We start from the raw sequence: 111,888 nt of genomic DNA on the forward strand, positions 1-111,888 counted from the left end.
CACGACCGCGTGGTAGACCTTCTCGACCTGACGATCGTGGAACGCCTTCTTGAGCTGCGCGTACGCGAGCTCGCTCTTCGCCACGACCATCAGGCCACTCGTGCCCGCATCCAGACGGTGCACGATTCCCTGGCGCTCCGACTGCCCGGAGGTCGAGATGGTGAACCCCGCGGCGGCGAGCGCGCCGAGCACCGTGGGGCCGTCCCAGCCGATCGAAGGATGGGCGGCAACGCCGACTGGCTTGTCGATGACGACGAAGTCGTCCTCGTCGTGCACGATCTTGAGGTCGGGCACGGCGATCGGGACGACCTCGACCGGTCCGGCCTGCTCCCACTCGACGCAGATGACGGCGCCGGCTGTCATCCGGTCGGATTTGCCGACGAGCTTTCCGTCGATCGTGATCCCGCCCGCCGCCGCGATATCGGCGACCTGTGTCCTGCTCAGACCGAGCAGCTTCGAGACGCCTGCGTCGACACGGGTGCCCTCGAGGCCGTCAGGGATCGGGATCGTCCTGGATTGCATTACGCGTCCTTCTTCGCCTTGGGTCGGCGCTTGCCGTCGAAACCGATGTCGAACAGGGTGAGCAGCACGAACGCCGACATCCCAACGACGATGCACATATCGGCGACGTTGTAGATCGCCGGGAGCATCCACGGCGTGTAGATGAAGTCGATGACGTGGCCGACGCCGAAACCGGGCTCGCGGAAGAGCCGATCGAAGAGGTTCCCGAGAGCGCCTCCGAGCACGAGCCCGAACACTGCCGCCCAGCGCTTCGACGCGAGCCTGCGAGCGACGACCAAGATGACGATGACCATGATCGTCGACACGCCCGTGAAGATCCACGTGGAGCCTGCGGCGAACGAGAACGCGGCGCCCGGGTTCCTCACGAAGTGCCACTGCAGGAAGCCGCCGAGCGCCTCGACGGTCTGGCCCTCGGTCATCGAGGAGACGACGAACGCCTTGGATATCTGGTCGAGCGCAAACGCGCCGACGGCGACCGCGGCGAGCATCGCAAGAATGCGGATGCTCGGACGCGATCGCCGTTCGGTGGTCTGCAGAGGTGTGTCCTCCACGTTCCGAGTGCTACTGGCCCGCTGGTGCGGAGCCTTCGAGGACGTCGCTGGCCTGACGGTTCAGGTCGTTGAGCTGGCCTTCGATGTAGGAGCGGAGGTTGTTGCGGTACTCGCGCTCGAAGATGCGGAGCTCCTCGATACGGGCCTCGAGCTTGGTCTTGGCCTCCTCGAGTCGACCGATGGTCTCGCGTTCCTTGGCCTCGGCCTCGGTGACGATCGTGCGGGCACGACCCTCGGACTCGACCGTGATCTCGCGGGCACGCTTCTCGCTGTCGCCTTCGATCTGGCGGGCGCGGGTCTCGGACTCGGCGATGATCTCGCGAGCACGGGTCTCACCCGTGGCGATGATCTCGTCGCGCTTGCGCGTTCCCTCTTCGACGTGCTCGTCGTGGAGGCGGCGGGCGAGGGCGATGAGCGAGCTGCTCGTCTCGGCCTCGTCTGCACCCTCTACGGCGACCGGAGCGGGTGCTGCAGGCTGCGCGAGCGGCGCGATGGGCTCAGGCTCGGGCTCAGGAGCTGCCTCAACCTCGACGCTGGGCTCTTCGACCGGGGCGGGAGCTGCGGCCGCAGGCGCGCTGCTGGCGCGTGCCTCTGCCTCCTCGAGCTGCTGACGAAGCTGCTCGTTCTCCCCCACGAGGCGGCGCATCTCTGCAACGACCTCGTCGAGGAAGTCGTCGACCTCGTCCTGGTCGTACCCCTCGCGGAACTTGGTCTGCTGGAAGCGTTTGTTGATGACGTCCTCAGGAGTGAGTGCCATGTCGGCCACCTTTCGACTCTCTCTGCGATTGGTCTGTATCTGGAAAAGACTCTGGGTCTGACGAGCAGACTCCGGGTCCGGCGTGACAACACTAGCGTTGCCCAGATGTGCACGCAGAACGTTGCTGTGCTGCGCAGCACATAGGTCACATTACGGCACTTGGGTCCCGCGCGTCACATTCTGTCGGGAAAGTCGCCATTCACCTAATGGAGAACGCTCGGCGCTTAAAGCAGGCGCACGAGATTCGATGTGATCACCAGCGCGAACATGACGATGATCCACGCGAGATCGAGGGCGATGTTGCCGATGCGGAGCGGGGGCACGACTTTCCGGACCGCACGAAGGGGCGGGTCGGTCAGCGAGTAGACGCCCTCGCAGAGGACGAGCACGAACCCCTTCGGCTTCCACCGAGGCGCGAACATGCGAGCGTAATCGAGGATCAGCCGACCCCACATCACCATGATGTAGAGGCCGATGACGAAGCCGAGGATCGCGCCGAGGATATTCATTCGTTTCCTGAGATGTTGTCGCGCAGACACGGCGACGGTGCACCCTCAGGATGCACCGTCTCACCGTTCGCGCGAAAGCGGGCCGCTCTGCTGCTCAGCAGAGTCAGGCTGGTTGGGGGTCTACTGGAAGAACGAGGCTTCCTTCTCCGCCTCAAGCTTGCTCGACTCGCCGTGGACGGCGATGTGCTGAGGCGAAAGCAGGAACACCCGGCTCGTCACGCGCTCGATCTTGCCATAGAGGCCCTGGGAGAGCCCGCTCGCGAAGTCGATGAGGCGACGCGCCTCGGCTTCGTCCATCTCGGAGAGGTTCATGATGACGGGGACGCCATCGCGGAAGTTCTCGGCGATGACCTGCGCGTCTTTGTTGTAGGCCTTCGGGTGGACCGTGAGGATCTCGTTCATTTCCGCCATCGCCGGGGTCGAAGTGTGCTTGGGTGCTTTGGTGATCGGGGTCACGGGTGCCGGCTTCGGGCGCTCGGTGACCACCGGAGAGAGCTGCGGCGAAGGTGCCGCGGCTGGCGACTGCCTCTGCTGCTGCTGCGCCTGTGGCGTCTCGTCGTGCAGATTCTGCTCGTCTTCGTCAGCAAGGCCCAGGTAGACCATGGCATTGCGCAGCGGGTTGGCCATTGTGCTCCTCCGTGTGTTCGGCGTGCACCCACGCTACGTCCGGTCGGGTCGCTTTCCCGTGATTGCCGCGCCGATTCTGAGGTGTGTCGCACCGTTTTCGATGGCGTCGGCGAAGTCGTTGGACATACCCATCGACAGCGAGGTCGCGGAAGGCGCCAGCGATTGGATGCGCTGCCCGAGGGCCTGGAGTTCGGCGAAGGCCGCGCGCGGATCCCCCCCGAGTGGCGCCACGCACATGAGGCCCTGGAGTTCGAGGGATTCGGTGCGCAGCACCTGCTCGACGAGCGCCTCGAGCTCCGTCGGCTGAACGCCGCCTCTGGCAGGGTCCGGCGTCATGTTGACCTGCACGAACGCCCGCAGCGGGTGCGCCCGCTCGACGCCCGACAGCGCGTCGACGAGGCCTCCTCTGTCGATCGAATGGACGGCATCCACGTACTGGGCGATCTGGCGCGCCTTCTTGGTCTGGATCTGACCGACGAAGTGCCATTCGAGGTCGGCGCGCTCTGCGAACGCCGCCGCCTTGTCTCTGGCCTCCGGATGCCTGCTCTCGGCGAAGCGACGAACGCCGAGGTCGACCAGATCGGCGACGAGCTCGGGGCCGTGGAACTTCGTGACGGGGATGAGAGTGACGTCCGAGGGATCGCGTCCCGCGCTGAGACAGCTCTGGTGGATGGCGGCCTGAACCGCCGAGAGGCGCTCGGCCAGCGTCTGATGACCCTGGCCGAGCGCCTCTCCAGCTTGCTCTGGCATGCGCGCTCTACTTGAGGAAGTCCGGGACGTCGAGGATGTCCTCGGCGTCGTCGTAGGCGGCTTCCGGCTCGCGGCGAGGTGCGATGGTGGGCGCCTCGGCCGTCGACCAGGCCGGAGCCTGCGCGACCGGTGCTGGCGCCTGGACGGGCTCGCGCTCCACGGGCACGGAGGGTGCGGAGGCGACAGCGGCTGCGGCTGCGCCGAGCCCGATGGCACCGGTGTTCGCCTGCTGGACAGGCGCGGCCGCTGGCGTCGGCACAGACTGCTGCTCCTGCAGCGTCTTGGGCTCTCCCCCGGCGAAGCCCGCCGCGATGACCGTGACGCGCACCTCGTCGCCGAGGGTGTCGTCGATGACCGCGCCGAAGATGATGTTGGCCTCCTGGTGGACGGCCTCCTGCACGAGCTTCGCAGCGTCGTTGATCTCGAAGATGCCGAGGTTCGAACCGCCCTGGATGGAGAGCAGGACGCCGTGGGCGCCCTCGATGCTCGCCTCGAGGAGCGGCGAGGCGACGGCGAGTTCTGCCGCCTTGATCGCTCGGTCGGCGCCCCTGGAGGAGCCGATGCCCATGAGCGCGGAGCCCGCACCCTGCATGACCGACTTCACGTCGGCGAAGTCGAGGTTGATGAGGCCCGGGGTCGTGATCAGGTCGGTGATGCCCTGCACACCGGCGAGCAGCACCTGGTCGGCCGTCGAGAACGCCTCGATCATGGAAATGCCGCGGTCGCTGATCTCGAGGAGGCGGTCGTTCGGGACGACGATGAGGGTGTCGACCTCTTCCTTCAGAGTGGCGACGCCCTGCTCGGCCTGCTGCATGCGGCGGCGGCCCTCGAAGCTGAACGGCTTCGTGACGACACCGATGGTGAGCGCACCGATCGACTTCGCGATGCGCGCGACGACGGGAGCGCCCCCTGTTCCGGTTCCGCCACCCTCGCCAGCCGTGACGAAGACCATGTCGGCGCCGGCGAGCGCCTGCTCGATCTCCTCGGCGTGGTCCTCGGCTGCCCGGCGGCCGACCTCGGGGTCGGCGCCTGCACCGAGACCGCGGGTCAGTTCGCGTCCGACGTCGAGCTTGACGTCGGCGTCGCTCATGAGCAGCGCCTGGGCGTCGGTGTTGATCGCGATGAACTCGACACCGCGGAGGCCGAGCTCGATCATTCGGTTGACTGCATTGACGCCGCCGCCGCCGATGCCGACGACCTTGATGACGGCGAGGTAGTTGTTGGTGTTCGACACGTGTCCGGCCCCTCGTTGGCGTGTGGTGTGGTGGAAGAACGGATGCACACCTCGACACGTCGCCGCTGGCGAATGTCTACGAGCTTCAACCTCTACTTGAAGCTCAGAGATATGCTGTTTCCTGGTTGCTTGCTTCGACGCTAGGTCGCGAACGTCGCACGATCCGTGCAGTCAGCAGGTGTGTTGCGTTTTGCGCGCCGAATGTCGGCGAGTCGCTTCAACCGGAGCTTGAAGGTTGCCGCACTCGCCGGCCGAGGAACTCCTCAGCGGGTCACGGGGGTCTCGGGACTCGAGACGTCGTAGCTGGAGATGGACTGGTCGGCGGTGGCCGTGACGAGCGCGGCGAGCACCTCCGCCTTGCGGTCGGACTCCTCCGCGCTCCCCCATACGACCTCGGCACCGCTGCGCATCGTCAGACGCACATCGTCGATGCTCTTGGCCGTCACTGCAGCGACGCCAGCCCTGAAGTCGACGGGCAGGGCGAGCGACACGGCCGCCGCAGAGGCGAACGCTTCGGAGTCGACCCCCTCGCCGCCCAGTTCGAGAGTCGGGATGTCCCCTGCGGGCTCCGATTGCGTCCAGAGCACCACGCCGGCCGCATCCATGACGTCGTACCCGGATGGCACCGCGACCGCGCCGATCGGCGACCGCTCGACGATCGTGACGACAAGACGGCTCGGCGGCTCGACGCGGATCGAGTAGCTCTGCACCATCACGTAGGACTGGAGTCGACTCTCGACGTCGTCGTTCGTGACGAGCGCAAGCGGCTGTCCGTGCAGGTCGGCGAGCGATTCGTCGACCTGTGTCGCATCGACGCGCTGCGTGCCGGCGACGACGATCTCACGCACGGACATGATCGGACTGTAGACGGCGACCGCGACGAACGCGACAAGTGCGGCCACCGCCGCCGCGACCCCGATCAGGATGCGGCGGCGTCGTCTGGCGCGCCAGGTGAATCGGCGCGCATCGTCGCCGAGCACGCTCACGGCTTGCCTGTCTCCTTCGCGCCGAGCGCCTCGAGGAGCTGGGGCACGATGAGGTTGACGTCGCCGCAGCCGAAGGTGATGACGAAATCGCCGTCCTGTGAGATCTCGGCGACCGTGTCGGCCGCATCCTGCCAGTCGGGGCGGTAGGCGACCTTGCTGCGGTCGGCGAACGCCTCCTCGACCAGCGCTCCCGTGACACCGGGGATCGGGTCCTCACGTGCGCCGCACACGTCGAGCACGACGGTCTCGTCGGCGAGACGCTCGTACACCGCCGCGAAGACGTCGCTCATGTCGCGCGTCCGCGAGTAGAGGTGCGGCTGGTGGACGGCGATGAGGCGGCCGGAGCCGACGACGGTGCGCGCAGCCGTGAGCGCCGCTTCGACCTCGGCAGGGTGATGGGCGTAGTCGTCATAGACGCTGACGCCGCTCACCGTGCCGTGGAGCTCGAAGCGTCGCTTCGTGCCCCCGAACGTCGAGAGCGCGTCAAGAACGGCGGCGGGCTCGAAGCCGAGCTGGACGAGGACGACGAACGCGCCGGTCGCGTTGAGCGCGTTGTGGACGCCGGGCACGTGCAGGAGCGCCGGGTAGTCGACACCCTGCCAGGTGACGGTAAAGCGGGTCTCCCCTCCCTCCGACGCGATGTCGGAGACGCGCGCGTCGGCCGTCGGAGCCTGGCCGAAGGTCAGCACCCGCTTGTGGGTGAGCTTCCCGGTCAGCTCGACGGCAAGCGGGTCGTCGCTGGAGATGACCACGGCCTCGCTGGCCGCATCCGCGAACTGGACGAACGCGGCTTCGAAGGCCTCGACGCTGCCGTAGTGGTCGAGGTGGTCGTTGTCGACGTTCGTGATGAGGGCGATCGCCGTGTCGTAGAACAGGAAGGACCCGTCGGACTCGTCGGCCTCGACGACGAAGGCCTCGCCGCTTCCGACGGCGGAGCTCGTCCCCAGGGCCGAGATGATGCCGCCGTTGACGAAGCTCGGCGACGCGTCGAGGGCGTCGAGGGCCGTCACGACCATGCCGGTCGAGGTCGTCTTGCCGTGCGCTCCGGCGACGGAGACGAGGCGGCTCCCGCGCGTGAGCCAGACGAGCGCCTGCGAGCGGTGCAGGATGTTCAGCCCACGCTCCTTCGCCAGGACGAGTTCGGGGTTGTCGGGCCAGAGCGCGCTGGTGACGACGATGGTGTCCGCGTCGCCGAGGTGCTCTGCCGCGTGGCCGATCTCGACGCGGGCGCCGCGATCGCGCAGCTCTCGTGTCGCGTAGTTCTCTGTCCGGTCGCTTCCGGAGATCGTGAGGCCGCGGTCGAGCATCATGCGCGCGATGCCGCTCATGCCTGAGCCGCCGATGCCGATGAAGTGCACGTTCCCGATCTCGTCGGGAATCTGCGCGGTGGCGTCTGGATTGATCATTGCTGCTCCTGAGTTCGCTCGATCTGCGAGCTGCGCGGTCTCTTCCGCGTCGATGGTCGAGGGTACTCCGCCTTCACGTCCGACGGTGCCTAGCCGGTCCGAGCGTCCTCGACCGCCTGGTCCAGGAGGGCAACGACCCGAGAGGCCCCGTCGCGCTGGGCTGACGCGCGAGTCGCCTGCTCCATGCGGGCTCGGCGGTCATCGTCGCGGGCGAGGGCGAGGAGCTCCTTCGACGCCCACTCGGGCGAGAAGTCCGCGTCGGCCACCCGTATGGCACCACCTGCGGACAGGACGGAGCGGATGTTGGTGGTCTGGTGGTCGCCGGTGGCGGCAGGGTACGGGATGTAGACGGCCGGGAGGGCGACGACACCGAGCTCGCTGACGGTGGATGCGCCCGCACGCGCGACGACCAGGTCGGCGGCGGCGAACGCGAGGTCCATGCGGTCGCAGTACTCGAGCACGTGGTAGCCCTCGACGTGGTCGTGCTCGAACTTCGAGAGCCCCCCGACGAGGTGAAGAACCTGCCAGCCCTCGGAGATGAGTTCGGGGACGACGGCTCGGACGGTCTCGTTGACGCGCCTCGCGCCGAGCGAGCCGCCGGTGACCAGCAGCGTGCGACGGTCGGGGGCCAGCCCGAAGAACTCGACAGCCTCGTCGCGCTTCGCGGCGCGGTCGAGGTGCTCGATCTCAGCCCGGAGCGGCATCCCGACGGTCACGGCGCCGCGGAGGGGCGTGCCGTCGAAGGCGACGCCCACGCGCTTCGCCCAGCGCGCCCCGAGCTTGTTGGCCATGCCGGGATGGGCGTTGGCCTCGTGGACGACGGTCGGCACGCGCCCCCTCGCGGCCAGGTAGGCGGGGGCTGCGGCATAGCCGCCGAAGCCGGCGACCGCGTCGATGCTGTGCTCGTCGAGCATGCGGCGCACGGAGGCAACCGTCTCACGGAGTCGAGGCAGGAAGGTCAGCACCTGCATGCCCGGGCGGCGCGGGAAGGGCAGCTTCGGAATCGTGAGGAGCTCGTAGCCGCGCGCGGGAACGAGCCGGGCCTCAAGGCCCTCCTTCGTGCCGAGCACGAGGATCTTCGAGTCGGGGTCGCGCTCACGCAACGCATCCGCGACCGCGAGCAGCGGGTTGACGTGGCCGGCCGTGCCGCCTCCGGCGAGCAGGTAGTTGGTCACGTGCGGGACTCCGATCGCTTCGGGTTGCGGGCGATCGACAAGACTATGCCGATTGCGAAGAGGGTCGTGATGAGCGCCGATCCGCCGGAGGAGACGAGCGGCAATGGCACGCCGAGGACCGGCAGGAAGCCGATGACGACGGCGATGTTCACGAACGCCTGGAAGATCAGCCAGGTGGTCACTGCACCGACGATGGTCTTCGCCGTCCAGTCTTCCGCCTCGTGGTAGATGCGGACGAGGACGACCGCGAGCAGGACGAAGACGCCGATGACGATGATCGCCCCGACGAGCCCGAGCTCCTCGCCGATGATCGCGAAGATGAAGTCGTTGTCGGCCTCCGGCAGCCAGGACCACTTGGCCTTCGAGTTGCCGAGCCCCGAGCCGAACAGGCCGCCAGCGGCGAGGGCGTAGAGCCCGTGCGCGCTCTGCCAGCCCCAGGTCTCGTAGTCGACGTCTCCGCCGAAGAAGTTCGTGATGCGGGCCATGCGGTTGTCGCTGAAGATCGACAGCAGGAGCGCGGCAGCCACCGCGATGAACCCGGCGAGCCACAGGAACTTGGATGCGACGCCGCCGAAGTAGAGCGCTCCGAGAACGAGCGCGCCGACGACGATCATCGTTCCCAGGTCCTTGCTGAGCGCCATGACGCCGAAGCTCAGGGCGAGGACGGGCAGGATCGGAACCGCGACCTCCTTGGCGACGTGCAGCTTGCCCTGCTTGCGCCCGAGGATGAGGCCGAGCCACAGCACGAGCGCAACCTTGAGCGCCTCCGCGGGCTGCATCGTCGTGAAGCCGAGGTCGATCCAGGCCCGGTTGCCGTTGACGTCGACACCGATGGGGGTGAAGACCAGCGCTTGGAGGATGACGGCGACGAAGAGGGCTGGCCAGGCGATCCGCTTCCAGAACCGCAGCGGCATCCGGGAAGCGAACAGCATGAGCGGGATGCCCAGCGCCGCGAACGTGGCTTGGCTGACGAACCGCGCCGAGACGGCGTTGCCACCCGCGAACTCCTCGACCGAGGAGCTCGAGAGCACCATCACGATGCCGAAGGCGACCAGGAAGAGCGTGATCGAGAGCAGGAGCACGAAGTTGCGGTTGACGCCACGGATGCGCTTCCCGAGCGAGACGACGACGGCGCTCGAGGAGCTCTTGCGTGCGGAACCGCCAGCCGTCGGCCCCGTGCTTGGCCTATTCGGCGCTGGCGTCCGGCTCGGAGGTGCGGTCCTGGGAGCCTTCTGTCTCGGCATGCCGGCCCCCTTCAAGGTGCGACGCGACGGCGAGCGCGAAACGCTGGCCGCGGTCGCTGTAACTCACGAACTGATCCATGGAGGCGGCCGCCGGAGCGAGCAGCACGGTGTCACCGTCCTGCGCGAGCCGCGCGGCTTCCGCCACGGCGCGTCCCATGATGGAGTCAGTGTCGCTCACGTCGATCTCGATGAACGCGACCTCCGGGGCGTGTTGCGCGAACGCGTCGGCCACTTCGGATCGGGATGTTCCAAGGGCCACCGCACCGCGGAGGCGCCCGGCGTGCTTGGCGACGAGCGGCGCGATGTCGACTCCCTTGAGGAGCCCTCCCACCAGCCAGACGACGCTGCGGTGCGCGGCCAGCGAGGCGTCGGCGGCGTGGACGTTCGTCGCCTTCGAGTCGTCGACCCAGAGGACCCCGGCGGCCTCAGCGACGATCTCGTGGCGGTGCCGATCGACCGAGAAGGTAGAGAGCGCCTCGGAGATCGCGGCGACGGGGACACCGACGGCCCGCACGAGGGCGGCCGCGGCGAGCACGTCCTCCACGAGGTGCTTCGAGGAGAGACCGCGCGGGCGCAGCTCCTCGAGCGTCGTCAGCTCGAGGGCGGTGCGGGCTCGGTCGTCGAGGAACGCACGATCGACCAGGATTCCGTCGACCACGCCGAAGTCGCTCGGCCCCGGCACATCGGTCCCGAACCCGATAGCGCGGCATCCTTCGACGACGTCGGCCGCCTCGACGAGGTCGAGTGTCGCCTCGTCGCCCTTGTTGTAGACGCACGCGATCTGGGCTCGCTCGTAGACGCGGCCCTTCGCTGCGCGGTAGGCCTCAGCGCCGCCGTGCCAGTCGAGGTGGTCGTCGGCGATGTTGAGGACGACCGCGGCGTGCGCCGACATGGAGTGCAGGGAGTGGAGCTGGAAGCTCGAGAGCTCGACCACGAGCAGTTGGAACTCGGCGGGGTCGCGGAGCACATCGAGGACGGGGACGCCGATGTTGCCGCAGGGGGCCGTGCTGATACCCGCGGCCAGTCCCATGTGCGCTGCGAGCTGGGTTGTCGTCGTCTTGCCGTTCGTCCCCGTGACGGCCAGCCAGGGGGCGGGGTCGCCGAACTTGTCGCGGAGCCGCCAGGCCAGCTCGACGTCACCCCACACCGGCGCGTCGAGGGCGTCGGCGGCGATGATGAGCGGGTGGCTCGGGGCGAAACCAGGAGACGCGACGATGAGGTCGGCCTCCAGGGCCCTGAGCGCGTCGACGGCGGACTCGTCGCTGTCGGCGATCGTCACGGGAACGTCGAGCACCTCGAGGATGCGCTCACGCTCGTCATCGTGCGACTGCGCGATGACGTGCGGCTTGGCGCCGAGCTCAGCGAGGGTGTCCGCGACGGAGAACCCCGTCTTGCCCAGGCCGAGCACCGCGACCGACAGGCCGGTCCAGTCGTCGTGCCAGCTCCGGAGACCGTCGACCTCGCGGCCTGCTCCCTCGCGGGTCACGTCGTGACTCCCCACTCGGCGTAGAAGAGTCCGATGCCGAGCGCGGCGCAGAGTCCGGCGATGATCCAGAACCGGACGACGACCGTGGTCTCGGCCCAGCCCTTGAGCTCGAAGTGGTGGTGGATGGGGCTCATGAGGAAGATGCGCTTGCCCTTGGTGAGCTTGAAGTAGATGCGCTGCACGATCACGGAGCCGGTCGTCATGACGAAGAGGCCGCCGATGAGGACGAGCAGCAGCTCGGTGCGGGTGATGATGGCGAAGGCGGCGATCGCGCCGCCGAGACCGAGCGAACCCGTGTCTCCCATGAAGATCTGCGCAGGCGAGGTGTTCCACCAGAGGAACCCGATGAGCGCACCGGCGATGCCTGCCGCCACGATGGCGACGTCGAGGGGCGCGTATGCCGTGTAGCAGGCCGACTCGAGCGATTCGGCCAGGCGCTCCGTGCCGCAGGCCTGGTTGAACTGCCAGTAGGCGATGATGCCGTAGGAGCCGATCGAGATGATCGACGCACCGGTCGCGAGGCCGTCGAGGCCGTCCGTCACGTTCACCGCGTTCGACGTCGCCGTCGTTATGACGACGATCCAGACGATGAGGGCGATCGTTCCCGCGATGGCGCCGAGCGCCATGAAGTCGATCGGCAGGTCTCGGATGAACGAGATGTGCGTCGAGAGGACCGGGACGCCGTCGGGGTTGCGGTACTGCAGGCCGATGACGGCGAACAGCCCGGCGACGATCACCTGCCCGACGATCTTCGACCAGCCACCGAGGCCGAGGGACTGCTGCTTGCGGACCTTCAGGAAGTCGTCGATGAAGCCGATGACACCGAGGCCGACCATCATGCCGAGGATGAGGAGTCCGGCGGCCGTGACCTGGTCGCCCGTGGCCAGCGTCGCGATGAAGTACGCCAGCACGGAGCCGACGATGAAGACGATGCCGCCCATGGTCGCGGTTCCGCGCTTCGAGTGGTGGGCTTCCGGCCCATCTTCGCGGATGAACTGGCCCCACTCGAGCTTGTGGAACAGGCGGATGAAGAGTGGCGTCATGAACAGCGTGAACGCCAGCCCGACACCTCCGGCAATAAGGATCGCAATCACGCGAAGTGCCCCCTGAGGTGCTCGGCGAAACGGTCTCCGAGGTGTCGGAGGCCCGCTGAGTTCGAAGACTTGACGAGGACCAGGTCACCCTGGCGCGTCTCACGGACCAGCAGCTCGTACGCCTCATCCATGGACTCGACGAAGATCGACTCCCCATCCCAGGAGCCCTGGGCGATCGCTCCGAGGTGCAGCGCGCGGGCGTCGCGGCCGACGACGATGAGCTGGTCGATGCCGAGGCGGACGGCCAGGAGTCCGAGGCGGTCGTGCTCCTCGATGGAGGCATCCCCGAGCTCGCTCATGGCGCCGAGCACCGCGACCGTGCGGGCGCCGCTCGGCGCGATCTGAGCGATCGTCTTGAGGGCGGCGGCCATGGAGTCTGGGCTCGCGTTGTAGGCATCGTTGATGAGGTGCACGGAGCCGGCGTGCTGGAGCTCCATACGCCACTGCTCGGCGCGTGTCACGCGCTGGAGGGCGTCACGGATCTCCGTGGCCGGCACCGCCTGCGTGTGGGCGGCCGCCGCCGCGGCGAGCGCGTTGGTGACGTGGTGCTCCCCGATCACGTTGAAGCGGACAACGACGGGTTCCTGCTCGGGAAGGTGCAGCGTGAACTCCGTCCCGTCGAGGCTCGTCGAGACCTCGCTCGCGCGAACGTCCGCTCGCTCGCCTCGACCGAACCACAGCACGTTCGCGTCGGTCTTGTCTGCCATCGAGGCGACGCGCGCATCGTCGGCGTTGAGCACGGCGGTGTCCCCCGCCACGAGCCCTTGCACCATCTCGGTCTTCGAGGTGAGCGTGACCTCGATGCCGCCGAACTCGCCCGCGTGCGCGAGGCCGACCGTCAGCACGATGCCGACGTCCGGCTTGGCCATCGAGATGAGCCTGCGGATCTCGCCTGGAGCGCTCGCGCCCATCTCGGCGATGAGGGTCTGCGTCTCCTCTGTGAGCTTCAGGAACGTCAGCGGGGCGCCCACCTCGTTGTTGAAGCTGGCGATGGGCGCGACCGTCTCGCCTCGCGCCGAGAAGATCTCGTTGAGGAGGTTCTTCGTCGTCGTCTTCCCGTTCGACCCGGTGACCGCGATCGTGACGAGCTGTCCGCGGGACTTCACGCGCGTCACGACCTCGGTTGCGAGGCGTCCGAGGGCGAGGACGGCGTCGTCGACGACGACCTGCGTGACGGGAAGGTCGAGGGCGCGCTCGACGATGAGGAGCGAGGCGCCGTTCTCGACGGCCTTCGGGGCGAAGCGGTGCCCGTCGGTGACCTCGCCCGGCTTGGCGACGAAGATGTCGCCCGGACGGATGAGTCGGGAATCGGTGTCGACGGTGCCGCTGAACACGCTCTCGAGCGTGTCGTCGCCCACGGGACGTGCCTCTCCCCCGGTGATGTCAGCGATCTCGCGAAGTCGGAGTTCGATCATCCGCTCACCACCCTGCTTCCCTGAGCGCCGCTCTGGCCTCGTCTCGTGCCGAATACTGGATCTTGGTGCCCGCGACCTCGGTGTAGCTCTCGTGGCCTGGGCCGGCAACGAGGATAGTGTCCTCCGGCCCTGCGAGCGAAACCGCCTTGCGCAGCCCGAGGCTCGCGTCGGCGATCTCGTGCAGCTCCCGGTCAGGGTGGCTCGCCTTCACGCTCTCGACGAGCACCTTCCTGATCTCGTCAGGGTCCTCGGTGCGCGGGTTGTAGTCGGTGATGATGACGACGTCGCTGCCAGCTGCCGCGACCCGTGCCATCTCCGGGCGCTTGGTGCGGTCACGGTCGCCATCGGCGCCGAAGACCATGAACAGGCGGCCGGTGGTCATCTCCCGGAGGGCGCCGAGCGTCTGCTCGAAGGCGTCGGGGGTGTGCCCGTAGTCCACGTAGAGGCGCGGCCCCTTGTCTCCGGAGACCAGCTCGAGTCGTCCGGGCACGAAGGCGTCGATGCCGCCGTCACGTTCGAGCACTTCCGCGATCTCGCCGAGGTCGTAGCCGGACTCGACGAGCATCGCGATCGCCAGCCCGGCGTTCGCCGCTGAGAACCAGCCGGGCATCGGGATGCTCGAGTGCAGCACTCGGTCGTCCGGGCTCGTGAGCGTGAAGCTCGTGCTGCCGCCTTCTGCGCCCGTGACGACGAGGTTCCAGTCGGCCTCGGTTCCGGGCTTGGAGGAGATCGTCGTGACGGGGATGCGGGAGTCCTCGACGACCCGCGCGCCCCACTCGGAGTCGAGCGAGACCACGCCGCGCCGCGCGCGTTCCGGGGTGAAGAGCTTGAGCTTCTCGCCGAAGTACTCCTCGAAGTCGACGTAGTCGTCGAGGTGGTCGTGCGAGAGGTTGATGAAGCCGACGACGTCGAACTCGATGCCGTCGACACGGTGACGCGTCACGGCCTGGGCGGACACCTCGATGCTCGCCGCGTGGACCCCGACTTCGCGCATGCGGGCGAGCAGAGCGTGGAGCTCGCTCGCTTCCGGGGTGGTCAGGTTCGCCTCGATGCGCTCCTCGCCGATGCGGCGTTCGACCGTGGTCGTGAGGCCCGTGACGACGCCGAGCTGCAGCAGGAGCCCGTCGAGGATGTAGACGACAGAGGTCTTGCCGTTGGTTCCTGTGACGCCGAAGAGCTTCGGCTGGTCGGGGTCGGTTCGGTAGATCCAGGCGGAGACGTCGCCGAGCGCCAGGCGGGGCTCCTCCGTGACGAGCACGGGAACGCCGACCTCGCCGGCGAGTGCGGCACCGGCCGCGTCGGTGAGGATGGCGACGGCGCCAGCTTCCTCGGCTTTCGCGGCGTAGCTGGCGCCGTGCACTCGCGCGCCGGGCAGCCCCACGTAGAGGTCGCCGGACTCGACATCCATCGAGGAGATGGAGACGCCGGTCACCTCGACCTGGTCGACGCCTTCTGGGGCGTCGAGTCCGAAGTGCGCGCACAGCTCAGAGAGCGAGCGCGGCACTGGATGGGATGGACGGATGCTTGCTGCGGGCATGACTTCCTGTGCAGTAGTGCGGATCAGAACGTGGTCGGTATGGTCGGCCACGGACTCGGCGATGGTGCCACCCGGTTGGATTGGAGTACGTACGCCATGACATCGTGCCATGCTGGCGCGGTGGCGGCGCTTCCAGTCATCGTAGTTGGGTTCATGATCGAGACCGTCACGACGTACTTCGGGTCGTCGATTGGGGCGACTCCGGCCATGGAGGCCATGTACTGCCCCTGCAGGTAGGTGCCGTCGCCCGCCGAGACCTCGGCCGTGCCCGTCTTGATTCCGACTCGGTACCCGGGGATCGCGACCTGCTTGGCGAGGCTTCCGCTCTGTGCCGTGGCCTCGAGGAGGGTGAGCGTGTCGGCTGCCGCCTGTGCGGAGACGACCTGACGCGGCTCGCCCGGTTCCGTCTCCTGGAAGCCGTCTTCGGTCTCGCAGCCCTCGACGAGCTGGACGGGGAGCCGTTGTCCGCCGTTCGCGATGGTCGCGTAGGCGCTCGCCATCTGGGGGGCGGTGACCTGCAGGCCCTGACCGAACATCGTGGCGTAGTTCGTCTGCGGGTCCCAGTCCTCCCACGGGTGGACGGTGCCGGACTCCTCGCCGAGGAAGTCGGCCTCGGTGTCGGCGTTGAGCCCGAAGTCGAGCATGTAGTCGTAGCGTTCGCTGGCACTCAGGCGCTCGCCCATCATGGCGATGCCGATGTTGGAGGAGCGCGTCATGATGCCGGCCGCGGTCCAGCGCTCGTCGCCGTGCGCCCAGTCGTCGCCGAAGCTCACGTCGGTCTGCTCGAAGCGGCCGGGAACGGTGATCTGCTCGCCCGGCGTTGAGAGCCCCTTGTCGAAGACCATGGCTGCGGTGAGGGCCTTCATCGTCGAGCCTGGCTCGTACGGTGCGGTGAACGCGCGCGAGCCGCGAGCCTCGGTTGCCGTGGCGCCCGGGTCGTTGGGGTCGACGGAGGGGTAGTCGGCGACCGCGAGGACCTTCCCCGTCTCGATTTCCATGACGGTCGCGTGCCCCCACTTTCCGCCCATCGCGGTGACCTGCTCGGCGAGCACCTGCAGGGCGTACCACTGCAGGTCGGCGTCGACCGTGAGCTTGAGCGTGCCGCCCTGCTTGGCCTCGGTGAGGGTGACCTCGGTACCGGGGATGCGCACGTTGTCCGCACTGCGCTCGTAGGTCTCCTCGCCGTCGATGCCGGCGAGGCACTGGTTCTCCGAGAGCTCGAGGCCGGCGAGGGGCTCGCCGTCTGCACCCAGGAAGCCGGTGAGGTTGCCCGCCACCTGCCCGTTCGGGTACACGCGGGCGGCTTCACGTTTCGGGTAGATCCATGGGATCTCGAGCGCACGGATCTTCTCGTAGGCCGCGAGCTCGAGGCCTCGGCTGAGGTACGCGAAGTTGCTGTTGGGGTCGATCGCGAGGGCCGCATCCACGACGCCGACGAGCTCTGCCTGCTGCTGGCCGGTGATCGCGGCGATCTCACCGAGCGCCTGCTCGCGCGAGACCTCGCTGGTCTTGCCATCGTCACCGGTGCGGTCGAACTCCTTGACGTTCACGGGAGCGACCGTGAGGTCGAAGCGGTCGGCGGAGTCGGCGAGGATCTCACCGTTCTTGTCGACGATCGACCCGCGCTCGCTGAAGATCGTGCTGGAGACGCCGCGCTTCGATTCGGCGTCGGCGTTGATGGTCGAGGCCGAGACGAGCTGCACGTCGATCAGGCGGACCCCGAAGGCGATGAGCACTGCGGTCACCAGGATGATGACGAGGCCAGCCCTGCGCCTGGACACTTTCGGTGACACGGTGGTCCTCCCCCTTGTTCGGCTCTGCTCCCAGCTGAGTGGCCTCTCGGCGCCTCAGCCTCCTCGTGGTTCTACCTCGTCGAGGGAGAGCGCAGCTCGGTGACAGACGCTACTTCAGGCGCGGCTGCCTGCTGCGGTGAAACTCCGTCGGCGGCGGGAGCCGGTGCCGGCTGCGTCACCTCGTTGGTGACGAGACCCGTGTTGATGGGCGCGGATGTGCCGGTGGAGCTCGCGTCCGTCGCGAGTGAGGCACTCCCGACCTGCAGGAACGCCTGCGAGTCGGTGGGGACCATGCCCAGCTTCGTGGCCTCGACGGCGAGGTTCTGCGCCGAGGACATGGCGCTCAGCTCCTCGAGCGCGGCCGACTCCTCGCGCTGCAGCTCCGTCTGGGTCTGCTCGAGGCCGCTCACCTCGTAGGCCCCCTGCGAGATCGCGATGCTCAGGGCGAGCTGGGTGACGAACACGCCCGCGAGGATGCCGAGCGAGATCATGATCGAGCGCAGGCTCGGCAGGCGCCGAGCGCTCGGCGCCTCGACGAGGCGCAGCCGAGGAGACTGCGCCTGCTTCTTGGGGGCCGCCTTGGACCGACGGGGTGCCGTGGATCCTCGAAGGATGCTCGTTGCTGCCGTCATGCCCGTGGACTCCTTACTCGTTCAACCGCGCGCAGGCGCACGGGCAGTGCTCGTGGATTGATCTCGCCTTCTGCGGCACCGGCGCGCTCGGCTCCGCGCACGAGGCGCGAGAACTCGGGCTTGTGCTCGGGAAGCTCGACCGGCAGTCCGCTTGGCGCGGTCGACGTGGTCTTCGCCTCGAAGAGTCGCTTCACGAAGCGGTCCTCGAGCGACTGGTAGGCCTCGACGACGACGCGGCCGCCGACGACGACACGGTCGAGCGCCTGTGGCAGCGCGCGCTCGAGGGCGCCCAGTTCGGCGTTCACCTCGATGCGAAGCGCCTGGAAGACGCGCTTCGCCGGGTGACCCGCGTCGCGCTTGGCCGCCGGGGTCGCGCGCTGGAGCACATCGACGAGCTGCCCGGTGGTCTCGATCGGCGCCTGGGCGCGCTCTCGCACGATCCAGCTCGCGTACCGGGGCGCCAGCTTCTCGTCGCCGTAGCGGTAGAAGAGCTCCCTGAGCTCGTCCTCACCGTAGGACGCGACGATCTCGGCTGCCGTGACGCCCTTCGTGGCGTCCATGCGCATGTCGAGCGGCGCATCCTGGATGTACGAGAAGCCGCGACTGGCCTCGTCAAGCTGCAGCGAGGACACCCCGAGGTCGAACAAGACGGCGTCGACCGTGCCGATGCCGAGGTTGTCGAGTGACGACGCGAACTCGTCGTAGACGGCGTGCACCAGCGTGACGCGGTCGCCGAAGCGAGCGAGCCGACGGCCGGCGAGCCCAAGGGCCTCCGAGTCGCGGTCGAAGCCGACCAGCCGGGCATTCGGGCAGCGATCGAGGACGGCCTCGCTGTGCCCGCCCATGCCGAGTGTCGCGTCGACGTAGATGCTGCCGGGGCTCTGCAGGGCCGGCGCAAGGAGCTCAACGCATCGCTCGAGGAGCACCGGCGTGTGCAGCATCGCGGGGTCGCGCTCGCTGCCCCCACTGTCCTGGACGTTCTGGTTGTTCTCTGTCATGACGTTTCGGGTTCCTCCCTGATCACTGATTCCCATCCGTTCTCTCTCCCCGCCGGGGAGGGCGAGGGGAGCGAAGTGGAGATTCCATCTGCCGCCGGGGAAGTGGCTTCAGATGGGGCTCCTGCGGTACTGCTGTGCTCTGCCGCGAGGGAAGGCGCTTCAGAGCGGAACGGCTGAGAATCGGCGGTCAGGGTCAGAAGAGTCCCGGGATCACCTCCTCAGCGGTCTCGGAGAAGGCGGCCTCGTTGGCCTCGACGTAGGTGTTCCAGGCCTCGGCGTCCCAGATCTCGGCGCGCGTTCCGGCCCCGATGACGGCCAGTTCGCGGTCGAGTCCGGCGTACTGCCTGAGCTGCTGCGGGATCGTGACGCGGTTCTGGCGGTCTGGCGTCTCCGCGTGCGCACCGGACAGCAGGAGGCGCAGGTAGTCGCGCGCCTGCTTGCTCGTGACGGGCGCCTGACGGATGCGGTTGTGGAGCTCCTCGAACTCGCTCGTCGAGAAGACGTAGACGCAGCGGTCCTGCCCACGGGTCAGCACGACGCCCTCCGCGAGCTCATCCCGGAACTTGGCCGGAAGGATGAGCCGCCCCTTCTCATCGAGCTTGGGCGAGTACGTGCCAAGGAACATGCACGCCTCCCTCCCCGTCGCTGAATCCCCACAAGCTCCACTTTACTCCACAACCAACCACCTAGCTACGCAAACACCCGATTTGCTCCCTGCGAATGCGAAAAGAGGCCAGTAAATTACTGGCCTCTGCATGGTGGAGGGAAGTGGAGCTAGTTGGCGCAATCCATGGCGCAAAAAACGGGACCGGCCAGGTGGCCGGTCCCGATGGTGGTGCGAAGTGGTGGGTGGTGGTGGGTGACGGTGGTGGTGCGAGGTGGGGCCGCTGGGCGCCCGCTCCCGCTACTCCCCCTGCTGCCGCTTGTCCCAGCGATTGCCGAGCTTGTCCATGAAGGACCCATCCGAAGACTCGCCGCGCTTCGGCGACGGACGACCGGTCGGCAGCGGATCAGATTCTGAGGCGCCCTTCGGGGCCGCGAACGCGTAGACCACGCCCGCGAGCATCAGGACGAACCCGACGACCCCCAGGACAGGGATGTTGGTGGCGACGCCGGCGACGACGACGCCGATGCCGACCGCGACGGAAAGAAACGCGACGACGACGGCTCGCGTGGTGACCGCAGCACCGCTTCTCGGCGATGTGGAGACAACGTCCGCATCGTTCTGATAGAAGCTGCGCTCCATCTCATCAAGCAACCGCTGCTCTTGCTCAGATAGTGCCATGTTGACCTCGTGCTCAAGGGGGCGATCGGAGCCCCGCTCCGAAGTATTGCGCCCATTGTAGGCGCGCACACCTGGGTAGAGTGGTGTCGTGTCTGAGAGTTCCTCGCTGTCCTCCAAAGTCCAGCGTCGTCTGGACGCAACAATCGACGAGAACCTGCGAGTTCTCGGCCCGATCGGCGTCGACGTGCCCGCCTTCCTCGAGCAGGCCGCGAGCTTCACGACGGGCGGCAAGCGACTTCGCGCGTCCTTCTGCGCCGCAGGCTTCGGCAGCGCGACCGGCACGAGCGAGCACACTGAGGCCGTCGTCCGCGCCGCTGCCTCGATCGAGTTCTTCCACGCCGCCGCTCTCGTCCACGACGACATCATCGATCGCTCTGACACGCGGCGAGGCGCCCCCTCCACGCATCGCGCCTTCGCACGCCATCACCGCGCGTCGGCCTGGGCAGGCGATGAGACGCACTTCGGCCTGAGCGCCGCGATCCTGCTCGGTGATCTCCTGCTCGTCTGGAGCGACCAGCTCTTCGTCGAGGCCTGCGCCCTCGTCTCCCCTGAGAACGCGGTTCGTGCACGGGCGGAGTTCAGCAAGATGCGCAGCGAGGTGACCGTGGGGCAGTACCTCGACCTCGTTGAAGAGGTCGCGTGGCCGGTTGTGCCCATCGATGCACGAGCCTCCCGAGCGAAGACCATCGCCATCTCGAAATCGGCGCGATACAGCGTCGAGGAGCCGCTCGTGCTCGGCGCGCTGCTCGGCGGGGCATCCGACTCGCACGTCGAGCAGATCCGGTCGTTCGGACTGCCGCTCGGACTCGCCTTCCAGCTCAGGGACGACGTCCTCGGCGTCTTCGGCGACGAGGCAGTGACCGGCAAGCCGAGCGGTGACGACCTGCGGGAGGGAAAGCGCACGCTCATGATCGCTGCAGCGCAGGAGCTGGCGGCACCGGATGACTCGGCGCGTCTCGACGAGCTCCTGGGCGACCCGGATCTGAGCGACGCCGACATCACGTGGATGCAGTCCCTCATCGCCGAGTCAGGTGGACTTCAGCGCACCGAGGATCTCATCAGCACGTCGTTGCGCGAGGCGCTCACCGGCCTGGCGGCGATAGAACTCGACAGCGAGTCGCGGCAGCTACTCGAGGACCTCGCGGAGCGCACCGCGCACCGCGCACACTGACAGGGCCGCAGACCCGCAGCGCAGCAGCCACGAGCGCCCTAGGACGTTCGGTCCCCGTCCATGCAGGTGCGCGGGCGCCTCAGATGGCGAGGAGCTGCACCGCGTGACGAACCTGCGTCTTGCGGCCCTCGACGAGCGCGTCCACGGGGGCGACGCCGAGCGTCTCGTCGACGCTCAGGAGCCAGACCATCTGCTCGTGTGCACTCAGACCCGCGTCCGCGAGCAGGAAGAGCGTGCCACGGAGGCCGACGAGCGGCTCCCCGTCCTTGATGAACTCTCGCGGGATGCGCGGCTCGCGTTCGATGCGGAACGAGAGCAGCTGCTTGTCCTCGATCAGGGTCGACACGCGCCCCGTCGAGACGCCGAGCTCGGCAGCGGCCTGGGGAATCGTGTACCACTCGCGGGTACTGAAGACGTCACTCACGTCTCACATCGTCGCAGACGCCGCCCGCGGATGCGAGCCGATGCGATTGATCGGCGGCGTCCGGTGTTTCATCCGGGGGCTGACCGCCTGCTCGGGCTATCCTGCACGACGTGAGTCCCGTTGGTCCCGACGACATGATCGGCCGTCTGATCGACGGCCGATATCAAGTGCGCTCTCTGATCGCCAAGGGCGGCATGGCTACGGTCTATGTCGCCACTGACCTGCGCCTGGAACGCCGCGTCGCCATCAAGGTGATGCACGATCACCTCGCTGCCGACGAGCGCTTCCGCGAGCGATTCATCCGCGAGGCTCGCTCCGCTGCGAAGATCACGCACCCGAACGTCGTGAACGTCTACGACCAGGGCGACGACGAGATCTTCGCGTACATGGTGATGGAGTACATCCCGGGCATCACGCTGCGGGACCTCCTGCACGACCACCACAAGCTCACCCCCGAGCAGTCCATCGATGTCATGGATGCCGTCCTGGCGGGCCTGCAGGCCGCGCACAAGCTCGGCATCGTCCACCGCGACCTCAAGCCGGAGAACGTGCTGCTGGCCGACGACGGCCGCATCAAGCTCAGCGACTTCGGGCTGGCCAGGGCGGCGAGCGCGAACACGGCGACGGGCCAGGTGCTCCTCGGAACGATCGCGTACCTGAGCCCGGAGCTCGTGACCAAGGGCACGGCGGATGTGCGCAGCGACATCTACTCGCTCGGCATCATGCTCTTCGAGATGCTCACCGGTGAGCAGCCGTACCGCGGCGATCAGCCCGTGAACATCGCGTACCGACATGCGAACGAGACGGTGCCTGCGCCCAGCGAGGTGAACCCCAACGTCCCCCACGAGCTCGACGAGCTCGTCGCGTGGTCGACGGAACGCGACCCGGAGCTGCGCCCCGCCGACGCTGGCGTCATGCTCGAGGCCCTCCGTCGTGCCGAGGCCGAGCTCGGGCAGTCCGCGCGTCCGCTCCCGCCGACGGCTGTGATCGCCCAGGCGGGCGACGAGGACATCGAGGACACCGACCCGACCGAGCTGGCGGCCATCACCAGCCAGCTCTCCTCGGCGTCCTCGCCCCCCGACGCGTTCGATGGGCACGTCGAGCCCTTCACGCCGGGCTCGCCGCCTGTGATGGCCAGCCCTGCCCTCTTCCCCGAGGAGACAGCGACCGACCTCTCCCCCAAGCTCCCTCCGGCGACCACGACGGCAGAGTCGGGCGCGCGCAAGCGGCGCCGCTTCGGCGCCGTGATCGCCGTGATCGTCATCGCGCTGATCGCCGCCGCCGGCGGTGTCGGGTGGTGGTTCGGTCTCGGGCCGGGGTCGTACGACACGGTTCCCCAGGCGGTCTCCTTGACGCAGGCGGATGCCGAGGCGGCCATCACGGCCGCTGGTTTCACCGTCGGCGACGTGACGCAGGAGTTCTCGCTCGACGTCGCGGCGGGCACGGTCATGGATATGGACCCGCAGGCGGGCACTTCCCTCGCGCCGGAGACCCCGATCTCGCTGGTCGTGTCTGCTGGACCTGAGATGCTCGACGTGCCTGATCTCGAAGGGCTCACCCTCGACGAGGCCGAGGGTGCGATCACCGAGGCTGGGTTCACCTACGATCCCGCGACGACGCTGCGGCAGTTCTCCGATCAGGAGGCGGACATCGTCCTCTCCGCGACCGACAACAACGGGGCTCCGCTGCCCGCGACCCTCGCTGAAGGCCAGCCGATTCGACTGATCGCCTCAGCCGGCGTCGTTCCCGACGTCGCAGGCGAGACGGAAGCCAACGCGACCCAGCTGATCGAAGAGGCTGGCCTCGTGGTGAACGTCTCCAGCCGCGAGTACTCGGCGTCGGTTGCGAGCGGCGTCGTCATCGCGTTCTCCACGACGACGGACCCGGTTGTCCCGGGAGACACGATCAACATCTCCGTCTCGCGAGGTCCGGCACCGGTCACGCTCCCCGACGTCGTCGGGAAGCCGATCGCTGAGGCGATCTCGCAATTGGAGGGGCTCGGGCTCACCGTGGGCCACAACGTGCCCCCTGGCATCGTCAACGACCCGAACCCGGTCATCAAGTTCGTGGTGTCGACGCAGTCTCCAGCGGCCGGGGTCGAGGTTCCTGCGGGCTCGAACGTCACGCTGACCGCGACGGCGACGCTCTAGCTCCTGGCGCGTCCGGGAACCCACCGACTGCGCACGCTTGGTGGCGCACGAGGGCCGAAACTCGCCTCGAACGAGCGTCATCGAGGTCCGGGACTCTGTCCGTCCGCTAGGCTCTCGCCCCGTGGACGAAGACCTGAGCGAGCAGACGCGTGCCGCCTACGACGCGGTAGCCCGCGATTACGCCAACCTGATTCCAGACACAGAGTTCGAAGCGTCACTCGATCTCGCGATGGTCGAGGCGTTCACGCAGGAGATGTCGGAACGTTCGGATGCTCATATCCTCGACGCGGGTTGCGGTGCCGGCCGGATGATTGCCTATCTCCAAACGCTCTCACCGTCGCTCCGGATCACCGGGATAGATGTCTCGGCTGAAATGCTCCACCTGGCACGAAAAGCCCACCCCAGATCGAGATTCACCTCCGCCGAACTCAGCAGCACCGGATATCCGGATCGTGAGTTCGAGGGCATCCTCGCGTGGTACTCCATCATCCACACGAATCCGACACGTCTTTCCGCGGTCGTCGCCGAATTCGCTCGCGTCCTCCGACCCGGCGGCCTCGTCCTTCTCGGCTACCAGTCCGGCGAGGGTCACCGGGACCTGGACCAGCCTTACGGCCACGAAGTGGAGCTTCGAGCCTTCCTCTACCGGACAGGTGACGTCGTCGCGGCTCTCAGCACAGGCGGTTTCGACCTTGTCGCGAGGCTCGATCGAGCGGCCCGGCGTTCGGAGCGTTGCGCGCAAGGCTTCGTCCTTGCTCGACGCCGGTAGCACGGCCGTACGTGCTTGCTCGACGCCCAAGAAGAGGCGCACCCTGTTTGCCAGGGTGCGCCTCTTCTCGAATCTCTGCGACTCGGCTCAGCGCTTCGCGGCGCGGAGCTCCTCAGCGACCAGAAACGCGAGCTCGAGGGACTGCATGTGGTTGAGGCGCGGGTCGCAGAGCGACTCGTAGCGCGTCTCGAGCGTCTTCTCGTCGATCTGCTCTGAGCCGCCCAGGCACTCCGTCACGTCATCGCCCGTGAGCTCCACGTGGATGCCGCCCGGGTGCGTCCCCGCGGCGCGGTGCGCCTCGAAGAAGCCCTTGACCTCGTCAACCACGTCGTCGAAGCGACGCGTCTTGTAGCCGTTCGGGGTCGTGATGCCGTTACCGTGCATCGGGTCGGTGATCCACAGCGGCTGCGCGTCTGCGCCCTTGATGGCCTCGAGCAGGGGCGGAAGGGCGTCGCGGATCTTGCCGGCGCCCATGCGCGTGATGAAGGTCAGGCGCCCCGGCTCACGGTTCGGGTCGATCTTGTCGATGAGCCGCAGCATGGTGTCCGGAGTTGTCGAGGGCCCGAGCTTCACACCGATCGGGTTCTTGACGCGGCTGAAGAAGTCGACGTGCGCCTCGTCGAGGTCACGCGTCCGCTCGCCGATCCAGATGAAGTGACCGGAGGTGTCGTACGGCTGGCCGGTCCGCGAGTCGATGCGGGTCATGGGGCGCTCGTAGTCCATGAGGAGTCCCTCGTGGCCCACGAAGAACTCGACATCACGCAGCGCGTAGAAGTCGGCCCCGGCGGCCGCCATGAAGCGAACGGCGCGATCGATCTCGGCGGCGAGCTGCTCGTAGCGCGCGTTGGCGGGGTTCGCGGCGAAGCCCTGGTTCCAGGAGTGCACCTCGCGGAGATCGGCGAACCCGCCGGTCGTGAAGGCGCGGACGAGGTTCAGCGTGGATGCCGCCGTGTGGTACCCGCGGAGCATGCGCTCGGGGTCCGGCGTCCGCCCCTCCGTCGTGAAGTCGAAGTCGTTGACGATGTCGCCGCGGTAGGCGGGCAGCGTCACGTCGCCGCGCGTCTCGTTGTCGCTCGAGCGGGGCTTCGCGAACTGCCCGGCCATCCGGCCCATCTTGACGACGGGCATCGAGGCACCGTAGGTCAGGACGACGGCCATCTGCAGGATCGTGCGCACGCGCGCTCGGATCTTGTCGGCGGTCGCCCCCGCGAAGGTCTCGGCGCAGTCACCACCCTGGAGGACGAATGCCTGACCGGCCGCGGCCGTGGCGATACGATCGCGCAGCCTGTCGACCTCGCCCGCGAAGACGAGCGGCGGCAGGGACGCGAGCTCACCGGAGACGCTCGCGACCTTCGTCGCGTCGCCCCACTGCGGCTGCTGCCTGATCGGCAGCTCGCGCCACGCGTCGAGGCCCTCGAGCACGCCGGGAGGCGTCGGGATCGACTCTGTGCGGGTGGAGGTGAATTGGCTCATGCTCGCTTCTCTGATCTCATGTCTCGGATCTCACGCTGACAGCTCACGCGCTGCAGCACTGGTTGTTCTGAATCTCACGCCGGACGGCCCGACACTACCCGGGGCAGCGCGCGCTGTGCTCGTCTGATCGCTGACAGCAATCACCGGCTCTCGCGCGTTCAGGGCTTCTGCGCGGCGGCGAGCGCCTTGGCCTCTGCGTCCATCTTGGTTCGGATGGACGAGGCGTAGATGTCGCGATAGTCCTGGTTGCTGAGGGCGTGCAGCTCGCTCATGATCTCGTCCGTGATGGAGCGGAGCACGAACCGGTCGGCCGCCATGCCCTCGTAGCGCGTGAAGGTGAGCGGCTCGCCGAAGACCATGCCGACCTTGCGCAGCCGCGGCACCTTCGCGCCGATCGGCAGGACACGCTCGGTGTCGACCATGACGACCGGTACGACGGTGACCGGCTTGTCCGCCTGCATGATCATGCGGGCGATGCCTGTCCGGCCGCGGAACATGCGCGCGTCCGGGCTGCGCGTTCCCTCCGGATAGATGCCGAGCACGCGGCCCTCGCTGAGGACGCGGAGCCCGGTCTGGAGGGACGCCTCGCTCGCGGCTCCGCCGCCTCGATCGATGGGGAGCATGCCGGTGGACTTGAAGAACTGCGCGGTCAGCCAGCCCTTGATGCCGGTGCCGGTGAAGTACTCCTTCTTCGCGAGGAAGTACACGCGGCGGTCGATCGAGAGCGGCATGAAGAACGAGTCGACGACCGAGAGATGGTTCGACGCCAGGATGACCGGCCCCTTCGCGGGGATGTTCTCGATTCCCCGCACCCACGGGCGGAACGTCGCGCGCACCAAGGGCCCTGCGAAGAGATGCTTGAGCACCCAATACAACATGCGTGGCCTCCCGATAGGCGATGGCACATCAGTGTACTCGGGACATGCCACGCACCGGTGCGCCGCTCGCCGTGTCCGGAACGGTAGGGTTGAAGGCCACTGGACGTGAAGCCGGATGACCCCGGCCGATGGACGTCCAGGCGGCTCACGACCAGGACCACACTCAGGAGTTGCAATGAAGCTATCCGAGACCCCCGCCGTAGTCAGCCCGGAGCCGAGCTGGAACACCACCGACCTGCTCCAGTACAGACTTCGAGAATCGCCGGACCTCGCCCTCTTCGGACTGCCGGACGGCGATCGCTGGCGCGATGTCTCCGTCAAGGAGTTCCACGCCAAGGTGAACGACCTCGCGAAGGGCTTCGTCGCCGCCGGCGTCGAGGTCGGCGAGCGCGTCGCGTTCCTGGCGAAGACGAACTACGAGTGGACGCTCGTCGATTTCGCCCTCTGGTACGCGGGCGCCGTCATGGTGCCGGTGTACGAGACGAGCTCGTCGGCGCAGATCGAGTGGATCCTCGAGGACTCGGAGGCGGTCGGCATCATCTCCGAGCTTCCCGAGCACGACGACAAGCTCGACGAGATCGCCGACACCGTCTCGAGCCTCCGCGTGCGCTACGCACTGCATGCAGGCGCCATCGATGAACTCGCCAGGCTCGGGGCCGACGTCGACGACGCTGAGATCGAGCGCAGGCGCGGCATCGCGAACGGCGACGACATCGCGACGCTCATCTACACGTCAGGATCCACGGGGCGCCCCAAGGGGTGCGTCATCATGCACTCGAACTTCGTCGAGCTCTGCCGGAACGTGAAGGACCCGCTGGGCGCGCTCATCTACCCTGGCGCATCCACCGTGCTGTTCATCACGCTCGCGCACGTGTTCGCGCGGTTCATCTCCGTGCTCTGCATCTACGGCGGCGTGAAGGTGGGACACCAGCACGACACCACGAAACTGGTCGAATCGCTCGGCACCTTCCACCCGACCTTCCTGCTCGCAGTTCCGCGCGTGTTCGAGAAGGTCTACAACTCTGCTGAGCAGAAGGCGGAAGCCGGTGGGCGCGGCAAGATCTTCCGGAAGGCGGCGGATGTCGCCGTGCGCTACTCGGAGTCGCAGGACGCCGGCCGCACGCCGCTCGTGCTGGGACTCCAGTACAAGCTCTTCGACAAGCTCGTCTACTCGAAGCTTCGCGAGGTGATGGGCGGCCGCGTGAAGCACGCCGTCTCCGGCTCGGCACCGCTCGGCTCCCGCCTCGGCCACTTCTACCGCGCCATCGGCGTGAACATCCTCGAAGGCTACGGCCTCACCGAGACCACGGCCCCGGCGTCCGTGAACCTCGCCGAGAAGTCCAAGATCGGGACCGTCGGCCCCGCGCTGCCCGGCGTCGCAGTCCGCACGGACGAGCACGGCGAGCTGCAGGTCAAGGGCATCAACGTCTTCCGCGAGTACTGGAAGAACCCAGAGGCAACGGCCGCGGCGTTCGACGGCGAGTGGTTCAAGACCGGCGACCTCGGCTCGATCGACGATGACGGCTACATCACGGTGACGGGTCGCATCAAGGAGATCATCGTCACCTCCGGCGGGAAGAACGTCTCCCCCGCGGCGCTCGAGGACCCGATTCGCGCCGACCCACTCGTCGGGCAGATCGTGGTCGTCGGGGACCAGCGTCCCTTCATCTCCGCGCTCGTGACGCTCGACCCGGAGATGCTGAAGACCTGGCTGAGCAACAACGGCGAGAATCCGGACCTCACGGTCGCTCAGGCGGCCGAGCACCCCAAGGTGCTCGCCGAGATCCAGCACGCGGTCGATCGGGCGAACACGCGCGTATCGCGGGCCGAGTCGATCCGGAAGTTCGTCGTGCTCGACGGGGAGTTCACGGAGGCCAACGGAACGCTCACGCCGAAGATGTCCATCAAGCGCCACGTGATCCTCGAGAAGTACAAGGGGATCATCGAGGGCATCTACAACGCGGCGCCAGCGACCCAGGGCATCACGCTCAAGTAGATCGGCAGAGCACCGATCCTGCGCCTTCGGCCATGCCCCTCAGCGAGTCGGGCGGCCGAAGGCGCTCGCCGTGGTCCTGCCCGCCGTGGACGCACTGGCCGCAGTCGCGGGCGCGAACCACTCGCTGCCACGGATCTCGCGCATGGCGGCCTTGCGGTGCTCAGCAGCAAGCGTGTCGATGTAGACGACGCCCTTGAGGTGGTCGGTCTCGTGCTGCAGCATCTGCGCCATGAGCCCGGCTCCCTCGAGCACCACGGGCTCGCCGTCCAGGTCGATGCCGGTCACACGCGCGTGCTCGTACCTCGGTGTCTTGTTCCAGAGGCCAGGAACCGACAGGCAGCCTTCGTCGATCTCCTCGAGCTCGCCCCACGTGCTCTCGAGAACCGGGTTGAGCACGTAGCCGGTCTCGCCATCGATGTTGTACGAGAACGCCGCGAGTCCCACGCCGATCTGCGGCGCGGCGACGCCTGCCCTTCCGTCGAGCGACGTCGTGTCCAGCAGGTCGGTGACGAGGCTGCGGATGCGGTCATCGATGACGGTGATCTGCTCTGCGGGCGTCCGGAGCACCGGATCACCGTAGTAGCGGATGGGGCGAACGGTCACAGTTCCTCCTCGGCGCGCAGCAGCGCGTTCTCGACCACCTCGCTCGCTGCGGGGTGAGGCCAGTACTGGCCACGCGCGAGGCCCCTGATGGAATGCCCGAAGCTCGCCGCGAGGACGAGGGGCTGGAGCAGGACCGCCGCATCCGGACCCACGATGTGTGCCCCGAGGATGGTCGCGCTGCCCCGCGCGATGACGAGTTTACAGAAGCTCCGCTCGTCTTCGAGCGCCCACCCCCAGGCGGTCGAGCCATATTGGTGCGTCACCTCGAAGGCGTCGTAGCCCAGCTGCTCGGCGCGTTCGAGCGTCACTCCGAAGCTCGCGATCTGCGGCTCGGTGAAGACGACGTCCGGCACGGGGCCGAGCGTGTTCTTCATGAGACGGCGCCCTGGCTCGACCGCGATGTTGTGCGCGACGACTCTCGCCTCGTGGTTGGCGACGTGCTTGAGCTGGTGCTCCGAGTCGATGTCACCGAGCGCGAACACCCCGGAGACCGGGTGTCCGTCGCGCAGCACCCGCTGGTAGGCGTCCACTCGCAACCGGCCGTCATCGTGGTGGTCGAAGCCGACCTCGTAGGTGCCGAGCGTGTCCGTGTTGGGGATGCGTCCGATCGCCACCAGCACGGCGTCGACCTCGATCTGCTCCCCCGCGTCCGTCGTGAGCGTCGCGACTCGACCGTCTTCGGAGAAGCCGACGACCGAGGTGCCGGTCTCGACCCGCCACCGCTCACGGGCGGCCTCCGTGAACGTCGCGGCGACGTCCGCGTCGAGCGAGGAGAGCACGCGCCCACGCACGAGCTGCGTGACCTCGGAGCCGAAGGCGCTGAAGACATGGGCGAACTCCGATGCGATGGACCCGCCGCCGATGATCGCGAGGCGGCGCGGCACATCGTCGATGCGCATGATCGTGTCCGAGGTGTGCACGAGCGTGGAGTCGAGGGGCACCACATCGTGGTGGCGTGCCCGGCTGCCCGCGGCGATGACCAGCGTCTCCGCGCTCAGCCTGCGCCCGGAGGCGGTCAGCACCTCGCGGTCGCCGAGCATCTCGACGCGCTCGCGCACGAGCGTCACGCGCGGGTTCCCGTGCTCGCGGTAGCTCTCCCCGCCCTCGCTGATCTGGTCGATCCGCCCGAAGACACGGTCGCGCACCTCCGGCCAGGACGGACGCAGGCGGACGTCATGGACGCCCAGCCGCTGCGCATCCCGCGCGTTTCGAACCACGTCGGCGACGTGCACGAACATCTTCGTGGGAATGCACCCGACGTTGAGGCACGTGCCACCGAAGTGCGGTCCGTCGTCGACGATGGCCGTCTTCGGCCCGCCCTCGTCGCCGGGCGGGAGCGTGTTGCCGGAGCCTGCACCGATGATGAGCAGCTCGAAGTGCTCAGCGGCTGGGCGCTCAGTCATCTGCACGCTCAGCGCCAGGGCGGACGACGACGAGGAGGTCGCCGTTGCCGACCTCGAGCGGCGAGGAGATGGCGAGGCGCTCGACGACGCCCGCGACAGGTGCCGTGATGCCGGCCTCCATCTTCATAGCCTCGATGGTCGCGACGGTCTGCCCCTGCGCCACGCGTTCGCCGACCTCGACGCGGAGCGTCACGACGCCGGAGAACGGTGCGGCGACGTGCCCGGGGTTGCCGCTGTCCGCCTTCTCGCGTTCGATCGTGTCGACCTTGATGCTGCGATCGCGGACGAAGACCGGGCGCAGCTGTCCGTTGAGGGTCGCCATGACCGTGCGCATGCCGTCAGCGTCCGGCTCGCCGATGGCCTCGAGGCCCACGAAGAGCTGCACGCCCTTCCCGATGTGGATGACGTGCTCCTCTCCGGGTTCGAGCCCGTAGAGGTAGTCGAGGGTGTCGAGCACGGAGAGGTCGCCGAAGAGCCGGACGGTGTCCTCGTAGCTTGCCGTGGGCTGTGGGAACAGGAGGCGGTTCAGGGTCCGTCTGCGCTCGAGGCTGTCCCCCGCGAGCCCGGCTTCGTCGGTGTCGGAGAGCGGCGTGACTTCGATCTTGATGTCGCGCCCCTCGAGCACCTTGCTGCGGAACGGCTCCGGCCATCCGGCCGGCAGCTCGCCGAGCTCGCCGGCCATGAAGCCGATGACCGAATCCGGGATGTCGTACTTTCCTGGGTTCTCGGCGAAATCGGCCGGGTCTGCGCCGACGGCCACGAGGTGCAGGGCCAAGTCGCCCACGACCTTCGAGGACGGCGTGACCTTCGGGATGCGGCCGAGGATCTTGTCGGCTGCGTCGTACATGTCCTCGATGCGCTCGAACTGGTCCGCGAGGCCGAGCGCGATGGCCTGCTGCCGGAGGTTCGACAGCTGACCTCCCGGGATCTCGTGCTTGTAGACGCGACCCGTCGGACCCGGGAGCCCGGATTCGAAGGGACGGTAGACGAGCCTGACCGCCTCCCAGTATGGCTCGAGGTCGGTGACGTTCGTGAGGCTGATGCCCGTGTCCCGCTCTGTGTGCTCGAGGGACGCGACAAGCGCCGAGAGGCTTGCCTGACTCGTTGTTCCCGACATGGGGGCGCTCGCGACGTCGACGGCGTCGACACCGGCCTCGCTGGCGGCGAGGAGTGTGGCGAGCTGTCCGCCCGCCGTGTCGTGCGTGTGCAGATGCACGGGCAGATCGAAGCGGTCGCGGAGCGCGGTGACCAGCTTCGAGGCTGCCTGCGGGCGGAGCAGCCCGGCCATGTCCTTGATGGCGATGATGTGCGCGCCCGCGTCGACGATCTGCTCCGCGAGGCGCAGGTAGTAGTCGAGCGTGTAGAACGGCTCGTTGGGGTCGGCGAGGTTGCCGGTGTAGCAGAGGGCGACCTCGGCGACCGCCGTTCCCGTCTCGAGAACCGCATCGACGGCGGGTCGCATCTGGGCGACGTCGTTGAGGGCGTCGAAGATGCGGAAGATGTCGACCCCGGTCGCAGTCGCCTCGTGGACGAACGCCTTCGTCACGGCCTCCGGGTACGGCGTGTAGCCGACGGTGTTCCGGCCCCGCAGCAGCATCTGGAGCGGAATGTTGGGGACGGCTTCGCGGAGACTCGCGAGGCGCTCCCACGGCTCCTCGCCGAGGAAGCGGAGCGCGACGTCGTACGTCGCACCGCCCCAGGCCTCGATGGACAGCAGCTCGGGCGTGAGTCTCGCGAGGTAGGGCGCAGCCGTGACGAGGTCGCGGGTGCGGACGCGCGTCGCGAGGAGCGACTGGTGTGCGTCACGGAAGGTGGTGTCGGTGACCGCGAGGCGCTTCTCTGAACGCAGCTGGGCTGCGAACCCCGCGGGGCCGAGGTCCAAGAGCTCCTGACGCCGCCCGGCGGGAAGCGGGACGGAGGTGTCGAGCGCGGGCAGCTTCGTCCGCGGCTCGACGGAGGTCGGGCGCACGCCGTGCGGTGCGTTGACCGTGACGTCGGCCAGCCAGTTCACGATCTTCGTGCCGCGGTCGCCCGGGCGACGGTATTCGAGCAGCCCCGGGCGCTTCTCGATGAAGTCGGTCGCGACGTCCCCGCGCTGGAAGTCGGGATCGTCGAGCACACCGAGGAGGAAGGGGATGTTCGTGGCGACGCCGCGGATGCGGAACTCGGACAGCGCGCGTCGAGCGCGCCGCACCGCAGCCGGGAAGTCGCGCCCGCGGGCCGTGAGCTTCATCAGCATCGAGTCGAAGTGCGGGAGCACCTCGGCGCCGGTCGCGATGGTGCCTCCGTCGATGCGGATGCCAGAGCCTCCTGCGGAGCGGTAGGTCGTGATGACTCCCGTGTCCGGGCGGAACCCCTGGGATGGGTCCTCGGTCGTGATCCTGCACTGCAGCGCGAAACCGTGCAGCTCCAGCTGGTGCTGCTCGAGCCCCATGTCGTCGAGGCGCTCGCCCGAGGCGACGCGCATCTGTGCCTGCACGAGGTCGACATCCGTCACCTCCTCGGTGACCGTGTGCTCGACCTGGATGCGCGGGTTCATCTCGATGAACACGTGCTGCCCGGCTCGGGGGCCGGCCGTGTCGAGGAGGAACTCCACGGTGCCCGCGTTCACGTAGTCGATGGACTTGGCGAAGGCGACCGCGTCGGCGTAGAGCTGCTCCCGCACCTCCTGCGAGAGGTTGGGCGCAGGGGCGATCTCGACGACCTTCTGGTGGCGTCGCTGAACGCTGCAGTCGCGCTCGAAGAGGTGCACGACGTTGCCGTGCTCGTCGGCGAGGATCTGGACTTCGATGTGGCGTGGGCGGAGCACGGCCTGCTCGACGAACATCGTCGGGTCGCCGAAGGCGCTGTCCGCCTCCTTCATCGCAGACTCGAGCGCTTCACGCAGGTCCTCCGGGCGCTCGACGCGCCGCATACCCCGCCCGCCGCCGCCGGCGACCGCCTTGGCGAAGATCGGGAAGCCGATCTCCTCGGCGGCGGCGCACAGGGCGTCGAGGTCGGTGGAGGGCTGGCTCGAGGCGAGCACCGGCACCCCCGCGGCGATCGCCTGGTTCTTGGCCGTGACCTTGTTGCCCGCCGATTCGAGGACCCGAGGGGGCGGCCCGATGAAGGCGATTCCCGCGTCCTGGGCGGCCCGCGCGAGTTCTGGGTTCTCACTCAGGAAGCCGTAGCCGGGGTAGATCGCGTCGGCACCGGATTCCTTCGCGACGCGCAGGATCTCCGCGACGTCGAGGTAGGCCCGGACTGGCTGTCCCACGGTGCCGATCTGGTATGCCTCGTCAGCTTTCAGGCGGTGAAGCGAGTTGCGGTCCTCGTAGGGATACACCGCGACCGTCCGTGCTCCGAGCTCCACAGCGGCACGGAATGCGCGAATGGCGATCTCGCCTCGATTGGCAACCAGGATCTTCTTGAACACCGGTGTTCCACCTTCCGACAACAACGACAGGGGCTTGCAGCAACGTGACGCAAGCCTAGTGAATGTAGCCTGGGCTGGTGTTCGTCCTCAGCATCAGTTCTCTCAAGGGCGGCGTCGGCAAGACCACGGTGACCCTGGGCCTCGCTTCCGCCGCCTGGGCCCGCGGGCTCAGAACCCTCGTCGTCGACCTGGATCCCCAGTCGGATGTCTCGACTGGGCTCGACGCGCGCGCGCAGGATGGCGCTACGATCGCCGACGTCCTCCGCTCTCCCAAGCCGAGCACCGTGCGAGCCGCGATCGCCCGCTCGTCGTGGGGCGAGGGAGGCCACGGCGTCATCGACCTCATGGTCGGAAGCCCGGCGGCGCTGAGCTTCGACACCCCGAACCCGTCGATCCGCGAGATCTGGCGCCTCGAGGAGGCCCTGGCCGTCGTCGAAGCCGACTACGACCTGGTCCTCATCGACTGCCCGCCATCCCTCAACGCGCTCACCAGGACAGCCTGGGCGGCCTCTGACCGTGTTGCCGTCGTGACGGAGCCGGGACTGTTCTCGGTGGCGGCAGCAGACCGCGCGCTCCGAGCGGTGGATGAGATCAGGCGTGAGCTCTCGCCGCGGCTGCAGCCGCTCGGCATCATCGTCAACAGGGCGAAGCATCAGTCGATCGAGCACCAGTTCAGGCTCGGCGAGCTGCGCGACATGTTCGGACCGCTTGTCCTCTCCCCCGCGTTGCCTGAGCGGACGTCGCTACAGCAGGCCACGGGCGCGGCCAAGCCCGTGCACCTGTGGCCCGGGAGCTCCGCCGAGGAGATGGCCGCGAGCTTCGACACGCTCCTCGAGCGCATCATGCGGGCGGGACGCCTCGGCCCGTATGCCAGCGCCGCGGGTACGGACGACGAAGCCCCGGTGACGCGTGGGCGTCAGCGGGGCCGGTCGAACAGCTAGGGCGCGGGGCTCGGCGGCTAGCTCGCGCGGCTTGCGCGGCGAGCTGCGAGCTCGTCAACTGGGTCGATGGTCTGCTGCTCGAAGTCCACGAGCGTCGATTCGACCTCTCGGAGCACCTGGCCCACGAAGATGCCGAAGACGCCCTGACCGCGGTGCACGAGGTCGATGACCTGATCGTTCGAGGTGCAGAGGTACACGCTCGCGCCGTCCGACATGAGGGTCGTCTGCGCGAGGTCGACGACGCCGGTCTCGTGCAGCTGGTCGACCGCGGTGCGGATCTGCTGGAGCGAGATGCCGGTCTCGAGCAGTCGCTTGACGAGCTTGAGGACGAGGATGTCCCGGAACGAGTAGAGACGCTGGGAGCCAGACCCCTTCGCACCGCGCACGGTCGGCTCGACGAGGCCCGTCCGAGCCCAGTAGTCGAGCTGACGGTAGGTGATGCCGGCGGCCCTCGCGGCAACGGCGCCGCGGTAGCCGGAACCCGGATCGAGGTCCGGAATGCCGTCGGTGAAGACCAACTCGCCGCCGGTTGGCGCGTCGCCCTGTCCCTGCTCGCTCATGCCTGCACCTTTCACACGTTTTCGACTGGCTCAGCTCCCAGTAGCACTGGGGCGGAAGCAGTGGGTCTTACCACAGGGGAACTTGAGGTAAGTCCCGAGCCGTCTGAGTTGATTCTATTGGAGCGCGTGCGACTCGGCTACTTCCGAACGACAACGATGTGATCCCGACCCGTCTCGCCCTGAATCTCGGGCATCGGGATGCGAGCAGCGGCGTGTCGCGGAGAGAGTTCGCGCCGTTCGAATCCACCTGACGTTCAAGTGGAGGGTGAAGCTACCTGCGACCGCGAACGGCCTGGCGGATGAGCGACCGTCGGACGGACTCGAGGTGCTCGGCGAGCTCGTGCGCCCGCTCGTGCGCCTCTCCGCCCGAACGTGCCCGTCGAGTGCTGGTCGACAGGGCCTGCTCGATGAGACCGAACTCGTGGTGCGCGGCGGCGCGGAACGGTCGGAGGTGTCGCGGCTCGATGCCCACCTTCTCCAGTTCGACGAGTGTGCTCAGCATCGTGAGCTCGTCCTCCTGGTACCGGCTGGCCGCAGGGATCAACCCAGCGCTCACGGCCTGCTCGAGGAGTGCAGGCTTCGCGCCGGAGCGCTCGAGGAGCTGCGCGCGGTCGAGCACGGTGCCCGCGGCGAGCATCGTCTGCCGCTGCGGTGCCCTGGACCCCGGGAGTTCGGGCTCGAGCCCGCGGTCGAGCGCGTCGAAGTACTCCGCGATGACCTTGAGCGGCAGATAGAGGTCCCGCTGCATCGTGAGCACTTCCCGCAGCCGAGCGACGTCGCCGGCGGAGAACTTGCGGTAGCCCTTGGGCGTGCGCTCGGGATGCACGAGCCCCTTGTCCTCGAGGAAGCGCAGCTTCGAGGGACTCAGCTCGGGGAACTCGACGTTCAGCCGCTGGAGGACCTGTCCGATGCTGAGCATGCGGCCCTGCCCACTGGAAGAAGCCGCCGCGATAGCGGCCACCGTCAGTTCCCGGCAGACGCGGACGTCAGGCTCGTGTCGAGCGGAGAGCTGTAGAACGTGAGGCGGAACTTGCCGACCTGCACCTCTCCGCCGTTCGTGAGCACTGCAGAGTTGATGCGCTCGCCGTTGTAGTAGGTGCCGTTGAGCGAGCCGAGGTCGCGCATGTGGAATTCGCGGCCGTGCCTGGTGAACTCGGCGTGACGACGGGAGACGGTGACGTCGTCGAGGAAGATCTCGGCGTTCGGGTGGCGACCGGCGACCTGGAGGTCGGTGTCGAGCAGGAACCTGGCCCCGACGTTGGACCCCCTGCGCACGATCAGGAGCGCGGAGCCGGAGGGGAGAGCGCTGATCGACTCCATCTCCTCCTTCGAGACACCGCCGGCGATGAGCGCGGCGAGTTGCGCGCTGAAATCGCCAGTGAACGACATCGTCGACGATTGCGTCTGCTCATCGACGACGCCGTCGCCGTCAGGGGTTCGCGCCTCAGCGTCAGACCCAGCCATATTTGCCTCCTCGAGTCGGTGCTCAAGCGTAGCGGAATCGGGGGTGCCCGAATTCCGGTCGGTGAACTGCACAAGCACCGCCAGCCATTGTGCGTCAGACGACTGAGTGTTGTCGAAACGAGCGACCGAATCGTTGCCGGTTTTCACCCTCGGCGTACACTCCGTGGGTGGCAAACCTGTCTTCTTCTGACGAAAACGCGTTCGACGACCGCTACGGCGGTGATCCCGTCGCACAGATGCGGGCGCGCAAATCCGCCCCGCTGACGCGCAAGGTCCCCATGGCAAGCGGCATGTGGCTCGAGGACGCGGCCACGGGCTTCTACGGGCGCCTCGCCTCCGCCAACAAGCAGACCGTGACACTGCTGGACTTCGACGGGCAGCGGAAGGCGTTCCCGGCGGATTCGATCTTCCTCCTCGAGGACGAGCCGGTCCTCCTCGGCCCTCCGGTCGCGAAGCAGCCGTCCGGGCGCGCGAGGAGCGCATCCGGGTCGTTCCACGTCGCCGACGCGAAAGCGCGCACCGCGAGGGCTGGTCGCATCTTCGTCGAGGGAAAGCACGACGCGGAGCTCGTCGAGAAGGTCTGGGGCCACGACCTCCGCATCGACGGCGTCGTCGTCGAGTTCCTGCAGGGAGCCGACCACCTCGCCGAGGTGCTCACCGTCTTCGGCCCGAGCCAGACGCGGCGCGTCGGCGTGCTGCTCGACCACCTCGTCAAGGGCTCCAAGGAGCAGCGCATCGCGGACGACATCACGAAGCGCTTCGGCGCCTCTCACGTCCGCGTCGTCGGGCACCCGTACGTCGACGTGTGGCAGTCGGTCAAGCCCGAGCGCCTCGGGCTCAAGGCCTGGCCGGTCATCCCCCGTGGGCAGGACTGGAAGAAGGGCATCTGCCGGGCGCTCGGCTGGCCAGCCGAGGAGCAGGCGGACACCGCGAGGGCGTGGCAGCGCATCCTCGAGCAGGTCCGCGACTACCGCGACCTGGAGCCGTCCCTGCTGGGCCGCGTCGAGGAGCTCATCGACTTCGTCACGGAGCCCGGCGGCGCAGGTACCTGACGGCGTAGACCGCGCCAGCGGCGACGTGCAGGACCGTGCCGATGGCGAGCATCCACCACGTGATGCCCCGCAGGGGCTCAGCGGGCACCTGAGCGGCGTAGGAGAGCAGGTGGAGCGGCATCGCGACCATGATGAACGCCGACCTGGCCTTGCCGAGCAGGTTGACTCTCCCCTCGCGGACGCGGTCGAGTCGGGTGAGCCCGATCACGAGCAGAGCCACGTCGCACACGAAGATCGTGATGAGGACGAACCACGGGAGATAACCCAGGAGGGCGAGCCCGAGGCCGATGGCGATGATGCCGAGTCGATCCGCGACCGGGTCGAGGATCTCCCCCACCCGTGAGACCTGGCCGAGCCGGCGAGCGAGGAACCCGTCGATCCAGTCGGTCGCGCCGAAGGCTGCGAGGCTCAGGGTCGCCGCGAGTGCTCTGCCATCGGCGGCGAGCCAGATGGTGAGCGGCACGAAGACGAGCAGCCGCGCCACCGAGATGGCATTCGGCAGCGTCGCCCACCGCATCGGGGCTTCCTGCTCTCTGCTCGCCATGCGCCCATTGTCTCAATGGGCGCAGCCCAGCGACTGGGTGGCCCAGCGTGTCGCCGGGATGGTCGCGTCGTTCGCCGCCGGCGCACCGAGATCCGCGGACGGCCCCGGACTCGCTACGATCAGCGGATGGACCCCGACGAGCATGGCTCCCCCCAAGCCGGCCCCGCGTCCGTGCGCGTCGACGTGTGGCTCTGGGCCGTGCGCATCTTCAAGACGCGCAGCGCCGCCACAGCCGCCTGCAAGGCCGGGCACGTGAAGATCGACGGCGACCGGGCGAAGCCCGCCCAGCGCATCCACGTCGACGACGAGGTTCGCGTGCGCACCGATCGTGATCGGATCCTCGTCGCGCAGCAGCTGCTCAAGAAGCGCGTGGGCGCACCGATCGCGGCGAAGGCGCTCATCGACAACTCACCGCCACCTCCCCCGCGCGAGTTCGCCGCGCCCATCGCGTTCCGCGACCGAGGTGCTGGCAGGCCGACGAAGCGCGAGCGGCGCGAGATCGATCGCATCCGCGGGCGCGACATCGAACCGGAGCCCTGGGACGCGGAGGACTGAGCGGGCGGCCGACGCGTGTCGGCCGCCCGCGGATGGTCCGAATCAGGCTCCGGCGGGACGAAGCTCCCGTCGGGAACGTCGAGTCCTACGCCGTGATGGCGTTGCGCTCCCCCGCTCGCACCGGCACCGTCAGGCGGTTGTCTGCGGCGGGCGTGGGGCAGACGAACTGGTCGCTGAAGGCGCACGGCGGGAGGTACGCGCGATTGAAGTCGATCGTGGTCGTCCCGTCGGCCTCCGGCGCCGGGACGGTGAGGAACCGGAACCGGTAGCTCTCGGCGCCGCTGGTCGCATCCGCGAAGACGACCTGCAGTCCAGCCTCTGCGTGGTCGGCGTCGATCGAGAACCGGGCTCCGCCGAGCGTGAAGTCGAGCTTCCCGCCGAGGTCCTTCCTGGACACGTAGCCGTCGGCCTGGAGCACATCGACCTGCTCGGTCGACGGTCGGAAGGTGGCGGAGACGACGTAGTCGTCACCGGGCGCGTAGCTGTCGATGCCGAGCAGCGCCGCGCGTCCGGGCGCGGCCGGGTCCAGCACGCGAAGCGCGCGCTGGTCGTCGCGAGCGAAGGCCCTAAGGATGCGCTCGCCGTCGCGGAGCTCCTCGCCCGCGGTGAGCGTGACCCGATCTCCGACTGCCTCACCGGATGCATCCGTGTATCCGCTCGAGGCGAGGCCAGTGCCGACGACGGCCCCCTCCTCGATCGTCCAGGCGCCCGCTACGGTGTCGAGCTCGAGCTCGATGCCGTCGGCGAGCCAGTTCGTGGCGACGAGTGCCGCCGGCCCGTACGGGGCTCGGACCGCGCGTTCACGACTGTCGTGCCAGGCCGCCCAGCGCTTGCCGAACTGGTCTCCGGTGGTGGTGCTCTGCTGCGTGCTCATGCTGCTCCCGATCCTGGTTCTCTCTGCTGATGTCGCCGACAAGTCTCAAGGTACTCAGCGCGACGGCGTCGTTCTCGCGAAATGACACGGCGTTCGTCCTCGGGCGCGAGAAGGCGCCCACGAACGGATTCGAGGTGTACGGCCCGACGGCGAACCGTCGCGGATGCGCCGTGCCGTCGCCCCGCACGATGCGCGAGTCAGCGCGCCGCACCTCGATGACGCCGGTGGCGAGGCTGCCCTCCGGCGTGGCCGCGATCCGCTCGCGCCCCTCGCCGGATGCTATGAGCTGGCGCAGGGCGTCGTTGTCGGTGTGCGCGACGTCAGAGTCCGGGAGCCAGGCGTCGATGAGCGCGCGGGCCGAGACCCCCTGCTCGAGCGTGCTCCCCGTCGCGTGGAACACCCCGGTCTCCTCGTCTTCCCAGACCCGGAGGTCGCCTCCGAGGAAGTGCACGACACCGGCCTCGCTGAGCGCGAGGAGCTCGTCGAGGCGGTGCCCCGGTGGGCCGGAGGCGACGTAGCTGAAGAAGCCCTTCCACCAGACGCGCACGTCGCCTGCGAGGGAAGCTGGTGACCAGTTGGGCGCGTCCTGGAACTCGACGAAGGTCATGAACGAGAAGAGCAGCGCCAGGAAGAGCCCCTGGCTCTCGCTGTGCTCCTGCCGGTTCCTGAGCCGCAGGTCCTCGCGAATGTACTCGTGCAGCGAGGCCGAGACCGACCCGACGTCCGTGGCGACGGCACCGCGGAGGGGGTGGTCGAAGGTCTCGATGTCGAGTTCGTCGCTGGGGTCGACGAGCGCCGCGACGACCGCGTCGTGGAGCTCCGGAGACTGCGCGCCGAAACGGTCGAGGTCAGCCCGGAACTCGACCCAGGAGATGCGGACGCGCTCCGGGTGGCCCGTGAACAGCTCCCGGTAGTAGCCGTGGAGCATCTCCTTCGCGAGCAGCGGCCAGAAGTGCGTGCGGAAGTCGAGGATCTCGTGCCGCGCGACGACCTCCCGTGCGATGTCCGGCGTGAAGTACCGCGTCTCGAAGGGCTCTCCCTGCAGCACGCTGGTGACCTTCGAGTGGTAGGGGACACCGCGCCTGGAGCCGACGAGGATGAGCGGCTCGCGCCCTGAGGGAAGGTACGTCAGACGTCCCTCGTCCGCGCTCGGCACGAACGATCCGCCCCGCCCCTCGGTGAGCAGCACGAGCAGGTCCACGGCGGCGAGTCCGAGCCCGCGGACGATGACGGGCTCCCCCGCTCGAACGGCGCTGAAGTCGGCGTCCGCCGTGAACGAGGGCGGCACGTACGCGAGCTCGTGGCGTGCCGCGAAGTCGCTGAGCTCGGCGGTCCTCGTCCCTTCATGCACTCGCGTTCCCGAGTGGCCCAGGGCGTAGACGACCACGTCGACCGTGAGCCCGTCACCCGTATCGAGCTCGACCCGCTGGGAGCCGTTCTCGAGCGTCGTGACGCCCGTCACCTGCGCGGTGTGCACCAGCACGGTCAGCCCTTCCGGCGCGGCGTCTGCGGCCTGCTCGAAGAACCAGCCGAGATACCGGCTCTGGAGCCGCCTGGTGGGGAAGCTCGCGGGACCCAGTGCCCGGATCTCCGCGGCGAGCTGCGGGTCTTCCGCGTCGAGCTCGTACCCGGGCAGGGCGCCGCGCGTCGCGAGCTGCGCCCACTCGACCAGCGATGGGCCCTCTCGGATTGGCCCCTCGATGGTGCTCGTCTCGTCGGTGAACATCGTGACGTCGGCCGCGAGCGAGTTGAGCTTGAGGAGCCCGGACTGCGCGTCGCGCCAGATGCGCCCGGCGCCCGGCGGGTGCGGGTCGATGAGGTGCACGACCAGCTGACCGGTGGCGTCGGCGTCGTAGTTGGCGACGATGCGCTCGAGCAGTCCGGCGCCGCGCGGGCCCGCGCCGAGCACGGCGATGCAGCGCGCCCCCTTGCTGCTGTCGCTGTCGATGAGCCTGGCGGCGGAGGTCATGCGATGGGCTCCAGGACGCGCTCGGTGGGCCGCCCGCCCGGGATCGCGTCGACGAGCGCCCGCGTGTAGTCGTTGGTGCTGCGCTCGAAGACCTCGTCGACCGTGCCCTCCTCGAGCAGCTCTCCCCCGCGGAGCACGCCGACCCTGTCCGCGATCTGCCTCACGACGCCGAGGTCGTGGGTGATCAAGAGGTAGCTCAGCGAGTGCTCTGCCTGGAGGTCGACGAGCAGTTGCAGGATCTGCGCCTGCACGGAGACGTCGAGCGCCGACACCGCCTCGTCGAGCACGATGAGCTCCGGTTTGAGCGCGAGCGCCCTGGCGATGGCGACGCGCTGGCGCTGCCCACCGGAGAGCTGCGCGGACCGCCGCTCGGCGAAGCTCGCGGGCAGCGCGACATCGTCGAGCAGCTCGAGCACGCGTGCCCGCCGTGAGGCCTTGTCGCCGACGCCGAAGGCGCGCAGCGGCTGCTCGATGGACTCGGCAACGGTGAACCGCGGGTCGAGGGAGGAGTACGGATCCTGGTGCACGAGTCCCGTCCTACGACGGAATGCCCTGAGCGCGCCGCCTCGTGCTCCGGCGATCTCGACGCCGTCGAGGCGGATGCTGCCCTGGTCTGGCCGTTCGAGCAGCAGCGCGAGTCGCGCCGTCGTGCTCTTGCCTGAGCCCGATTCTCCGACGAGCGCGTAGCTCTCGCCGCGCGCGATCGAGAACGCGACGTCCTTCGTCGCATCCACGCGCGCCCCGCCGGGGAGCCGGAAGGTCTTGCTGAGGCCGGAGACCTCGAGCACTGGCCTGCTCCGGTCGATCGCGAGGGCGCCCTGCGCCGGCGCGAGCCGGGTCGAGGTCCTCGTCGGCGCGGCCGCGACGAGTCGCTTCGTGTACGGATGCTGTGGGTCCTCGAGCACCTGCGCGGCAGGTCCCGCTTCGACGATCACGCCGTGCTGCATGACCAGGATGCGGTCCGCACGGTCGGCGGCGACGCCGAGGTCGTGGGTGATGAAGAGCACCGACGTGGAGGCGACGGCGGCGCGTTCCGCGATGAGGTCGAGGATCTGTCGCTGCACGGTCACGTCGAGGGCGCTGGTCGGCTCGTCCGCGATGATGAGGCCCGGTGAGGCGGCGAGCGCCGCCGCGATGAGGACACGCTGCCGCATGCCGCCGGAGAACTGGTGCGGGTACTGGGCTGCTCGCTTCGCAGCGTCCGGGATGCCCGCATCCGCCAGCAGCTCGACGGCTCGCGCGCGCGCATCCTTCTTCGTCGCGAGGCCGTGGATGAGCAGCACTTCGGCGACCTGCGAGCCGACCGTCTGCAGCGGGTTGAGTGACGCGGAGGGGTCCTGCGGGATGAGGCCGATGCGTGCGCCGCGCACGGCGCGCCACTCGAGCGGGGTGAAGGCGGTGAGGTCGAGCCCGTCGTAGCGGAGCGCGTCCGCGCGGACGTCGGTGCTCGACGGGAGGAGGTCGACGATGGACTTCGCGACGCTCGTCTTGCCGGAGCCGGACTCGCCGACGATCGCGACCTGCTCGCCCGGGTAGACGTCGAAGGAGACACCGGCGACGGCGAGCGTCGTGGCCCCCTTGTAGGCGAGCCGGAGGCCGCGCACGGAGAGCAGGGGCCCGGCGGGAGCTTCGCCGGGGACGGGTGACTGCGTTGACGTCATGAGCGGTCTCCTCGGTCTTGGAGCCAGCGGGAGAGGCGGGCGGTGGAGAGCACGACGGCGACGATCACGAGGCCGGGCAGCGTCGTGAGCCACCAGGCGGCCTGCAGGTAGTCGCGTCCCTCGGAGATGAGCGCGCCCCACTCGGGCTGGGGCGGCGGGGCGCCGAAGCCGAGGAAGCTGAGCGCGGAGATGGCGAGCACCGCTGCGCCGAACTCGATGGCGGCGAGGGCGAGCACCGGGGTGATCGCGGCGGGCAGCACCTGGCGGAAGATGATGCTGGGCCAGCGGGCGCCTGACAGCTTCGCCGCTTCGATGTACCCGGCCGTCGCGACCGAGAGCACCTGCGAGCGCATGATGCGCGCGAAGGCCGCGGTCGAGGCGAGACCGACCGCGATGGCGATGTTGAGCGTCCCGAAGCCGAGCCCCGTGATGATGGTGAGCGAGAGCAGCAGCGCCGGGATCGCGAGGATGACGTCCATGAACCGCATGATCGCCTCGTCGACGAACCCGCGAAGGTAGCCTGCGAGGAGGCCGAGGAGCGCGCCGGTGCCGAGGGCGATGACCACGGCGAGGCCGGAGGCCAAGAGGGTGGTCTGCGATCCGTAGATGAAGCGAGCGAGGGTGTCCCGGCCGAGGTTGTCCGTACCGAAGGGGTGCGTGGCGCTCGGCGGCTGCAGGCGGTCGAGGAGGGTTCCGTTGACGGCGTCGTACGGCGTGAAGACGGACGGGATGATCGCCCAGGCGATGACCGTGGCGAGCACGACGAGCGCGAGGATGAGGGACGGGAGGCGCAGGAGGCCGCTGAAGCGTGCGAACGACGACGGCTTGACCGGCTCCGGCACCGGCTGCGGCGTCCGTTCGGCGGTCCCGTGCCCTCGCCCTTCCGGGTTGTCGCGGATATCCGGGTTGTCGAGGCCGCTGGGTGCGACGTAGCGTTCCGTGCGGCTGAGCGGGGTGACGCCCGGCACGGTCTCGAGAAGAGCCTGGCTCATGCTGGGACCCCCTTCTTGCTTGCGTCGGCTGGTTCGCTCGGGGCGAGCCCGGGTGTCAGCGTCGGCGTCGTGCGGCGCCTCGATGAGGGTCGCTGCTGTCTGGTGGAATGCGTCAGGCGCGGGTCGATGAGCGGGTAGAGCGCGTCGACGATGAGGTTGGTCACGACGAACACGACCGCGGCGAAGACGACGGCGATCATGACGAGCGGGATATCGCGGTTCGCGACGGCGGTCACGATCATGCGGCCGACGCCGTCGCGGGAGAAGACGGTCTCGGTGACGACGGTGCCGGCGAGGAGCTGGCCCACGAGCACACCGCCGATCGTGAGGGTCGGAAGGGCTGCGTTGCGAAGAGCGTGGCGGGCGAGGATGCGCGTGTCGCCCGCGCCCTTCGCCTTGGCCTGCTCGATGAACGGACGCGCGAGCGTCTCGTGGAGGCTGCGCGTCAGCACCTGCGCGAGGTAGGCCCCCGTCGGGATGGACAGCGTGAGCGCGGGCAGGATGAGCCCCACGAATCCGGTGCTCCCGAAGGCGGGCACCCAGCCGAGCTGGAAGGAGAAGACCTGCAGGAGGAGCAGGCCCAGCCAGAACGTCGGGACGGCGATGGCGAGCGACGGAAGCGATTGGAGGATGCCGCGCAGCCAGGTTGATCGGACGAGGTTGCTGACGATCGCGAGGCCGACGCCGCCGACGACGGAGAGGACAAGCGCCGCCCCGGCGAGCGTCGCCGTGGACGGGAGGGCACGGGCAAGCACCTCGGTCGCGGGGATGCCGTTCTGCACGGAGCTTCCGAAGTCGAGGACGAGCGCGCCGCCGAGGGCTGCGAGGTACTGCTCGTGGAACGGGGCGTCGAGCCCGAGCTCCGCTCGCAGCGCCTCGACGGCCGCAGGATCGGCCGCGCCCTCACCTCCGCCGGCCGCGGCCACTGCGGCCGCGTCACCGGGAAGCAGGTAGAGCAGGAGGAACGACAGCGTGAAGGCCGCCCAGAGGACCAGGATCCCCAGGGCGAGCCTGGCGGCGAAGTAGCGGACCATGAACTACTCCGCGGCCTTCCAGGCTGCCGAGAAGTCGAGCCGGCTGGAGGCTTCGAACTGCGTGCCCTGGACTCCGGGTGCCTGGACGAGGTTCGTCGAGAGCTGGATGACGGGAACCGCGTAGCCCTCCTCGAGCAGCTGCGTGACGGCGGCGTCGACCGAGGTCTGGCGCGCATCCGCGTCGATGACGGCTGCCTGCGAGTTGAGGACCTCGTCGATCGGGCCCACCTCGCGGTAGTTGTACTTGTTGCCGCCCTCGGCTGAGAAGAAGATGCGGAGCGCGTCTGGGTCGGCTCGCGTGATGTTGGCCCAGGTGAACGGCTGCGTGCCGTCGTTGATGGCGGTGACGTCGGCGATGGGCGCCTCGCGGAGCTGCAGGTCGATGCCGACGGCCGCCAGCTGCACCTGCACCTGCTCGAGCACGTTCGTCGTCGGCTGCCAGTAGGCGAGCTCGAAGCTCAGCTTCTGCCCGTCCTTCTCGCGCACGCCGTCCGCTCCTTCGGTCCAGCCCGCCTCGTCGAGCAGCTTGGCGGCTTCCTCGGTGTTGAACTCGAGGATGTCGCTCTTGTCGCTGTAGTACGGGGTCGACGTTGCGAGCACGCTGGTCGCGGGGCTGTCCTCCGGCGTCAGGAGCGCGAGGAGCTCCTCGCGGTTGATGCTCTTCTGCACGGCGAGACGCACCTTCTCGTCCGACAGGATCGGGTGGGATGCGTTCGGGATGAGGTTGTACACGACACCGGGGTTCGCGCGGTTCTCGACGCTTGCTCCTGCGCTCTTGAGCGGGTCGAGGTCGACGAAGGACACGTCGGTCGACACGTCGAGCTGGCCGGACTGGAGCGAGCCGGTGAGCGTCGATGCCTCGGGGATGACGGAGTACGTGATGGTGTCGAGGTACGGGCGCCCGGTGTTGCCCGTCGCGGATGCTCCCCAGGCGTAATCCTCACGCGCTGAGAGCACCGTCTCGGCGTTCGGCGTGTAGGACTCGACGGAGAAGGGGCCGGAGCCGACGAGGTCGCCGGCGCAGCGATCCTCCTGGCTGAGCTTGCTGCTCTCCGTGGAGACGAGCCCGAGCGTGAAGGTCGAGGTCGCCTGCAGGAACTGCGCGGAGGGCTCGGCGAACGTGTAGGTGACGGTCTGCGGGTCGACGACCGTCACCGATTCGAGGCCGGCCAGGTAGAGATTGCCCAGCGGCGACTTCGCGCCGAGCGCCTGGATCCCCTCCGCGTTCGCCTTGACGGCCTCCGCGTCGATGGGGGTTCCGTCGGCGAAGGTCGGGCCTTCGGCGAGGGTGAAGGTGAACTCCTTGGCGTCGTCGGAGATCTCCCACGACTCGGCGAGCCACGGAAGCACCTCACCGGTCTCGACGTCCTGCGTCGTGAGCGACGCGACGGTCTGGCGGGCGATGTTGACGTTGTTGTTGTTGCCGACCTGCGCCGGGTCGATGCATCCGATGTCGCTGAGGATGCCGACGCGGAGGTTGCCGCCCTGCACGGGGTCCGCATCCGCCGCTGGAGTCGCCCCAGACTGCCCGGCGCACGACGCCAGGGCCATCATGCCGACTGCGGCGAGGGCGGCAGCGGAGAGGGATCTGGTCGAGCGGGTCATCTGGACTCCTTCGTGGTGGGGATGTCCAGAGACTAGGAAGACGGCCGCCTGCGGAAGCGGGCGGCCGAAATCTCGAGTACCAGGGGGACACGCGGGGTCACATTCCGCGCGGCGGCCTTCAGGCGAGGAAGGCCGCGAGGTCCTGGAGTTCCTGCGGCGAGATGCCGTGCGCGAGCCCCGGGTAGACCTTCTCAGTCGGGGTGGCGTGGTCCGCGAGCCAGCCCGTGGTGCGCTCGAACGTCTCGTCGCTGATGATCTGGTCCCGGTCTCCGCGGCCGAAGAACACCGGCGGGCGGAGGCGCGCGAGCTCAGCGTCACCGGGTTGCTCGCCCTGGAGGGAGAAGCCGGAGAGCACGGCGCCGCGCGCGAAGCGCTGCGGGTCGCGTCGAAGGAGCTGCGTCACCATGAGCCCGCCCTGGGAGAACCCGATGGGGATGATGCTCGCGGTGGGCGCGGTGTGCTCGTCGAGCCAGGCCGTCACCGCGTCGGTCGCGGCCGCGGCCTGCACCGGGTCCGGCAGTCCAGGACGATCGATGGGGACCCACGCGTAGGAGCCGACCTCGGCGGGCGTCTGCTGGCGGAGGACGAGCGGCGCGCGAAGCGAGGCCCAGGCGAAACGGTCGCCGAGCGACGGGAGCAGGCTGGTGAGGTCGTCCTCGTGTGAACCGTAGCCGTGCATGAGCAGCAGGATCGGACGGTCGGCCGCATCGTCCTGGAGGCTTCCCCCAGCGGAGGTGAGGGCCGTCGTGATGGCGAGGTGGCTCACGCGGCGACCGCCTGGTCGCGTGTTCGGAGCACCACTTCGGAGCGCCACGGGTCCAGCACGGTGATGGAGGCGCCGTCGTCGGCGAACTGCAGGCCTGCGCCGCGCAGCCGCTCGGCGACCGCGTCGAGCTCATCCCGCGCTGGCACCTCGACGGTGAGCTGGCCGAGTCCGAGGGTTGCCGCGCGGGGGCCGGCCCCTGCGCTGTTCCACACGTTGAGAGCGACGTGGTGGTGGTAGCCGCCCGCGCTCACGAAGAGGGCGCCCGGATAGGTTGTGGTCGTCTCGAAGCCGAGGGTGTCGACGTAGAACCCCTTGGCGGTGTCGACGTCGCCGACCTGCAGGTGCACGTGGCCCACGTCGGCAGCCGCCGTGTGCGGCGCATCCGCGGTCGCCTCGACGAGGTTGGCGCGCAGGTAGGCGTTCGGGTCCAGGAACTCGGTCGACATGGCGATGCGGCCGGAGGCGTCGAGCCACGTGTCGCGGGGCCGGTCGGTGTAGAGCTCGATGCCGTTGCCCTCTGGATCGGTGAAGTAGAACGCCTCGCTCACGTGGTGGTCGGAGGAGCCGACGAACTGCGAGCGCTGGTGCTGCGCGGCTCGGTAGACGGTCGCGGCGAGGTCGCTCGGCGTCTCGAAGAGGAGCGCGGTGTGGAAGAGTCCCGCGGCACGGCGCGAAGGAATGGGGAGGCCTGGGGTGTGGCGCAGGCGCACGAGGGGCACCCGCCCACGGCCGAGCGTGATCTCGCCGTCGGCCTCGGCCATGGGCTCGAGCGCGAGGGCCGTTCGGTAGTACTCGGATTGCGCGGCGAGGTCGCCGACGTGGAGGGAGACGAGGCCCATGCCGGTGCCTGCGTCGAGCTTGTCGCCGTCTGTTGTCGTCATGCCTGGAACCGTAGCACTCAAAAACTTGCATCTACAAGTAAAAGTCGGGAGAATGGGGCCATGAGCGAACCGAGATGGCTGACCGCAGACGAGCAGCACTCGTGGCTGCACTTCATCGGGGTCGTCGAGCTCCTCCCAGGGGCACTCGACACTCAGCTCGGCAACGACGCCGGCGTCACGCACTACGAGTATCTCGTGATGGCCGTCCTCTCAGAGTCGCCCGGGCGCAGCCTGCGGATGACCGACCTCGCCACACGCACCAACGCGACGCTCCCCCGCCTGTCCAGGGTCGTCCTCGGCCTTGAGCAGCGAGGCTACGTCGAGCGCACGAGCCACCCGGACGATCGACGGGCGAAGATCGCCAAGCTCAGCGACGAGGGGATGTCGTTCCTCGAGGAGACCGCGCCAGGGCACGTCGCCAAGGTGCGCGAGCTCATCGTCGACGCGCTCACCCCGGAGGAGTTCAGCACGCTCGGCCGTCTCTCCCAGAAGCTGCTCGGCCGGATCGACCCAGAGGACCGTTTCGGCGTGCACCGGGTCCCGGCCGAGCCGTCGGCCGCCGACACGGAGCCGCTCGCGCGCCTCGGGATCGGCGCTCCGGCAGCGCGCGCGCTTGCCGAGGCGGGTCAGACGATGCTCGGAGATGTCGCTGGCGCGAGCCGCGAGCACCTCCTGTCGCTGCACGGCGTGGGACCGAGGGCCGTCGGTCTCCTGGAGACCGCGCTCGACGCGCGAGGCCTCGCGCCGCTGCGGCGCTGACATCCGGCCGCCCGCGAAATGCTCATCGCCGCACCCTGACCTTCAGGCCCCGACGGCCCCTCCAGCGCCGAGCCGCTGGCCGCTCGGGGCCTCTGCCGATGGCGGCTCGGATGGCAGGCCGAGGGTTTCCCGCAGGGTCGCACCCGGCGTGTACTCCTCGCGGTAGACGCCGCGCTCCTGCAGCTCGGGAATGACCTCGTCCACGAACCGGTCGAGCCCGTTCGGGATGAGCGAGGGGACGATCACGAAGCCGTCGGCGGCACCACCCTGCACGTAGCGGGAGATCTCTTCGGCGATGTGCGCGCCGGTTCCGACGAACGTGTGGCGCGTGTTGAGCTTCAGCATGAGCTCTCGGACACTGAGCGACTCGCGCTCCGCGATCTCTCGGAACTTCGAGATCTGGGCGCGCTGCTTGGAGAGGTCGTTGGCCTGGCCTGCACGGATGAGCTCGTCGCCCGGCTCGAGGTCGGGAAGCGGGCCGTCCGGGTCGACGCCTGACAGGTCCCTCCCCCAGACCTGCTCGAGCATCGCGATCGCCGTCTGCGGGCTGATCTGGGCGAGCGCTTCCGCGCGGGACCGCTCGCGTGCATCCGCCTCGGAGTCACCCACGACGAACGTCGCGGCGGGCATGATGAGGAGCGAGTCCTTCGACCGCCCGACGGCGGGGAGGCGAGACTTGACGTCGTCGAAGAAGCGCTTGCCGTCCTCGAAGGCCGCGTGCAGCGAGAAGATGATCTCGGCGTTCGCGGAGGCGAAGTCGCGCCCGGCCGGTGAGTCGCCGGCCTGCACGATGACCGGGTACCGCTGCGGGCTTCGCGGCACGTTCGAGATGGTCTCGATGTCGAAGTGCTTGCCGACGTGGTTGACGCGGTGCACACCGTCCTGGCGCAGGTACTCCCCTCGGCCGGGGTTCGCGGAAATCGCGTCGGACTCCCAGGAGTCCCAGAGTCGCTTCGAGAGCCGCACGAACTCCTCGGCCCGCTCGTAGCGTTCCGCGTACTCGAGGAAGCCTCCGCGGCGGAAGTTCTGGCCGTGGAAGGCGTCGCTCGAGGTGACGACGTTCCAGCCCGCCCTCCCACCGGAGAGGTGGTCGAGCGTCGCGAGCTGCCGTGCGAGGTCCGCCGGCTCGTTGAAGGTGGAGGAGAGCGTGCCGACGAGGCCGATGTGCGTGGTGAGGCTCGCGAGGGCGGCGAGGATCACGAGCGTGTTGGGGCGACCGACGACGTCAAGCTCGTGGATGCGCCCCTTGTGCTCGCGGAGCCGCAGCCCTTCCGCGAGGAAGAGGTAGTCGAATCGGCCGCGCTCCGCTGTCTCCGCGAAGGCGCGGAAGGAGGCGAGGTCGATCTGGCTCCCGGCGTCCGGGTCGGTCCAGATGGTCGTGTTGTTGACGCCGGGGAAATGCGCGGCGAGGTGGACCTGCTTGAGCGCTGGGCTGGTCATGCGCGGTGTGCCTTTCGTGCGGATGCCGGCTGTGCGGAGCTCCTGGCATCGCGGGTCGATGCAGCGCCAGCGGTTCCGGGCCGCTCCGCGTGGGAGGCCGCGAACCGGTTGGCCGGGCGCGGGACGAGGCCGAACGTCTTGCGCAGGCTCGGCGACTTCTCGCGCGGATTGGGAGGTGCGACGATGCCCCTCGCCTCGAGCATCGGCCGAACGCGGTCGACGAACTCGGCGACGTCGCCGTGGGTGAGCGGGCGGACGCGGACGCCGTCGAGGCCGGCATCCGCGTACTTGGCAATGAGCTCTGCCGTGATGACGTTCGAGCGCACGACGACCCTCGTGTCGCTGCGATACCCGGAGTCCGCGCGGACGCGCTCGTCGAGGGCGCGGAAGTGCTCTTCGGTGGAGCCGTCCTCGTCGCCGAGGAAGATCTCGAGGTCGGCGACGATGCGCAGCGGCTCCCCCGTGCGGCCCACACGCAGCTCGGCGTCCCGGATCGCCGCCACCAGCTCGGCGACCGTCGAGCGACCCGGCGTGATGAACACGACGTCTGCCTGCCGAGCCGCGAAGTCGAACGACTCCTGGGCCTGCGCGAGCGCGAAGACGGGAGGCTGGCCCTGCGGCGAGCGGGGCACGATCGACGGCCCCTTGACGCTGAAGTGCTCCCCCTCGAAGTCGGCGTAGTGCAGGCGGTCGGCGTCGATGAAGCGGCCGGTGCTCGCGTCGCGGATGACGGCGTCGTCTTCCCAGCTGTCCCAGAGCCGGCGGATGGCCTCGATGGCATCGGTGCCCTCCGCGAAGATCGCGTCGAGACCGAGTGAGCTCTTGCGGCCGAAGCTCGCGGCCTCGGCCGCGCTCGCGCTCAGTTTCGCGCGCAGGCCGGCACGGCCGAGGGAGACGAAGTCGAGGGTCTGGATGCTCGTGGCCGCGTGGAAGGGCTCCGCGTGCGTCAGACCGATGGTCGGGACCAGCCCGATGCGCTTCGTGAGCGGCGCGAGCGACGCTGCCAGGAGGGTCGCGTCGAGCGACACCTCGGCGAGGTCGCGGGGGGCCTCCCAGTCCGGTGCGCTCCCCTCGATCTGGTAGGCGTCCTCGAAGGTGACGTAGTCGATGCCGGCTCGCTCGGCGTGCTGCACGAGGTCGCGCCAGTAGCCGAGCTCGGTGAGCCTGGTGCCGTCGCCGCGCGGCAGGACCGTCCAGGCGGCGGGGTGCCAACCCGCTCCCTGGAGGGCGAGTCCGACCGTGAATCGTCCGGGTCCTTGGCGTCTCGACATGGTGCCTCTCTCACGGGATCGGGGTCCCACGCACGCCGGAGCAGCAGCGCTGACGGTGCGTGGAGTTGCCCGATCGTAGGTCCGCTCGCGGAGGCCGGGCGCCGGGGCGCGTCACCGACCGAAATGGAGTGCAACATTCCGACGCGCGCACCGGAGCGGCCGGTCTCCCCCAGCCGATTAGTCTGCTGTTCCATGGAGCTCGAACTCGCAGTCTTCGGCGTCGCCGCGATCCTGATCATCGTCGCGGTCGCCGCGGTCGCCCCGAAGCTCGGGGTGGCCGCGCCCATCCTGCTGGTCATCGTAGGCATCGGCGTCGGCTATCTCCCCGGGGTCCCCGACTTCGAGTTCCCGCCGGAGATCATCCTCACGATCGTGCTGCCGCCGATCCTCTACTCGGCCGCCGTCAACGTTCCGCTGACCGACTTCCGCCGCAATCTGCGATCCATCACCGGCCTCTCGGTGCTGCTCGTCATCATCTCGGCGTTCGGCAGCGGCCTCCTGCTCTTCGCGCTGCTGCCCGACCTCAACTTCGCCGCAGCTGTCGCCCTCGGCGCTGTCATCAGTCCCCCGGATGCGGTGGCCGCGACCTCCATCGGCAAGCGCCTCGGGCTGCCGCCGCGCCTCGTCACGGTGCTCGAGGGCGAGGGGCTCGTCAACGACGCGACGGCGCTCGTCATGCTGCGCAGCGCGATCGCCGCGACGGCCGGTGCGCTCTCGTTCTGGGGTGCCGTCGGCGACTTCGTGCTCGCCGTGACGCTCGCCGTGGTGCTCGGGGCCCTCGTCGGGGCGGTCACGGTCTTCGTGCGCTCGAGGTTGGGCAGCCCCGTCCTGACGACTGCGATCTCGTTCACGGTTCCCTTCCTGGCGTACGTCCCCACCGAGGAGATCGGAGGCTCCGGCGTCCTGGCCGTCGTCGTCGCCGGCCTCGTCACGGGGCACGCGAGTGCCAGCCGCTTCAGTCCGCAGGACCGCATCAGCGAGCGCACGAACTGGCGCACGGCGCAGCTGCTCCTCGAGAACGGCGTCTTCCTCCTCATGGGATTCGAGCTCTCGGCGCTCATCGAGTCGGTCGACGGCGACGAGGACGGCATCGGCCTCCTGCACGCGGTCGGGATCGGGCTCCTCGCGACGGCCGCGCTCGTCCTCATCAGGGTCGCGTTCGTGATTCCCCTAGTGCTGATGCTCCGAAGCGAACAGCGAAGGGCCACGCTCGTCGCTCCTCGCCTCGACCAGTTCCTGGAGCGGGTCGCCGGCAAGGACAACGTGCGGCCACGCCTGCTCGACCGGGCGAAGCGGGCCAGCGCGGACATGGCCTTCTACCGGGACGAGGGACTGGGCTGGCGCGGCGGAGCCGTGCTCGCCTGGTCGGGGATGCGGGGTGTCGTGACCCTCGCCGCCGCACAGTCGCTGCCCTCGGACTTCCCGTACCGCCCGCAGCTCGTCCTCATCGCGTTCACGGTCGCGATCGTCACGCTCGTGGTCCAGGGCGGCTCGCTCCCCTGGCTCATCAAGCGGCTCGGCGTGACCGGGACCGACGCGCAGGCAGACGCGCGGGAGCTCTCGAGCCTCGCCGACGAGGTCTTCGACGTCGCGCAGGAATCACTCGCGAACCCCGAGCTGCGGCGCGCGGACGGGCAATCGTACGACCCGGAGGTCCTCGAGCAGGTGCGCACGCTGGCGGCTCGCATGGGTGGCCTGCTCGCCAACCGCGCTGAGCTCGACGAGGATCTCGACGACGCGCACCTGCAGCGCCGCGAGCTCACGCGCATCCTGCTCGACAACGCCCAGCTCGCGCTGCTCGACGCAAGGTCATCCGGCACGTACTCGTCGCGGACGATCGAGCAGGCGCAGAACCGCCTCGACACCGAGGCGCTCCGGTTCGGCGGCGCTTGAGGGGGCACACGGGAAAGGGTGGGGCGCCGACTCGGTCTGAGTCAGCGCCCCACCCCGTCGGGTCGCGGGTCTACGCCGTGGAGTCCAGCGGGTACCGCAGCGTCGCGGCCACTTCCGCGCCGTCGACCAGGTCGCCCCTGCGCACGGCCCTCACCTTCGCGCCGTGCTTGAGGGCGCGCGCCGCGATCTCGTCGACGATCGCGTAGGTGTGCGGGCCGGGCGTCTCGGCGCGCGTCAGCTTGCCGTGCTCGTCGAGCTCCCCCTCGAGCGTGGAGTCCATGTCGAAGTAGAGCTCAGCAACCGCGCCCTGCGACGCGGCCCTCGCCACCTCGTTGATCGAGGTCGTCGCGTGGCCATTGCTGCGCTTCGTCCCGAACTCCTCGCGCCAGGCGTTGATCTCGCTGCGGTAGTGGTCGTCGAGGATGCCGCGCGCCTTCGCGTCGAGCTCACCGGCCGCCAGCGACCCCGGATGCGCTCCGATGCGCTGCTCGAGGAGCCCCGGGTACTCGTTCACTGCTCGGTACGCGGTGTCGAAGTCTCCCGTCGCCGCGAGGATGAGCGGTGCGCCCGACTCCCGGAGGATCGGGATGACCTGCTCCTGGACGATCCTCGCGAAACGCTCATGGCCGATGCGATCGCCCGTCGTGCCCTGCGCTCGCTGTCGGTCGAAGCGTCCGCCCGTCGTCGTGTGCTCGAGGACCAGGGGCAGGTCGTCGGGGAGTCCCTCGATGGGCAGCTGGCGCGGCTTCGCGTCGGCGAGCACCTCGAAGAGCGTCACCTCTCCTCGGGAGAGCCCGAGCACGAACCCGCAGTTGGGGAAGGTGGTGGCACGCAGAAGCGCGCCGACGTCGAATCGGTCGCCGACGGCCACGTGCTGGCCGAGGCGGTTGGCGAGGCGGAAGGTGCGGAAGCGATCGGGGGCCGCCAGAATGACGAGCGACCGGGATTGTGCCCGCCAGAACTCCGGATCGGACTCCAGCTGCTTCGCGGGATCGAGGGTCTTCGCGATTCGCGCCCGGTCCAGGCCGAGCGCCTCGAGCTCCTTCGCCGCCTGGCTCACCGCCGCGCGCAGCTCGAGTCGCAGAGCCTCCGACTCGCTCGGCGCGCTCGATGCCGGGATGGCGATGCTCACGCTGCCCTCGCCCCGGTACTCGGTCAGTTCAAGCAGATCTTCATGGGTGGGAATATCACTTGGCAACATCTCTGCACGCTATTGATTCGGCCTGAGAGTTCGGTCACCGTCGAACACCTAGACTGACGTGGTTACGCCCCTCCACACCCCTCGTACGGCTCAGGACGCAAATCACATCTATGACAGGTAACGCGACTACTCGCTTCCACAACGTCTCGCTGCTGTCGGTCGCGAGCCGCCTTCCGTCGAAGGCCACCGCCTCCTCGGACATCGAAGGCCAGCTGGCCGCGGGCTTGAAGCGGTTGAAACTGCCCGGCAACCTCCTCGAGCGCGTCGCCGGGGTCACGGAACGGCGCAACTGGGCCGACGGCGAGTCCTTCACCGACGCGACCGTGGCCGCGGGACAGGAGGCACTGCGACGTGCCGGTGTCGACGCCAGCGACGTGGGCCTCCTCATCAACACCTCGGTCACCCGCACGCACCTCGAGCCCTCGGTCGCCGTCCGCATGCACCACGGGCTCGGGATGCCGAGCTCGGCCGTCAACTTCGACATCGCCAATGCGTGCCTGGGCTTCGTGAACGGCATGACGCTCGCCGCCCAGATGATCGAGGCCGGACAGATCCGCTACGCCATCATCGTCAACGGTGAGGACGCCGACGAGATCCAGGTCAACACCATCAACCGCCTGCTGCGCGACGACATCGGCCGCGAGGACTTCATGAGCGAGTTCGCGAGTCTCACGCTCGGCTCTGGGGCCGCCGCGGCCGTCCTCGGCCGCACCGACGAGCATCCGGAGGGCCACCAGATCCTCGGCGGCGTGACGCGGGCGGCGACCCAGTTCCACGAGCTCTGCGTCGGCAGCGTGCAGGGCATGTTCACCGACGCGAAGGCGCTCCTCAAGGGAGGACTCGACCTCGTCGTCTCCGCCTGGAAGGAAGCCCAGGCCGACTGGAACTGGTCGTCGATGGATCACTACATCACCCACCAGGTCTCCCGCGTCCACACGAACGCGATCGTCAAGGCCGTGGGGCTCGACAAGAAGCGAGTGCCGACGACGTACCCGACGCTCGGGAACGTCGGCCCCGCCTCCATCCCGATCACGCTCGACCTGCAGTCGAGCACGCTGAAGCGCGACGACCGAGTGCTGCTCATGGGCGTCGGCTCCGGACTCAACACGGCCATGATGGAGCTCAAGTGGTGAGGTCGGCCACACGCCCACCCGCCGGCCTGCCAGGCCTCCAAGACCGGTTCAGCCGCATCGTCGATGCGCCGGGTGTCGGCGCGGACGCGGGCACCAGGCGGGGCTGGCACCTCCTCGACACCGGGCCAGCCCTCGCGCAGCTCGGCATCGAGCCGGCAGGCACGGTCCTCGCTGTGCACGGCAACCCGACGTGGTCCTACCTGTGGCGTGCGCTTGCCAACGAGTCGCTCGCGGCCGCCGAGTCCGGGGGCACCGCCTGGCGGGTCGTCGCAGTGGACCAGCTCGACATGGGCTTCTCGGAGCGAACCGACGTGCGACGCACGCTCGAGCAGCGCATCCTCGACCTCGGCGCCCTCACCGACCAACTCGCGTTGGAAGGCCGCGTCGTCTCGCTCGGCCACGACTGGGGCGGCGTCGTCGCCTTCGGCTGGGCGGTCCGCCACCCGGAGCTGCTCACCGCCGTCGCCTCGCTCAACACCGCCGTCGACCAGCCGAGCGACCTGCCCATCCCGGCGGCCCTCCGGCTCGCGCGCTTCGGGCCGGTGCTGCGCGCCTCCACGTCGACCAGCCCGGCGTTCCTGCAGACGACCCTCGCCCTTGCGAACCCCTCGCTGTCGGCCGAGGTGAAGGGCGCATACGCCGCGCCGTACCTGGACCGCGCGTCGCGTCTCGGCATCGAGCAGTTCGTCGCCGACATCCCCGTCGACGAAGACACCGAGAGCCACGACGCGCTGCTGGAAGTCTCCTCCGGCGTCGCGAGGCTCGAGGTGCCCGCCCTGCTGCTCTGGGGCCCCCGCGACCCGATCTTCACTGACCTGTACCTCGGCGACCTCATGCGACGCCTCCCCCACGCCGAGGTGCACCGCTTCGAGGGCGCCGGCCACCTCATCGCCGAGGACGCCCCGTACGCGACACATCTCCTCACCTGGCTCGACGACGTCGCCGCAGGTCGTGCGCGCCGGCGCGAGCAGCCGGCGAACTCGCCCGCCGCAGGCAGCTCCCCCAGCTCCGCACCCATGTGGGCAGCCCTCGACCAGCACCGTGACGACCCGTCCGTCGCCGCGCTCGAGATGGGCCGCGGAACCGACGGGGCGCCGCTCGCCGTGTCCTGGCGCCAGCTCGCCGCCCGCGTCGACGAGCTGGCCGCGGGGCTGAGCGCCGTCGGCGTCCGCCGCGGCGACCGCGTCTCGCTGCTCGTGCAGCCTGGCGTGACCCTCACGGCCGTCGTCTACGCCTGCCTGCGCATCGGCGCAGTCGTCGTTGTCGCGGATGCTGGCCTCGGCGTCAAGGGCCTCTCGCGTGCCGTCCGAGGCGCATGGCCGGACGTCGTCATCGGACAGGTCCCCGGACTGACCGCGGCGAAGGTGCTCGGATGGCCCGGCCTGCGCATCAGCGCCACGAGCATCCCCGCCAGCAGCCGCGCGGCCCTCGGCGTCGCCCACTCGCTCGCCGAGGTCGCCGAGCTCGGGCGCGGCGCGGCCCTTCCCGAGGCCCCCGGCCCCGACGACCTCGCAGCGGTGCTCTTCACCTCAGGCTCCACGGGGCCCGCCAAGGGCGTCGTGTACACGCATCAGCAGCTGCAGGCCGTGCGAGACACGCTTCGAGACACCTACGGCGTCACCGCCGACTCCGGCCTCGTCACCGGGTTCGCACCGTTCGCCCTGCTCGGCCCGGCCCTCGGGACACGGTCCGTGACCCCAGACATGGATGTCACCTCGCCCCGCACGCTGACCGCGACGGCTGTCGCCGATGCGGTCATCGCGGCGGACGCCCGCATCGTGTTCCTGTCGCCGGCGGCGATCCTCAACGTCGTCGCGACCCGCGACGGGTTGGACGCGGCGCAGCGTGCAGCGCTCGAACGCGTCCAGACGTTCCTGTCCACGGGTGCGCCCATCGGCGCAAGACTGCTCGACGATGCGTGCGCCCTCATGCCGAACGCCGAGGCGCACACGCCGTACGGCATGACGGAGTGCCTGCTCGTGACCGACATCGACCGTGAGGGCATCTCGGCCGCGGCGCTCGCCCCCGACGACGGGGTCTGCGTGGGCGCGCCCATCGGCAGCAACGTGGTGCGCATCAGCGCCCTCGACTCCTCGGGAGCCGCGCGGGGCGAGCCCTCGGCCGAGCCCGGCGTGCTCGGTGAGATCGTCATCAGCGCCCCGCACCTCAAGGAGCGCTACGACCGGCTCGCGATGACGGACCGTGCCGCCGCTCGCGAGCTGCCCTCCGAAGGGCGCTGGCATCGCACGGGCGACGTCGGACATCTCGACGACGAAGGCCGCCTCTGGGTGGAGGGCCGACTCCCCCACGTGTTCGTGACGGCAGACGGACCCCTCGCGCCCGTCGGCACCGAACAGGACCTCGAGACGCTGCCCTGGGTGCGGCGCGCAGCGGTCGTCGGCGTTGGCCCAGCCGGCACGGCGCAGGCGGTTGCCGTGCTCGAGACGCGGGAGCCGACCCGTCGGGTGCGCGTCGCCGAAGCGGCACTCGCCGACGCCCTGCGCGCATCCACGACGCATCCGCTCGCGGCCGCGTTCATCGTTCCTGAGCTCCCCACCGACATCAGGCACAACTCGAAGATCGACCGGAGCGCGCTGGCCGCCTGGGCTGAGCGCGCGCTCTCCGGGGAACGGGTCTCGGCACCGTGAGGGTCCTCGTCACTGGCGCGAGCGGCATGCTGGGGCGTGCCGTCGCGACCGAGCTGCGCGACGGCGGCCACGAGGTCACGACGATGCAGCGAGGTCCGAGTGGCATCGCCGGGGTGACGGATGCGCTGGGCTCGATCACGGACGAGGCGGCAGTCGAACGGGCCGTCGCCGGCGCCGAAGGCATCGTGCACCTCGCCGCCAAGGTGTCGCTGAGCGGCGCAGAGCACGAGTTCGAGGCCGTCAACGTCACGGGCACGAAGCATCTGCTCGCACACTCGAAGGCTGCGGGTGCCACCCGCTTCGTCATGGTGTCCTCCCCGTCGGTGGCGCATTTCGGCGCCGCCATCCACGGGGCGAGCGCCGACGAGGCGAGGCCCGATCTCGCGCACGGCAGCTACGCACGCACGAAGGCGACGGCAGAGCTGCTCGCCCTCGCGGCAGACGCTCCCGAGTTCGCGGTGGTCGCCGTTCGCCCGCACCTCGTCTGGGGGCCGGGCGACACGCAGCTCATCGGGCGCATCCTCGAGCGTGCGACGAGAGGGACCCTCCCGCTCCTCGGACGCGGAGCGGCGCTCATCGACTCCTGCTACGTCGACAACGCCGCCACCGGGATCGCGGCGGCGCTCCGTCGAGCGCCCGCCGCGCACGGGAACAGCTACGTGATCACGAACGGCGAGCCGCGCACGGTCGCCGAGCTCATGGAGGGCATCTGCCTGGCCGGCGGTGCGCCGCCACCGCGACTGCGCGTCCCCGCCGGGGTGGCCCGTGCAGCGGGGTCGATCATCGAAGGCGTCTGGCGTATCCGACCTGGTCAGGATGAGCCGCCTATGACGCGTTTCCTCGCCGAGCAGCTCTCGACCGCGCATTGGTTCGACCAGCGCCGCACCCGCGCCGACCTCGACTGGTCGCCTGCGGTCTCCCTCGAGGAGGGACTGCAACGTCTCGCCGATCACACCGCGGCGACGCGCAGCACGGCGCAGGCCCAGCGAAGCTAGTCGAGCAGCCCCCGCCGTTCCGCTGCCGCCACGGCCGAACGGCGATCGCTGGCGCCCAGCTTGCGGAACACGCTGCGCAACTGAGCGCGGACCGTGTGCACGGAGACGAAGCGCTGGGCCGCGATCTGCGCGTTGGTCCAGTTCCTCCCCACGAGGCGGAGCACTTCTATCTCGGCGCTCGAGAGCTCCTCACCGACGGTGGAGTCGGAGAGCGGCCGCGAGTCCAGTGCGGAGACGACAAGCAGGTCGGCGATGCGCTTCGGCAGCTTGTCGCTGATGGAGGTCATGAGGGCGGCGTCGCTTGTTGTCGCGAAGCGCAGCGCGAACCTCGCGTTTCGATCGTCGAGGCACTGCGTGGCCATCGTCGCGATGCGGTTGGCGGCCGCATCCAGGTTCCCGAGCCGGAGCATGCAGAGTGCCGCGAGCGTGCGCGCGATCGAGGCGAAGCGCGGGGCGATCTTGTCATCGGCGAGGGCGGCCTCGGCGTGCGCGAGCGCCTCCCCGGGGCGGCCGTTCGCGAGCTCGACGAGGGCGCGCGAAAGGCTCACGTAGCAGTCGCCTTCCGCACCGGAGTAGTCCGCCGCCTTCTGTGCGCGCACACTCTGCCCACGCGTGAGGTAGAAGGTCGTCGCCGACAAGGTGAGCAGCGTGGATGGGAGCCCGTCGCGCCACGACGCCGCGCTCAGCTCGAGGAGCTCATCGACCTCGGCGATCGGGTCCTCATCGCCCACGAGCGCCTCGAGGAGGATGCGCACGCTCGCCCCGGTGTCGTGTGGGAGGACGGAGCGCGGAAGGTCGCGGAGCTGACGCGCCAGGTCGCGGGCCCTTGCTTCCTCACCGTTGTCGAGCAGGTCGAAGCAGTCCGCGAACCCCGGCAGGGAGCGACCGGTGAGCTTGGCTGCGTCGGCCTGACGCACGCCGGAGATGACCCCGATGATCTCGATGTGCCGCAGCGCGTCGATGTCGGTGCGGTTGAAGCTCTGGCCGTGCTCGGCAGCGATGGTCGACAGTTCCAGAGCAAGCGGCATGTCCTCGAGGAGCGTTGCCGCCCAGACCAGCACGAGGCAGTCGGCCGCGAAGCGCCCTCGAGCGATGGCCGACGCGTAGAGGGCGGCGTGCAGTTTCCCGTCAGCATCACGGATGAGGGCCTTCGCGTCTCGAAGGCAGCGTTCGGCCGCGGCACGATCTCCCCCGAAGGAGGTGGCCAGGGAGTGCCTGGTGACCTGCGAGAACAAGCCGATCGGGTCGCTGGCGGCGATGCGAGTCGTGGCGATGCTGGACTCGCGCAGGCTGTGCAGCACGCTCCGCGTCGCGCCGAATCTGCGCCAGCGGAAGAGGGCGATGAGCAGGTTCGTGCTCACGAGGCGCGGGAGCACGCTTGCCGGGGCCTGGAGCATCTCCTCGACGGTCTCGCGCGGGGCGTACTCGTAGATGGTCCGGAAGTGGCGTTGCGCGATCGACTCGACCTCACCCCAGGCGCGGGCCCGGAGGGAGAGGAAGAGCCGCTGCATGACGTTGCCCTCGCCCGGGAAGGCCGCCACGGCGCGCGCGGCGAGCGCGCGGACCTCGTGGGGTGAGCGCTCAGCGCTGAGGCGGGCGAAGGTGTCGGCGTGCCAGACGAACTCGACGTCGAGGGAGACCGGGTTGATCTCCGTGACGCCGTACGGGGAGGACGCGAGCTGGTCGAACCAGTAGTCGCCGATGAGGTCCGGTGCGAGCAGGTGGAGGTCTTCTCTTGAGAGGCGCCGGAGGACGCTGGTGGCGCGCATCATCCGTATGGCGTCGACGCGGTCGAGCTCAGCGGGGTCGAATCGACGCAGCTCTTGCAGGGTCATGGCGGCACTCGAGCTGCCGCTGACGACGGACCAGCCCTCAGCGTGGGCGTTGGCGCGGAATCGCTCCAACGCGACGCGAGTCGTGAGCGGATGACCCGAGAACGAGTCGAGGAGCTGCATCCGCAGTTCCTGAGGCGCGCCCGGCGCATTGGCTGCGAGGACCGCATTCAGCTCCGACGCGTCGAAGGCGAGGTCACGAGGCCGGAGGACCACTCCGGCAGCTCCGTGCGCGGAGGCCCAATCCGGCATCGACAGCGACGCGATGAGGAACCTCGGGGCGCTCCCCTGGTCCGCAGCCGCATCGTCGTCTCCGGGCATGACCAGCCGCCTGATGCGGTCCCAGAGCTGGTCGTCCTGCGCGACGATGACGTCGTCGAGGAGCACCGCGAGACGCCCCGAGCGCTTGCCGGCTGCGAGGTCATCCAGAACACGTTGCAATTCAGAACGTGACGAGCACCAGACATGCGCCTCGCCGACGGTCTCGAGCTTCGCCTGCATCTGCCGGAGCAGCGTGGTGCGTCCGCTTCCCGGCATGCCGACGAGGAAGGTCAGGGCATGACCCTCGAGCGCAACGCCGGAGAGCCGGTCGCGTTCCGCGATCTGCCACGGCTCTCCCCCGCGTTGATCGCCGTTGAGCGTGGTGCTGGACATTCGTTTCTCTCCTGCTGATTCTCAGCGCCAGGCGCTGTGGACTCCCCCCAGAGTCCGGCACGGTCGCGGAATTCTTTCTCCGCTCCCACGCCTCGCTCCCACGATACGGTTTTGGGGACACGCGCGTTGTATACGTTCACTCGGCGCCCCGGGCCGCTTCGCCGGATTCGGAGATCAAGCGCGGGTTTCGCTGCCCCATTTCTCCTATTTGCGACGCCAAAGCGCGCGAACGCCCATGAATTCACCGGGTCTCGGGCTGACGGAGCGCATTCTTGGATTGCGTTCGCTCGGGCGTGTCTCGGCTCAGATGCCCAGAACCGACTTGGCGATCGAGAAGTACACGATGAGTCCCGTCGCGTCGCAGAACGTGGAGATGAATGGCGTCGAGAACACGGCGGGGTCGACCCGGATGGACTTCGCGACGAGCGGCATGACGCCGCCCACGGTCGCCGAGATCGTGCAGACCGACAGCAGGGTGAGCCCGATGACCGTGCCGATGCCGGCACCATAGAAGGTCGTCGCCACGGCGAAGGCGACTGCCCCGAGGGTGACACCGAGGACGACACCGGTCCTCAGCTCCTTGAGGGCGACCGGCCAGGCGTTCCTGGGGCGTACCTCCCCCATCGCGAGGGCTCTCGTGACCGTGGTCGCCGCCTGGGAACCGGTGTTGCCGCCGATGCCGGTCAGGAGCGGGATGAACAGTGCGAGCGCCACCTGCTGCTCGAGGGTCGCCTCGAAGAGCTCGAGCACGCTCACCGTCAGGATCGCGGAAACCGCCAGCACGAACAGCCAGACGATCCGGGAGCGGACGACGGCGAAGACCGGTGTCGTCAGATACGGGCGCCGGAGGGGTTCGGCTGCGCCCGCGTGAGCCTCGTCCTCGTCTCGAGCGGCCTCGACCATACGGTGGGCGTCGTCGCCCGTGAGCAGCCCGATGAGTCTGTTCTCGCGGTCGACGATCGGCATGGCCAGAACGCCCCGGTCGACCAGGGTGCGTGCGGTCACCTCAGCGTCGTCGTCGGCGTGCGCGTAGAGGGCCGTCGCCATGTGCTTCTCGACCGTGTCGTCAGGGCCGGCGAAGAACAGCTCCCGAAGGCTCACGACACCGAGGAGATGCCGCCCGTCGTCGATGACGGGGATCGTGTAGATGGTCTCCGCGCTGCCGCCACGCTGCTGGATGCGCTCGAGGGCGACCCTGACGAGCTCGTGCGGGTAGACGTGCACGTAGTCGGGGGTCATGCGCCTGCCGACGGAACCGACCGGGTAGCCCAGGATGATGGCCGTCTCGCCGCGCTCATCCGCCGGCAGCTCCTGGATGAGCCGCTTCGCGATCTTCGCCGGGAGCTCGTCCATGAGGGCGACCCGGTCGTCGGGGTCGAGCTCCGAGAACACCCTCGCGACATCGGTATCGGAGAGCTGCGTCACGACCTCGCGCTGCGCGGGTGCGTCCATGCGTTCGAAGACGGTCATGGCTTCGTCCTTCGGCAGGAGCCGGAACGCGACCCCGGCGTCGCCGGCAGGTAGCCGTTCGAGCAGCACGGCGACGTCGGGCATCGGCGCGTTCGCCAGCGCAGACGCGACAGCGCTGAGGTCTCCGCGGGCGAGTTCGGTGGTCACGAATTCGACGAGATCATCGAGAGAGTGGAACGGGGGCATATGGGGAATGCAAGCACACTGAGGCGTCGCGCCGGTCGCCCGCGCCGCATCCGGTCCATACCAAGGTCCGGCTGCCCGCTCCGATCCGCGTCCCGCTCGCTACGATCACTGCATGTATGAAACCATCCGCGTTCGCGGTGCTCGCGAGAACAACCTCAAGGGAGTCGACGTCGACATCCCGAAGCGCAAGCTGACGGTCTTCACCGGCGTGTCCGGCTCGGGAAAGAGCTCGCTCGTCTTCGGCACGATCGCCGCGGAATCCCAGCGGCTCATCAACGAGACGTACACCGCGTTCGTGCAGTCGTTCATGCCGAGTCTGGCGAGGCCCGACGTCGAGGTGCTGGAGGGGCTGAGCGCGTCGATCGTCGTCGACCAGGAGCGGATGGGCTCGAACGCGCGCTCCACGGTGGGCACGGCCACCGACGCGCACACCATGCTGCGCATCATCTTCTCGAGGCTCGGGACGCCCTCGGCCGGGCCGGCCGGACACTTCAGCTTCAACCTCGCGGAGGGCATGTGCCCGCGCTGCGAGGGAATCGGCCGCGTCACCGACCTCGATCTGGACGAGGTCGTCGACCGCTCGAAGTCGCTCAACGAGGGCGCCATCACGATCCCCGGCTACAAGATCGACGGGTGGATGGTGCGCGGCTACTCCGAGGCGCCGTTCCTCGACGGCGACAAGAAGGTCGCCGAGTACTCCGACCAGGAGCTCCAGGACTTCCTCTACAAGGAGGCGACGAAGGTCCATGTTCCCGCCCTCAACATGAACATGACGTACGAGGGGCTCGTCCCGCGCATCCAGAAGTCGATCCTGTCGAAAGACCCCGAGGCGGTCCAACCGGCGATCCGCGCGTTCATGGATCGGGCCGTCACCTTCACAGCCTGCCCAGACTGCGAGGGGACGCGCCTGAACCAGGCGGCCCTCGCCTGCCGCATCGACGGCACGAACATCGCCGACTGCTCGTCGATGCAGATCAGCGACCTGGCCGTCTTCATGGCGGGCGTGCAGGACCCGCAGGTGGCGCCCGCCATCGCGACGCTCCAGGAGACCCTCGACTCGCTCGTGAACATCGGGCTCGGCTACCTCAGCCTCGACCGCGAATCAGGCAGCCTCTCCGGCGGTGAGGCGCAGCGAGTGAAGATGGTGCGCCACCTCGGCTCCAGCCTCACCGACATCACCTACGTGTTCGACGAGCCGACGGTCGGGCTGCACCCGCACGACATCCAGCGCATGAACGAGCTGCTGCTGCGCCTGCGCGACAAGGGCAACACGGTGCTCGTCGTGGAGCACAAGCCGGAGACGATCGCGATCGCCGACCACGTCGTGGACCTCGGCCCGCGTGCAGGTTCGGGCGGCGGCGAGCTGATGTTCGAAGGCACGGTCGAGGGGCTGCGCGTCTCTGGCACGCTCACGGGGAAGCACCTCGACGACCGCGTCTCGCTGAAGGAGACGACGCGGACCTCGACGTCGAGCCTCGAGATCCGCGGCGCGACGCGCCACAACCTCAAGGACGTGGACGTCGACATCCCGCTCGGGGTGCTCACGGTCGTGACCGGAGTCGCCGGGTCCGGCAAGAGCTCCCTCATCCACGGGTCTCTCCCGAAGTCGGCGAACGTCGTGGTCGTCGACCAGACGTCGATCCGCGGGTCTCGACGGAGCACGCCGGCCACGTACACGGGGGTGCTGGACGCGATCCGCACGGCCTTCGCGAAGGCCAACGGCGTCAAGCCCGGCCTGTTCAGCGCGAACTCGTCGGGGGCCTGCCCGAAGTGCAACGGCCTCGGGGTGATCTTCACCGACCTCGCGATGATGGCGGCCGTGTCGACCGTCTGCGAGGAGTGCGAAGGGAAGCGCTTCCAGGCTGAGGTGCTGCAGTACACGCTCGACGGGAAGAACATCAGCGAGGTGCTCTCGATGTCGATCGACGAGGCCCACGACTTCTTCGCCACGGGACCGGCCAACAAGGTGCTCGCGCGGCTCGTCGACGTCGGGCTCGGCTATCTCGGCCTTGGCCAGCCGCTCACGACGCTCTCGGGCGGTGAGCGCCAGCGCCTCAAGCTCGCCAGCCACATGGCCGAGAAGGGCGGCGTCTACGTACTCGACGAGCCGACCACGGGCCTGCACCTCGCGGATGTGCGGCAGCTGCTCTCGCTCCTCGACCGGCTCGTCGAGTCGGGGAAGTCGGTCATCGTCATCGAGCACCACCAGGCCGTCATGGCGCACGCCGACTGGATCATCGACATCGGGCCGGGTGCCGGGCACGACGGGGGCTCCGTCGTGTTCGAGGGAACCCCCGCGCAGCTCGTCGGCGACTCCTCGACCCTCACCGGGCAGCATCTGGCGCGCTACGTCGGCGCGGAGCGTCGCGGAGACTGACGTTCGCGCGGCGGCTTGATGGGCCGACGCAGGTCAGCTGGCGCGGCCGGTCAGCTCGCGCTCGCCTCGAGACCCTTCAGCTCGCGCTCGAGGTTGCGTCGTGCTCGCGGCTCCCAGTCCTCGGGGGCCGCGGGCGAGACGAAGAGGCGTGCTGATCCGAGGAGCGCGCGAAGCACCGACGCTCGGCCGACGCACCACTGCTCGTCGGTGACGTGCGCGTAGTCGCGCCGCACGAGGGCGACGTAGCGCGCGTAGCCGTCCTCGGTCCTGGCGAGCACGGCGAGGTCCGCGTCCATGAGGATCTCTCCCGCCGCATCCCCTCGCTGGACCTCGTGGTCGATCGTCGCCAGCACGAGGCGCTCGACGTCGCCGACGAGCTCGGGTGCCAGGCCCAGGGCACCGAGCCGCTCCACGGCGAGGGCGGCGCTCGCTCGCTCGTCGTCGCCCGCGGCGCCCTCGTAGACGGCGTCGTGGAACCAGGCGGCGAGTCGGGCCGTGAGCAGTTCCCGCTCGCTCAGCGAGGCGCCGAGCTCGGCGGCCCGGAGGCGCATGGTGTCGATGGCGTCGAGCACCGAGAGCAGGTGTGTGGCGTCGTGATAGTGGCGGGCGGGGCCTGACCAGGCGTCGAGCAGGTCGTCACGGAGAGCATCCGTCGCTGACTGCTGATCGTCCCCCATTCCGAGCTCGTCCCAGCGGCGCATCAGGGTGAGGCGGGCTCGCTTCGGCCGGTCCCTGGCTGGCACCCGCACGCCACCGGCGACGAGGCGGCGCACGAGCGTGGAGCCCGAAACCGGCTCGGCCCCGAGCGCGACGAGGGCCTCGTACTGCTCGGCCGGCACGTCGTAGTGGTCGACGTCGAACGCCCGGTCTCGAATGCCGGCCCGCGCCGCGAACTCGTGCAGCTCTCCGAGGGCCGAGTCGGAGACGAGATGCGAGAAGGTCGTGCCGTGCGCGGGCCAGACGGGCGGATCGATCAGGATGACCATCCAGAGAGACTACGACTACCCTTGCCACATGGTCTCCCGTGTCAAAGGTGCAGTTGTCCGTGGCAAGAACGAACCGGTGTCGATCGAGACGGTGCTGGTCCCCGATCCGGGGCCAGGCGAAGCCGTGGTCGACATCATCACGAGCGGTGTCTGTCACACCGATCTCCACTATCAGCAGGGTGGGATCAGCGACGACTTCCCGTTCCTGCTCGGCCACGAGGCCACGGGTCGTGTGTCGGCGATCGGCGAGGGTGTGACCGAGATCGAGGTCGGCGACCGGGTCATCCTGAACTGGCGCGCCGTGTGCGGCGAGTGCCGCGCCTGCGCGAAGGGGCAGCCGCAGTACTGCTTCAACACGCACAACGCGACGCAGAAGATGACGCTCGAGGACGGGACCGAGCTCTCCCCCGCGCTCGGCATCGGCGCCTTCATCGAGAAGACGCTCGTCGCCGCCGGACAGTGCACGAAGGTCGACGAGGAGTCGGACGCGGCGGCGGTCGGCCTCCTCGGCTGCGGTGTCATGGCCGGCATCGGAGCCGCGATCAACACCGGTGAGGTGAAGCGCGGCGAGTCGGTCGCGGTCATCGGCTGCGGTGGCGTCGGCATGGCGGCCATCGCCGGTGCCGCGCTCGCAGGGGCCACCACGATCATCGCCGTCGACATCGACGCGGCGAAGCTCGAGCGTGCGGCGCACTTCGGCGCAACCCACACCATCAACTCCCGCGAAGAGGACGTCGTCGAGGGCGTCCGCGCCCTCACGGGCGGCTTCGGCGCCGACGTCGTCATCGAAGCAGTCGGACGGCCGGAGACGTACAAGCAGGCGTTCTACGCGCGCGACCTCGCTGGCCGGGTTGTCCTGGTCGGGGTGCCGACCCCCGAGATGAGCCTCGAGCTCCCGCTGCTCGATGTGTTCGGTCGAGGCGGTTCCCTGAAGTCGTCCTGGTACGGCGACTGCCTCCCGAGCCGCGACTTCCCGATGCTCGTCGAGCAGTACCGTCTCGGCAGGCTGGACCTCGACGCGTTCGTGTCGGAGCGCATCGGGATCGAGGACATCGAGGCGTCGTTCGAGCGGATGAAGGACGGCACCGTCCTCCGATCGGTGGTGGAGCTGTGAGCGGCCACGGGAAGGTGCGCATCGATCGCATCGTGACGAGCGGCACGTTCTCCCTCGACGGGGGGACGTGGGACGTCGACAACAACGTGTACCTCATCGGCGACGACGATGACGTGGTGGTCATCGACCCTGCCCACGACGCGCAGGCGGTCCGGGACGCGGTGGGAGATCGGCGCGTGCGCCGGGTCCTCCTCACGCACGGGCACGACGACCACATCGCGGCGGCACGGGAGTTCGCTTCTCTCGTCGATGCGCCCATCGCGCTGCACGGCGGCGACCGGATGCTCTGGGACGCCGTCTACCCCGACACGACACCCGACATCGAGCTCGCCGACGACGACCGCATCCTGATCGACGAGGTCGACCTGCAGGTGCTGCACACCCCAGGCCATTCGCCCGGGTCGGTGTGCTTCTACGCGCCGGCGCTCGGAACGCTCTTCAGCGGCGACACGCTCTTCAACGGCGGTCCGGGCGCTACGGGACGCAGCTACAGCGACTTCGGGACGATCATCGCCTCGATCTCGGAGCGGCTGCTGACCCTGCCCCCGGAGACGACGGTGCTCACGGGACACGGCGACGCGACGTCGATCGGCGCGGAAGCTGGGCATCTCGAGGAATGGATCGCGCGTGGTCACTGACACACAGGCCGGGGCAGCCGACGCATCCGCCTACGACGTGATCGTGATCGGCGCGGGCCCAGTCGGCGAGAACGTCGCGGACCGCGCGGTGCGTGGCGGCCTCAAGGCGCTCATCGTCGAGAAGGAGCTCGTCGGCGGCGAGTGCTCGTATTGGGCATGCATCCCGTCGAAGGCCCTCCTCCGCAGCGGTTCAGCGCTCCGCGCGGCGCGCGCGGTCCCCGGCGCTCGGGAAGCCGCGACCGGCGACCTCGACGTCTCGGCCGTTCTCGCCCGGCGCGACTCCTACGTCTCCGATTGGGACGACGAGGGTCAGGTGAAGTGGCTGTCTGGCGCAGGCATCGACCTGGTCCGCGGGCACGCGCGTCTGACGGGAGAACGTCAGGTCACCGTCGGCGACACCACGTACGCGGCGAGGGTCGCCGTGGTCATCGCGACCGGTTCGGCGGCGCTGCTGCCCGATATCCCCGGCCTCGCCGACGCGTCCCCGTGGACGAGCCGAGAGGCGACCGCCGTCAAGCGCATCCCCGAGTCGATCACGATCATCGGCGGTGGTGTCGTGGCGGTCGAGATCGCGACCGCGTACACGGACCTCGGTGCGAAGGTGACGCTGCTCGTCCGGAGCCGCGTGCTCGGCGGGTTCGAGGAGTTCGCCGGGAAGGCGGTGGCTGACGCCCTGCGCTCCCGGGGTGCGGAGGTCATCCTCGGCGCTTCGCCGTCGAGCGTGACCCGGGACGCTGCTGGCCGCGTCGCGGTGAGTGTTGACGATGGTCGCGTCCTCGAGAGCGATGAGCTGCTCGTCGCGACGGGCCGCGTCCCGCGCACCGACGACGTGGGCCTCGAGGCGGCCGGGCTCGAGCCTGGTTCGTGGATCGACGTGGACGACACGATGCTGGTCCGCGGCACCGACTGGCTGTACGCGGCGGGCGACGTGAACCATCGCGCGCTCCTCACCCACCAGGGCAAGTATCAGGCTCGGGCTGCAGGCGACGCGATCGCGGCTCGGGCCGCGGGCCGTGCTCTCGACGACGCGCCGTGGGGCACCCACGTGGCCACGGCCGACCACGTCGCGGTGCCGCAGCTGGTCTACTCGGACCCCGAGGTCGCGGCCGTCGGTCTCACGAGCACGGCCGCGGAGAAGCAGGGCCTTCGTGTGCGGTCGGTCGACGTCCCGATCGGCAAGGTCTCCGGGGCGTCGCTGCACGCCGAGGGATACGAGGGCACGGCCCGGATGGTCGTCGACGAGGACCGAGGCGTCATCGTCGGATTCACCATGGTCGGGCCCGACGTGGGCGAGCTGCTGCACGCGGCGACGATCGCAGTCGTCGGGGAGGTGCCGCTGTCGAGGCTCTGGCACGCGGTGCCGTCGTTCCCGACGATGAGCGAACTCTGGCTGCGTCTCCTCGAGGCCTACGGGCGCCCCGAGTAGCGGACGGCGCACGGGGGCAGCGCTGGGGCGGCGGGGGGGCGGCACGGGGGCGGGTGCTCGATGCACGCTCGCCTGCCCCCGGCCCCTATCCTCGGGCGCCTGCCTTGGGCGAGTGTCCGCGCTCGCCTGTCCTCGGGCGCCTGCACTCGGGCGCGTGCCCTGAGGGCCTGCCCTCAGACGACTGCCCTCGGGCTCCCGCCCTGAGTGCCTGCCCTCAGACGACTGCCCACGGACGCTTGCCCTGAGGGCCTGCCCTCCGACGACTGCCCACGGGCTCCCGCCCTGAGTGCCTGCCCTTGGACTCCTGCCCTTGCACTCCTGCCCTGAGTGCCTGCCTTGGGCGCCTGCCTTGGGCGCCTGCGTAGGCGCCTGCCCGTCGCGTTCCTGACGCGGGGCCCGGCTTCAGGCGCCAGCGCCGGCGAAGACCTCTCGCACGGTCGGCGCTCCGACGGCACCCGGAACGATCTCGATGGCGTCACCCGCGGCGACCCTGCCCGTCTTCGCGACGCGCAGGTACGCGCCAACACGGCCGGTCGAGCCGAATCGTCTGACCCAGCCACGTTCGTCGTGGCCGCCGACCCAGCGGGCGAAGGTCTGGCACGGAACCCGTGGGGCGGTGACGACGAGCTCGATGGTGCGGGACGAACTCGCCGAGGTCGGGTCGCCGATGCGGAGGGTGTCGCCGACACGGAGCTCGTTGACGTCAAGCCCGTCGATGCGGAGGTTCTCGCCGAAGAACCCCGGTGGGAGGTCTCGTCCGAGCTCTCCCGCCCAGTAGTCGGCGTCGGACTGAGAGTAGGCGTAGACGGCCTGGCCGAGGCCGCCGTGATGCTTGCGGTCCGCTTGCACGTCGCCGTAGACCCCGTAGCGGCCAACCTTGACGGCCCCATCGACGGGGCGCTTGTCGATGGCGGTCACGCCGATGGCGCCGGGGTCGCGGCGGAGCTGCGCGACGGCGCAGACGGCGAGCAGACTGGCCAAGGTCGGCTCAGTTGGCGCGCTTGGCGTGCAGCTTGGCGACGCGGGCGTCCTCGGCGCGGACCTTCGCCTGGACGCCGCGCTCGTGGGAGAGCCATGACGGGGCCTCTTCGAGGAGCGCCTGGATCTCGGCGGTCGTGAGTGCTTCGGTGACGCCGCCCCTGGCGAGGCCGGAGTTGGTGATGCCGAGTTTGCGGGCGACGACGTCGCGCGGGTGGGGGCCGGTGCGGCGCAGCTCTTGGAGCCACTCTGGCGGGGTCTCCTGCAGTTCGAGGAAGGCGCTGCGGGTGAGCGGGGTCTCCTGGAACGTCCCCGGGGTGGCCGGCAGGTAGATGCCGAGCTTCTTGGCTGCGGTGGCCGGTTTCATGGTCTGTTCGGAACCGCGCTCGGCTGCGGTCTGGTTCTCGTCCGTCGGCTGGTTGTCGGTCGAGGTGCCCTCTGATTCGCTCATCTGTGCATCGTACCCAGTAGCCTTGCGGGCATGGAGACTCCGACGCACCTCACGGTCGCTCTCGCCCCCGGCATCAATCCACGCAAGTGGTCTCGTGTGTGGGAGGAGCGACGAGCGGAGACGCCGCTGGAGTTCACGACCGTGCACGCGGCCGAGGCTCGCCAGCTTGTCCTCGACGATGCTGCGCAGGTCGCCTTCGTGCGCCATCCCTTCGACCGTGATGGCGTGAACGCCATCGACCTGTTCGCCGAGGATGTGGTGGCCGTGGTCGCCGTCGAGTCGGACCTCGATGTCGACGAGCCGCTGCGGCTCGAGGAGCTCGACGACTGGCAGCTGGTGCTGGCAGCTTGGACGCCGGATTGGGCGGAGGCCGCTGAGCGGCTCGGTCTCGACTCGGGCGCGTCGGCCATGACCACCGACGCGGCGGATGCGATGGAGCTGGTGGCCGGAGGCGCTGGAGTTGCCGTCGTCCCGCAGTCCGTCGCTCGGCAGCACGCGCGGAAGGATGTCACCTACCGGGTCATCAGCGATCTCCCCCGGGTTCCGGTGTCGATCATCTGGGCCGCTGAGGATGATCGCCTCGACACGGAGGAGTTCGTTGGCATCGTCCGGGGACGGACGGCCGGGAGCTCGCGAGGCCGCACGGGCGCGAAGTCGGCGGCGTTGCAGCGGGAGGAGCAGCAGGCGCTCGCCGAGGCTGAGCGCCGGGTGAAGGAGCAGCAGAAGAAGCGGGCAACCGCAAAGCGGATCGGCACGTCGTCCGGCACGAGCCGTGGCGCCCAGCTGGCTGCGAAGCGGGCCAAGGCTGGCGGCTCGGGCGGGAAGCGCAAACGCCGCTAAGCCCGGCAAAGATTCTGTACGCGTCTCGGACGCTGCCCGTCCTCCTCCGTCGGGTCTGCGCGCGCCAGGCGCCGAATCAGGGGCACACGGCGCATGTCGTGCCGCCTGGCCAAGCGGTGTCGCCCGGCCAAGCGGTGTCGCCCGGCCAACCGGTGTCACCCGGCCAACCGGTGTCCCCCGGCCAACCGCTGTCACCCGGCCAAGCGGTGTCACCCGGCCAAGCGGTGTCGCCCGGCCAAGCGGTGTCACCCGGCCAAGCGGTGTCACCCGGCCAAGCGGTGTCGCCCGGCCAACCGCTGTCGCCTGGCCAGGCGGTGTCACCCGGCTGACCGAAGCGTGTCGCCAATCGGTAGCGCCTGTCGGCGCTGCCGGGCCGCGAACCCTGGGGCCTCGGTCAGAACGGAGCTTCATCTGCTGCTCTCGTTTCCGGGGGCTCGGCAGCGGGCGGACTCGTCCCGCGGTTTGCTGGCGATGACTCTCCCGGCGTGAGGTAGTCGTCGTTGGGGGTGAAGTAGACGTCGTGGTGCTCGGGTCTGTCAGTGCGCGCTTTGCCGCTTGGGGTGCGCCAGTCGAGGATGCCGCCGCCGAGTTGTTCGACACTCCAGGCGGTGGAGTGTTTCATGACGTGGTGGTGTTTGCAGAGCCCGCAGAGGTTCTCCAGGTTTGTGGTGCCGCCGTGTTCCCAGGCGTGGGTGTGGTCGAGGTCGCATCTCGCGGCGGGTTGTCGGCAACCGGGCCAGCGACAGTGGATGTCGCGCGCGGCCAGGAAGTTCCGCATGGCCGCCGTAGGGCGATAGCTGTCGACGGCTTCGACGGTGCCCGTGATCGGGTCGGTGAGGATCCGGAGGAACGACGGCGCATTCGCGGCGAGGCGCATCGCCTCCTCGAGCGGAACCGGGACCATGCCGTCGAGCAGAGCTGGAGCCGGAGTGAGGCGGGGAGCGCCTGACGCGCGGCTGGCGCCGGCAACGACGCCGCCCGTACCATCAGGGCCGCTCACGCCGGCACCGGCAACAGCACTGGCATCACGGGCCGCGCCGTTTCTTCCCGGCGCGGTGAGGGCAGAGAGGATCGGGATCGTGAAGGCGACGTTCGCCTGAATGCCCGCCGCAGTGGCGCAGGACATCGGGTCGGACGTGAGCAGCATATCCGCGAACAGGTCGGCCTTGACTTCGTCGATGGTGCGCTCATCGGGCGCATCCACGGCGGGGTCGGCAGCTGCGTCGATATCGGCGTGGGCGCCGGCATCGACATGGGCGTCGGCACGGGCGTCGACATCGGCGGTGACATCGGTGCGGGCGTCGACATCGACATGCGCCTCGGCGCGGGCGCCAGCAGCGGCATCGGCATCGGCATTTGCCCCTGCCCCGAACGGGCCTCGCCTCCCGGCTGTACCGGCGCTCGTCGCGCTCCTGGCGAATTTCGCGTTCGGGTTTCGGTCGCGCCTTGATGAGCGCCTTGCCCTGCTTCCGCAGCCGGTCGGCGATCGCCGTCCCCTCGATCAGCGGGAGCCTCGCCCGCAGAAGGCACATGCCGTTCTCCGTTGCCGTCACCGACACATAGCGGGTCTTCCGCGCCCGCTCGTGCCGCTCGGACACCGATTCCTCCGTCAGCGACTCCGCGACCCGAGCCGCGGCCATCCGCAGCGCCTTCGGCGGCAGCACACGCGAGCCCAGCTCGGCGAGCATCACCCGCACGAACTCTCCCCGCCGCGCCCCCTGCTCGACCGAATCGACATGCGAGACCGACAACCCGGCACCCGTGAGCACCCGCAGCTGCTCTTCGCTGATGCTCCCCTCACCGAGCGCATCGACGAGACCAGGGAACTCGCGAACGGCGATGCCAGCATCCGACAGCGCGCCTTCGGCCGCCGACTGCCCGACCTGCTCGATCAATGCGACCTCCGCCGCGACCGACTGCACGTGCATGGCATGCTCCGCGGTGCCGTCGAGCGCATCGAGAACCGACGCCATCTCCTCCAACTTCGCGCGTACCCGCACCTGGTCGGCAGCCACGATGGCTGCCATGACAGCGAGGTCCGCATCCCAGTCCAGCAGGAACTTCCGCCACGCGTCGACCGAAGCCGGGTCATGGGGGTCAAGCCCCAGGACCTTCAGCGGTTCACCGTCGTACGAGTACATACCTGCATGTTGGACCGGACCACCGACATTTAAGGCGGCCGCGGAAAATCCAGCAGAAAAGCCCAGGTCCCGTGCGTGTCTCGCGCACCACTCGCACGCTTCGAGCGGCACCATTCGCCGGTGGTAGGTTCAGACCCTCGAACAAGGAGGTTCGCTCATGCGGAAGGTCACGTACTCGCTCGCCCTCACGCTCGACGGCTACATCAAGGACGAGGACGGCAGCTTCGACTGGGGCGACCCCAGCGAGGAGGTGTTCCGGCTTGCGACCGACGAAGTTCGCGGCGTCGACGTCCACCTGATGGGGCGTCGGCTCTACGAGACGATGGTCTACTGGGAGCCCACCGACGAGGAGCGAGACTACGGGCAGCTCGAGGAGGAGTTCGCGGAGCTCTGGCGTGCCCTCCCGAAGATCGTCTTCTCGAACACGATCACCGAGGTCCGGGGCAAGACTCGGATCGCTGGCGGCACGCTCGCCGAGGAGATCGCCCAGCTGAAGAACGAGCCAGGTGATGGCGCGATCGCCATCGGTGGCGCGGAACTCGCACACCAGGTCGCCGACCTCGACCTGATCGACGAATACCTGCTTCGCATCTGCCCGGTCCTCGTGGGAGGCGGAACCCCGTTCTTCTCCCGGAACAACCGCCGCACAGCGCTCGAGCTGCTGGACTCGCGCACCTTCGAATCAGGGGTCGTGCACCTCCGCTACCGCGTTATCCGGTGATCTGGGCCGCCGCGGCGATGACCTGAACCATCATGCTTTCCGCGACCAGCCGATCGCGGGGGCGACGTGTTCGGCGATGGTCGCAAGCAGGCGCGTGTTGTAGGCGACTCCGAGCTGGTTCGGCACCGTGAGCAGGAGCGTGTCTGCGGACTGGACCGCCGTGTCCGCTGCCAGCTCTTCGGCGATGCGGTCAGGGGCACCCTGGTACGTGCGCCCGAACCGAGAGCGCATGCCCTCCAGCATGCCGACCTGGTCGCCTTCGCTGCCGCCGCGTCCCCCGAAGTAGGTGACGTCTTCGTCGGTCGTGATGGGAATGACGCTGCGGCTGACGGAGACGCGCGGCTCGCGCGCGTGTCCTGCAGCCGCCCACGCGTCACGGAAGCCCTGAATCTGCTCGGCCTGCAATTCGTCGAATGGCACACCGGTGTCTTCGGTGAGCAAGGTCGAGCTCATGAGGTTCATGCCCTGCTCGGCGACCCAGACCGCGCTCGCGCGGCTCCCGGAACCCCACCAGATGCGGTCGTCGAGGCCCGCCGAGCGCGGCTGGATGGGCAGTGGGGCGTTGGATCCCGTCATCTGCGGGTTGCCCTCGACTAGACCTGCGCCCGTGATGGCCGCGCGGAACAGCTCGGTCTTCGCGCGGGCCAGATCGTCGTCGGTCTTCCCTTCCGGCGGGGTGAAGCCGAACGCGTGCGCGCCGTTCCGGGCAGGCTCCGGTGAGCCACGGCTCAGCCCGAGCTGCAGTCGGCCTTCTCCGCCGGAGTGGGCGCTGATGAGGTCGGCCGCGGCGGCCTCCTCCGCCATGTAGAGGGGGTTCTCGTAGCGCATGTCGATGACGCCCGTGCCGATCTCGATCCGGCTCGTGCGCGCTCCGACGGCTGCGAGCAGCGGAAACGGCGCGGCCAGCTGCCGCGCGAAGTGGTGGACCCGGTAGTACGCGCCGTCGATGCCGAGCTCCTCGGCGGCGACGGCGAGCTCGATCGACTGGACGAGCGCATCACCGCCGGTCCGTGTTCCCGACTGGGGTGACGGGTGCCAGTGTCCGAATGAGAGGAAGCCGATGTTCTTGCGCATGCAGGACACAGCGTTCGGGCCCTGCGTGGCATTCCCGGTCCGTCCTCCACCGGATTTGTCGGTGGCCGCGGGTACCGTGCCGACATGACGAACGTGATCTACAACACCGCGACAACGCTTTCCGGGTTCATCGCAGACGACGACAACTCGCTCGACTGGCTGTTCGTGGTCGAGCAGCCTGAGGACAACAGCTTAGGCCCGTTCCTCAAGGGCGTCGGTGCCCTTGTCATGGGCTCGACGACCTACGAGTGGGTCTACAACCATGAGGGGCTCGACGAGCATCCCGAGAAGTGGCGGGATTCCTACGCCGAGCGTCCGGCGTTCGTGTTCACGACACGTGAGCTCCCGGTCCCGGACGGGCTCGACATCCGCCTGGTCCGAGGCGCCGTCAGCGACCACTTCGGCGAGATCGCAGAGGCGGCCGGCGATGGCGATGTGTGGGTGGTCGGTGGCGGCGACCTGGCTGGTCAGTTCTACGAGGCCGGGCAGCTCGACGAGATCCGACTCTCCATCGCCCCCGTCACCCTCGAGTCAGGGGCGCCAGTGCTCCCCCGTCGCATCGAGGCGGATGCGCTCCACCTGAAGTCGGCGCACGTCGAGGGCCAGTTCGTGCACGCGCACTACGAGGTCCGTTACCCGCGCCCCTGACGTAGCCTCGTCGTCGTCGCGAGGGCGAGCAGCGGCGTCGCGACCGCGAGAGTCGCAATCGAGAGCGCCGGCGCGCCTGCCAGCGACGGCAAGGCGAGGCCGAGACCGAGGGCAACGGAGAGGAGCACGCCATCGAACTGCCAGGCGAGACGTGCGATCACCGACAGGTCACCGACCTCGCTCGGCATCGGCGTCAGCAAGAGGGGAGGCAGGTGACCCCGCGCGGCATCGAATGCTCGGACGGCGACCAGGGCCAGGGCCACGAGGAGTGGTGCCGGACCACCCCCTGACACCGCGACGACCGCGCCGACGACGAGCACGACGAGGGCTACCGGGAACACCGCGTGCAGGAGAAACTGCTCTCCGACCGGGGTTCCGAAGACGGCGGCGCCGACCGCAGCGTCGGCGGCGTGCCTGAAGCCGTCTGCGAAGCTCCCCAGCGCGAGATACATGAGCACGGATGCGACGGCGGCGATGCCAGCGATCGCACCGGTCGACGTTGCCGCGCCCACAAGCTCGGGAGTACCCGAGGGCCCCGTGGCCAACCCGAGCAGCACGGCTCCGACCGCGAGCCCGAGAATGCCGAGCACCGTGCGCTGGGGCGTCCGCATCGCGCCGACCGCGTCGCGGACCAGCATCCGGAGGACACGTGGTCCACCGACCACAGCACTGAGCCTTCTTCCTGTCGTGGGGCGCTCTCGGTACGTCGCCGCAGCTCCCGCCAGCTCGCCGGTGGCAATCGCGACAGACGCCGACTCGCGGCGTCCCGCCTGCAGCAGCAGAGCGTCACCGCGCAGACGATTGAGGAGGCCTGGCACGCCGGCGAGCACGACAACCGCCGCGGCGACCAGCAGAACTGTTCCGATGATCCCGGCGTCGGCGTCGCCGACAAGACCAGCCCAAGACGCTGCGAACCACTGGCCAGCGCCAAACGGAGACGCACCCCAGACCCCCAGGAGCGCGGCGCCAGCCCACACCGGCGGGCCGACGAGCAGCTGACCGAGCAGCGCCGACACGACGCCGAGCGAGGCCACCGCCACGGCTGCGGCAGCACAGGCCACCACGGCCAGAGGCCGAGCGCCGAGGCCAACCACCAGCGCGGCTCCAGGCAGACACACGACAGCGGCGGAGACCGCGGCCGCGACGATCAGGCTCTTCACGAACGGGCGCCGCAGCGTGAGCTTCCTCGGGAGGTGGTTCGAGCCGAGCGTCACCGTCGCGAACGGGGCAAGGAGGGCCGGCCCTCGCACAGCACCCACGAGCATGCCGACGGGGCCGACTGCGGCCGCGAGGAGACGAAGCTCCTCGAGGAAGTCCGCGGAGGTCAGCCAGCCGATCGACGCAGGTTGCAGGAGCGCGAGGAAGAGCATCCGCACGATGGGAGCAACGGCGATGAGCCCAACGGCGACAGCGAGGTAGACCCGGTAGGCGCCCTCACGCCGCCGCGCGGTCATCGTCACCGCCAGTCCTGCGACCGTCATCCGGGGTGCCGCCGCGGGCACCGGGGGCTGCCCCCGAGACGCAGCTCGGCTGCACCAAGCGCATCGATGAGGGGACGACTGTGGGTCGCCACGACGATCGCAGCTCCCCGCTCGCGCTCCTCGGTCAGGATGCCGGCGAGCAGCTCGCGCCTGTGCTCGTCGAGGCGCTGCTCCGGCTCATCGAGCACCAGCACCTCGAACGGTCGTGCGAGTGCGGTGGCCAGCGAGAGGAGCTGGAACTGGCCGGACGACAGCTCGTGCGGGAAGCGATCGGCAAGGTCCAGGATGCCGAGACGCGCGAGCACCGCATCGGCGCTGGCATTGGCGTCGCGGACCGAGGCACCCCAGGAGGCGGCCACCGCGGTGAGATGCTCCCGCGCGGTCATCGTCATGGAGAAGGGGACCGACCCGAGCAGCGCCGCGAGCCTTCGCCGGAACTTCGGGCTCCGTTCATCGACGGGTTCCCCACCGACGAGGACGCGGCCGGAACTCGGTGAGACCTGTCCCGTGAGCGTGCGCAGCACCGTGGTCTTTCCAGAACCGTTCTCGCCGGTCAGGCACAAAATGGAGCCCGCAGCCACCTCGAACTCGACTGAGGCGAGCACGAGGGTGCCGCCGCGTCTCACGGACGCTCCTTCGACGCGGACCGCTGGCATGCGACCATCCTCCCGTGCCCGCAGACCCTGAGCAAGTCACGTCGCCAGCAGCTGGCCCACGGCGTTCGTCTGGACCTCGACGTCACGAACGCGGCGCCGCCCGCGATCAGCCGCGAAGCGTCTCCAGGAAATGACCGAGGCGCTCCAGGCCCTCCACCAGTTCAGTCGTGGAGGCGGCGTAGGAGAGCCGCACGTGCGTCTCCCCCGTCGCCGCCCCGAAATCGCGTCCCGGCGTGAGGGCGACGTGTGCCTCCTCGAGCGCTCGGTCACAGAACTCCCACGCGGAGAGACCGGTCGATGCCACGTCGAAGTACACGTAGAACGCCCCGTCTGGGAGAACCGGTACCGGCAGCCCGATACGGGCGAGCCCATCCAGAACGAGGTCGCGTCGCGCACGCAGCTCCGCGCGCCGCGCTTCGCAGAGGTCGAGCGACTCGGGCGTGAACGCGGCGAGCGCCGCTAGCTGCGCGGGTGCCGACGCCGAGAGGAAGTAGTTGGTTGCCAGCTTCTCGACGGCGGGCACGAGGACCTCCGGCAGCACCGCCCAGCCGAGCCGCCACCCCGTCATGCCGAAGTACTTCGAGAAGCTGTTGATGACGATCGCGTCCGGGTCGACGCTGAGGACGCTCCGCGGAGGCGTGCCGTCAGCACCGGGGTCGGAGAGGTTCAGGTAGATCTCGTCGACGATGCGCCACGCGCCGCGTTCGCGGGCGAGCGCGCAGATCGCCTCGAGTTCATCGAACGGTATCGACGTTCCGGTCGGGTTCGATGGTGTCGCGACCATGAGCGCGTTCGTGGGCTCGCTCCAGGCGGCCCGCACGCTGGCGAGGTCGAGCTGGTAGCGAGACCCGACGGTCGACGGCGCGCTGACGACTCGGCCGCCGAAGCTCTCGACCAGCTGACGATTGCACGGGTAGGAGGGGTCAGCCATGAGGACGTCGTCGCCGTTGTCGGTGGTCGCGGCGACGACCAGCAGCAGCGCCGCGGATGCTCCTGAGGTCACGATGATGCGCGCCGGGTCCACGTCGACACCGTGGCGGAGCTGGTAGAAGCCGCTGATCGCCTGGCGGAGGGCGGGGAGCCCGAGCGCGACCGTGTAGGGCAGCGGACGACCGTCCATGGCTTCGCGCATGGCGTCGCGCACGGCTGGCGGTGCCCCGAAGTCAGGTTCGCCGAGCGAGAGCTTCACGATCCGGTGACCAGCGGCCTCGAGAACCGCCGCCCGCTGCCCGAAGGCCATGGCGTGGAACGGCTCGACGGTCTGGGCGCGATGCGAGAGCTTCATGATCCAAGGATGCCAGGAGCTGCACCGCGGCCGTCGCTGCGCGCGGTGCCGTCGGTGGTGCCAGCTACGCTCATCGGAACGGTTCAGAGCTGGGGGCGGCATGGAGATTCTTCTGACGGGGGCGACGGGATTCGTGGGCACGGCCGTGCTCGCTCGGCTGCGCACGATGCCGGACGTCACTCGTGTCCGGGTGCTGTCGAGAGGACCTGACCGCGCCCCGCGAGGCGTGGATGTCGTGCGCGGCGATCTCGCCGAGACCAGGACGATCGTCGGTGCCGCCGAGGGGGCAGATGTCGTGATCCACGCAGCCGGCTACGTCGGGAACGACCCGCGCATGGCCACCTCCGTCAACGACGCGGGAACCCGTGCTCTCGCTGGCGAGTGCACGCGGTCGGGGGCGCGACTGATCGCCGTCAGCACGACCGCCGTGTACGGCCCCGGCCCGCACCGCCTCGCCCGTGAAGGCGAGGTCGCGATGCATCCGGTTTCCGCGGCGAGCGTGTCGCGGAGCGCCGGCGAGGCCCATGTGCTGTCGGCTGGCGGCACGGTCGTCAGGGCCGCCCTGACGTATGGGGGCGGCGACCGCTGGTTCATCCCGACTGCGCTTGCGGGCGTTCGCGCCCTGGGTGGGTGGTGGGCGGTGGGAACGCGCGCCTCTCGACCGTCCATGTCAGCTCGCTGGCGGCGCAGATCGTCCTCCTGGCCACTGACTCCGGGGAGCTTCCTGACGCGATTTTCCATGCCGCAGACCCCGAACCCGCGACGTTCCGGGAGATGCTCACGAGCGTGGCGCGTCGGCTTGGGGTCGACCTCCCCGAGGTAGACATCCCGGTCGACGACCCGCGCCTCGCTGAGGTGCCTCCGCAGCTGCTGCAGCGAGCCTTCGTCGAGCACACCTACGACGGCGAGCTCCTGCGTCGACGAACCGGCTGGCGTGGGCATCCCGACCGCGACCTCAGATTGTCTCGCGCAGACCTGGGCTGGTATGCCTCCGTCACACGGTGATGACGGCACGCAGGCGAGGGGTCGCCCCCTCGATCACGTGCAGCCACATGCCGGTTGGGATCGCCCTGATGACCGCGAGCCCGCGGCCTCCGTCAGATGCTGCGTCCGACCGGAAGACCGCAGCGAGGAGCGTCCTGTCGTCGCTCGCGAAGACCATCGACCCAACGTCGACCCACGCTGCCCGCCGGCCGCCGGCTCGCGGCCCCTCAACGCGAACCGCGCCCTGCGCGTCCTTCGCGATGATGACTGCATCGCCCGAGAGGAGCGAGGGAAGGTCGGCCAGCTCGTCCAGGGACCGCCGCCCCTGAGCCAGGAGCACAACTGCCGTAGCCGTCTCCGCCTCGAGGCGACTGAGGATGACCAGGTCGAGGTGCCTGGTCCGGACTTCCGTGAGCGCGTGGTCACCGGGCCGCGCAAGCAGCCACGGGTTGCCACCGCGATGCTCGGCGACCACCCGAAGACGTCCATCTGCAACGGCCGACCGTACGGCGAGGTGCATTTGACGGTCTGGATGCACGAGCACTCCCATGTGTCCCCTCTCGGATCGTGAGCAGTTGGTTTCCCGATCGGCCCAGGGCAAGCTAACATACAGAACACTCTGTTTTGTACTTCACTCCTCGTGGGCCCCTCTGTCAACTGGCGCAGATGACGCCGCGCAGTGACGTCTGCTCACCGAGATCACGGGCGTCGTGGCGCAGAGCGACGCCGAAGGGGGCACCGATGCGGGTCAGCCGAGAACTCGTCCACAAGGACAGCGAAGAGTCGATGCTCATCGCCACGATGGATGAGGTGAGTCCGGATGCGTACCTCGCTCGTCTGCGCACGATCCCGACTGTCGTGCAGGCGGCTGGCGCCCGGTCGACCGCGGTCTCATCACCGACCCTCCTCGGGCTCGAGATCACCAGGCAGCTGGGCCTCCTCATGGGGCACCGAGCGGGCGGCATCCCGCTCGATTGGGCCTTCCTCCTCAACGAGCTGACCTTCCAGGGGTCGGATGCATTCGGGCTCGGCATCGCGACGAACGCGGCGGCGATGACGGCCTCGGTTCGCATCAGCAGCGCGCGCGTCCGCGCTGGGCGCTGCGACGAGATGACGGCGTTCGCGGTCTTCGAGATCGATCACGACGTCGTCGCGGAGGGCTCGGGCTCGTTCCGGTGCGTGCCCAGGCGCACCTACTCGGCGCTGCGACGACGTCAGCTGCAGGCCCCCCGCCAACCCCGCCCCAGCAGCAGCGGAGCCCTCGCCGAGGTCTCCGTGCACGGTCTGGACCTTCAGGCGCACCTCGGCTGGCCATCCGCCAACCGGCTCATCTTCGACCACGAGGTCGACCACGTGCCCGGCCTGCTCTTCGCCCAGGCAGGGATCGAGGCGCACGAGCACCTCACGGGGACAGCGCCCCACGAGGTGGCGCTTGTCTGCCCCCGGTTCGCCGAGATCGGCGAGGTCGTCTCCATCAGTGCCAGGCGTTCGGGCCACCAGGTCTCGACGGCAGCAGATCAGGCGCACGAGCGTGTGGCCCAGGTTCGATGCGCGTGAGGCCCTGGCGAATTCGGCCCCTCCCGCTCGCCCTCCCTCGGCGGCGGGGTCTTCGTCACTACACTCACTGGCTATGACCGCCCTCCCCCGACCGTCCAACGCGCCCCAGCAGCAGCGGAGCGTCGAGACGCGGAGTCGGCTGGTGCTCGCGGCCGCCACGACCTTCGTGGAGTTCGGCTTCGCGGGGTCGACGCTGGCGCGGATCCGCGAGCACTCCGGGGTGACCAACGGTGCGTTCTATCACCACTTCGCGACGCGCGAGGCGGTCGCCGAGGCGGTCCTCGCCGAGTACGCGGAACGCGCGACGCGCTCGGTGACGGATGCGACGACCTCCGCGACGAGTGGAATCGAGGCTCTTCTCAAGGTTTCGCTCGCCTTCGCCCAGCTCCTGCGCAGCGACGTCGTGGTGCTTGCTGGGGTCCTGGTCACGACGGAGATCGGCTCGAACTTCCTCGCTCACGGCCCGTATCTCGACTGGCTCGCCCGCCTGAAGCCGCTCATCCAGCTCTGCCAACGCGAGGGAAGCATCCGCCGCGATGTGGCGGCGGCGGACCTCAGCTCGCTCCTCGTGTCGACGTTCACGGGGACCCAGCTCCTCTCGGGCGCCGTGAGCAGCCGACAAGACCTTGTGACCCGGGTCGCCACGCACTGGCGGATCATCCTGCCCAGTCTGACGACGCCCGAGGAGGCTGCGCGCGTCACAGACCTCCTCGACTCGGTGTTCGATGACGACGTTGCTGCCCGCTGACCGACCAGCCGACCCCGACAATCCCGTGACGATCCCGTGACGACCCCAGCCGAGCTGGCGTCCGGCTGAGAGGAGATGACGCATGCCGTTCGCAGACGAACTGCTCGGACGACAGCAGGCCTCCGCCATGACGGACCTGCTCGAAGCGGCGGCCGGCGTTCGCCTCACCGAGACACGAAGCGCGGCCCTCCAGCTCGCTGACCTCGCGCTGGGTGCTCGGAGCGCGCACCTCGCCGCCTCGCTTGCCGTCGACCTCCCTGTGCCGTACCCGGCCTTCGCCGCGATCGTGCGCCGGGCGCTGGAGTCCGCATCCCTCACCGGGTGGATGATCTGGCCCGTCTCGGTCGCCGTCTCCGCTGCAGCGATCGCCGACGGCGGTGAGGAGGCGTTCGACGACGGCATGCAGCTGCTCGCCGAGCTGACCCATCGGCTCACGTGCGAGTGGGCGGTTCGGGCGATGCTTCGTGCGCGCCTCGAACGGGCCCTCGGGATCATGCTCGCGTGGACCGGCAGCCGTGATGAGCACGTGCGTCGCCTCGCGTCCGAGGGGACGCGCCCATACCTTCCGTGGGGAACGAGGGTGGCTGGGATCACTCGCGACGCTCGCCTGACCGCACCGATCCTGAATGCTCTCTACAGGGACGAGAGCGAGTACGTCCGCCGCTCGGTCGCGAACCACCTCAACGACATCAGTCGGCATGATGCGGGACTCGTCTGCGAACTGGCGACGGCGTGGCTCGCGGAGGGCGACGAGAACACGCCGAAGCTCGTACGGCACGCCCTCAGGACGCTCGTGAAGCGCGGCGACCAGGAGGCGCTGGGCATCCTCGGCTTCGTCGCGGCCGACGTGATCGTCGACGGGCCGACGCTCGACCGCAGCAGCATCGTGCTCGGCGAGGAGCTGCTCATCTGCGGAGCGATCCGGAACAGCGGTCAGGAGCCCGCGAAGCTGGTCGTCGACTACGTGGTGCACCATGTCAAGGCGGATGGGAGCAGGACCCCGAAGACCTTCAAGATCTCGACGATCACGCTCGCTCCGGGCGAGACGCTCGAGATCGCGAAGCGTCACAAGATCGTGCCGATCACCACACGCCGGTACCACCCTGGAGTCCACGCCGTCGAGCTGCAGGTCAACGGCGTCCGATTCGGCTTCGCCGAGTTCGAGTTGCTTCCCGACGTCGTGTGCTGAGATACGGACATGTCCGAGACACCAGCCGACGATGTCGGCACGCAGACCATTCGCATCGAGCGCGTCGTCGCCGCTCCCCGGGAGGAACTGTGGCTGTGGTTCACGGAGAGCGACCGGACTGCGCAGTGGATCGGCCCCTGGCACTACACCGATGAGGATGCCAGGCAGATCGGACTCCAGCTGGTGGCTGAGGAGGGCACCCCGGCGAGCAGCGCGACGATCGGTCGCTGTGAGGCGCCGGGAGTGCTGGAGGTCACGACCGAGGATGCTGCAGGCGTGTGGCGTCTGCAGGTCTCGCTGGAGCCTGAAGGCCCCGGTGGAGCATCGACGCGGCTCATCTTCGAGCACTTCGATGTGCCCGTCGGCATGCTGACGGACATCCGTGCCGGTTGGAACTTCTACCTCGACACGATGCTGGCGGCGAAGGATGGGCTCGAGAAGCCCGTATTCGAGGACTACCTCGAGCCGCCAACCCCCGGTGCCGACTGAGACGGGACCCCAGCAGCCACCCGCCGAGGAATGTCATTCCCGGTCATGATGGATGGCGTGTCACATCGTCGAGACACAGCCTCGGTAGCCTGTGCTCATGCTCGAAGCCCCTACGAACTCCCCCGCCAGCCGAACTGAGGCTGGCGCAGAACTGCCGGACGAACTGCGCTCGGATGTGCACCTCCTCGGCACCCTGCTCGGTCAGGTCATCACTGAGACGGGAGGCCCGGAGCTCCTCGACGACGTCGAGCGGCTGCGCCGCCTCACGATCGCGGCGTACGAGCACGGAGCCGAGGTGGCAGACGACTCGTTCGCATCAGCCGAGGAGCTGGTGGATGCGCTCTCACCGGCACGTGCGGACGAGGTCGCTCGCGCGTTCACCTGCTACTTCCACCTTGTGAACCTCGCCGAGGAGCACCACCGGGTTCGCGTGCTCCGGTCCCGCGGCGCCTCCCCGGCGAAGCAGCAGGAGGACACGATCTCGCAGGCCTTCGCGCGACTCAGCGCGGAGATCGGTGAGGAGAAGGCGGCCCAGCGCGTGCGCGACCTCCGCTTCCACCCGGTGTTCACCGCGCATCCCACTGAGGCCCGCCGCCGCGCGGTGTCGTCCGCGATCCGCCGCATCAGCGACCTTCTCGAGGAGCGCGACGAACTGCGCTTCCTCGGCTCCGATTCCGACGGAAGCGCGGCAGCGCAGGAACTCACGCGTCGCCTGCTCGAGGAGATCGACCTCCTCTGGCGCACGTCACCGCTGCGCAGCGACAAGCCGACTCCCGTCGACGAGGTGCGCACCGTCATGGCGGTCTTCGACGAGACGCTCTTCACGACCGTCCCCCGCGTGTATCGCCGGGTCGACGAGGCGCTGCAGGGTGGCATCTCGGGCACGGTCGCTCCGCTCGCGAACCCGTTCGTGCGGGTTGGCTCCTGGATCGGCGGCGACCGCGACGGCAATCCGTTCGTGACCGCCAAGGTCAGCCGACAGGCGGCCGTCATCGCCTCCGAGCACGTGCTGCTCGGCCTTGAACGTGCCTCCGCCCGAATCGGCCGCACGCTCACGCTCGGCTCCGACACGACCCCGCTCGATGCGGCCGCGGCGACCCTGCTCGCACGCCTCGGGAGCGCCGACGAGTCGGCCGCTGCTGAGATCGCGCAGCGCTCGCCCGGTGAGCCGCACCGCAGAGTGCTGCTGCTCATCGCGCGTCGCATCGAGGCCACGCGGCGACGCGACGCCGACCTTGCCTACACGGTGCCGGACGAGCTGCTGCGCGAGCTGCGCATCCTGCAGGCCTCGCTCGTCGCAGCGGGCGCGGGCCGGCACGCGTACGGCGAGCTGCAGCACCTGATCTGGCAGGTGGAGACGTTCGGCTTCCACCTCACGGAGCTCGAGGTGCGCCAGCACTCCCAGGTGCACCGCAAGGTGCTCGCCGAGCTCGCTGAGCTGGAAGCCGGGAACGAGCCGAGCGAGCTCGCCGCCGAGGTCCTGGACGTGTTCCGCTCGGTCGCGTTCATCCAGGAGCGTCACGGGCCTCGCGCAGCTGGACGCTACATCGTCTCCTTCACGCAGTCATCCGAGGACATCGCCAACGTCTTCAAGCTCGCCCTGGCGGCGACGGGTCCGGGCGCGACGCCACCCGCGCTCAACGTGATCCCGCTCTTCGAGACGTTCGCCGACCTGCAGGCGGCTCCCCGTATCCTCGCCGAGATGCTCGAGCAGCCGGAGGTCGTCGAGCTGCTCGCCGGCAACGGCCGCAGGCTCGAGGTCATGCTCGGCTACTCCGATTCCTCGAAGGACGTCGGCCCCGTTGCCGCGACCCTCGCCCTCTACGAGGCGCAGAGCCAGATCGCGGCGTGGGCGCAGGAGAACGGCATCGAGCTGACGCTCTTCCACGGCCGCGGTGGCGCGCTCGGGCGTGGCGGCGGCCCCGCGAACGTCGCGATCCTCGCCCAGCCACCGCACTCGGTCGACGGCCGCTTCAAGCTGACCGAGCAGGGCGAGGTCATCTTCGCCAGGTACGGCGACCCGGACATCGCGGCCCGCCACATCGACCAGGTCATCTCCGCGACGCTGCTCGCCTCCGCACCCTCAACGGAGTCGCGCAACGCCAACGCCGCCGAGAAGTACGCCGGCGTCGCGGCCACGATGGATGCGGCCTCGCGTGAGCGCTTCTTCGCGCTCGTCAAGGCGCCAGGCTTCGCGCCCTGGTTCGCCCGCGTCACACCCATGGAGGAAGTCGGGATGCTCGCACTCGGCTCGCGACCGGCCCGCAGAGGGCTGTCGGTGGAGTCGCTCGAGGACCTGCGCGCCATCCCGTGGGTCTTCGCGTGGACGCAGGCTCGCATCAACCTCACCGGGTGGTTCGGCCTGGGCACCGCCCTGGAGGCGGTCGGGAACCTCGAGCAGCTGCAGGCCGCCTACGCCGAGTGGCCCCTCTTCCGTTCGATGATCGACAACGTCGCGATGAGCCTCGCGAAGACGGATGCGCGTATCGCGCGCCGCTACCTCGAGCTCGGCGATCGGCCGGAGCTCGCGGGGCTCGTGACGGACGAGCTTGACCTCACGGCCAGCTGGGTCACCCGCATCACGGGCGGTGCCGAGCTGCTTGAGCGCAAGCCGGTGCTGCAGCGTGCCGTGAAGATGCGCAGCCCGTACGTGGACGCGCTCTCGCTGCTGCAGCTCCGCGCACTGCGCCGACTGCGCGACGACGCGAGGAAGCCCGACAGCGACGAGGCGGCGGAGCTCCAGCGCCTGCTGCTGCTCTCGGTCAACGGCGTCGCAGCCGGACTGCAGAACACCGGCTGACGCTCCGCGGGGGCGCGACGTCGTCGCGCGAAGCCGGCAGAGCATGGCCGTCACCCGTCTGGGTGGCGGCCATGCTGTCGATTCAGCTCCCGCGGATCTGCCCGTCGAGGTAGACCCAGCGGCCGTCGGCGCGGATGAAGCGGGCGCGCTCGTGGAGGAGGCCCGCGCCGTCGGGGTCCCGGTACGCGGCCCGGAACTCGACGACCCCGGATTCGTCCTCCGGCCCTCCGTCGAGGGTGTCGACGATCTGCAGGCGTCGCCAGACGGTGCCGTCGTCGAGGTCGATCTCGTCGGGCCTGGTCGCCTCCGCCCACGTCTCCGCGAGGTAGCCGGGCAGGCCGAGCGCGAACGCCGAGTAGCGGGAACGCATGAGCGCCTCGGCTGTCGGCGCGGGACGACCGGCATGGAAGGCTCCGCAGCACGACTCGTATGCGAGGCGGCTGCCGCAGGGGCAGACGTCGGCAGCAGGCGGGGCGGTGTTCCCGGGGCGTTCGGCAGCACCTCGCGAAGAGCCTGGGGGCGCCCCCTCCGGTGCGCTCACTCCCCCGCCGCTGGCTTCGTCGCCACACCGTCGAGCCAGAGCGTGTCGGACTCGTCGCCGTGTGCCCCGGCCTTGCCGACGTGCTTGGCGCTGATCTGCGGGCCGTTCTTAATGACGTGCACTAGCGCCATGCCGTGCCCGCGACCGAGGTCGTAGTCCTCCTTCAGCCAGGCCAGGATGTCGCCCGCCTTCGTGTCTGGCGCGTCGAGGCCCTTCTCCTGCGCGATGGCGATGAACTGACGCGGCGTGAGGCCCGTCTTGCCCTCGATGTTGTCGAGGTACGACTGGAACGACATGGATGCTCCCTCCCTGGGCTCGCCGCTGATCGGCGACCGTGCTGGCATCCTAGCGACCGGTGCTTCCTCCCAACTCCCTGCGGATCGGACCGGGCCGGTGGCGACAGGAGGATGATGTGGCTATGTCGCACCATCCAGCACTGTCGCGGCCGTTGTTCCACGACGCAGACCAGAATTTCGAAGCCAAGATCGTTCTCGGATCCGTCGGCGCAGGCGCTGGCGACCTCGGGGAGATCTTCGCCACGCTCGCCGCTGTCGAGGACGGCAAGCGGGAGTCGTGGGTCAGGGCCTGGTTCGCGAGAGCGCAGGCCACGCAGCAGCTCGCGCAGGTCTCCGAGAGCAACGGGCGGACCGCCACCGCGGCCGCGCAGTGGCTGCGAGCGTCCGCCTACTACGGCCACGCGCTCAACGCGATCGCGGCCATCGGCGACTCCGACGGGTACGCCAACGCGTTTGCCATGCATCGCGCGGCCTGGGACCGCTTCGCGTCGCTCAGGCGTGTCCCTCTCGAGGGTCGTTCGATTCGCTACGGAAAGGGCTCCCTTCCCGGGTACTTGCAGCGCCCGGATGTGCCGCCGCGGGACGGACGGTCGCCCCTGCTCGTGCTGGTCAACGGCAGCGACGGGACGCTCACGGATCTGTACTCGACGATCGGTGCGGCCGCGGCGGCCCGCGGGTACGCCGTGCTGTACTTCGACGGGCCGGGTCAGCAGAGCCAGCTCGTCGCCGGCACCCACTTCAGACCGGACTTCGAAGCAGTCCTGACGCCGGTGATCGACCACGCGCTGGGCCTGCCCGGCATCGACGGGTCCCGCATCGCCGTCTACGGGGTCAGCCAGGCGGGGTACTGGGTGCCGCGGGCGCTGGCCTTCGAGCACCGCGTGGCGGCGGCGATCGTCGACCCCGGGGTGACGGACGTGTCGACCTCCTGGGTCGGACACCTGCCGTCTCCGCTGCGCCACGAGCTGGCGAAGGGCGACTCGAAGCACTTCGACCAGTACATGAAGCTGGGCCTCGGCCACAGCGCCGCCGAACGAGCCGTGTGGAACTTCCGCGCCAAGCCCTATGCGAGCACCGGCTACTTCGCCGTCTATCGGGAGGTCGGGAAGTACCGGCTCAGCCCGGAGCTAGCCGGCTCGATCACCACGCCACTGCTCATCACGGCGCCGGAGAACGAGCAGTTCTGGCCGGGACAGTCCGACGAGCTCGCCAGCTTCGTGCCCGACGCCGAGCTGGTTCGGTTCACGGCCGTCAACGGTGCCGATTCGCATTGCGAGCCCCTCGCCCGAACCGCCGTCAACGAGGTGCTGCTCGACTGGCTCGACGCGCGCCTCGACGCGCGCTCAGAAGCAGCACCCGCAGACGCGCGCTCGCAAGCAGCACCCGCAGACGCGCGCCTCGGAGCACCCGAGGTCACCCGCGAGGCCGTCGCTACGGAGCCGACGGTCCGGTGATGCATCTGGTTCCCGGCGGCAGTCGCGGGCCGTGCGGGATCCAGGCCGCGGGACGCTACTCGCTGCGCTTGGCGACGAGTCGGTCCCGGACCTGACGACGGAGGACCTTGCCGATGAGCGACTTCGGAAGCTCCTCGACCTGCACGACCCGCTTGGGCACCTTGTAGGACGCGAGTCGTGAGCGGCAGAAGTCGCGGAGCGCGTCGCCGTCGAACGTGGCACCGTCGCGGAGCACGACCGCGGCGGTCACGTCCTCACCCCCGGAGCTGCGCGGCAGGCCGACGACGGCGGCGCCCTCGACGTCCGGGTGTGCCGTGAGGGCTTCCTCGACCTCGGAGGGGCTCACGTTGAAGCCGCCCGTGATGATGAGCTCCTTCTTGCGGTCGACGACCGTCACGAAGCCGTCGTCAGACACGGTGACGATGTCGCCGGTGCGGAGCCAGCCTCCGGCGAGGAGCACCTCGCGGGTCTCATCCGGCCGCTTCCAGTACCCCTGGAAGACCTGCGGCCCGCGGATGAGGAGCTCGCCCGATTCGCCGGCGGCGCGGTCGATGCTCGGGTCGTCCGGGTCGACGACGCGGATGTGCGTGCTCGGGAACGGCACCCCGACCGTTCCGGGGCGCCTGGTCGGGCCGACCGGGTTGCCGAGCGCGACCGGCGAGGTCTCGGTCATGCCGTACCCCTCTACCAGGAGCCCTCCGGTGACCTCTTCCCAGCGTTCGACGGTCTTGACGGGCAGGCTCATGGCTCCTGAGATCGCGAAGCGGATGCCCGTGAAGCTGACCCCTTTGCGCGAGGCTGCCCTCGACAGGGCGTCGTAGATAGGAGGGACAGCGGGCAGGAAGGTCGGCGGGGAGCTCTTCGCCGCGGCGACCACGAGGTCGACGTCGAACTTCGGGAAGAGGACGAGCCGCGCCCCGATGCTCATGGCGAAGGTGAGGCACAGTGTCATCCCATACGCGTGGAACAGCGGGAGCACGCCGTAGAAGACTTCTCGCCCCTCGGTGAGCCCCGGCACCCAGGCGCGGCCCTGCGCGGCGTTCGCGCGCAGGTTGCGGTGGGTGAGGATGGCACCCTTGGGGCTGCCGGTGGTTCCGCTCGTGTACTGCAGCAGGGCGACGTCATCCAGTGCGGGCTTGGGCACTCGCTTCGAGATGCGCTTCGCATTCGCGACGCGCTCCCACTTGAGCACGCGGCGATCCGAGGGGGTCGCCGTCATGGCCTCGCGGGATTCGCGGGCCTTCGCGACGGGGAGGCGCAGAGCGAGCCGCTTCCCGAATGGCAGCGCGCTCGTCATGTCGACCGCGACGATCGTGTCCGGGACCACGTCGCTCGGCAGCTCCGAGATGAGATCGGCGACCTTGTCCCACACGATCGCGATCTTCGCGCCGTGGTCTTCGAACTGATGCCGCAGCTCGCGTGCCGTGTAGAGCGGGTTGTGCTCGATGACGATCGCGCCGAGGCGGAGTGCGGCGTAGAAGGCGATGACGTGCTGTGGGCAGTTGGGGAGCACCAACGCGACGCGGTCGCCCGCTGCGACCCCGAGATTGCGGAGGCCCTCGGCCGCACGAGCCGCCTGCTCCCCGAGCTCGCCGTAGCTGGTCTCGGCGCCGAAGAACTCGAGCGCCGGCCGAGAGCCGAAGTGCTTCACCGAGTTCTCGAGGAGGTCGACGAGCGACTCCCGCACGTCGGCGATGTCGTGGGGCACGTCATCGGCATACGCGGCCAGCCATGGCCTGGACGCGAGGTCGGACGTGCTGCTGGTCTCGTTGGCGTCGTTCACCGGGGTCCTTTCGACGAGCACGGCTGCGCGCACAGCGGTGCGCTCGAAGCCTAAGTCGCCGCGCTTGTGCTGAAGCCGTGTGTGCCGGAGTCTCTTCGGCTCCCCTCAGCGCGCATCCGCTTCCTCACGCGATCGACCAAGGACTCATAGTCCAGCCATAGGAAAGTGCTTCAAGCTACAACTATGAAGAAGCCATCGAAGAAAGCCACCATCGGTATCGTCATCGCGGCCGTTGTCGTGGTGATCGGCATCGCCGCCGCAGTGTTCGGCCCCATGATCTACCGTGACGTGATCGCCGAGCCCGCCGCCGAGGCGCCGGCGCTCGAGATCGAGTCGACGACCCCGAGCGCGGCCGACGCCAGCACACTCGCTGGCTCGTGGACCGTCGCCTCCGGCTCCTACGCCGGCTACCGGGTGGATGAGGTGCTCAATGGCACGGACGTGACCGTCACCGGCCGCACCGAAACCGTCTCTGGCACGCTCACGACCACCGAGACTGAGCTCACGGCCGCCGACATCACGGTCGACGTCGCATCCATCGCCACCGACGAGGAGCGTCGCGACGAGTACTTCCGCAGCGAGGCGCTCGACACCGCCGCGAACCCCGAGGCGACCTTCACGCTGGATGAGCCAGTCGCCGCGCTCGACGGACTCGCGGATGGCACGCAGGCGACGATCCCTGCCACCGGAACGCTCACGCTCAATGGCGTCAGCCAGCAGGTGACGATCGACCTCACGGCGGGCCTTGACGGTGACAACGTGCAGGTCGCCGGCAGCATCCCCGTGACCTTCGCCGACTACGGGGTCGAAGCCCCGAACCTTGGCTTCGTCTCCGTCGAGCCCACCGGATCCGTCGAGTTCCTGCTCGTCCTCGAGCGCGCGTAGGCGCTGAACGAACCCGAACCGCCGGCCAGCTGGCCGACTCCCCCACCGCTCTTTTCCGCTGACCAGCTTGCGTGACGAGACCGCCTCCTCCGGGCCAGACCCAGCCCAGAGGCCCGGATCGTCACGCAAGTTGGTCATCGCGCTGCGCGGTCCGGGAGTCTGATCGTCCGGCCGCGCCGTCCGGTGGGGCTCCCAGGCCGACGCGGGTGACGGCGTCGGGACTTGGCCGACGACGCTCGTCAGGTGCGCGCTTCGAGGGCGTCGAGCTTGCCCTGCAGCACGCGACGCTGCTGCTCGTTTGCGGTGAGCCCCACCGCGACGCTCAGCTCGGATCTCGCTTCGTCGATCCTCCCGAGCTGCGAGAGCAGCTCCCCGCGCACGCTCGCGAGCAGGGGGCCACGGGCCAGGGCACCGGATGCGCCGAGCCGGTCGACGATGGCGAGTGCGGTTGCCGGTCCGGTCGCTATGGAGACGGCGACGGCCCGGTTGAGTTCGACGACGGGACTCGGGGCCAGGCGTCCGAGCACCTCGTAGAGCAGGACGATCTGCGCCCAGTCGGTGTGCTGCACGGACGGGGCCACGGCGTGCCGCTCGGCGATGGCGGCCTGCAGGCAGTACGTGCCGCGCCCCTTGCCGAGGGCGTCGGCTCTGGACAGAAGGGCGCGACCGCGGAGGATCGCCGAGCGGTCCCAGCGTCGCCTGTCCTGGTCGGCGAGGAGGATGGGGGTGCCGTCGGCCGACTCTCGCGCCCCGAAGCGCGAGCTCTGGAACTCCATGAGTGCGACGAGTCCGAGCACCTCAGGCTCTCTGGGGAGCATGCTGGTGAGCGCTCGGCCGAGCCGGAGGGCTTCCGCCGCGAGGTCGGATCGCAGCCAGCGGTCTCCGGAACTGGCGGCGTAGCCCTCAGTGAAGATCAGGTAGATGACGGCGAGGACGCCGCCGAGGCGCGGCGTCCACTCGCTCGGGTCGGGCGTCTCGAAGGGCACTTTGGCGGCGGCGAGGCTCTTCTTGGCCCGCACGATGCGCTGCTGCACGGTCGCGACCGGGATGAGGAAGAGGCTCGCGATCTCGTCGGTTGTGAGTCCGCCCACGATGCGCAGCGTGAGCGCGACCTGCGCCTCTCGGGAGAGCGCGGGGTGGCAGGCGACGAAGATGAGGCGGAGGACGTCGTCGCCGATGGGCGCCCAGGGGTCGCTTGCGGTCGCATCCGCGTCGCGCAGGTCGCGTGCGATGGCGCTGTAGCGGTCGTCGAGTCGCTCGCGGCGCCGCCACCCGTCGATGGCCTTGTGTTTGGCGATGGCGGTGAGCCAGGCGCCCGGGTTGACCGGGACGCCTGACTGTGGCCACTGGGTGAGCGCGTCGGCGACGGCTTCCTGCGCGAGGTCTTCGGCAAGGCCGACGTCGCCGACCATTCTCGTGAGGGTCGCGACGATGCGGGCGCTCTCGATGCGCCAGACGGCGTCGATGGCGGCGGCGGTCGCGGGCTGGCCCGGCACGCGAGCGGCGACGTCGTCGCTGTCCGCTCCGTGGCCGCCGCCGGGCTCTGCCGAGATCATCGCCGAGGCCTCTGCCCGCGTCCGTGTCCGCGTGTGCTCAGGCGCCGGCCTGCTGCTCGCGCCAGCCCTCTTCCTTCTGGATGAACTCGTTGTCTTCGTGGCCGGCGAAGTCGCTCATGTCGGTGACTCGGCGTACTTCGAGCTTCGACCCCGGTCCCTGGAGCGGGGCTCGGGAGGCCCACTGGATGGCTTCGTCGCGGGTGGCGGTCTCGATGATCCAGAAGCCGTTGAAGAGCTCGTGGGTCTCGCCGTACGGGCCGTCGGTGACGACGGGCTGCTCGCCAGAGAAGTCGACGACGAAGGCGGTGCTGAGGTCGTCGGCGAGGCCCTCGCCTGCGAGGAGGACGCCGGCTTCCATCATGGACTCGTTGTACTTGCCCATGGCGTTGATGATCTCGGTGAAGTCGGTGTTCTCGTAGGCGGCCTTGGCTTCGTCGGTGGCACGCATGATGAGCATGAACTTCATGATGATTCTCCTTGTCTGCAGCCCCGCAGGGCCGGTTGCAGGGTGCTGATCTGCACCCGTCTACTATGGCGTCGAACGGCGGCCGGGGAAATCGACACGTGCCGTGAATGTTCTTGAGAATCTTTTCTGGGGGCCGGTCGGCGCATCTTCAAGTCGGCTTGCTAGCTTCCGGGCATGACGAGCGATTTCGAACCACGGGTCGACCGAGTCTCGCGAGTGCTGCCGGCGAGCGCATCCAAGGTCTACGGGGCGCTCCTCGATCAGCGGGCGCTGGAGACCTGGTTGCCGCCGGAGGGGATGACGGGCAGGTACACGCGTTTCGAGCCGCGGGTGGGTGGGCGCAGTGTGCTGGAGCTCACGTATTCGGAGGTTCCGGTTGGTGGTGGCAAGACTGCTGAGTCGCGGGATGTTTCGGAGTCGGTGTTCGTGGAGCTGGTCGAGGGTGAGCGCGTTGCCCAGCAGGTCGTGTTCGAGTCGGATGATGCGCGGTTTGCGGGCACCATGACGATGGTGTGGGAGTTGGCGGAGTTTCCGGGTGGCACGCTCGTGACGGTCTCGGCGTATGACGTGCCGAGCGGCATCAGTCAGGCGGATCACGTGGAGGGCATTTCGTCGTCGTTGGAGAACCTTTCGGCGTTTGTGGGTCGCTCGTGAAGCAGCAGGTGAACTTCGTGACGTTCGCGACTCGCGATCTCGACGATGCGCTGCGCTTCTACGTCGATGCGCTCGGTTGGGAACCGCTGCTCGATGTTGAGGGCGAGATCGTGTTCTTCCAGCTCGGGGCGGGGCAGGTGCTCGGGTTCTTCGATGCGGAGAAGTTCAACCGCGATCTGGGGACCGGTGAGGATCGTTCGCAGGTGTCCGGTGTGACGTTGGCGCACAACGTGGGGAGCCGCGAGGAGGTCGTCGCGGTGGTGTCGGCGATGGCCGCCGGCGGTGGGGTGACGTTGAAGGTGCCGCAGGAGGGTGACTTCGGCGGTGTGTTCCACGGCTTGGTCGAGGACCCGAACGGTGTCGTCTGGGAGGTGGCGCACAACCCTGGGTGGAGCGTGCTCCCCGATGGTTCGGTCGTGTTCGGGAGCGCCGAGTAAGGATCCGGGGTACCGGTACGCGGCCGATGCGGTCTCCGTGAGCGGGGTCGCTGCGTCGGCGACGGCGTCAGCGACGACGGGGTTGGTTGCGCGGGTCAACAGCGGGGCTGCTGGGGGTGCTCGTTGCAGTCGCCGACGGTGATGACGGTGTCGGCGGTGAAGAGTTCCAGCGTGACGGTGGTCGAGGCTCGGTTGAGGGTTCCGGTGACGGGGATGCTCGTGCCGTTGGCGAGGGTCACGACGGCGGTGTAGACGACGGTGACGGATGCCTGCACCGTCGTCTTCTCGGTGTAGACGTGGCTCGTCTCGGTGGCGGTGAAGTCCTCCTGGCCGAGTGCTTGCCAGGGTGAGCCGGCTGTTGTCGTCTCCTGCGTGGTGCCGTCGCCGTAGTCCCACCGGTATGTGGTGGGGGTGAAGGTCACGGTGATCGGGTGGCCGAGGACGCTCCCGGCCGCGGTGTGCTGGGCGGCGGCCGTGTAGAAGTTCGTGTGGGTCCCGACGATGCTCCACGTGGAGGGCTCGGCCGTCAGGGTCACGGATGCGGGCGCGAGGGTGAGCACGTCGCTGATCGTGAAACTCGTGGGTGGCCTCGGCGCGGTCGTGGTGGTGCCGCCTCCCCCGCCGCCGCCGCACTCCCTGCACTGCACTGTCGCTGGCGCGACGAGGGAGCTCACGGGGGATGCGAGCGCGTTCGCGTTCGGTATGAACGGAGGAGGGCCGCCACCGCCGCTCGTATCGTCTCCTGAGCCTCCGCCGTCAACCCAGCTGTCGTCGGATGAGTAGTCATCCCCGGAGCCCCCGCCGTCGTACGAGTCAGAGGGACCCGGGTCCCCCACGTAGGTCTCCTCGACGTTGACGCTCACGCCATTCCCGTCGTTAGAGACACTGCCGCAAGCACCCAGTAAGAGTTCGCTAGAGTCGCAGGCTGCACGGGGCAGAGCCCCTGAAGGGGCAGCCAGGCCGGTTACGATTGCCGCGCTCACGAGCAGAAACTGGCGCCAGACCATGGTTCACTCCCATTGGACTTATAGCCGTTCTGGCTGCTGACAATCTCGAATACGACAGGGAACCGGTCAGGAACGTCAGGCGCCCGGGCACTGATTCCAGCAGCGTCGACAATGTTGAAATGGGAAACGTCGTAGCACCCGTAGGCGGCGATAAGCACTGACCCGTCGGCGGCGCTCACGCTCTGGATGCCAAGGTTCGACACGGTCGCGGCACCCACGACTGTCTGACCAGCACTTTTGATTTCGTCCGCGGACTCACCAATCGACGTGCGGTGCTCTTCGGTGGCCACCGGACTGAGGCTCTCGACTTCGGCTTGTCCTGACAGGACCGCCGCTTCCGCCGCCAGGAACTTCGGCACCAGCTCCTCCACGATCGCCAGGGCTTCCTCGTTGCTGGGCAGGACCGGAGTTGAGGCCGTCGCGGTGGGGCTCGGGGGTGGGCTCGATGTCGTGCCTTCCTCGGGCGCGCATCCGCTCACACCGGCAGCCGCCCCGAGACTGAACATGATCAGCAGAACGGTGCCGATGGCCCGCCTGCGCTTCCCCCTTGGTTGCATGGCCGTCAAGGTAGCGGCTCCGGAAAATCCTCGCAGAAGTTATCCACAGATCGATGGTTCGGGCCGCGTGCTGGGTAGCATCGTGGCGTGACGAGCCCCAGCGATTGGATCGAGCATCGCCGTGGAGACGGTGAGCTCCTCGGTTGGATGCGCCCGCACGGCGATGGTTTCGTGGTCATGGATCTGCTCGGACGGGAATGCTCCGGGGCACTCGACTGGTTCGAAGCTGAGACGCTTCTGGATGATCTGGGAATCGGGTATCTCGCCGACGCCTATGAGCTGCGCTTGGAGAACGGCGCGTGGTTGCGCGTGCGCATCACTGAAGTGTCGACGGTCCGCGTCCGCGTGAAGCGGGACGACTGGGGAGACATCACGGTGCCCAACGTCGAGTTCACGCTGTCGTTCCCGCCGAACGACGTGCTCCGCCCGGTTCGCGCGACTCTCGACCAGCGCGGTCACCCGACATAGACCTCAAAGATATAAACGCTGTTCGATCTCAGGCGCCGTTCGTCGAGGATCTGTTCGTTCAGCGTGGTGGAGACAAGATCGGAACCGCCACGTTCCGAGCGCGCGCGGTCAGCCTGCTCAGCGTTCGCTGTCGAGTTCCCTAGGCTGGCTCCATGCCCCGCACTCTGATCCTGCTCCGTCATGCCAAAGCCGAGCATCCGATGACGATCGACGACCGCCAGCGTTCGCTTGCTGACCGTGGCGTACGTGAGGCCGCGGAGGCGGGCGACTGGCTGCGCGAGAACGCGCCCAAGGTCGACAAGGTGCTGTGCTCCCCCGCTGCGCGCACGCGGCAGACGTTGGAGACTGCTGAGATCCTGGCGCCGGCCGAGTTCCCGAGTGCCCTGTACATGGGTGGCGAGGACGACTACCTCGAGCAGGTCAAGGAGACCGACGCCGAGGTGCAGACGTTGCTGGTCATCGGACACGAGCCGACCGTGTCGGGCACGGCGATCGCGTTGGCCGCCGACAAGGAGTCGGACCTGGCGCGGGAGATCCGCCACGGCTACCCGACGTCAGGCATCACCGTGCTGACGTTCCACGGTGAATGGGATGCCCTGCGCTGGAATTCGGCGAACATCACCGCGTTCCACGCACCCCACTAGGCCCGTCTCGCGCGGCGGCTCGCATCCACACGACAAACGCGGGTTCGTTCGCCACCGGAGCGTCATCTGCCGTGTGGATGCCCGGACCCGCGCCTTGGGTCAGGTGGACGCGCGCGACGTTCGCCGTGCGTCCGCTGGCCGCAGCGCCATGCCGACGAGTGGGAACAGCAGCACGGAGAGCATCCCGGCTCCGACGAGCGACGAGGCGAGGGCGGGATCGAGGACCTTCTGGTCGACGCCGATGGCGGTCACCGCCACGATGATGGGCAGCGCGGTCGCGCTGAGGAGCCCGAGGCTTGAGCGCTCGCGCGGCGCCGCACCCTTGGGCGCGACCAGCTGCGCGGGGATACCCCTGATAACAAGCAGCAGCGCGAGGAACACGGGGAGCAGGATGAGCGCCTGCGCGCTGCCGAGCAGCGCGTCGAGGTTGAACGTGACGCCCGTGTAGATGAAGAAGAGCGGCACGAGGAAGCCGAACGCGATCGCCTCGATCTTGCTCTCGACCTCCTCGCGGTCCGCCTCGGGCGCGCTGCGCATGACGATCTGCCACATGACGCCCGCCGCGAAGGCGCCGAGGAGGATGTCGAGGTCGAGCATGGCGCTCAGCGCGACGAGGCAGGCGAGCGTGAAGATGACCACCCGCACCGCGAACTGGCCCGAGGTGTGGAGGCTCGCGCTGACGAGCCGGTGCAGGTGCCCGTGCTGCATGCGCACGGCTACGAGGATGGCGACGCCCGTGATGACGACGAACAGCGCGAGCACCAACGCCGAGATGCCCGGCGAGCGGGTGCCGAGGAACACGGAGATCGCGACCAGGGGTCCGAACTCGCCGACGGCGCCCATCGCAGTCGTCGCCTTGCCGAACGGTGATCCGAGCTCGCCAGCGTCGCGGAGGATCGGGATGAGCGCGCCGAGCGCCGTCGAGCTCAGCGCGATCGCGATGATGACGGCCGCTTCACCCGGCGCGATGAGGAAGCCGGCGGCGAGCCCCAGGGCGAGGCTCACGACCCACGCGAGCGACGCCTTCCCGAGCAGTCCGCCGCCGAGGCTGCGGAAGCGGATCTCGTTGCCGGCGACGAAGAAGAGCGCCGCGAGGCCGAACTCGGCGAGCCAGTCGAGGAGGTCCGATTTCTCGACCCAGCCGAGGAGGCTCGGCCCGACGGCGATGCCAAGCAGAAGTTCGAACACGACGATCGGCACCTTGACCCAGGGCGAGATGCTGCGCGCGAAGAGGGGAGCCAGCACTGCGAGGGCCGGGATGAGGAAGACCCCGGGTTCCGACACGCGCTCAGCGTAACAGCGAGGCGCGAGGCGACCGGAGGGTCGCACGAGGCGTCTTTGCGCGTCGGACGCGTAGCGTGAGACCGGGCGGCGCGCGCTCATCCACCACCCCGACCTGCTGGGAAGGCTCTCATGAAGCTGCACACGATCACCACCGGCGACGGACCGAAGAAGGTCGCGTTGGTGCATGGCATCGGTGCGAGCGCCGAACTGTGGGGCTCGCTCGCCGAGCGCATCGCGGAGTCTGGCGAGTTCACGACGATCGCCGTCGACCTGCGCGGCCACGGGGACAGTCCTCGGGCTCAGAGCTACCGTCTCGCCGAGTTCGTCGACGACCTCATCGAGACCCTGCCTGGCGACCTGCACAGCGCGGTCGGGCATTCGCTCGGGGGTGCCCTGCTCGTGCGCGCCGTGCCGCGACTGCTGCCGAGGCACGCGATCTACCTCGACCCCGGCTTCAAGCTCGGACTGCCGAGCGAGGGCGTCGGCGCCCGCGTCTTCTGGGCGCTGTCCGGGGTGACGCTGCCGCTTGTGATGCTGGCCAGCGCAGCGACGGGCACCGGCGACAGCAAACGCTACTCGGAGGCGACGCGTGTGCTGGACAAGCGCGCGAAGCAGCGCTTCGACAAGAAGATGACGGTCGGCATCTTCGATCAGATCACACACGCCCCCACCGCCTCCGCGGCCCCGGTTGTGCCGTCGACGCTGGTGCTCTCGGCGGAGGGCAAGGCGGTTGCCCCTGCGCCGATCCCTGCCGAGCTCGAGGCGCTGGGGTGGGACGTGCGTCAGCTGCCGCAGGTCGGGCATCCATTCTGGCTGCACGACGCCGATGCGACGTTCGACGCGATCCGCGACGTGCTCTGACGGGGCAGCCGGCGGGCTCGAGCGGCTCGAGCAGATGCGCGCGGGCACTTCTCCCCGGAGCGAACTCGCAGTTACTCCGGGGCGCTCCCCTAGGCTGAGCGGCACGTCGATGAAGGGGTGCGCATGCTGTCTGTCGAGTTCCCGCGAGATGTCATCTTCACTGCGGCCCTGTTCGGCTTCGCGACGTTCGTGTGGGCCGGGTGGGCGCAGGAGCGTCCGCGCCACTGGGCGTGGCGCATCGTGTTCGGCGTGCTGAGCCTCGCCGGCGTCGCGCTGGTCGGCATCACCCTGCCGACGGCGATCCGGAACTGGACGAGCGCGACGGCGCTGCAGGTCGACTCGGTGCCGTTCACGATCTACATCGTCATGGTGGCCCTTGAGGTGGTCGGCGGTCTCATCGCGGCGTTCATCCTGCTGAGGCGCAAGAAGGGCGAGCTGATGGCGCCCGTCATGCTGCTCATCGTCGGACTGCACTGGGTGCCGATGATCTGGGTATTCGAGCAGCCGTTCCTCGCACCCGTCTCGGTCTGGACGATCGGGGTGGCGATCGCGACGTTCTTCCTGCCGAGCGAGAAGCAGGCGCCGAGCTTCTGGTGCGGCATCCTGACGGCCCCGGTCTTCCTGATCACGGGCATCATCTTCGCGATCGTGGGTCTCAACGAGTTCGCGAGCATGACCTGCGCCTGCTGAGCGCGCGGAGAGCTGACGTTGAGCGGGCCGTGATTTCGCGTTCACGGTGCCCACGGCCGCCCGCGGACTGGGCATAGCATCGGCCGTCATGGAGTTTCTTCCGCTTTTCGCGCTGGCCGCGCTCTTCGCCGCCGCCGGCGTGTGGCAGGCCGGTTGGCCCGCATCCGCCGCTTCGACGGGGCAGCGGTGGATGTTCCGCGACCGCGAGCCGAACTGGAGCGACGCGTACCTCGGCTACGTCAGGTTCGGCGGCGTTGTGCTGTGCGTGCTGGCGATCGTCGCGACGGGTGTGGCGTTCACGTTGACGTTCCGTGCGACGCTCGCCGAGAGGTGCGAGTCGGAGTTGAAGCCGGCCCTGGACGCGACGCGCAGCGACGTGGGTTGGACTGCGTCGTCGATGGAGGCGTTCGCGACCGAGCACGAGCTGGACCTGCAGACGGGCACCACGAAGGTGGATCTGCCGGAGCTGCCCGACTTCGGTTCCGTCTACGGGCTGGACACGGAGGCGCCTTCGAAGCCGACGCCCCTGGTCACGACGACGTACACATTCTCGACGATGGGGACGGCGGTCGTGGCCGCGTCGGTGCAGACGGGCGGGTACGAGTCGTCGCGGCCGGAGCCCGAGGCGGACTCGGCGGTCTGCATGCCGTGAGCCGCGCATCCGGTGCCCCGCCCTCTGCGAGGTGCGCCGGCTTCGACCCGCTTCGTCGCTGCATCGAGCGACTTGTTAACCTGGTGGTCAGTACTTCGTCATACGTAACTCGACCAGACATACAGAACCAGGGAACAACAGAACATGAGAATTGCGATCATCGGTGCGGGCCCGAGCGGCATGGCACAGCTTCGGGCGTTCGAGTCGGCAGCTGAGCAGGGGCGGGAGATCCCTGAGATCGTCTGCTTCGAGAAGCAGGCTGATTGGGGCGGCCAGTGGAACTACACGTGGATGACCGGCCTCGACGAGCACGGCGAGCCCGTCCACTCGAGCATGTATCGCAATCTCTGGTCGAACGGGCCGAAGGAGGCCCTCGAGTTCGCCGACTACAGCTTCGACGAGCACTTCGGTCGACCAATCTCGTCGTATCCCCCGCGCCCCGCGCTGTGGGATTACATCTCGGGCCGCGTCGAGCGGGCCGGTGTTCGCAAGCACGTGCGCTTCAGCACGGTGGTGCGCTGGGTGGATCTCGATGAGGCGACGCAGCAGTTCACGCTGGTGAGCGAGGACCTGGAGTCGAAGAAGACGAGCCGTGAGGTGTTCGACCGCGTCATCGTCGGATCCGGGCACTTCTCGTTCCCGAAGATGCCGTCGTTCGAGGGCCTCGAGACGTTCCCAGGCCAGGTGAGCCACGCCCACGAGTTCCGTGGCGCGGAGAACCTGCGTGGCAAGGATGTGCTGGTGATCGGGTCGAGCTATTCGGCGGAGGACATCGGCAGCCAGGCGCACAAGATGGGTGCGCGGTCGGTGACGGCGAGCTACCGCACGGCGCCGATGGGGTACGACTGGCCGCTCGGCTTCGAGGAGCGTCCGCTGGTGACGAAGTTCGACGGTTCGACGGCCCACTTCGCGGATGGCACGGAGAAGGACTTCGACGCCGTTGTGCTGTGCACGGGGTATCTGCACAAGTACCCGTTCTTGCCGAACGAGCTGGCGCTCGACTCCCCCAACAACGTGTACCCGGAGGGCCTCTACAAGGGGGTCGTGTGGGAGCAGAACCCGCACCTGTTCTACCTGGGTGCGCAGGACCAGTGGTTCACGTTCAACATGTTCGACGCGCAGGCGTGGTTCGTGCGCGACGTCATCCTGGGCGATGTCGTGCTGCCTGGAGTGGACGCGCGGCAGGCCGACATCGACGCGTGGCTCGAGCGCTTCCACGCGATCGGTGGGGCTGCGGATGAGATCCGCTTCCAGGCCGACTACGTGCGCGATCTGATCGAGGCGACCGACTATCCGATGTTCGATCTGGACGAGGTGGTGGAGATCTTCCTCGAGTGGAAGCACGACAAGTCCGAGGACATCATGGGGTACCGCGATCGCGCCTACCGGTCCGTCATGACGGGCACGATCGCATCCACGCACCACACGAGGTGGGTGGATGAACTCGATGACAGCCTCGCTCGGTACCTCGCGCCACTGCCGGCTGCTGGTTCTGCTTCTGGCTCTGCCGCTGGCGCGGCGGCGGATGCTGCTGGCGCGCCTGCCCTCTAGCCTGGCTTTAGGCTGTCGGGATGAAGCTCAGCCGACATGACGCCGCGATCCGTCTCGACATTCCGCTCGAGATGGCGAAGCGGAACGGCCTGCCCCCGTATATCGCCGAGGAGGCGTTGGCGGAACTGGATGCGAATCCGCCTGCGTGGCTCGCTCAGTCGCGCGCGAACCGCACGGGCAAGCGTCCCGTGTGGGCGACGCTGACGTGCGAGGTGTGCGGGACGGTCGAGAAAGTGCGGCCAAAGAAGTGGTGGCCGGAGTTCACGTATATGTCGTGCGACAACCACGATCTCGACGAGCTGCCGGACCCTGCCCCTGGAACGACGCGCGAGTTCTCGTACGGCATCGGGACTCGCTTCACGGGCGTCGTCGACGCGTAGGCGCTCTTGCGCCCTTTGGCGCGGCGCGCAACGTGTGCGCGTTGCTACGACTCGCTGTTCGCGGGGTGCCACCCGCCGTCGACGGAGAGCAGGTGCAGGTCTCCGCCGATGGCGGCGTATTGCGTGAATTTAGTCGCCGACATGTCGTTCCAGATGGACCCGATGATGCGGTCTTCCGCCGTGTAGTTGGCGATGAGTTCCATGAAGAACGTGTCGTGCTGGGTGAAGTCGTCGTGGAAGTCGGAGGCGAGCCAGAACCGTTCGGTGTCGGCGGTCACGCCGGGGGCCAGGCCGCAGGGTACGCCGGTGAACCAGTCGCGCTCGGGCAGGTACTCGGCCCACTGGTAGTGCGGTGCACCGGCAGCCAGGTCAGGGCCGCGGCCGCGGCCTGCAGCCGGGTCCTTGGAGACGACCGCTTGCAGGTACTCGGTCACCCAGGCGGGCCGCTCTCGGCGGAGTTGGGTCTGGATGGTCATCGAGATCGCGTAGCTCACGCGACAACCCTACTGACCGGGGTTTCGGCTGGTTCTTCGCTGCTCTTGAGATCAGGCGCCGTGGTCTCGAGACCCGCCGGAGAACGGCTGGAGGCACGGGGACTCTTCTCTCGAAACCACTGAACGGTGTTTACGGCAAACGGTGCAATGGTTTCGAGAGGCCGGCCGCCCTAGGCCCGCGTGTTTGGCTTCCGGCTCAGGCGCTCGAGGTTCCGGTCGCGCAGCCTGCCGTCGCCTCGCGGACCCTCGTCGCGGAAGGCGCGACGCTCGAGCTTCCGGGCGACGCAAGTTGCGCATCCGCTTGGGGTCTCCCCCGCTTTCGTCAGCCAGTATCCGACTGCGTTGGCGAAGTCGCCGTTCTCGTAGGCGTCGGGGATCGCCGTCCAGTCGCCGGGGCGAAGGTGTCCTGCCCGGTAGCCGATCCTGCCCTGCTCGAAGCCGGCCCGCTTGAGCGCCTTCTTCGGGGAGACGCCGTGGGGATCCTTCTCGTGCGCGTCGAGTTGGAGCCGCGCCCGGTTCTGCGCCGTGACGTTGAGCAGCAGGAACAGCATGGGTGAGAAGCCGAGCTGGTGCCATCGCCCCGCAAACTCCTGCCAGTCTGGCTTGGTGTCGATCTGGCCCTTGCGGAACATGCCAGACAGGAACGCCATGGCGAAGGTCGGGGTGGCGTGCGAGTGCGGCGGCCAGCGCAGCACGGCAAGCAACCACTCGCGACGGAGTTCGTGGGGCAGGTCTCGGAACGCGGCGAGGGTGTCCTGGTCGAGCTCCGCATCCCAGTCGCGCTTCGCCTGGATCAGGTAGACGCCGCTCTGGTTGCGGGTGGCCCCGTCGATCGGGGTGGATGTTTCGGGCATGGGTGCGCTCCTCGCGGGTACGCCACGCGGCCAGCGGATGCACGCCGCGGGTCCACCGCGCTCGGCACCGCTAGGTGCGTGAACTGACTTGTCGCACACCGGACGGTGTCGACCCGTTCTTCCCCTGGGGCACCCCACTCAGGTGGAGGGTTGCCGTGCAGCTAGCCAGGTACTTGACGCTGCAACTCGTAAACGTGGGATGGAGGTTAGCACGAGGCTCTAGCGCTCGCGCAGTCGAAACGGCCGTCCAAGTTCTTTCGAGGTAGTTGCTCGACGTTGTATTCCCCTGATCTCCGGGGAGGTTTATCGATTCAATCGGGCAGTTCTAGGCTTAGCGGATCCCCCAATCTCTGGAGACCTCATGTCGTTCTACCCTGCTCCGCCGCAGCGCCCGCAATCAACCTGGCGTTCTCGCATGACCACCTTCTCCTGGGTTGTAGCTGGAATCATGGTGCTGCTCCTGCTCGTCGCGGCCATCAACGGGGCATCGGAACATTCCTGGCGCTTGCAGGCCTGATCGGATTCCTGACCGGGCTCTACGTCCTGGTCACCCGCAGAAGCAGCTGGGCGGGACTACCGCGCTCGCGCAAGCTGGGCGCCATCGCCCTTGGTGCGGGACTCGTCGTCAGCATTGTCGGCAGCTCGATTGGTGGAGCTCAGACCCCTCGTGAGGCACCAGTTGCCGAGCCGGCCCCGACAGTCACGGTCACTTCGACCGTCCAGGCGCCCACGGAGACCGTGTTCGTTACTGTCACCGCCGAGCCGGTTGTCGCTCCCGTCGCCGAAGCAGTCCCCGTTGCCGACCCAGCTCCGGTAGCAGAACCGGAGGTGGATGCGGCGCAAAATCCCCCCGCTCCGCTCTATGCAGCACCAGAAGCCGCGCCCGCGGCTCCCGAGCCTGCGCCTGCGCCTGAGCAAAGCGTTTCCTTCGCCAACTGCACAGAGGCTAGGGCTGCAGGAGCCGCGCCTGTGTACGTTGGCGATCCCGGGTACGCCTCGCATCTTGACCGTGATGGCGATGGCGTCGGCTGCGAAAACTGAGGGCAAGGGATCTGCACGCCGGTTCTCGGAACTCGGTTCTTCCTCGCACCATAGACTCGTCTCTACGCACCGAGCTGTAGGAGAGAAGCCCAAAGTGAAGAGATTAGATGTCGTCGGCGCTGTCATACTCAGGGGCGGACGAGTGCTTTGCGCTCAGCGGGCGCACGGTGGTCCCCTCGGCGGCAAGTGGGAATTTCCAGGAGGCAAAGTCGATGCCGGCGAGACACGTGAAGCCGCGCTCGTTCGAGAAATCGTCGAGGAACTTGACTGCGATGTGAAGGTGGGCGAGCTGGTAGCCACAACCGTTTACGCATACGATTTTGCCGAGATCACCCTAACAACGTATTACTGCGATCTGTTGGGCAGCGAGCCACGACTTCTCGAGCATGCAAACAGCAAATGGCTGTTCCCTGAGGAACTCCAGGAATTGGATTGGGCGCCTGCCGACATTCCAGCTGTCGAGAAGATCGCAGAACAGCTGGGCCCTCGTGGTTGACTACATTGACCCGCCCGAACCTTTTGAACTTGATCTCCGCTTCGGCTACCTCGACAAGCATCTGACTTCTCCGCGAGTGCGTTCGCCTCGCATCGTCTGGAACGCACACGAGAATACGATGCTGAGACTCCTCAAGCATCAGCTTTCCGAGAGCGATGAGTTCACGTTCAGTGTCGCGTTCGTAACGGCTCGAGCGATCGCCATGTTGAAGCAAGCCTTCGTGGACTTCCGCGGGCGAGGCCTCATCGTCACTTCCGACTATCTCAGCTTCAACGCTCCTGACGCGTTTCAGGAGCTGCTGGGGCTAGGGGATCTCGGCGTAGAAACTCGCATTCACAACGCATCGGCATTCCACCCCAAGGGGTACATCTTCCAACGCGACGACCATGTCACATCGATCTTCGGTAGCTCTAATCTGACTGAAAAGGCTCTGGTCTCGAACCACGAATGGAACCTGCAGGTTTCCGCCAATCGCGGCAGCAACCTTGCTGAGCAACTCGACACCCTGGTCACAGAAGAGGTCCAGCGGTCGGAGCCCCTCACACAGGCTTGGATTGACGAGTACACGGTCGGGTATCAGAGGCGAAAGTCGTTCGAGGTTTTGGCCCGAAAGCTCGCGGCTGTCGATCGGCAAAACACCCCTACAGACACGAGCCACGATTCGCCCGCTGCCACGGTCACTCCCAACTCCATGCAAATCGAGGCCCTTGAGGCGCTGCACGACTTGCGGGTGAGCGGGCAGACCAAGGGGCTCATCGTCTCCGCAACGGGCACCGGGAAGACCATTCTTGCGGCCCTTGACGTGCGTGCCGTTAGACCACAGACGATGCTATTTGTCGCACACCGAGAGCAGATCATCGACAAAGCGATGACTGAGTTCCAGCGCGTTCTCAATGAGCCAGGTCACGAGTTTGGCAAACTCTCCGGGACGAGCAAAGACCGCGGAACGAAGTACCTTTTCGCCACGGTTCAAACACTGTCGCGACCCGACATGCTCAAGTGGTTCACCCCGGACGCTTTCGACTACATCATCCTGGACGAAGCGCATCGCAGCGGGGCTCGGTCGTTTGAGCGAGTTCTTGAACAGTTCCATCCCAAGTTCCTCCTGGGAATGTCAGCCACTCCCGAACGGACTGATGGCTACGACATCTTCAAGCACTTCGACTACAACGTTCCGTACGAAATTCGGCTCAAGCAGGCGCTCGATGCTGACATCCTGACCCCGTTCCACTACTACGGAATCGCGGACGTTACGCTCGAAGACGGCACGATCGTCAACGATCAGACCGATGTCAAGAACCTCGTGTCTTCACTCCGGGTCGAACACATCGTAAAAATTATCGAAACCTACGGCCAGAAGGCGGAACAACCGCGCGGCCTGATCTTCTGCAGCAGCAAGGCCGAAGCGCACGAATTATCTGAGCGGCTCAACTCCCGCAAGGTGCACGGAGAGCTCCTGCGCACGCGCGCGCTCACGGGAGAGGATTCGGTGGCAACGCGCGAGCTTGCTGTCGCAGCTTTAGAACGCGGTGAGCTCAATTACCTGCTCAGCGTAGACATCTTCAACGAGGGTATCGACATCCCCACGATCAACCAGGTCGTGATGCTCCGTCAAACCCAGTCAAGCATCGTGTTCATTCAGCAGCTGGGTCGCGGCTTACGAAAGGCGCCCGGCAAGGAATACGTCGTCGTCCTGGACTTCATCGGGAACTACCAGAACAACTTCATGATCCCGATAGCACTTCTCGGAGACGAAAGTCTGAACAAAGAGTCCCTGAGACTCAATCTCTCGCGGGCCACGGAGGCAGAAACTCTTCCCGGACTCTCCAGCGTAAGCTTTGATCGCGTCGCTCTGGAACGAGTCCTTCGATCCATCACCAAAACGAAGCTCAACGGAGCTCCTCTCATTAGACGTGCGTTCCTGGATCTCCAAGCGCGTCTCGGACATCCACCTCGATTCACAGACTTCTTGCGATTTGAGTCCGTCGATCCATACGAAATCATCTCGAGGTACCAGAATTACGAGAATTTCATCAGCAAGATGCTACGTCGTCCGAGTTGTGTAAGCCAAACTGGGCTAGACTTCTTGACCTACGCCTCGATCGAGGCATTCTCTAGCAGGCGACCGCACGATGTTCTGGTCCTGGATTCGCTGATACGTCAGGGTGCCGCGTCACGGCAGTTACTCGCACGACGCGTCGCGAACCGGGTGCCGACAAGCGTAGACGACATCGACAACGTCCTTCGAAATCTCGACCTGAGCTTCCACACTGAGCCAGATCGAAAGAAGTACAAACAGAAAATCCTGATTCGAGACGCTAACGGAAACGTGGACCTCAATCCTTCATTCAGAACCCTGTATACAACTGACCTCGCGTTTCGGCTGGACGTAGACGATCTCCTCGAAGCCGGCATCACCGTGAATCTTAATCGATACGCGTCAGGTACGCCGATGGTGCCGGGCAAACAGTACACGCGCAAAGATGCTTGCCGACTCTTCGGATGGAAGAAAAACGCGATGGCGACCATGTTTGGATACCAAGCGAATTACTCGGAAGCAATTTGCCCGATCTTTGTGAACTACGACAAGGCTGAAGACGTATCTGCAACCACTGCCTACAGCGACCGCTTTATCGATTCCTCGACAATGCTGTGGTACACGAAGAACAAGCGCACGCTCGATAGCCCCCTCGAGAGGGCAATCGCGTCGAATCAGGTACGTGCCGAGTTGTTCGTGAAGCGCGACCACTACGATGGCCCCGACTACTATTATCTGGGCCCTGCCAACGCGACTGAAGCTCGGAACACGCATATGGCCAATAAAATACCCGTCGCCACAATGCACCTAAACTTGGATATTCCCGTTTCACCCAGCCTATACGAGTACTTGTCTGGCACGCACGCAGACTGAGACGACTCACTCATCAGAGCCGTACTGCGGCATCCGCTGACGCCACCGACTGCTGATACTCACGCCCTTCCTGTTGAGCATCGCCCTCGACAATCGTGAGTTACTCATGGACAACGCTACCGATCTTGTGAATCGACGGCTTCAGAGCGGTTCCCCGCAATTGGGAGGTACGAGCGGGTAGCGCGTCGCTGTGCGAATACGGGTTGGGGCCTTACGGGATGAAACTTCCTGAGCCCAGCACCCAAGGCACCTCGATGTGCATAACACTACCTTCCAACGCCTTGACCTCGTTGCGTTCTGCGGCCCGGCCCCCTATCTACGCAGCGCAAGTAGGCCTCGCGAAACTTCGGAGCACTCAACTCGGGGAGACCGGGGCGGGCGCACTGGCAGGCTTAATCAGATTGGCCAGTGCGACCATACCCATAACAGAATCCTCACCTCCGCCTTGCTTTGACCCAGATGACAGATGGGCTTGGAGCACCATTTGACCCATCATGGACATGAAGCGCTGTTTTTCCTCAGGGTCACGAATCTGGCTGCTGTAAGCAATCATCGTGCCCATAGCTGTAGATAGGTCATTCGCTCGCTGGGCCGCCTGGTCACGTGAACGAGCGCGTGCGAGAAGTACTCCGGCAAACGTCGCTAGGGCCGCCGTGGACACGAGATGCAGCGCAATCTGC

Annotated in this window: 104 protein-coding genes and 1 riboswitch (2 of these 105 only partly in view); of the genes, 40 read left to right on the forward strand and 64 right to left on the reverse strand. The window is 68.4% G+C overall.

Going from position 1 to position 111,888, the window contains the following annotated elements; translation table 11 throughout:
• From ACQFZP_RS05215 to ACQFZP_RS05310, 20 genes are all read right to left on the reverse strand, one after another.
• Positions 1-522, reverse strand: partial view of an RluA family pseudouridine synthase gene (locus ACQFZP_RS05215; RefSeq protein ID WP_211890518.1) — the 5' portion only. The gene continues 405 nt to the left of window position 1, outside the view; 522 of the gene's 927 nt are visible here — the first part of the coding sequence; its start codon is at positions 520-522; the stop codon falls past the left edge of the window.
• Positions 522-1,073: a signal peptidase II gene (lspA, locus tag ACQFZP_RS05220; protein ID WP_258068099.1), complete on the reverse strand. Its 552-nt coding sequence runs from the start codon at positions 1,071-1,073 to the stop codon at positions 522-524. Before lspA ends, ACQFZP_RS05215 begins: the two co-directional genes overlap by 1 nt.
• 10 nt (positions 1,074-1,083) lie before the next feature.
• On the reverse strand, positions 1,084-1,830 hold the full coding sequence (locus ACQFZP_RS05225; RefSeq protein WP_104252838.1) for a DivIVA domain-containing protein: 747 nt from the start codon (positions 1,828-1,830) through the stop codon (positions 1,084-1,086).
• A gap of 224 nt (positions 1,831-2,054) precedes the next feature.
• The gene (locus ACQFZP_RS05230) at positions 2,055-2,339 is read right to left on the reverse strand and encodes a YggT family protein (RefSeq protein WP_104252837.1); all 285 of its coding nucleotides are present in this window, start codon (positions 2,337-2,339) and stop codon (positions 2,055-2,057) included.
• A 120-nt stretch (positions 2,340-2,459) separates the two neighbouring features.
• Complete coding sequence (locus ACQFZP_RS05235; protein WP_104311850.1) at positions 2,460-2,966, reverse strand: cell division protein SepF; 507 nt, start codon at positions 2,964-2,966, stop codon at positions 2,460-2,462.
• A gap of 33 nt (positions 2,967-2,999) precedes the next feature.
• Positions 3,000-3,716, reverse strand: coding sequence for a YggS family pyridoxal phosphate-dependent enzyme (locus ACQFZP_RS05240; RefSeq protein WP_104311849.1), 717 nt, complete (start codon positions 3,714-3,716; stop codon positions 3,000-3,002).
• Positions 3,717-3,723: 7 nt separating this feature from the next.
• Positions 3,724-4,950 carry a cell division protein FtsZ gene (gene ftsZ / locus ACQFZP_RS05245; protein ID WP_104311848.1) on the reverse strand — a complete coding sequence of 409 codons (1,227 nt, stop codon included), beginning with the start codon at positions 4,948-4,950 and terminating at the stop codon, positions 3,724-3,726.
• A 263-nt stretch (positions 4,951-5,213) separates the two neighbouring features.
• Positions 5,214-5,936 (reverse strand): FtsQ-type POTRA domain-containing protein, encoded by a 723-nt coding sequence (locus ACQFZP_RS05250; protein WP_179556809.1) that lies wholly within the window; start codon positions 5,934-5,936, stop codon positions 5,214-5,216.
• Positions 5,933-7,342, reverse strand: a complete 1,410-nt coding sequence (murC, locus tag ACQFZP_RS05255; RefSeq protein WP_104311846.1) for a UDP-N-acetylmuramate--L-alanine ligase — start codon at positions 7,340-7,342, stop codon at positions 5,933-5,935. Before murC ends, ACQFZP_RS05250 begins: the two co-directional genes overlap by 4 nt.
• A gap of 89 nt (positions 7,343-7,431) precedes the next feature.
• The gene (murG, locus tag ACQFZP_RS05260) at positions 7,432-8,517 is read right to left on the reverse strand and encodes an undecaprenyldiphospho-muramoylpentapeptide beta-N-acetylglucosaminyltransferase (RefSeq protein ID WP_211890519.1); all 1,086 of its coding nucleotides are present in this window, start codon (positions 8,515-8,517) and stop codon (positions 7,432-7,434) included.
• Entirely contained in the window at positions 8,514-9,761 is a 1,248-nt protein-coding gene (gene ftsW, locus ACQFZP_RS05265) for a putative lipid II flippase FtsW (RefSeq protein ID WP_151423396.1), read from the reverse strand. Before ftsW ends, murG begins: the two co-directional genes overlap by 4 nt.
• Positions 9,703-11,247: a UDP-N-acetylmuramoyl-L-alanine--D-glutamate ligase gene (gene murD, locus ACQFZP_RS05270; RefSeq protein WP_211890520.1), complete on the reverse strand. Its 1,545-nt coding sequence runs from the start codon at positions 11,245-11,247 to the stop codon at positions 9,703-9,705. The genes ftsW and murD overlap by 59 nt, the downstream gene beginning before the upstream one ends.
• A complete protein-coding gene (gene mraY, locus ACQFZP_RS05275) occupies positions 11,244-12,341 on the reverse strand; it encodes a phospho-N-acetylmuramoyl-pentapeptide-transferase (protein ID WP_104311842.1) in 1,098 nt (365 codons plus the stop codon). The genes murD and mraY overlap by 4 nt, the downstream gene beginning before the upstream one ends.
• On the reverse strand, positions 12,338-13,756 hold the full coding sequence (locus tag ACQFZP_RS05280; protein ID WP_211890521.1) for a UDP-N-acetylmuramoyl-tripeptide--D-alanyl-D-alanine ligase: 1,419 nt from the start codon (positions 13,754-13,756) through the stop codon (positions 12,338-12,340). The genes mraY and ACQFZP_RS05280 overlap by 4 nt, the downstream gene beginning before the upstream one ends.
• A gap of 4 nt (positions 13,757-13,760) precedes the next feature.
• Positions 13,761-15,293: a Mur ligase family protein gene (locus tag ACQFZP_RS05285; RefSeq protein ID WP_211890522.1), complete on the reverse strand. Its 1,533-nt coding sequence runs from the start codon at positions 15,291-15,293 to the stop codon at positions 13,761-13,763.
• 23 nt (positions 15,294-15,316) lie between these two features.
• Entirely contained in the window at positions 15,317-17,086 is a 1,770-nt protein-coding gene (locus ACQFZP_RS05290) for a peptidoglycan D,D-transpeptidase FtsI family protein (protein WP_104311839.1), read from the reverse strand.
• Between the two features lie 71 nt (positions 17,087-17,157).
• Entirely contained in the window at positions 17,158-17,718 is a 561-nt protein-coding gene (locus ACQFZP_RS05295; RefSeq protein WP_211890523.1) for a hypothetical protein, read from the reverse strand.
• Complete coding sequence (rsmH, locus tag ACQFZP_RS05300) at positions 17,715-18,659, reverse strand: 16S rRNA (cytosine(1402)-N(4))-methyltransferase RsmH (RefSeq protein ID WP_374100753.1); 945 nt, start codon at positions 18,657-18,659, stop codon at positions 17,715-17,717. The genes ACQFZP_RS05295 and rsmH overlap by 4 nt, the downstream gene beginning before the upstream one ends.
• Positions 18,660-18,909: 250 nt before the next feature.
• The gene (gene mraZ, locus ACQFZP_RS05305) at positions 18,910-19,341 is read right to left on the reverse strand and encodes a division/cell wall cluster transcriptional repressor MraZ (RefSeq protein WP_104252823.1); all 432 of its coding nucleotides are present in this window, start codon (positions 19,339-19,341) and stop codon (positions 18,910-18,912) included.
• Between the two features lie 279 nt (positions 19,342-19,620).
• Positions 19,621-20,001 (reverse strand): DUF3040 domain-containing protein, encoded by a 381-nt coding sequence (locus ACQFZP_RS05310; RefSeq protein ID WP_104311835.1) that lies wholly within the window; start codon positions 19,999-20,001, stop codon positions 19,621-19,623.
• A gap of 88 nt (positions 20,002-20,089) precedes the next feature.
• On the opposite strand from ACQFZP_RS05310, the gene ACQFZP_RS05315 reads away from it, so the two are divergent.
• The gene (locus tag ACQFZP_RS05315; protein WP_104311834.1) at positions 20,090-21,172 is read left to right on the forward strand and encodes a polyprenyl synthetase family protein; all 1,083 of its coding nucleotides are present in this window, start codon (positions 20,090-20,092) and stop codon (positions 21,170-21,172) included.
• A gap of 79 nt (positions 21,173-21,251) precedes the next feature.
• On the opposite strand, the gene ACQFZP_RS05320 is transcribed toward ACQFZP_RS05315, so the two are convergent.
• A complete protein-coding gene (locus tag ACQFZP_RS05320) occupies positions 21,252-21,596 on the reverse strand; it encodes an Rv2175c family DNA-binding protein (protein ID WP_104252820.1) in 345 nt (114 codons plus the stop codon).
• A gap of 134 nt (positions 21,597-21,730) precedes the next feature.
• Between ACQFZP_RS05320 and pknB the strand changes: the two genes are divergently transcribed.
• Positions 21,731-23,746, forward strand: a complete 2,016-nt coding sequence (gene pknB / locus ACQFZP_RS05325; RefSeq protein WP_179557155.1) for a Stk1 family PASTA domain-containing Ser/Thr kinase — start codon at positions 21,731-21,733, stop codon at positions 23,744-23,746.
• A 121-nt stretch (positions 23,747-23,867) separates the two neighbouring features.
• Positions 23,868-24,515, forward strand: coding sequence for a class I SAM-dependent DNA methyltransferase (locus ACQFZP_RS05330; RefSeq protein WP_211890525.1), 648 nt, complete (start codon positions 23,868-23,870; stop codon positions 24,513-24,515).
• An 87-nt stretch (positions 24,516-24,602) separates the two neighbouring features.
• Here the strand turns inward: ACQFZP_RS05330 and ACQFZP_RS05335 are convergent, their stop codons facing one another.
• A complete protein-coding gene (locus ACQFZP_RS05335; protein ID WP_104311831.1) occupies positions 24,603-25,988 on the reverse strand; it encodes a class II 3-deoxy-7-phosphoheptulonate synthase in 1,386 nt (461 codons plus the stop codon).
• Positions 25,989-26,146: 158 nt separating this feature from the next.
• Complete coding sequence (locus tag ACQFZP_RS05340; protein WP_104252817.1) at positions 26,147-26,866, reverse strand: lysophospholipid acyltransferase family protein; 720 nt, start codon at positions 26,864-26,866, stop codon at positions 26,147-26,149.
• Positions 26,867-27,041: 175 nt separating this feature from the next.
• Here ACQFZP_RS05340 and ACQFZP_RS05345 point away from each other — a divergent pair, with 175 nt between their 5' ends.
• Positions 27,042-28,862, forward strand: a complete 1,821-nt coding sequence (locus ACQFZP_RS05345; protein ID WP_179556818.1) for an AMP-dependent synthetase/ligase — start codon at positions 27,042-27,044, stop codon at positions 28,860-28,862.
• A gap of 39 nt (positions 28,863-28,901) precedes the next feature.
• Here the strand turns inward: ACQFZP_RS05345 and def are convergent, their stop codons facing one another.
• From def to ACQFZP_RS05360, 3 genes are read right to left on the reverse strand one after another with little or no spacing between them, the layout of a single operon-like run.
• Positions 28,902-29,465, reverse strand: a complete 564-nt coding sequence (gene def / locus ACQFZP_RS05350; protein WP_211890526.1) for a peptide deformylase — start codon at positions 29,463-29,465, stop codon at positions 28,902-28,904.
• Positions 29,462-30,868: a mycothione reductase gene (locus ACQFZP_RS05355; protein ID WP_211890527.1), complete on the reverse strand. Its 1,407-nt coding sequence runs from the start codon at positions 30,866-30,868 to the stop codon at positions 29,462-29,464. The genes def and ACQFZP_RS05355 overlap by 4 nt, the downstream gene beginning before the upstream one ends.
• Positions 30,861-34,283 carry a pyruvate carboxylase gene (locus tag ACQFZP_RS05360; protein WP_211890528.1) on the reverse strand — a complete coding sequence of 1,141 codons (3,423 nt, stop codon included), beginning with the start codon at positions 34,281-34,283 and terminating at the stop codon, positions 30,861-30,863. Before ACQFZP_RS05360 ends, ACQFZP_RS05355 begins: the two co-directional genes overlap by 8 nt.
• 77 nt (positions 34,284-34,360) lie before the next feature.
• On the opposite strand from ACQFZP_RS05360, the gene ACQFZP_RS05365 reads away from it, so the two are divergent.
• Positions 34,361-35,224 (forward strand): ParA family protein, encoded by an 864-nt coding sequence (locus ACQFZP_RS05365; protein ID WP_104311826.1) that lies wholly within the window; start codon positions 34,361-34,363, stop codon positions 35,222-35,224.
• 17 nt (positions 35,225-35,241) lie between these two features.
• On the opposite strand, the gene ACQFZP_RS05370 is transcribed toward ACQFZP_RS05365, so the two are convergent.
• From ACQFZP_RS05370 to ACQFZP_RS05380, 3 genes are all read right to left on the reverse strand, one after another.
• Positions 35,242-35,784 (reverse strand): MerR family transcriptional regulator, encoded by a 543-nt coding sequence (locus ACQFZP_RS05370; RefSeq protein WP_104252811.1) that lies wholly within the window; start codon positions 35,782-35,784, stop codon positions 35,242-35,244.
• Positions 35,785-36,055: 271 nt separating this feature from the next.
• The gene (locus ACQFZP_RS05375) at positions 36,056-36,703 is read right to left on the reverse strand and encodes a MerR family transcriptional regulator (RefSeq protein WP_104311825.1); all 648 of its coding nucleotides are present in this window, start codon (positions 36,701-36,703) and stop codon (positions 36,056-36,058) included.
• Between the two features lie 44 nt (positions 36,704-36,747).
• A complete protein-coding gene (locus ACQFZP_RS05380; protein WP_104252809.1) occupies positions 36,748-37,248 on the reverse strand; it encodes an FHA domain-containing protein in 501 nt (166 codons plus the stop codon).
• A 236-nt stretch (positions 37,249-37,484) separates the two neighbouring features.
• Here ACQFZP_RS05380 and ACQFZP_RS05385 point away from each other — a divergent pair, with 236 nt between their 5' ends.
• Positions 37,485-38,300 carry a DUF3097 family protein gene (locus ACQFZP_RS05385; protein WP_104252968.1) on the forward strand — a complete coding sequence of 272 codons (816 nt, stop codon included), beginning with the start codon at positions 37,485-37,487 and terminating at the stop codon, positions 38,298-38,300.
• Here the strand turns inward: ACQFZP_RS05385 and ACQFZP_RS05390 are convergent.
• Positions 38,272-38,844 (reverse strand): CDP-alcohol phosphatidyltransferase family protein, encoded by a 573-nt coding sequence (locus ACQFZP_RS05390; protein ID WP_179556823.1) that lies wholly within the window; start codon positions 38,842-38,844, stop codon positions 38,272-38,274. The genes ACQFZP_RS05385 and ACQFZP_RS05390 overlap by 29 nt on opposite strands.
• Before the next feature lie 126 nt (positions 38,845-38,970).
• Here ACQFZP_RS05390 and ACQFZP_RS05395 point away from each other — a divergent pair, with 126 nt between their 5' ends.
• Positions 38,971-39,399 carry an RNA-binding S4 domain-containing protein gene (locus tag ACQFZP_RS05395; protein ID WP_211890529.1) on the forward strand — a complete coding sequence of 143 codons (429 nt, stop codon included), beginning with the start codon at positions 38,971-38,973 and terminating at the stop codon, positions 39,397-39,399.
• 85 nt (positions 39,400-39,484) lie between these two features.
• Here the strand turns inward: ACQFZP_RS05395 and ACQFZP_RS05400 are convergent, their stop codons facing one another.
• From ACQFZP_RS05400 to ACQFZP_RS05435, 8 genes are all read right to left on the reverse strand, one after another.
• Complete coding sequence (locus ACQFZP_RS05400; protein WP_211890530.1) at positions 39,485-40,273, reverse strand: DUF1684 domain-containing protein; 789 nt, start codon at positions 40,271-40,273, stop codon at positions 39,485-39,487.
• On the reverse strand, positions 40,200-42,242 hold the full coding sequence (locus ACQFZP_RS05405) for an FAD/NAD(P)-binding protein (RefSeq protein ID WP_211890531.1): 2,043 nt from the start codon (positions 42,240-42,242) through the stop codon (positions 40,200-40,202). Before ACQFZP_RS05405 ends, ACQFZP_RS05400 begins: the two co-directional genes overlap by 74 nt.
• Complete coding sequence (locus tag ACQFZP_RS05410) at positions 42,239-43,903, reverse strand: dipeptide ABC transporter ATP-binding protein (RefSeq protein ID WP_211890532.1); 1,665 nt, start codon at positions 43,901-43,903, stop codon at positions 42,239-42,241. Before ACQFZP_RS05410 ends, ACQFZP_RS05405 begins: the two co-directional genes overlap by 4 nt.
• The gene (locus ACQFZP_RS05415) at positions 43,900-44,895 is read right to left on the reverse strand and encodes an ABC transporter permease (protein ID WP_211890533.1); all 996 of its coding nucleotides are present in this window, start codon (positions 44,893-44,895) and stop codon (positions 43,900-43,902) included. The genes ACQFZP_RS05410 and ACQFZP_RS05415 overlap by 4 nt, the downstream gene beginning before the upstream one ends.
• A complete protein-coding gene (locus ACQFZP_RS05420) occupies positions 44,892-45,929 on the reverse strand; it encodes an ABC transporter permease (protein ID WP_211890534.1) in 1,038 nt (345 codons plus the stop codon). Before ACQFZP_RS05420 ends, ACQFZP_RS05415 begins: the two co-directional genes overlap by 4 nt.
• A gap of 3 nt (positions 45,930-45,932) precedes the next feature.
• Entirely contained in the window at positions 45,933-47,534 is a 1,602-nt protein-coding gene (locus tag ACQFZP_RS05425) for an ABC transporter substrate-binding protein (RefSeq protein WP_211890535.1), read from the reverse strand.
• Between the two features lie 118 nt (positions 47,535-47,652).
• Entirely contained in the window at positions 47,653-48,300 is a 648-nt protein-coding gene (locus ACQFZP_RS05430) for an alpha/beta hydrolase (RefSeq protein WP_104311817.1), read from the reverse strand.
• Positions 48,297-49,181 carry a VOC family protein gene (locus ACQFZP_RS05435; protein ID WP_211890536.1) on the reverse strand — a complete coding sequence of 295 codons (885 nt, stop codon included), beginning with the start codon at positions 49,179-49,181 and terminating at the stop codon, positions 48,297-48,299. Before ACQFZP_RS05435 ends, ACQFZP_RS05430 begins: the two co-directional genes overlap by 4 nt.
• Before the next feature lie 60 nt (positions 49,182-49,241).
• Here ACQFZP_RS05435 and ACQFZP_RS05440 point away from each other — a divergent pair, with 60 nt between their 5' ends.
• Complete coding sequence (locus ACQFZP_RS05440) at positions 49,242-49,940, forward strand: MarR family winged helix-turn-helix transcriptional regulator (RefSeq protein WP_104311815.1); 699 nt, start codon at positions 49,242-49,244, stop codon at positions 49,938-49,940.
• Between the two features lie 42 nt (positions 49,941-49,982).
• Here ACQFZP_RS05440 and ACQFZP_RS05445 read toward each other — a convergent pair whose 3' ends face one another.
• Together ACQFZP_RS05445 and ACQFZP_RS05450 are read right to left on the reverse strand one after the other, a co-directional pair.
• Positions 49,983-51,380, reverse strand: a complete 1,398-nt coding sequence (locus ACQFZP_RS05445) for an NtaA/DmoA family FMN-dependent monooxygenase (protein WP_211890537.1) — start codon at positions 51,378-51,380, stop codon at positions 49,983-49,985.
• Complete coding sequence (locus tag ACQFZP_RS05450) at positions 51,377-52,651, reverse strand: LLM class flavin-dependent oxidoreductase (RefSeq protein WP_211890538.1); 1,275 nt, start codon at positions 52,649-52,651, stop codon at positions 51,377-51,379. The genes ACQFZP_RS05445 and ACQFZP_RS05450 overlap by 4 nt, the downstream gene beginning before the upstream one ends.
• A gap of 192 nt (positions 52,652-52,843) precedes the next feature.
• Here ACQFZP_RS05450 and ACQFZP_RS05455 point away from each other — a divergent pair, with 192 nt between their 5' ends.
• On the forward strand, positions 52,844-54,544 hold the full coding sequence (locus ACQFZP_RS05455; RefSeq protein WP_179556832.1) for a cation:proton antiporter: 1,701 nt from the start codon (positions 52,844-52,846) through the stop codon (positions 54,542-54,544).
• Between the two features lie 70 nt (positions 54,545-54,614).
• Here the strand turns inward: ACQFZP_RS05455 and ACQFZP_RS05460 are convergent, their stop codons facing one another.
• Complete coding sequence (locus ACQFZP_RS05460) at positions 54,615-55,745, reverse strand: hypothetical protein (protein WP_146080779.1); 1,131 nt, start codon at positions 55,743-55,745, stop codon at positions 54,615-54,617.
• A gap of 110 nt (positions 55,746-55,855) precedes the next feature.
• Here ACQFZP_RS05460 and ACQFZP_RS05465 point away from each other — a divergent pair, with 110 nt between their 5' ends.
• Genes ACQFZP_RS05465 through ACQFZP_RS05475 form a run of 3 tightly spaced genes read left to right on the forward strand, consistent with a single transcriptional unit; the run spans position 55,856 to position 60,521 of the window.
• Positions 55,856-56,878: a 3-oxoacyl-ACP synthase III gene (locus ACQFZP_RS05465; RefSeq protein WP_104311810.1), complete on the forward strand. Its 1,023-nt coding sequence runs from the start codon at positions 55,856-55,858 to the stop codon at positions 56,876-56,878.
• Positions 56,875-59,526, forward strand: a complete 2,652-nt coding sequence (locus tag ACQFZP_RS05470) for an alpha/beta fold hydrolase (RefSeq protein ID WP_307852740.1) — start codon at positions 56,875-56,877, stop codon at positions 59,524-59,526. The genes ACQFZP_RS05465 and ACQFZP_RS05470 overlap by 4 nt, the downstream gene beginning before the upstream one ends.
• A complete protein-coding gene (locus ACQFZP_RS05475; protein WP_179556834.1) occupies positions 59,523-60,521 on the forward strand; it encodes an NAD-dependent epimerase/dehydratase family protein in 999 nt (332 codons plus the stop codon). Before ACQFZP_RS05470 ends, ACQFZP_RS05475 begins: the two co-directional genes overlap by 4 nt.
• On the opposite strand, the gene ACQFZP_RS05480 is transcribed toward ACQFZP_RS05475, so the two are convergent.
• Together ACQFZP_RS05480 and mgtE are read right to left on the reverse strand one after the other, a co-directional pair.
• Positions 60,518-63,007, reverse strand: coding sequence for a LuxR C-terminal-related transcriptional regulator (locus ACQFZP_RS05480; RefSeq protein WP_211890540.1), 2,490 nt, complete (start codon positions 63,005-63,007; stop codon positions 60,518-60,520). The genes ACQFZP_RS05475 and ACQFZP_RS05480 overlap by 4 nt on opposite strands.
• Before the next feature lie 303 nt (positions 63,008-63,310).
• A complete protein-coding gene (gene mgtE / locus ACQFZP_RS05485; RefSeq protein ID WP_104311806.1) occupies positions 63,311-64,663 on the reverse strand; it encodes a magnesium transporter in 1,353 nt (450 codons plus the stop codon).
• A gap of 112 nt (positions 64,664-64,775) precedes the next feature.
• Here mgtE and ACQFZP_RS05490 point away from each other — a divergent pair, with 112 nt between their 5' ends.
• A complete protein-coding gene (locus tag ACQFZP_RS05490) occupies positions 64,776-67,040 on the forward strand; it encodes an ATP-binding cassette domain-containing protein (RefSeq protein WP_211890541.1) in 2,265 nt (754 codons plus the stop codon).
• A gap of 50 nt (positions 67,041-67,090) precedes the next feature.
• Here the strand turns inward: ACQFZP_RS05490 and ACQFZP_RS05495 are convergent, their stop codons facing one another.
• Complete coding sequence (locus tag ACQFZP_RS05495; RefSeq protein ID WP_211890542.1) at positions 67,091-68,026, reverse strand: DUF4031 domain-containing protein; 936 nt, start codon at positions 68,024-68,026, stop codon at positions 67,091-67,093.
• Between the two features lie 28 nt (positions 68,027-68,054).
• Between ACQFZP_RS05495 and ACQFZP_RS05500 the strand changes: the two genes are divergently transcribed.
• The 3 genes from ACQFZP_RS05500 to ACQFZP_RS05510 are packed head-to-tail and all read left to right on the forward strand — an operon-like array spanning position 68,055 to position 71,204.
• Positions 68,055-69,140 (forward strand): S-(hydroxymethyl)mycothiol dehydrogenase, encoded by a 1,086-nt coding sequence (locus ACQFZP_RS05500; protein ID WP_104311803.1) that lies wholly within the window; start codon positions 68,055-68,057, stop codon positions 69,138-69,140.
• Complete coding sequence (locus tag ACQFZP_RS05505; RefSeq protein WP_307852741.1) at positions 69,137-69,778, forward strand: MBL fold metallo-hydrolase; 642 nt, start codon at positions 69,137-69,139, stop codon at positions 69,776-69,778. The genes ACQFZP_RS05500 and ACQFZP_RS05505 overlap by 4 nt, the downstream gene beginning before the upstream one ends.
• Positions 69,768-71,204: a dihydrolipoyl dehydrogenase family protein gene (locus tag ACQFZP_RS05510; protein ID WP_211890543.1), complete on the forward strand. Its 1,437-nt coding sequence runs from the start codon at positions 69,768-69,770 to the stop codon at positions 71,202-71,204. The genes ACQFZP_RS05505 and ACQFZP_RS05510 overlap by 11 nt, the downstream gene beginning before the upstream one ends.
• Positions 71,205-71,606: 402 nt before the next feature.
• Here the strand turns inward: ACQFZP_RS05510 and ACQFZP_RS05515 are convergent, their stop codons facing one another.
• Positions 71,607-72,185, reverse strand: a complete 579-nt coding sequence (locus ACQFZP_RS05515; protein ID WP_211890544.1) for an MOSC domain-containing protein — start codon at positions 72,183-72,185, stop codon at positions 71,607-71,609.
• Positions 72,186-72,192: 7 nt separating this feature from the next.
• On the reverse strand, positions 72,193-72,549 hold the full coding sequence (locus tag ACQFZP_RS05520; protein ID WP_179557159.1) for a DUF5997 family protein: 357 nt from the start codon (positions 72,547-72,549) through the stop codon (positions 72,193-72,195).
• A gap of 114 nt (positions 72,550-72,663) precedes the next feature.
• Here ACQFZP_RS05520 and ACQFZP_RS05525 point away from each other — a divergent pair, with 114 nt between their 5' ends.
• Entirely contained in the window at positions 72,664-73,473 is an 810-nt protein-coding gene (locus tag ACQFZP_RS05525; RefSeq protein ID WP_179556840.1) for a LysR substrate-binding domain-containing protein, read from the forward strand.
• Positions 73,474-73,867: 394 nt separating this feature from the next.
• On the opposite strand, the gene ACQFZP_RS05530 is transcribed toward ACQFZP_RS05525, so the two are convergent.
• Positions 73,868-74,677 (reverse strand): HNH endonuclease signature motif containing protein, encoded by an 810-nt coding sequence (locus ACQFZP_RS05530; protein ID WP_211890545.1) that lies wholly within the window; start codon positions 74,675-74,677, stop codon positions 73,868-73,870.
• Complete coding sequence (locus ACQFZP_RS05535; protein WP_211890546.1) at positions 74,661-75,614, reverse strand: DUF222 domain-containing protein; 954 nt, start codon at positions 75,612-75,614, stop codon at positions 74,661-74,663. Before ACQFZP_RS05535 ends, ACQFZP_RS05530 begins: the two co-directional genes overlap by 17 nt.
• A gap of 157 nt (positions 75,615-75,771) precedes the next feature.
• Here ACQFZP_RS05535 and ACQFZP_RS05540 point away from each other — a divergent pair, with 157 nt between their 5' ends.
• Positions 75,772-76,335 carry a dihydrofolate reductase family protein gene (locus tag ACQFZP_RS05540; RefSeq protein WP_211890547.1) on the forward strand — a complete coding sequence of 188 codons (564 nt, stop codon included), beginning with the start codon at positions 75,772-75,774 and terminating at the stop codon, positions 76,333-76,335.
• 30 nt (positions 76,336-76,365) lie between these two features.
• Here the strand turns inward: ACQFZP_RS05540 and ACQFZP_RS05545 are convergent, their stop codons facing one another.
• Entirely contained in the window at positions 76,366-77,409 is a 1,044-nt protein-coding gene (locus tag ACQFZP_RS05545) for an LLM class flavin-dependent oxidoreductase (protein WP_211890548.1), read from the reverse strand.
• An 84-nt stretch (positions 77,410-77,493) separates the two neighbouring features.
• On the opposite strand from ACQFZP_RS05545, the gene ACQFZP_RS05550 reads away from it, so the two are divergent.
• A complete protein-coding gene (locus tag ACQFZP_RS05550) occupies positions 77,494-78,057 on the forward strand; it encodes a dihydrofolate reductase family protein (protein ID WP_211890549.1) in 564 nt (187 codons plus the stop codon).
• Here the strand turns inward: ACQFZP_RS05550 and ACQFZP_RS05555 are convergent.
• The 3 genes from ACQFZP_RS05555 to ACQFZP_RS05565 all read right to left on the reverse strand — a co-directional run bounded on the left by ACQFZP_RS05555 (position 78,042) and on the right by ACQFZP_RS05565 (position 81,479).
• The gene (locus ACQFZP_RS05555) at positions 78,042-79,538 is read right to left on the reverse strand and encodes a hypothetical protein (protein ID WP_211890550.1); all 1,497 of its coding nucleotides are present in this window, start codon (positions 79,536-79,538) and stop codon (positions 78,042-78,044) included. The two genes, ACQFZP_RS05550 and ACQFZP_RS05555, sit on opposite strands and share 16 nt — an antisense overlap.
• Positions 79,535-80,194: an ABC transporter ATP-binding protein gene (locus ACQFZP_RS05560; protein WP_211890551.1), complete on the reverse strand. Its 660-nt coding sequence runs from the start codon at positions 80,192-80,194 to the stop codon at positions 79,535-79,537. The genes ACQFZP_RS05555 and ACQFZP_RS05560 overlap by 4 nt, the downstream gene beginning before the upstream one ends.
• A gap of 106 nt (positions 80,195-80,300) precedes the next feature.
• On the reverse strand, positions 80,301-81,479 hold the full coding sequence (locus ACQFZP_RS05565; RefSeq protein ID WP_211890552.1) for an aminotransferase class I/II-fold pyridoxal phosphate-dependent enzyme: 1,179 nt from the start codon (positions 81,477-81,479) through the stop codon (positions 80,301-80,303).
• Positions 81,480-81,579: 100 nt separating this feature from the next.
• Between ACQFZP_RS05565 and ACQFZP_RS05570 the strand changes: the two genes are divergently transcribed.
• Together ACQFZP_RS05570 and ACQFZP_RS05575 are read left to right on the forward strand one after the other, a co-directional pair.
• Positions 81,580-82,302, forward strand: coding sequence for an NAD-dependent epimerase/dehydratase family protein (locus ACQFZP_RS05570; protein ID WP_211890553.1), 723 nt, complete (start codon positions 81,580-81,582; stop codon positions 82,300-82,302).
• Positions 82,266-82,484, forward strand: coding sequence for a hypothetical protein (locus ACQFZP_RS05575; RefSeq protein ID WP_211890554.1), 219 nt, complete (start codon positions 82,266-82,268; stop codon positions 82,482-82,484). Before ACQFZP_RS05570 ends, ACQFZP_RS05575 begins: the two co-directional genes overlap by 37 nt.
• Here ACQFZP_RS05575 and ACQFZP_RS05580 read toward each other — a convergent pair.
• Positions 82,474-82,938: a hypothetical protein gene (locus ACQFZP_RS05580; protein WP_211890555.1), complete on the reverse strand. Its 465-nt coding sequence runs from the start codon at positions 82,936-82,938 to the stop codon at positions 82,474-82,476. The genes ACQFZP_RS05575 and ACQFZP_RS05580 overlap by 11 nt on opposite strands.
• A 266-nt stretch (positions 82,939-83,204) precedes the next feature.
• Here ACQFZP_RS05580 and ACQFZP_RS05585 point away from each other — a divergent pair, with 266 nt between their 5' ends.
• From ACQFZP_RS05585 to ACQFZP_RS05605, 5 genes are all read left to right on the forward strand, one after another.
• Positions 83,205-84,020, forward strand: coding sequence for an AfsA-related hotdog domain-containing protein (locus tag ACQFZP_RS05585; protein ID WP_181026966.1), 816 nt, complete (start codon positions 83,205-83,207; stop codon positions 84,018-84,020).
• Positions 84,021-84,093: 73 nt separating this feature from the next.
• Positions 84,094-84,768, forward strand: coding sequence for a ScbR family autoregulator-binding transcription factor (locus ACQFZP_RS05590; protein WP_104311789.1), 675 nt, complete (start codon positions 84,094-84,096; stop codon positions 84,766-84,768).
• A gap of 82 nt (positions 84,769-84,850) precedes the next feature.
• A complete protein-coding gene (locus tag ACQFZP_RS05595; protein ID WP_211890556.1) occupies positions 84,851-85,957 on the forward strand; it encodes a DNA alkylation repair protein in 1,107 nt (368 codons plus the stop codon).
• A gap of 9 nt (positions 85,958-85,966) precedes the next feature.
• Entirely contained in the window at positions 85,967-86,446 is a 480-nt protein-coding gene (locus ACQFZP_RS05600) for an SRPBCC domain-containing protein (protein ID WP_211890557.1), read from the forward strand.
• Between the two features lie 97 nt (positions 86,447-86,543).
• The gene (locus ACQFZP_RS05605; RefSeq protein ID WP_211890558.1) at positions 86,544-89,246 is read left to right on the forward strand and encodes a phosphoenolpyruvate carboxylase; all 2,703 of its coding nucleotides are present in this window, start codon (positions 86,544-86,546) and stop codon (positions 89,244-89,246) included.
• Between the two features lie 82 nt (positions 89,247-89,328).
• Here ACQFZP_RS05605 and ACQFZP_RS05610 read toward each other — a convergent pair whose 3' ends face one another.
• Positions 89,329-89,787 (reverse strand): YchJ family protein, encoded by a 459-nt coding sequence (locus tag ACQFZP_RS05610; protein WP_104311786.1) that lies wholly within the window; start codon positions 89,785-89,787, stop codon positions 89,329-89,331.
• Positions 89,784-90,083 (reverse strand): DUF4287 domain-containing protein, encoded by a 300-nt coding sequence (locus tag ACQFZP_RS05615; protein ID WP_104312558.1) that lies wholly within the window; start codon positions 90,081-90,083, stop codon positions 89,784-89,786. The genes ACQFZP_RS05610 and ACQFZP_RS05615 overlap by 4 nt, the downstream gene beginning before the upstream one ends.
• Positions 90,084-90,205: 122 nt before the next feature.
• On the opposite strand from ACQFZP_RS05615, the gene ACQFZP_RS05620 reads away from it, so the two are divergent.
• Positions 90,206-91,537 carry an alpha/beta hydrolase family protein gene (locus tag ACQFZP_RS05620; protein WP_211890559.1) on the forward strand — a complete coding sequence of 444 codons (1,332 nt, stop codon included), beginning with the start codon at positions 90,206-90,208 and terminating at the stop codon, positions 91,535-91,537.
• A 55-nt stretch (positions 91,538-91,592) separates the two neighbouring features.
• Here ACQFZP_RS05620 and ACQFZP_RS05625 read toward each other — a convergent pair whose 3' ends face one another.
• On the reverse strand, positions 91,593-93,320 hold the full coding sequence (locus tag ACQFZP_RS05625; RefSeq protein ID WP_211890560.1) for a long-chain-fatty-acid--CoA ligase: 1,728 nt from the start codon (positions 93,318-93,320) through the stop codon (positions 91,593-91,595).
• A 183-nt stretch (positions 93,321-93,503) separates the two neighbouring features.
• Here ACQFZP_RS05625 and ACQFZP_RS05630 point away from each other — a divergent pair, with 183 nt between their 5' ends.
• On the forward strand, positions 93,504-94,205 hold the full coding sequence (locus tag ACQFZP_RS05630; RefSeq protein ID WP_179556857.1) for a YceI family protein: 702 nt from the start codon (positions 93,504-93,506) through the stop codon (positions 94,203-94,205).
• 239 nt (positions 94,206-94,444) lie between these two features.
• Here the strand turns inward: ACQFZP_RS05630 and ACQFZP_RS05635 are convergent, their stop codons facing one another.
• Positions 94,445-95,761, reverse strand: a complete 1,317-nt coding sequence (locus ACQFZP_RS05635) for an RNA polymerase sigma factor (RefSeq protein WP_211890561.1) — start codon at positions 95,759-95,761, stop codon at positions 94,445-94,447.
• 37 nt (positions 95,762-95,798) lie between these two features.
• Complete coding sequence (locus tag ACQFZP_RS05640; RefSeq protein ID WP_211890562.1) at positions 95,799-96,227, reverse strand: YciI family protein; 429 nt, start codon at positions 96,225-96,227, stop codon at positions 95,799-95,801.
• A gap of 216 nt (positions 96,228-96,443) precedes the next feature.
• Here ACQFZP_RS05640 and ACQFZP_RS05645 point away from each other — a divergent pair, with 216 nt between their 5' ends.
• Together ACQFZP_RS05645 and ACQFZP_RS05650 are read left to right on the forward strand one after the other, a co-directional pair.
• Positions 96,444-96,881: an SRPBCC domain-containing protein gene (locus ACQFZP_RS05645; protein WP_307852744.1), complete on the forward strand. Its 438-nt coding sequence runs from the start codon at positions 96,444-96,446 to the stop codon at positions 96,879-96,881.
• Complete coding sequence (locus ACQFZP_RS05650; protein ID WP_211890564.1) at positions 96,878-97,318, forward strand: VOC family protein; 441 nt, start codon at positions 96,878-96,880, stop codon at positions 97,316-97,318. Before ACQFZP_RS05645 ends, ACQFZP_RS05650 begins: the two co-directional genes overlap by 4 nt.
• Before the next feature lie 95 nt (positions 97,319-97,413).
• Here the strand turns inward: ACQFZP_RS05650 and ACQFZP_RS05655 are convergent, their stop codons facing one another.
• Together ACQFZP_RS05655 and ACQFZP_RS05660 are read right to left on the reverse strand one after the other, a co-directional pair.
• The gene (locus ACQFZP_RS05655) at positions 97,414-98,181 is read right to left on the reverse strand and encodes a hypothetical protein (RefSeq protein WP_211890565.1); all 768 of its coding nucleotides are present in this window, start codon (positions 98,179-98,181) and stop codon (positions 97,414-97,416) included.
• Positions 98,182-98,297: 116 nt separating this feature from the next.
• A complete protein-coding gene (locus ACQFZP_RS05660; RefSeq protein WP_211890566.1) occupies positions 98,298-98,891 on the reverse strand; it encodes a hypothetical protein in 594 nt (197 codons plus the stop codon).
• Between the two features lie 78 nt (positions 98,892-98,969).
• Here ACQFZP_RS05660 and ACQFZP_RS05665 point away from each other — a divergent pair, with 78 nt between their 5' ends.
• Both ACQFZP_RS05665 and ACQFZP_RS05670 read left to right on the forward strand, forming a co-directional pair.
• The gene (locus ACQFZP_RS05665) at positions 98,970-99,350 is read left to right on the forward strand and encodes a hypothetical protein (RefSeq protein ID WP_307852746.1); all 381 of its coding nucleotides are present in this window, start codon (positions 98,970-98,972) and stop codon (positions 99,348-99,350) included.
• Positions 99,351-99,502: 152 nt separating this feature from the next.
• On the forward strand, positions 99,503-99,994 hold the full coding sequence (locus tag ACQFZP_RS05670) for a SixA phosphatase family protein (protein ID WP_104252753.1): 492 nt from the start codon (positions 99,503-99,505) through the stop codon (positions 99,992-99,994).
• Between the two features lie 99 nt (positions 99,995-100,093).
• On the opposite strand, the gene ACQFZP_RS05675 is transcribed toward ACQFZP_RS05670, so the two are convergent.
• On the reverse strand, positions 100,094-101,278 hold the full coding sequence (locus ACQFZP_RS05675) for a cation:proton antiporter (RefSeq protein ID WP_307852747.1): 1,185 nt from the start codon (positions 101,276-101,278) through the stop codon (positions 100,094-100,096).
• A gap of 129 nt (positions 101,279-101,407) precedes the next feature.
• Between ACQFZP_RS05675 and ACQFZP_RS05680 the strand changes: the two genes are divergently transcribed.
• The 5 genes from ACQFZP_RS05680 (at position 101,408) to ACQFZP_RS05700 (ending at position 105,412) form a co-directional block, all read left to right on the forward strand.
• Positions 101,408-102,139 (forward strand): alpha/beta hydrolase, encoded by a 732-nt coding sequence (locus tag ACQFZP_RS05680; protein ID WP_211890568.1) that lies wholly within the window; start codon positions 101,408-101,410, stop codon positions 102,137-102,139.
• 123 nt (positions 102,140-102,262) lie between these two features.
• On the forward strand, positions 102,263-102,829 hold the full coding sequence (locus ACQFZP_RS05685; protein ID WP_211890569.1) for a hypothetical protein: 567 nt from the start codon (positions 102,263-102,265) through the stop codon (positions 102,827-102,829).
• Between the two features lie 88 nt (positions 102,830-102,917).
• Positions 102,918-103,481 (forward strand): hypothetical protein, encoded by a 564-nt coding sequence (locus tag ACQFZP_RS05690; protein WP_211890570.1) that lies wholly within the window; start codon positions 102,918-102,920, stop codon positions 103,479-103,481.
• Between the two features lie 144 nt (positions 103,482-103,625).
• On the forward strand, positions 103,626-105,032 hold the full coding sequence (locus ACQFZP_RS05695; protein ID WP_211890571.1) for an NAD(P)-binding domain-containing protein: 1,407 nt from the start codon (positions 103,626-103,628) through the stop codon (positions 105,030-105,032).
• A 20-nt stretch (positions 105,033-105,052) separates the two neighbouring features.
• Positions 105,053-105,412 carry a hypothetical protein gene (locus tag ACQFZP_RS05700; protein ID WP_104311770.1) on the forward strand — a complete coding sequence of 120 codons (360 nt, stop codon included), beginning with the start codon at positions 105,053-105,055 and terminating at the stop codon, positions 105,410-105,412.
• Between the two features lie 44 nt (positions 105,413-105,456).
• On the opposite strand, the gene ACQFZP_RS05705 is transcribed toward ACQFZP_RS05700, so the two are convergent.
• Positions 105,457-105,906: a hypothetical protein gene (locus ACQFZP_RS05705; RefSeq protein WP_211890572.1), complete on the reverse strand. Its 450-nt coding sequence runs from the start codon at positions 105,904-105,906 to the stop codon at positions 105,457-105,459.
• 170 nt (positions 105,907-106,076) lie between these two features.
• Positions 106,077-106,760 (reverse strand): hypothetical protein, encoded by a 684-nt coding sequence (locus ACQFZP_RS05710; protein WP_211890573.1) that lies wholly within the window; start codon positions 106,758-106,760, stop codon positions 106,077-106,079.
• 79 nt (positions 106,761-106,839) lie between these two features.
• Positions 106,840-106,954: riboswitch (SAM riboswitch) on the reverse strand.
• Positions 106,955-107,588: 634 nt separating this feature from the next.
• On the opposite strand from ACQFZP_RS05710, the gene ACQFZP_RS05715 reads away from it, so the two are divergent.
• From ACQFZP_RS05715 to ACQFZP_RS05725, 3 genes are all read left to right on the forward strand, one after another.
• Positions 107,589-107,801 carry an excalibur calcium-binding domain-containing protein gene (locus ACQFZP_RS05715; protein WP_307852776.1) on the forward strand — a complete coding sequence of 71 codons (213 nt, stop codon included), beginning with the start codon at positions 107,589-107,591 and terminating at the stop codon, positions 107,799-107,801.
• A gap of 94 nt (positions 107,802-107,895) precedes the next feature.
• Positions 107,896-108,297: a (deoxy)nucleoside triphosphate pyrophosphohydrolase gene (locus ACQFZP_RS05720; RefSeq protein WP_307852749.1), complete on the forward strand. Its 402-nt coding sequence runs from the start codon at positions 107,896-107,898 to the stop codon at positions 108,295-108,297.
• A complete protein-coding gene (locus tag ACQFZP_RS05725) occupies positions 108,290-111,208 on the forward strand; it encodes a DUF3427 domain-containing protein (protein WP_211890574.1) in 2,919 nt (972 codons plus the stop codon). Before ACQFZP_RS05720 ends, ACQFZP_RS05725 begins: the two co-directional genes overlap by 8 nt.
• A 355-nt stretch (positions 111,209-111,563) precedes the next feature.
• Here the strand turns inward: ACQFZP_RS05725 and ACQFZP_RS05730 are convergent, their stop codons facing one another.
• Positions 111,564-111,888 carry the 3' end of a hypothetical protein gene (locus ACQFZP_RS05730; RefSeq protein WP_211890575.1) on the reverse strand. The gene runs 815 nt beyond the window's last position, so only the last 325 of its 1,140 coding nucleotides appear in the window; its start codon lies off the right edge, out of view; its stop codon occupies positions 111,564-111,566.

Origin of the sequence: Pseudoclavibacter sp. Marseille-Q434, from assembly GCF_050315415.1 — a bacterium.
Taxonomy (GTDB): domain Bacteria; phylum Actinomycetota; class Actinomycetes; order Actinomycetales; family Microbacteriaceae; genus Pseudoclavibacter.

What these genes read in the sequence shown, in the direction of transcription:
- ACQFZP_RS05460 (WP_146080779.1), bottom strand. Translation starts at nt 55,745, where the DNA reads ATGTTGCCAAGTGATATTCCCACCCATGAAGATCTGCTTGAACTGACC.
- ACQFZP_RS05335 (WP_104311831.1), bottom strand. Translation starts at nt 25,988, where the DNA reads ATGAGCCAATTCACCTCCACCCGCACAGAGTCGATCCCGACGCCTCCC.
- ACQFZP_RS05225 (WP_104252838.1), bottom strand. Translation starts at nt 1,830, where the DNA reads ATGGCACTCACTCCTGAGGACGTCATCAACAAACGCTTCCAGCAGACC.
- ACQFZP_RS05620 (WP_211890559.1), top strand. Translation starts at nt 90,206, where the DNA reads ATGTCGCACCATCCAGCACTGTCGCGGCCGTTGTTCCACGACGCAGAC.
- ACQFZP_RS05700 (WP_104311770.1), top strand. Translation starts at nt 105,053, where the DNA reads ATGAAGCTCAGCCGACATGACGCCGCGATCCGTCTCGACATTCCGCTC.
- ACQFZP_RS05535 (WP_211890546.1), bottom strand. Translation starts at nt 75,614, where the DNA reads ATGTACTCGTACGACGGTGAACCGCTGAAGGTCCTGGGGCTTGACCCC.
- ACQFZP_RS05635 (WP_211890561.1), bottom strand. Translation starts at nt 95,761, where the DNA reads ATGATCTCGGCAGAGCCCGGCGGCGGCCACGGAGCGGACAGCGACGAC.
- rsmH (WP_374100753.1), bottom strand. Translation starts at nt 18,659, where the DNA reads ATGCTGCACACGCCGGTGCTCCTCGAGCGATGCGTTGAGCTCCTTGCG.
- ACQFZP_RS05410 (WP_211890532.1), bottom strand. Translation starts at nt 43,903, where the DNA reads ATGACGTCAACGCAGTCACCCGTCCCCGGCGAAGCTCCCGCCGGGCCC.
- ACQFZP_RS05630 (WP_179556857.1), top strand. Translation starts at nt 93,504, where the DNA reads ATGAAGAAGCCATCGAAGAAAGCCACCATCGGTATCGTCATCGCGGCC.
- murC (WP_104311846.1), bottom strand. Translation starts at nt 7,342, where the DNA reads ATGATCAATCCAGACGCCACCGCGCAGATTCCCGACGAGATCGGGAAC.
- ACQFZP_RS05500 (WP_104311803.1), top strand. Translation starts at nt 68,055, where the DNA reads ATGGTCTCCCGTGTCAAAGGTGCAGTTGTCCGTGGCAAGAACGAACCG.
- pknB (WP_179557155.1), top strand. Translation starts at nt 21,731, where the DNA reads ATGATCGGCCGTCTGATCGACGGCCGATATCAAGTGCGCTCTCTGATC.
- ACQFZP_RS05280 (WP_211890521.1), bottom strand. Translation starts at nt 13,756, where the DNA reads ATGATCGAACTCCGACTTCGCGAGATCGCTGACATCACCGGGGGAGAG.
- ACQFZP_RS05395 (WP_211890529.1), top strand. Translation starts at nt 38,971, where the DNA reads ATGGACCCCGACGAGCATGGCTCCCCCCAAGCCGGCCCCGCGTCCGTG.
- ACQFZP_RS05340 (WP_104252817.1), bottom strand. Translation starts at nt 26,866, where the DNA reads ATGTTGTATTGGGTGCTCAAGCATCTCTTCGCAGGGCCCTTGGTGCGC.
- ACQFZP_RS05585 (WP_181026966.1), top strand. Translation starts at nt 83,205, where the DNA reads ATGCGGGTCAGCCGAGAACTCGTCCACAAGGACAGCGAAGAGTCGATG.
- ACQFZP_RS05295 (WP_211890523.1), bottom strand. Translation starts at nt 17,718, where the DNA reads ATGACGGCAGCAACGAGCATCCTTCGAGGATCCACGGCACCCCGTCGG.
- ACQFZP_RS05710 (WP_211890573.1), bottom strand. Translation starts at nt 106,760, where the DNA reads ATGCCCGAAACATCCACCCCGATCGACGGGGCCACCCGCAACCAGAGC.
- ACQFZP_RS05380 (WP_104252809.1), bottom strand. Translation starts at nt 37,248, where the DNA reads ATGGCTGGGTCTGACGCTGAGGCGCGAACCCCTGACGGCGACGGCGTC.
- ACQFZP_RS05600 (WP_211890557.1), top strand. Translation starts at nt 85,967, where the DNA reads ATGTCCGAGACACCAGCCGACGATGTCGGCACGCAGACCATTCGCATC.
- ACQFZP_RS05685 (WP_211890569.1), top strand. Translation starts at nt 102,263, where the DNA reads ATGCTGTCTGTCGAGTTCCCGCGAGATGTCATCTTCACTGCGGCCCTG.
- ACQFZP_RS05415 (WP_211890533.1), bottom strand. Translation starts at nt 44,895, where the DNA reads ATGAGCCAGGCTCTTCTCGAGACCGTGCCGGGCGTCACCCCGCTCAGC.
- ACQFZP_RS05420 (WP_211890534.1), bottom strand. Translation starts at nt 45,929, where the DNA reads ATGGTCCGCTACTTCGCCGCCAGGCTCGCCCTGGGGATCCTGGTCCTC.
- ACQFZP_RS05400 (WP_211890530.1), bottom strand. Translation starts at nt 40,273, where the DNA reads ATGAGCACGCAGCAGAGCACCACCACCGGAGACCAGTTCGGCAAGCGC.
- ACQFZP_RS05390 (WP_179556823.1), bottom strand. Translation starts at nt 38,844, where the DNA reads ATGGCGAGCAGAGAGCAGGAAGCCCCGATGCGGTGGGCGACGCTGCCG.
- ACQFZP_RS05590 (WP_104311789.1), top strand. Translation starts at nt 84,094, where the DNA reads ATGACCGCCCTCCCCCGACCGTCCAACGCGCCCCAGCAGCAGCGGAGC.
- ACQFZP_RS05310 (WP_104311835.1), bottom strand. Translation starts at nt 20,001, where the DNA reads ATGGCACTATCTGAGCAAGAGCAGCGGTTGCTTGATGAGATGGAGCGC.
- ACQFZP_RS05240 (WP_104311849.1), bottom strand. Translation starts at nt 3,716, where the DNA reads ATGCCAGAGCAAGCTGGAGAGGCGCTCGGCCAGGGTCATCAGACGCTG.
- ACQFZP_RS05670 (WP_104252753.1), top strand. Translation starts at nt 99,503, where the DNA reads ATGCCCCGCACTCTGATCCTGCTCCGTCATGCCAAAGCCGAGCATCCG.
- ACQFZP_RS05560 (WP_211890551.1), bottom strand. Translation starts at nt 80,194, where the DNA reads ATGCCAGCGGTCCGCGTCGAAGGAGCGTCCGTGAGACGCGGCGGCACC.
- ACQFZP_RS05230 (WP_104252837.1), bottom strand. Translation starts at nt 2,339, where the DNA reads ATGAATATCCTCGGCGCGATCCTCGGCTTCGTCATCGGCCTCTACATC.
- ACQFZP_RS05615 (WP_104312558.1), bottom strand. Translation starts at nt 90,083, where the DNA reads ATGTCGTTCCAGTCGTACCTCGACAACATCGAGGGCAAGACGGGCCTC.
- ACQFZP_RS05465 (WP_104311810.1), top strand. Translation starts at nt 55,856, where the DNA reads ATGACAGGTAACGCGACTACTCGCTTCCACAACGTCTCGCTGCTGTCG.
- ACQFZP_RS05355 (WP_211890527.1), bottom strand. Translation starts at nt 30,868, where the DNA reads ATGACTGAGCGCCCAGCCGCTGAGCACTTCGAGCTGCTCATCATCGGT.
- ACQFZP_RS05235 (WP_104311850.1), bottom strand. Translation starts at nt 2,966, where the DNA reads ATGGCCAACCCGCTGCGCAATGCCATGGTCTACCTGGGCCTTGCTGAC.
- ACQFZP_RS05455 (WP_179556832.1), top strand. Translation starts at nt 52,844, where the DNA reads ATGGAGCTCGAACTCGCAGTCTTCGGCGTCGCCGCGATCCTGATCATC.
- ACQFZP_RS05690 (WP_211890570.1), top strand. Translation starts at nt 102,918, where the DNA reads ATGGAGTTTCTTCCGCTTTTCGCGCTGGCCGCGCTCTTCGCCGCCGCC.
- mgtE (WP_104311806.1), bottom strand. Translation starts at nt 64,663, where the DNA reads ATGCCCCCGTTCCACTCTCTCGATGATCTCGTCGAATTCGTGACCACC.
- ACQFZP_RS05490 (WP_211890541.1), top strand. Translation starts at nt 64,776, where the DNA reads ATGTATGAAACCATCCGCGTTCGCGGTGCTCGCGAGAACAACCTCAAG.
- ACQFZP_RS05450 (WP_211890538.1), bottom strand. Translation starts at nt 52,651, where the DNA reads ATGTCGAGACGCCAAGGACCCGGACGATTCACGGTCGGACTCGCCCTC.
- ACQFZP_RS05425 (WP_211890535.1), bottom strand. Translation starts at nt 47,534, where the DNA reads ATGACCCGCTCGACCAGATCCCTCTCCGCTGCCGCCCTCGCCGCAGTC.
- ACQFZP_RS05640 (WP_211890562.1), bottom strand. Translation starts at nt 96,227, where the DNA reads ATGAAGTTCATGCTCATCATGCGTGCCACCGACGAAGCCAAGGCCGCC.
- ACQFZP_RS05435 (WP_211890536.1), bottom strand. Translation starts at nt 49,181, where the DNA reads ATGACGACAACAGACGGCGACAAGCTCGACGCAGGCACCGGCATGGGC.
- ACQFZP_RS05555 (WP_211890550.1), bottom strand. Translation starts at nt 79,538, where the DNA reads ATGACGGTCGCAGGACTGGCGGTGACGATGACCGCGCGGCGGCGTGAG.
- ACQFZP_RS05445 (WP_211890537.1), bottom strand. Translation starts at nt 51,380, where the DNA reads ATGACCAGCCCAGCGCTCAAGCAGGTCCACCTCGCCGCGCATTTCCCC.
- ACQFZP_RS05480 (WP_211890540.1), bottom strand. Translation starts at nt 63,007, where the DNA reads ATGTCCAGCACCACGCTCAACGGCGATCAACGCGGGGGAGAGCCGTGG.
- ACQFZP_RS05540 (WP_211890547.1), top strand. Translation starts at nt 75,772, where the DNA reads ATGCGGAAGGTCACGTACTCGCTCGCCCTCACGCTCGACGGCTACATC.
- ACQFZP_RS05550 (WP_211890549.1), top strand. Translation starts at nt 77,494, where the DNA reads ATGACGAACGTGATCTACAACACCGCGACAACGCTTTCCGGGTTCATC.
- ACQFZP_RS05375 (WP_104311825.1), bottom strand. Translation starts at nt 36,703, where the DNA reads ATGCTCAGCATCGGACAGGTCCTCCAGCGGCTGAACGTCGAGTTCCCC.
- mraZ (WP_104252823.1), bottom strand. Translation starts at nt 19,341, where the DNA reads ATGTTCCTTGGCACGTACTCGCCCAAGCTCGATGAGAAGGGGCGGCTC.
- ACQFZP_RS05570 (WP_211890553.1), top strand. Translation starts at nt 81,580, where the DNA reads ATGGAGATTCTTCTGACGGGGGCGACGGGATTCGTGGGCACGGCCGTG.
- ACQFZP_RS05520 (WP_179557159.1), bottom strand. Translation starts at nt 72,549, where the DNA reads ATGAAACCGGCCACCGCAGCCAAGAAGCTCGGCATCTACCTGCCGGCC.
- ACQFZP_RS05405 (WP_211890531.1), bottom strand. Translation starts at nt 42,242, where the DNA reads ATGACCTCCGCCGCCAGGCTCATCGACAGCGACAGCAGCAAGGGGGCG.
- ACQFZP_RS05495 (WP_211890542.1), bottom strand. Translation starts at nt 68,026, where the DNA reads ATGGTCATCCTGATCGATCCGCCCGTCTGGCCCGCGCACGGCACGACC.
- ACQFZP_RS05605 (WP_211890558.1), top strand. Translation starts at nt 86,544, where the DNA reads ATGCTCGAAGCCCCTACGAACTCCCCCGCCAGCCGAACTGAGGCTGGC.
- ACQFZP_RS05385 (WP_104252968.1), top strand. Translation starts at nt 37,485, where the DNA reads ATGCGGGCGCGCAAATCCGCCCCGCTGACGCGCAAGGTCCCCATGGCA.
- ACQFZP_RS05440 (WP_104311815.1), top strand. Translation starts at nt 49,242, where the DNA reads ATGAGCGAACCGAGATGGCTGACCGCAGACGAGCAGCACTCGTGGCTG.
- ACQFZP_RS05545 (WP_211890548.1), bottom strand. Translation starts at nt 77,409, where the DNA reads ATGCGCAAGAACATCGGCTTCCTCTCATTCGGACACTGGCACCCGTCA.
- ACQFZP_RS05565 (WP_211890552.1), bottom strand. Translation starts at nt 81,479, where the DNA reads ATGAAGCTCTCGCATCGCGCCCAGACCGTCGAGCCGTTCCACGCCATG.
- ACQFZP_RS05525 (WP_179556840.1), top strand. Translation starts at nt 72,664, where the DNA reads ATGGAGACTCCGACGCACCTCACGGTCGCTCTCGCCCCCGGCATCAAT.
- ACQFZP_RS05370 (WP_104252811.1), bottom strand. Translation starts at nt 35,784, where the DNA reads ATGAGCGAGCAGGGACAGGGCGACGCGCCAACCGGCGGCGAGTTGGTC.
- ACQFZP_RS05345 (WP_179556818.1), top strand. Translation starts at nt 27,042, where the DNA reads ATGAAGCTATCCGAGACCCCCGCCGTAGTCAGCCCGGAGCCGAGCTGG.
- ACQFZP_RS05695 (WP_211890571.1), top strand. Translation starts at nt 103,626, where the DNA reads ATGAGAATTGCGATCATCGGTGCGGGCCCGAGCGGCATGGCACAGCTT.
- ftsW (WP_151423396.1), bottom strand. Translation starts at nt 9,761, where the DNA reads ATGCCGAGACAGAAGGCTCCCAGGACCGCACCTCCGAGCCGGACGCCA.
- ACQFZP_RS05595 (WP_211890556.1), top strand. Translation starts at nt 84,851, where the DNA reads ATGCCGTTCGCAGACGAACTGCTCGGACGACAGCAGGCCTCCGCCATG.
- ACQFZP_RS05680 (WP_211890568.1), top strand. Translation starts at nt 101,408, where the DNA reads ATGAAGCTGCACACGATCACCACCGGCGACGGACCGAAGAAGGTCGCG.
- ACQFZP_RS05285 (WP_211890522.1), bottom strand. Translation starts at nt 15,293, where the DNA reads ATGCCCGCAGCAAGCATCCGTCCATCCCATCCAGTGCCGCGCTCGCTC.